The sequence below is a fragment of the Spartinivicinus marinus genome, assembly GCF_026309355.1.
Taxonomy (GTDB): Bacteria; Pseudomonadota; Gammaproteobacteria; order Pseudomonadales; family Zooshikellaceae; genus Spartinivicinus; species Spartinivicinus marinus.
This window is the reverse complement of sequence record NZ_JAPJZK010000001.1, coordinates 1,266,097-1,381,439: the sequence shown is the minus strand read 5'-3', so window position 1 is coordinate 1,381,439 and position 115,343 is coordinate 1,266,097. Positions and strand designations below refer to the sequence as shown.

Here is a 115,343-nt window from a genome sequence, read left to right as displayed (position 1 = left end):
TATACTATCGGCATGAGAGTTATTGCTAACCAATAACAAAGGCAGGATTAGCTTATAAATATTCATAGTCCCTTAACTTCTATGTTATACCTACTATAAGCAGTTGCTTACATAAGGTGGTATTTATAAAATAATTATTTATAGTTATGAACCTGTCAGGTTAATTAAAGTGAACAAGAGATTAATAGTGCCAGTTAAACATTTTTTATAATGCCAGTTGGTTGGTTTGCTAATATAGCAGCTAAAGTTTATATAATCGTATATATAGTCGTAATTAGTGCATATTTGCATAAAACTACAAAAAGCATTTGTTGGAGGAACCTGAAAACAGTGTTAACAGTTGTATAAAAATGGAAGTGATTTAATAATAATAGGTAGTAATAAGGTATGTATGAACAACTGTTTTATTTGGAGTCGAAGCCCGGCATCAGTTTACAAGCGCAAATACAAGAATTAATGGTATCTGCCATTCTGGATGGTCATTTCCCTCCAGGAAGTTTATTGCCATCATGCCGTAAGCTTGCAAAGTATCTTAATGTTTCTAGAAACACTGTAGTCTTTGCCTATGAAAAGTTGACTGATGAAGGCTATATCGTTACTTCTGAAAGAAAAGGTCATTATGTTAGCGAAGATGTTAAGGAAAAATCAGCATATGCTCAATGTGTTGATGAAAGTACAATAAATAAGCAAGTTGATTGGCAAGGTCGTTTTCAGTTTACATTTCTTAATTATCAAAACATTGATAAGCCAGAGGAATGGCGCTATTGTCAATACCCTTTTATTTGTGGACAGCTAGATAGTAGCTTGTTCTCAATTAATGAGTGGCGGGAATGCTGCCGGATTGCTTCCAGTCGCGCAACAGTGGGGCGTTGGTTAGCCGATCAAACAGGCTCTGATGACTCCTTACTGATTGATCAGTTGCGTACCCGCGTGCTGCCTAGGCGGGGGATTCGTTGTGCGCAAGATGAAATATTGGTTACGTTGGGAACGCAACATTCCTTATATATGCTGGCACGTATACTTATGAATAGTAAGACAGTTGTTGGCATAGAAGATCCAGGTTATGTAGATGCAAGAAATATCTTTTGTTTGACGGGGGCTACTATCCAGCCGCTGGCAGTTGATTTACATGGTGTAGCAGTTAATCAACAGTTAGCTAAATGTGATTATGTATATGTAACCCCAAGTCATCAATCACCAACAACAGTAACAATGCCCATGGCGCGGCGGCAAGAATTGCTTGCAGCTGCAGAAAAGTATAATTTCATTCTTATTGAAGATGACTATGAAAGTGAGTTTAATTTTGTTACACAGCCTTCGCCAGCTTTAAAAGGTATTGTTAAGAATGATCGTGTTATATATGTAGGCAGTTTATCCAAAACCTTAGCACCGGGTGTACGGCTTGGTTATATGGTAGCAGCAAAGCCGCTTATTCAGCAGGCTATTGCTTTGCGTCGGTTAATGCTACGGCATCCACCAGCTAATAATCAGCATATTATTGCTTTATTTTTGTCCCGTGGCTATCACGATAGCTTTATTAGGCGGCTAGCCCAAGCTTACCGCAACCGTTGGTTAATACTTCAAACTGCTTTGAAACAGCACCTACCAGAATGCCGTATATTCCCTTCTTGTGGTGGCAGCACGCTATGGGTTGAAATGCCTACTCATGTAAATACGACTAGCCTACAACAATTAGCTCTCAAGCAAGGTATATTTATTGAAGCAGGCCGCATGCATTTTTTAGGGAAAGATAAACCTGATAATTTTATGAGACTGGGATTTTCTTTTATTCAAGCAGACTTAATTGAAGAAGGGATAAAAAAGCTTGCGGAACTAATACATGGCTTGGCTTAAATACTTAAGAATTGATTCAACTTTGGTGTTATACTGGGAATAAGTTTTTAATTAGCAATATATGGAAGCAGTGTTTTATTAATTTTGTAAAACCACTGGATAAAACCACTGGAAAAGTATAGTGGGATCAATCATATAGTTTAACTCAAGCAGTATAGGTAATTGGAAGATCAAGTATGAATATAGTTAAAGTAACAAATAAAATAGCCCTGGTGATGGTTGTTCTTTTAGCATACTGGGTGTTTATCTTTACTTGTTCTACCGTCTTCGGTTTTAAAGTCTTTAGAGAAAATATGAGTGAAATATTTTTGTTGAGTATATTAGGTATATTTGCAGTTTTGCTTGGTTCAATAATTATTAATATTATGTTCAATCTGACGGCTATTGCTGAAGGTAAAAAATGCACAGAAAATATGCCTGCAAATAAATATAAATACGCTTTGCTAGGCTTTTTGGGGTCTTTAGTTGCTATATTTATGTTTCTTTATCTTGGTGATGTTGCGACATCAAAGAAAAAGGAAGATTATCTGGTTTCATCAGCGTCAGCGTTAATTGAAGAACAAAAAGATATAATGGAAAAGCTGGCTAGCTATTCTTTCTCTCGAAAATATATTGAGAGTGCAGGTCATGATATTAAAGTGCTTAGTAAAGTAGAGGAGAAGTTTCCACAGGTTACGGTTATTGTCAGAGACAGTCTGAATGGTAAACAACTGTTACTAGGCTTTAGTAGCTATTCAGGCCTAGGGCCTCAAGAAAAAGCATTACGGGTAGATTATATTTTGAGCACCTCTAGTGAGGAAAGACAATACCTCAACTCAGTCTTTGATGGTAAAGTCTCCAACCATAGGTTTTCATCAAGTGATGGTCGGTATGAAATTTATTATCCAGTAAAAACTGACCAAGGTATAATTGTAATTCACTTATCCCAATATAGCCGGTATGGGAAAATGGGATCGTAAATGTAAAAATTCCTCTTGGTAATTTCGTGAATGAATATTTTGGTTAGCACATCATTAGCCAAGAGGAATTGATTTTTACCTTTCACGAATGATTTCTAGGTTTTGTTATCTTCACTCCTCGCCCCAATCACCTATTATTTATAGGCTCATGGGGCCTCGTCACTTGATGGCTGCACCTAAAAACCATTATATCTAAGCTAGCTTCTAATATTGGCTTAATACCTTGTGTAAAATATCAGTCATTTGTTCAATATGGCTGGGGGTTGAGATAAATGCGGGGGCAACAATTCCTGCATCACCTGTCGTTTTGATATGTAGACCAGCTTCAAAAAGTTTAAGCTGTAAATCATTGCCTCTACTTCCTGGTATGGAGTCTGACTCAACATCAAACCCTGCGAGTAATCCATAGCCGCGAATATCTTTAATAATAGGTAAGCGGCTTAAGGAAAAAATGGCTTCTTGAAAGAGCGGGGCAAGTACTGCGGCTTGTTCAAATAAACCTTCTTGCTCATAAATAGCGAGTGTAGCTAAACTAGCTGCACAGGACGCTGGGTGGCAAGAGTAAGTATAGCCATGAAAAAACTCTGGTACACCAGGTTGTCCAGCATTAACAATGGTATCATAAATACTTTGTTTAACGGCAATTGCACCCATTGGTTGGGCTCCATTAGTTAATGCTTTAGCCATAGTGATAATATCGGGGATAACACCAAAACTGTCGGCTGCAAACGCTTTCCCTGTTCGCCCAAAGCCAGTGATTACTTCATCAAATACCAGTAATATTCCATATTGGTCACAAATTTCTCTTAAGCGTTGTAAATAGCCTTTAGGAGGAACTAATACACCCGTTGATCCTGCTATGGGCTCAACAAAACAAGCGGCTATCGTTTCTACACCATGGAGCTGTACTGCTCGTAACAGGTCATCTGCTAACTCTGCACCTTGTTCTCCTTCGCCTATAGTAAACTGGTTTTCTGTGAGCCAGGTATGCCGCATGTGTACAACACCAGGTATTCCTTGACCGAAAATTTCACGGTTTTTTACCATACCACTTAAAGATGTGCCTCCTAAATTAACGCCATGATAAGCTCTTTCTCGTGATACTAAACGTTGACGTTGGGGTTGGCCGTTAGCATGGTGGTAGGCATAGGCGATTTTAATTGCAGTATCAACAGACTCAGAACCAGAACTGCAAAAAAATACCCGATTTATCCCTTCAGGAAGCATGTTCGCTATTTTTTCAGCTAACTCAAAAGAAGTCGGATTAGCCCGCATAAAGTGGGGGGAATAGTCCATGGTTTGTAGTTGCTGAAAGACAGCATTAGCGATTTCTTTTCGACCATGGCCTGCTGGCGTACAAAACAAACCTGAGCATCCATCTAATATTTTTTCATCACGATGGTTCCAATAATAAACACCTTCTGTCTTACAAAATAACTGAGGATCAGCTTTAAATGTTTGGTTGCTGGTAAAAGGCATCCAGTGGTAATTCATGTTGGGTTGTTGCTGGTATTTCATAGGATGTATCCCCTTTGACTGTGTAATCAGTGTAAATATGAATAAATAAGACTGATTCTGATGATAAGCAGCCACTGATGGGGATATGTAGAGCCAGATAATTGAAGCTAATTGGTCCAGTTGCTGGACCAATTAAATATAAAAGCTGGCTCTATCATTGGAGAGAGACTCTAGTAAATATAAAGGTGCCTTGTAATTGTTATTTTGCACCACTAGTTCTGGAGTAGATCGTTTGGAAGTTATCGATTTAAGTATCACAACATTAGTATTGCTTGCCTTGGTAGCTTTTGTTGCATCATTAACATCAACTGTTACGGGTATGGGGGGTGGAATGTTGCTTTTTGCTGCAATGAATACGGTCATCCCTTTACGTCCATTGGTAGCATTACATGGTATTGTTCAGTTTGGTAACAATCTAATTAGAATTTATTTTTTACTAACCAGTATCCGTTGGCGCATCGTTATACCATTTTGTGTTGGTGCACTAGTGGGTACCATTGCTTGCGTGATAGTGGTAGAGCAACTGGTTAATGAAAGTATCCCACTCTTTATTTTGCTGATTCTAATTACATACACTGTATTTAAACCAAAGAAACTTCCTAATCTGGTGATTAAGGATTGCAATTTTCTGTATGTTGGGGTGGCAACTGGAATAATTGGTATATTAGTTGGTGCAATTGATCCATTGCTAGCCGTATTTTTTGTACGTGATGATTTTAGTAAAGAAGAGATTGTTGCCAATAAGTCAGCAATGCAATGCTTTACTCACTTGCTGAAGATCCCTGCTTATATGTACTTGGGGTTTTCATTTTTAGATCATTTAGAAATCATTCTACTGCTACTGGCTGCTTGTGCAGCAGGTAATTACCTGGGTATTAAAATGCTCCAAAAAATAAACAAACAACTCTTTTTTCTACTGTTGAAACTGGTGCTGCTTATTGCAGGTATTCGGCTCAGTTATCAGCTGGTGATGTCAATTAGTTAAGATATGAGGAAGTAATGATGGACTACCAAATAATTAATCCCTATAACAATAATCTGCTTGGTGAGTTTAACTATACGTCAGTAAAAGAAGCTGAAAGCGCTCTATCACTAACTGAAAACAGTAAGCAAACGTTAGCACTTTTATGTGCTGCGGAACGTTCTGAGATATTGGAACGGTTGGAACGGTTATTAGCCGAGCATAAAGAACAACTGGCTGATTTGATTACTCAAGAAACAGGTAAAACCATTAGCGATAGTAGGGTTGAATTAGATAGAGCCATTAATACCACTAAAGCTTGCTCAATTGAGGCAAGAAAAATTAATGGTGAATTATTAGATTCAGATGCGTACTCACCAAAGCGTGGCAAATGGGGCTTAGTTTGCTGGCGACCAATAGGTGTCGTGCTTTGCATAACCCCTTTTAATTTCCCAATAAATATTGCCATGCATAAAATAGGGCCTGCATTTGCTGCAGGTAACCCAATACTATTTAAGCCTGCACCACAGAACTATCTGTCAGCTAAATTGCTAGTTGATCTTTGCTATGAAGCAGGCATACCGAGAGATACGCTGAAATTAGTATTACCAGATATTCCTGTGTTGAGTGATTTAATTGCAGACCCTCGTGTGGCAGCCATTAATTTTACTGGAGGCAGCCAGGCAGGTGAAGCTATTGCAAATAGGGCAGGGTATAAAAAGTTATTATTTGAATTAGGGGGTAATGATCCGTTAATTATCATGCCAGATGGAAATATTGAGCAAGCTATTAATGTAGCTATTAACCAGCGGTTTGCTACGGCAGGGCAGCGTTGTACAGCTGCAAAACGTATTTATGTTCATCAATTGGTTTATTCGCAGTTTGTTGAAGGTTTACTGGCTAAGGCTGCTGAACTTCGGGTTGGAGATCCAACTGATCCAGCAACTTTTGTTGGGCCGTTGATTAATAAGCAAGCAGCTGATGTCGTAGAGCAACGTATTAATCAGGCAGTTGAATCAGGTGCAACAGTATTACTAGGAAACAAACGAGACAATAATATTATTTACCCAACCATACTAGAAAATGTAGCAACTGACAGTGAGTTGGTAAAAGACGAAACATTTGGGCCAGTTATGCCTATTCATGCGTTTAATGAAATAAATGACATTATTCCCTTGGTCAATGACAATCCTTATGGTTTGCAAGCAGGGATATTTACGGAATCTATTAGTTTGGCAAAAGACTTATTTGAAAAGTTCGATGTTGGTACCTTGGCTGTGAATGATGGCCCAGGTTTTAGGGCAGAGCATTTTCCATTTGGTGGAGTAAAAGCCAGTGGTGTTGGCCGTGAGGGTATTTACTATGCTATACGGGAAATGAGCATTCAGAAAACATTGGTAATATAAATGGGTTATCCCTGTCATAAAAATATATACAACGCCTGTTTTAATAATTAGTTTTGATAACAAGGATGTCGAAAAAGTCATTTTTAGCTCCCTCTCCCTTTGGGATAAGGGATTTAATTTGAAGTACTTTCACGACTTCCTTCAAATTAGAGAAAAGGTATGATGACAGGGATGAGGCAAAAAAATTTTCGAAATAAGTTAGTAGGCGTACTTGCTTTTACAGCAGGATTAGTGAGTGTAAGTACTATTAATATTAGTCACTCTGAGGAGAGGAGGGCAGACTATTTAATTGACTGGGTGGACCCATTTATTGGTACAGGTGGACATGGTCATACTTATCCTGGGGCAACCATGCCTTATGGTATGGTGCAATTAAGTCCAGATACACGACAAAATAACTGGGATGCTAGTTCAGGCTACCACTACACAGACAACACTATTATTGGTTTTTCTCACACTCACTTAAGTGGCACTGGTGTAGGTGATTATGGTGATATTCTATTGATGCCAACGGCAGGTGTTGTTCAATTAGAGCAGGGTTCTGAAGAGCGGCCAGAAACGGGGTATCGGTCAAGATTTGAACATGAACAGGAATCTGCGTCACCGGGTTATTATCAAGTAAAATTATTAGATTACGATATTAATACAGAGCTGACGGCTACTCATCGCGTGGGTGTTCATCGCTATCAATATCCTGTAGATAAGCAAGCAAATATTATCCTGGATTTACGCCATGGTGTGGTTTCTGATGAAATTATTGATTTACAGTTGGAAGTAATCAGTCCTTACAAGGTGAAAGGCTATCGTAAAACCAATGGTTGGGCTCAGGATCAAACAGTTTACTTTGTAATGGAGTTTTCTCAGCCAGTCAAACAATATGGAGTCAGGCAAGGTAGATCGTTGCTACAAAATGTAAACAAGATAAATGGTAAAAGCATTGTTGCCTATTTTTCTTTTGCTAAAAAAACTGAGGAAGTAAAAGTTAAGGTGGGAATTTCCCATACCAGCTTAGCAGGGGCAGAGCAAAACTTGATAGCTGAAATGCCTCATTTTGATTTTGATCGAGCCAAACGAGCTGCTGAATTAACCTGGGAGAATGAATTAAAGCGAATTCAGTTAGGTAAAAATGAAAACCCTGCCAATAAAAAAATATTTTATACAGCACTCTACCACTCTATGTTAGCACCTAATGTTTTTAATGATGTAGATGGTAGTTATAAAGGTCATGATAAAAAAATTCATAAAACTAAGGATTTTAACTATTATACAGTTTTTTCATTATGGGATACCTTTCGTGCAGAACACCCATTGTTAACTCTTATTGACCAACAAAGAACAGCCGATTTTATTAATACCATGTTGACTATGTATCAGCAGGGTGGCCATTTACCTATATGGGAATTAGCCGGCCATGAGACTGGTACAATGATTGGTCAGCACTCTATTCCTGTGATTGTAGATGCTTATATTAAAGGTATTAAAGGGTTTGACAGCCAGCTGGCTTATCAAGCAATAAAAGCGGCGATGGATCGAGATTATCGTGGTTTGGCTCAGTATCGTGAGCTTGGACATATTATGGCTGAAGAAGAAGGAGAGTCAGTATCAATTACCTTGGAATATGCCTTTGATGACTGGGTAATTTCCCAAATGGCCAAATCAATGGGGTATATGGAAGACTGGCAATTATACCGCAAGCGAGCACAGGCTTTTATTAACTTATATGACCCCACTATTGGTTTTATACGGCCAAAGCAGTACACCAACTGGATCGAGCCATTTGATCCTAAACGTCCTACCGTTCATTACACAGAGGCAAATGGCTGGCAATACAATTTTTTTGTACCTCATTATGTGCAACTGTTAATCGATAAGCTAGGTGGCGATGAACGATTTGTCTCGAAGTTAGATGAGATGTTTAATACAGTATCAGAGATACCAGGAAAGGATATTACTGGGTTAATTGGCCAGTATGCTCATGGAAATGAACCTAGTCATCATATTACTTATTTGTACAGTTTTGCTGGTGCTGCTTGGAAGACACAAGAAAAAGTTAATCAAATACTGACAAAGTTATATTCTACTAAGCCGGATGGATTAAGTGGCAATGAAGACTGTGGCCAAATGTCCGCTTGGTATATTTTTAGTGCACTAGGCTTTTACCCGGTTGCACCCGGCAGTGATATTTATGTACTGGGTACTCCCCGCTTCAATCAAGTAAACCTACCATTGGAAAGTGGTAAGACCTTTACCGTAAAAGCCAAAGGATTAACAGCTGATAATTTTTATATAGATCGGGTTGAACTCAATGGTAACCATTATCCTTATAGTTATATACGTCATGAGGATATTGTTGCGGGTGGTGAGTTGGTGTTTTATATGGCGGCAGAGCCAAATCCAGAATTTGGTGCATCAATAGGCCATCGTCCTAAGCATTATCAATCTCTCAAGCCTTTAACACCAGTGCCTTTATTTAACTCGCCCAGTAAGAATTTTTACAACTCAGTTAATGTAGCAATTAACAGTACAGAGCCAGGGGTGAAAATACATTATACAACAAACGGTGAGCAGCCTACTCAGCAATCGCCAGTTTATTCTCAGCCATTAAGGTTTACAGATACAACGGTATTAAAAGCATTGGCAGTAAAAGAAGGTTTTTTGCCTAGTTATACGCAGTCTTTAGAATATATAAAAATACCTTATCAGTTCGGTGTAACTTATCATACGGAATATACTCCGTCTTATCCTGCTAATGGTGATATCAGTTTAGTAGACTTTCAAACCGGTAGTACGAATTTTCGACACCCAAATTGGCAAGGGTTTTATAATGTAAACTTTGATATAACTGTTGATTTAAAAGCACTACGAAAAGTAAATACAGTAGCTACTCGTTTTTTAGAAGATAGTCGCTCTTGGATTTTTTTGCCTAAAAATGTCACTTATGCTATTTCAACTGATGGTGAGTCATTTAAACAAGTCAAAAATATACCTTATGAAACACCAAGTAGTTTTAGGCCTGCAGAAGTATTTACCCCAACGGTAAAACTTGCTGATGAAGAAGCGTTTCAATATATCCGTATAACAGGAGAAATTATTGGCAACTGCCCTGATTGGCACCCAGGGGCTGGAAAACCGAGTTTTATTTTTGCTGATGAAGTGGTGTTTGACTTGGTTGAATGAAGCGTTTCTTTTTAATAGATATGGGGTGACAGGATGTTTTGTAGCTAAGGCATGGATGCCTTTTTAGCTTTTGATGAGCCAGGGATGGCTCTTCAAAAGCGGCGGAAGAACATTTTGTTACTTCATATTGGACACTATATTACCGTAAGGTTAACCCCAACTCTTCTATTGTTCTATGCCAATTATTCACATCAATAATAACTGGCTCTGAGTTTGTTGTTTCCAGAGTGAGCTCATCCGGCTTTTGAATAAAGGCTTTTATTTTTTTTGCGTTAGCGTCAGCCAGTTTGGCACTAACTCCTGACTGCTTCATTTGTCGGGCAATTTTCGAGTAATAGCTGTCAGGGATGACAGATGAGTACTGGTAACCTGGTGGTAATGGTTCTGCATAGGGATACCAGGTAAGCCAGCGTTTAGCCATACCGGTATCTTCATAAGACAGCTTGAAGCTAACTAACTCTCCATGATTAAGTCGTTTTTCGATGGCAGCTGGAAGCTTTTGGGTTTTACCTCGATAACCTGCAATGTGCTTAATCAAGTTATCCAACGAGTTGAGCTTAATACTTAAGTTAAGGTGCCCAAACTCTTCACTGGTTAAATTTCCCTTAAAAGCAAAGGTTTGATTAAATGGATCATACTCCCATTTAATATGTATATCGGTGGCCATTTGTTTATAGCCCATGCCAACTAAGGCAATGATAGCTTCTTTTCCGAATAGAGCAGCGTAAAGCTTACCGTGTTTGTCTAAATCCAGTTTAAAGCCTTTTAGCTCAATATAGCCATGGTTGAGAGTTGCAGCTTCTAATTGATTTAAGTTGGTGACTGCTTCTTCAGCCTTAAACGTTACTTTAGGGCGTTTGCCAAGAAAAGAGCGTTTTGCTTGAAAGATTAACTCAACACCCGATATCTGTAGCTGTTTTTCCCAAGGGTCATAATATAATTCTTCATACTGAATGTACTTTGACAAGCCTTGTTGATAAAGGGCGGATTTAAATTGCTCTTCAGCACGGTGCTGCATTAGTGACCAGCCAGCATAAACCCCACCAGTAAGAATAAGTAATACAGTGATAATTTTTAAGTAGCGCATATAGACTGACAGGTTATTGATTTTCCTTTGGTGACCACTCAAGTTCATTATATTTTTGCCGAACAAGATTGATAATGTTGTTGTACTCGTTGCACTGGTCTTCTTCACAGGCAATGGCTTCAGTAACAGAAATAATGGGCTTTGGTAGTAAACTGTTAGCAAGCTCTTCTGCGCTGACTCGACCTTTGATGATATACCAGCCTTCAGAGTCAATATGCCCACCGCTTTCGAGTTTGATTGGGTATGGCCAGTCAGTACTGGCATCTAACCCTTGCAAATTGTTTACATGAACCACCGTAGACCCAGCCCAGGGTTTGCCTGTAATTAATGAAGCAGCAGCAAGTTCCATGGGGGTATCTTCAAACAAAAACTCTTTATGTAAGTAGTTTATTTTTTGGTAAAAATTGGCTTGCTTCAACATGCCCCAATCTTTTTGCATATTGGTTAGGCGAACTTGCTGTTGCTGGTAGCGAATGACAACATGGTTAGTAGTGCTATTAGCAACTTGAATCCACTGGTTTTCTTCTTTTTGCAAGTGAGTTTGATAATGAAGCAAGTTTTGCTCAGGCACTGGGAAACGAAACAAACCATAGCCAATTAGGCTGATTTCACTTAGTTTCCCTTGACTGAACTGGTCAATCAGGCGTGCAGCTTCTTCAACCATTAAACCTTCTAAGGTTGGGTCGGTATACCAGCGGGCATCTTCAGTAATTGCCGCTACTTTGATTGGAGTGGTATTAAATACCAAAGCCTGCTTGTCAAATGCCAGCAGTGCATAGTAATGCGTGGCTAGCCAAGGGGTAGAGCCAATATAAACTGCTAGCATTGCCTGGCTTTTAGTATTGAAACGATAGGCTAAAGGATAACCGTTAATCAGGTCATCACTAAATGGCATACCTTGATAGAAGAAACCAGTGATGGTCGTTTTTTGATCGTTTAACTTCAGGCTGCCGCCACCATAAAATTGGTTATTACGGCAAGGAAGATTGGTAGCAGATATGGGGCCCTGAGGTTCAGCAAGCCCCTTTAATTTTGGCAAACTAATAGAGCAAGTTTCAGCAACATTATAAAGAGTATACTGTTTGGCTTGCTTGCTGGTAATTATCTCTTCGTTATCTAAGTCTGGAAGCCAGCCTGCAACATCAAATGGAAGAAACTGATAGCCAGCAGGTCCCGTATTTTCCCACTCAGCTGAATAGAGTAGGTCTGGGCTGGCAGCATCAATAATACCGGTTTCAATTTCTTCGTAACGTGTGGCTGGAATGTTGAAAAGCTGTTGTTGACGATAATGAGCTTGATCTTTCAGTCGTTGCTCTTCTTCTGCAAACCACTTCTCAGTAGTGCGCTCAATACTGCCTGGTTCATTGGAGAGTTTGATAGCCCCTTGGTAAATGGCATTTTCAACTAAGGGTTGATTAAATGCTAATTTGGTAACTAGATAAATTTGAAAATGATCACTTGCAGAGAGTGCTTTCACCCTTGTCTTAGCGTTTGTAACAATTTTTTGAATTTGCCTTTTGCTAATGGTGTCATCTGTAGATACTACTACAAGTGTTGGGTTGAGTACGCTCCAGCGATTTTCAGATTGGGCCAAAATAGCGTAAACCGGTAAGTTTTCATCATTGTCAGTCACGATAGGAGGAAGCTCTACAACAAGCTGCTCTTCTTCAAACTGGTTGCGGCGGGCAATGATTGGGAAAGACTGTAGTTTACTGTTGAAAAATACAAAACCACGTTTAAAAAAACCATGAAAGGTTTCTAAGGTATTTCCTTTACCATCAACCAGCGCTACCTTACCTTTCCCGCTTAAGTAGCCGTCTTGGCAAGAAAGACTTTCGGACTGCAGTGTAATCTGTTCATCAGGACTATATCTTAAGTAAGGTAATCTTAACTGACAGTTGTCATTCGGGCGCTTTAGAGTAAAGTCTTTGCTATTAATATGCTCTATAGCTGAGGACTGGTTGCTTGCTGAAGTAGTGGACTCAGTTTCACTACTGGTTGTCTCTTCTTCACTGCTGGCATAACAGCTGAAAAAGGGCAAAAGTAACAATGTGAAGAGACAAAACTGCACGTTTTTCATTACAACAGCCTAAAAAGACATCAATTAATTCCGTGGTATCTAGAGAGGTATCCTGTAAACAAGAACACATCACTAATCAGGTAGAATTGTACGGCAAAAGCAGGGCGGGTTATTGACCCTTTTTGGTTGATCTGTGAAAGGAATCTGATTTTTCACAGGTTTCCTTAACACTACCTATTAGTAACATGCAAATTTATAGGCAAAGTAATAAATCAGAAGTAGCAAAGTGGCATTTTACCTATCCGTTATCAACAGAGAAGACCTAATACTTTGATTATAGTATGAGAAGTAGGTAAAAAATATTTTGTGAATTATTGCCGGTGCTAAAGAAGAGTGAACCGAAGTATTCAGCCAGTCTAAAATAAGGTAAATATTTAAGTCCAATCGATAATGGCTATTTACTCTGTTTTCCTTAAGTAAATACTTTGTATTAGAGGGGCTATGTATTAGAAAGGCTATATCATTTTAGAGCACCAATTGGTTTTTAAAATTCAAAAGGTGCTCTTCATTAGAAAAACTAGTTGAACCCTTTTAACTCTGCAACAAAGTCAAAAACATCGGCGCGATAGTATGACTTTGTAAACTCTACGGGTGTACCTTGGTTATTAAAAGCGGTTCGTGTAATAAAAAATATTGGCAGACCAGGCTCAATTTTAAGGTGTTGCGCAATAGTATCATTGACAGCAATGGCACGTATTCTCTGTAACCCCCTAACTGGCTCATGACCATTTTCACGCAAATAGTTATATAAAGAGCCATCCAGGGCTTTTGGGTCATCAAGCAATTGCTGGGGAACAATAGTCTCCTCATAAGCAAACGGTTCATCATCTCCAAACCGCAGCCTTACCAATTTAGAAACCATGCTACCAGGGGTAAGCCCTAACGTGAGGGCAATTTCTGGAGAAGCCATCAAGGTATCTGCTTCAAGTGTGGTAGAAGAAGGTGTTAGCCCTTTCGAGCGCATATCATCAGAAAAGTTACTGAGTACACCGTAGCTACCGTGAATCATACCTCTTACAAAGCTTCCCGCGCCTTGACGTTTGTAGATCAAACGGTCGTTTGCCAGGGCCGCCATTGCTTTCCTGACAGTAATGCGAGAAATCCCCAGGTTGGTTGCAAGGTCTCTTTCTGGCGGTAGAGCTGTTTCAGCCGGCCATTTGCCTTTTTCAACTAACTCACGAATTTGTTGATAAAGCTGCCGATACAGAGGGGTGCTATTATCTGTATTAAGTTGAATTTCCTGTAGCGATACAGTCATGGTAATTTCTCACAAGATTGTAATAAAGCGACAAAATAAAATACCAATAAGGTACCAGGGTGAAATAGGTATTTTTTTTGTTGACATTGGTAATATCTGGCAGATACTTTTAACAATATAGTATGTTAAATAAAAATAGTCTCAATTGAAGCATACCAATAGAAAATCTGCGAATAAAACTAAAGTAAGCAAAAGCAGTATAATAATAACATAAAACTAACGTCGTATATTAGTATAACTATAATAAGGGACCTTCATGAAAACTACAATTAAAGATACCCTTAGGTCATTGTTTTGCTTAGGTACCATCTTCCCCTTTACTTGCACAGCAGCCACCACATTAACAATTGAGAGCTGGCGGTCAGATGATCGAGCCATCTGGCAGCAGCAGATTATACCTGCATTTGAAAAAAAACACCCTAATATCAAGCTTAAGTTTTCACCTACATCTCCTGCCGAATACAATGCTGCACTAAATGCACGGCTTGAGTCGGATACTGCTGGTGATTTAATCACTTGTAGGCCATTTGATACAAGCCTACGTTTATACCAGAAAGGCAAACTAGTTAAATTAGACGATGTGTCTACACTGACTAACTTTTCAACGATAGCTAAGCTGGCCTGGCAAACGGATGATGGTAAGGATACCTTTTGCATACCTATTGCGTCGGTTATTCATGGTTTTATTTATAATAAGCAGGTTTTTAATGAACTGAAACTACAAGAACCTACAACAGAAGCTGAGTTTCTTGCAACATTAGAAAAAATAAAAGCCCAAGGCGACTACATTCCGTTAGCAATGGGAACAGCAGATCAATGGGAAGCTGCCACAATGGGGTTGCAGAATATTGGACCTAACTATTGGTTGGGTGAGGCTGGCAGAAATGCGTTGATTAATGGTACTCAAAAGTTTTCAGATGCCCCCTATGTAAATGCATTAACTGCTTTAAGTAAGTGGCAGCCATATTTAGCGAAAGGCTATCAAGCTCAAACTTATTCAGATAGCCAAACACAATTTAGTTTAGGGCGAGCAGCTATTTATCCTGCAGGTTCATGGGAAATTGGTTTCTTTAGTAAAGAAGTAGACTTTGAGTTAGGTGCATTTAAACCACCAGTGCAGAGTAAAGGCGATGTTTGCTATATCAGTGATCACACTGATATAGGGATAGGGATTAATAGTAAAAGCAAACATATAAAAACAGCAAAAGTGTTTATAAACTGGTTGGGTAGTAAGGAGTTTGCAGAACTTTACTCAAATGCACTACCTGGTTTTTTTAGCTTATCAAACCACCAGATTTTGTTAAACAATCCTCTTGCTAAAACATTTATTGGCTGGAGAAATAAGTGCCGCTCAACAATTAGAAACTCTTATCAAATTTTATCGAGAGGTACGCCTAACCTCGAAACCCAGTTGTGGTCAGTAAGCGCTAATATACTTAATAAAACAGAGCAACCTAGAGAGGCAGCAAAGAAACTACAAAAAGGACTAGATAATTGGTATAAACCAAAATTAGCTAAAGCTGAAGAAAAGATGCAATAGGGAATTAGCATGTTGAGCAATCAATTAAACAAGCGTTGGCATATTCCTTTTTTTATTGCTCCTGCATTGGTTATTTATAGCTTGTTTATGATTTATCCACTGGTAGAGAGCTTAAAGCTGAGTTTCTTTCAGATAAAAAGTCAGGAAGAAATACAGTTTGTTGGCTTAGCTAACTACTTTCAGCTATTTTTTGATGCTACCTGGTCAGAACAGTTTTGGAATGCCTTTGCAAACAATGGCTATTTTTTCCTCATACATATGCTGGTGCAAAATCCTATAGGTTTAATGATAGCGGCTTTGCTGAGTATTCGTTGGTTGCCAGGACGTAGCTTTTATCGTACGGCTATTTTTTTACCAGCCTTGTTATCTTTTGTGTTAGTAGGGTTTATATGGAAACTGGTGTTAAGCCCATTATGGGGAGTGTCAGAGGGGTTGTTATCTGTTATTGGTTTAGGCAGCTGGTATGCTCCCTGGTTAGGGCTTGAGAACTCAGCGCTTACAACAATAGCATTGGTATCAGTGTGGCAATTTGTTGGTATTCCCATGATGCTAATTTATGCTGCTTTGTTAAGCATACCTGATGAAATTATTGAAGCTGCGCGTTGTGATGGCTTAAATGCTTGGACTATCTTCTGGAAGATCAAATTACCATTGATTTTACCAACATTAGGTATTGTGACCATTTTAACCTTTGTAGGTAACTTTAATGCATTCGATCTTATTTATGTTTCTCAAGGAGCCCTTGCGGGACCAGACTATTCAACAGACATCTTAGGTACCTTCTTATACCGTACTTTTTTTGGGCATCAACTGCAGTTAGGTAGCCCAGCAATGGGGGCAACTATTGCTTCAACGATGTTTTTTATTATTTTATGTGGAGTTTGTCTTTACTTGTTTTTTGTTCAGCGAAAGCTGACACGATACGAATTATAGATATAGAGTACTTTAAAAGCTACACGACTTAATTCCTTCTCTACTTGGAGGGTGTCGCACAAGAGTATTGAAAAAAAATCTAGTGTCCGATATGGAGTAACAGGATAAGGTACTAAAAACAATAGTTGGGCAGTAAGAAAAAATTATAAAAAAAGCATCCTGAATAAAGAGCTAATGTTAATGAATAAGGGTAACAAGCTTACAAGTCATTTGTCTGTTCATTTGATACTTATAACGTATACATTGATTTGTATCATGCCTTTAGTATTGGTGATTATCAATTCATTTAAAACAAAAAAGTACATTTTCACAGAGCCAATGTTATTGCCTACCCCTGAAAGTTTTTCGTTAGTGGGTTATCAAACAGTATTAGAACAAGGGGATTTCTTTGGTTATTTTTCGAATAGTATTACTGTTACTGTATTAGCATTATTCTTTGTATTACTGTTAGGCGCTATGGCGGCTTATGCGTTAGCTGAGTACAAGTTTAAAGGTAGTGCTTTACTTGGGCTTTATTTAGCTGTTGGTATAATGATCCCTATCCGTTTAGGTACTGTTGGTATTTTAGATTTTGTTGTTGATGTGGGTATAGAGAATACACTCTTTGCTTTGATTTGTGTTTATATTGCGCAAGGGTTGCCCTTATCTGTATTTATTTTGACGGAGTTTATGAGGCAACTATCGTCTGATTTAAAAGATGCTGCTCGTGTTGATGGTTTAAGTGAATATGCAATTTTTTTCCGTATAGTATTACCGTTAATCAGACCTGCTTTAGCCACTGTAGCCGTATTTACCATGATACCTATTTGGAATGATTTATGGTTTCCACTTATTTTAGCTCCTGGTGATGAAGTTAAAACGGTAACACTCGGTACCCAACAGTTTATAGGGCAGTTTGTAACAAATTGGAATGCGGTTTTATCTGCGTTGAGCTTAGCATTGGTGCCAGTACTGATACTGTATATTATTTTTTCAAAGCAGTTAATTAGGGGAATAACTTCGGGAGCAGTAAAGTAAAATAGTTTCACCCCAGTCCTCTTCTAGAGGGAGAGGGGGATAAATAAAGGTTAAATAATGTCTACTATTCGGCTGAAAAATATTAGTAAAGCTTACAACCGTATTTCTGTAATGGACAATATTGAGCTTACCATTGATGAAGGCGAATTTGTTGCTTTTGTTGGGCCTTCAGGCTGTGGTAAGTCTACCTTATTAAGAATGATTGCGGGCTTAGAGCAACAGACTACAGGCAGCATTCTTATTGATAATAAAGATGTCAGTCATTTGCCACCAGCTAAACGAGGCATCGGTATGGTATTTCAAACCTATGCGCTATATCCTCACTTAACCGTTTTTAATAATATGGCGCTTGCATTAAAGCAAGCAAAATTAAGTAAGCTTGATATACAACAACGAGTTGATGATGCTGCTAAAGTATTAAGGCTGGAGCAATATTTAAAACGAAAACCTGCAGAGCTGTCTGGCGGTCAGCGGCAACGAGTGGCTATTGGGCGGGCAATGGTGCGAAAACCAAAAGTGTTTTTATTAGATGAGCCACTTTCTAATTTGGATGCTGCACTACGTACTGAAGTGCGACTGGAGCTTGCAAAACTTCATCGTCAGCTATCATCAACGATGATTTATGTTACCCATGATCAGGTAGAGGCGATGACCCTTGCTGATCGAATTGTAGTGCTAAATGAAGGAAAAATAGAGCAAGTAGGCGATCCACTTACTTTATATCATCACCCTGACAATCAGTTTGTTGCAGAATTTATTGGTTCGCCGAAAATAAATTTATTACCCGCTGAGCTATCGACTAGCGGTCAGCAAATAACACTTTCATCAGGTTTATTCAAATCGATAAATTGGCCTTGGCAACCAAATACAACAGCAACAAAAGTAAAATTAGGAATCAGACCGGAGGATATAGAAGTGACAACCGACCATAACAACGCTGCGATGGTTGGAAAGATAATCATGAAAGAGTCACTTGGGAGTGATAGTTATATTTATGTTAGTTTATCTCATGATTATAATATGGTTGTGCGAGTGACTGCTGATCAGCCTTGTTTTGTAGGTCAGTCTATAGGGTTAATTTTAAATTTATCGCGTTCTCATTTGTTTGCTGAAAATGGACGCTCATTAAAAACGCCAGCGCAAGAACAGCTCAAACAGACCATTTCCGTTAAAAAAGGCATAGCAGCAAAGGATGAACCTGCTCAAATTGCTTGAAAGAAAAAATATTTAGCCAATAATATTTTCCTGATGGACCGCTAATGGAAGTCATAATTCTACCAACAGCTAAACAGGTGGCCTGTTATGGGGCTGATGTATGCGAATCATTAATTAAAACAAAACCTGCAGCTGTATTGGGTTTGGCAACAGGAAGTACGCCACTTGCCTTATATAAAGAGTTGATTAAATACTATCAGCAGCAACACATATCATTTTCTCAAATAACAACATTCAATTTAGATGAGTATGTTGGGGTTTCGGCCAGCCATAGCCAAAGCTATCATTACTATATGAAGACCCAGTTATTTGATTTTATCGATATTGACCCTGGCAATACTCATATTCCCCATGGCGATGCAGTTGATGTGCAGCAAGAAGCAATCCGCTATGAACAACTGATCCATGAAAAAGGGGGGATTGATTTACAGTTGCTAGGTATTGGCCGAAATGGTCATATTGGTTTTAATGAACCGACATCCAGCTTAAACTCCATTACTCGAGTGAAAGCACTTACCAATGCTACCAAAGCAGATAACCAACGTTTTTTTGGCTTAGGGGAATATCAGCCAACCCATGCCATTACCATGGGCATTAAAACCATTATGCAAGCCAGGCAAGTATTGTTGTTAGCGACTGGAACTAATAAGGCACAAGCTGTGAAAGCTATGATTGAGGGGCCTGTGTGCGCAATGTGTCCTGCATCTTGTTTGCAGCTACACCAATATGCGACCATTGTTTTAGATCAACAAGCTGCTAGTGAACTCATAATGCAAGACTATTACCAATTTGCTAAACAGGCCTGTGATACCCTTTTCACTCAATCAGGAGAGGGTTGCACAAAAAGTTATGGGTGAATATGCCTTAATATCTCCTCAATTATTTGATGGTGAACAATGGTATGAAGATTATGCGCTCTGGATAGCGGATACCAAAATAAAAGCTGTATTGCCTATCGCTAAACTGCCCACTGAACTAGCTCGCTTTACTTATGAAGGGATTATGGCACCAGGGTTTGTTGACTTGCAAGTGAATGGTGGTGGTGGGGTACTATTTAATAATGAGCCCACCCTGGAGGCTTTAGAGAAAATGATGGTAGCGCACTGCCAGCATGGCACTACCATGATGCTCCCCACATTAATTACAGCTCCTTGGGAGTTAATGAAAGAGGCCGTCGCCGTAGTCAATGAAGCGATTACACTCAATATGCCGGGTATCCTAGGCATTCACTTAGAAGGGCCATTTCTAAACCCCCAACGAAAAGGTGCGCATCAACCTGGTTTAATGTGTCAATTAGCTACAGGTGTTGTCAGTCAGCTACCAAAATTAACCCGTGGTACTATGTTAATGACATTGGCCCCTGAACTGACTGATGAATTGGTTATTAAGCAGTTGATTACTGAAGGGTTTATTTTGTTTGCTGGGCACTCTAATGCAACAGAGCAACAAGCAAATGCGGGTTTTAATGCAGGCATAACGGGTGTTACCCATCTTTATAATGCCATGTCGCCTATGACAACTCGAGAGCCTGGTTTGGTGGGTGCCGCATTAACCAATGATCAGGTATGGGTGGATATTATTGCTGATGGTTATCATATTCACCCTGCCAACATGCAGTTGGCCATTAAGTGCAAGCCGCCCGGTAAAGTATTTTTAGTGACGGATGCAATGGCGACCGTAGGTGCTGAAGATTATCATTGGTTTATGTTGGACGGTGAGCGAATTGAAGTCAGCGATGGGCGTTGTGTAAACCAACAAGGAGTCTTAGCTGGAGCTCACTTGGGTATGAATCAGGCTGTAAAGAATATACTTCAGATGACAGACTTACCGTTGGATGAGGCGTTGCGGATGGCTTCTTTCTATCCAGCAGCCGCTATTAAACAAGAAAAGCAATTAGGTAAATTAAAGCCTGGCTTTCGTGCTTGCGTGACAGTGCTTGATAAAGCAGTAGATGTATTAGCTACGGTGAGTGATGGGGTGATCTTTCCAAGCACGGCGAAATAAATGAATATATGATTTTTTGATGGAATATTAATTAATGCACTACGGGTTTGATATTGGTGGTACCAAAATAAGTTTTGCGGTATTTGATCAACAATTTCATCAAATTGCTTATCAGCGTTTAGCTACACCAGACAGGTTTGCTGATTTGTTGGGTTTAATTGAAAACCTGGTTAGTCAGCACGACTCTCAATATGGTCAAAGGGGAACAGTTGGGGTTGGTGCGCCAGGTTGTACAGATGGTAAGCTTTGGTATGCCGCCAATGCCCCGGCAGTTAACCAGCAGCCATTTAAACATCAGTTGCAGTTACGACTGAAGCGACCCTTAGTGCTGACCAATGACGCTAACTGTTTTGGAATGGCGGAGGCAGTAGCAATAGCCCCTGAACATAATAAAACGATTTTTGCTGTGATTTTAGGCACTGGAGTAGGGGGAAGCCTAATTGTTAATGGCAACTTAATTGAGGGTAAGCATGGACTGACAGGTGAGTGGGGCCACCAGCCATTGCCATTACTTGGTTGCTCTGCTGCTGTTAAACAGTTTAATTTACCAGAACTAAACTGTAATTGTGGACGTATAGGGTGTATTGACACCTACATTTCAGGCTCAGGCTTACAAAATTTAACCAGTTTTTTTACCGGTCAAACGTTATCAGCAGAAGCAATCATTGCTGCTTGGCGACAGGGCGACTCAGCGGCTGCTCAGGTAATTGATTGTTATATTGAGTGTTTAGCTGCCAGCTTGGCAATGCTCATTAATTTTATCGATCCAGATACGATCATTTTAGGTGGAGGCTTATCACAAGTAGCTGAATTTTATCCCGCCGTTATTGAAAGCTGGCAAAAGTATACCTTAGTCAGTAACCCTTCCACTCAATTACAAGCAAGCCAGTTTGGAGCCGATAGTGGTGTCAGGGGCGCTGCCTATTTGGGCAGCAGGCTTGAGTCACTTGCAGTGTAATTGCTGACTGCTAAGCTGAAATTAGACTAGTGCTGCATCATTTCGCTACATACTGCACTAGCTGTCGATAGCGATTGCTTATGCCTACTATCTGTCTTACAAAAGGGGACGACAATGGAAGTCAAAAGCTACCACATTTTATTTTACGGTGGTCCAGAGGGTTATCAGACTAATCGGGCTCAAATTGCTTTATATGGTAATGATGGTAAAACCAAAGCATTTTTACGGTTTAATGATGCGGGTATGGAGTATGAAAATGATTACCAGCGTGGTGATATCATTTACATGCACTTGCCATCAGCCATGTTTGAAAACATTTTAGATGTGCTGCGTAATGAAAAGCCTGTCTACATCTATTTTGCCCAAGGCAGAGGCTTTTTATCTACTTCTAAAGAACCTATTGGTGAAGGTGAGTAACTTTATACCATTTTTTGTAGTAAATTGGTGTTGGGCACTACACTAAAAGATGCAGTACAAAATATGTTACTGCATCTTTTAGTATTTATTGTTGTGTTATTGGCTGGTGCACGCTTCAACAGCCAATAGTTAGCTGTAACCTTGTAACTAGCTGTAATCTTAAAGTGTGTAACCAGGTAGTGATAGGAGCACAATGACAGCATTTGTTGAGGAACAATGGCGGCGCATTGAAAGCTGGTTTAAACAAAATGAACCTGCTTTTTTAGCAAGCCTGGGTGAAGGGGCCAGTAATGCGGCAATTAATGAGCTGGAGTCAGTCATTGGCTTGAAATTGCCAGAAGACTATAAAGTTTTTTTAGCCATTCACGATGGTGAAGGTAGCTTAAGTTGTGATCCTGGCTCGATAGAGGCGAAGCAAGAAGATGAGGTGCCATTAGTCTGTGGCATTATGCCATTTCATGGTGATTTATTACCCACAGAAGAAATAGTCGCTTATCGCAATCAATTGATCGTTTGTGTTGAAGACTTGGAAGATGACCAGGCTTTGCAACAATTGGCTGAACAATGCCCAGAAGTACAACCCGTATTTTATGACTCTAATTGGATTCCCATTGCTGCTGATCCAGGTCTCTATGAAGTGTTTATTGACCTAAACCCAACCACAACAGGTAAACCTGGACAAGTGTTTATCGACAGTAAAGAGCCTCTATGTCGTGAGTTATTGGCCGGTTCATTTAGTGAATTATTAAAAAAATACGCTGATGGCTTAGAGCAGGGACTATATCAGGTTGTTAAAGAAGATGATATTTTAAGCGTGGTAAAAAAACATAAATAACTCACGCTTATGCCTAATCTGTATGGTTAGTCAGAGCTGTAGAAATTGACTTCAAGGGGCGCTGTGGTGACTGAAAAAGCATCTCATTCTACTACTTGGATTAACCAATTACTTGAGCGCCAACAAATTGATTTAAGTCATTCCATTGATTCCAATATCCCTCTATGGCCTGGTGATCCTAAGATTGAGTTTAGCCAGGTGGCTGACTACTTAGCAGAAGGCTATTTTTTACGAAGCTTTACCATGGGTGAGCACAGTGGAACGCATGTAAACTCAGCACTGAGTTTTACTAAACAAGCAGCAGATATAGCGTCAATGAACCGCAGTCATTGGTTAGTATCAGCAGTTTGTATTGATATCAGTGAATCAGTAAAACTAGAGGAAACATATCAACTAACCGTTGGCGATATTTTACGCTGGGAACAGCACCATCGCCCTATTAGTGAAGGGGAGATTGTATTGGTTTTGACGGGCTGGTCGGAGTATTGGCTGGACCCCGAAAAATACTTTAATGTTGTTGAAGAAATTGCTCAGTTTCCCAGCATTTCACAGCAAGCCGCCGAATTTTTAATCCATCAGCGAAATATAGCGGGCATAGGAATTGACACCCATGGGCTAGATTCTCCTCATGATAACCACTTTGGTATTAATCAAGCCTTGCTATCTAATCAAAAGCTTGCTGTAGAAAACCTGACCAACCTAAATCAATTACCCGCTACTGATATTATGCTGATGATTGGATTATTAAAATTAGTGGGTGGTAGTGGTAGCCCAGTTGCCGTAACGGCGATATTTTGAACGATCTGCACCTTTAAATTAAAAAAATTATACGACTGCTTGATTATGGATTTGTTTTTAGTTATTTATGTGATGCCAATAACAACTGGCAACTCTATAACGTAAAATTTTTGAAATAAGGACGCTTTAATTATATCCAATGCACGGAGGGTTATATCCAACATATTGGGTGTGTTCTAGTAGTCTATGTACCACTTGCCAAGTGGTATAGCCAAAGTGAATTTTTTTAGGGGCGACCATCGAGCGGTGAAAATAAGCTCTAAAAATTATTCGAGAAGGGTATATTGTAGGGGGAGCAGATGATAGCGGTAGCAGCAGAGTGGAATATTCAACTTTGGGTGAATTGTCCAGAATGTAAAACGCGTTTCGATTTTGTTGATACTGAAGAGTATCAAAATTTGGATCAAGATGAATTAATTCCTGCAACCAATCAATCAGATCTAAAAATAAAATCAAATTGCCCAAGATGCGATCACGATCTTTGTATTAGTGAAACGGTGTATTTTTAAGTGTTATAAGCTTCACTTCAATAGTGAAGCTTTTTTATAACAGACAATATCTACTGAAAGCTGTATAGGCATTTTGTTGAGTATTATACCTATCATGAATCATTTTTAGGTTTCAAAATAAAATGCTTAATTAGTTGAGTCAAACGTAGGATATTCAAAATGATATTTCTTTAGTAGCTGTCGATATTCGGCAGTTTTCTTATATTCAACCAGCGCCTCTGTAAATGTTGTAGCTAACTCATAGGCGTCATTTCTTGCTCGTGAAAATGCCATATATACAGGAGAGTCAGCCAATGTTGGCGTTAAAAACTCAATTTGATCAAGAATTTGCATTTTCTTTGCGTGATAGATAATAGTTTGCTTGGTGCCTAACGCAATATCAAACCTGCCTGCTAACAGCATTTTAATCTGCTCCTGCTCACTCACCGCATGTTGTTTATTCAAATAGTCGGCAGTGTCATAGGCTTTGCCAAATGAATAACCAATTACACCACCAAAACGATAATTTTGCAGCTGTTTTAAATCTTTTTGATAGCTTATTTTATTACCCTTTTTAATAAACATCCACGCGGATTCAAATACATGGGGAACACCTGTGTAGATTGCCGCTTTGGCCCTGTCGGGCGTATTGAAAAATTGACAAACCATGTCAGCTTTTCCTGTTTGTAGATATAATACTACACGTCCAAAAGGATAGCGTTTATATACCAACTTATGGCCTAACTGTTTAGCAAGAACCTGGGCGACTTCAGCAGAAATACCACGTATGCTGTTTTGGTCGTCTTGAAAATAATAGGGCGGGTAATCAACCATTCCCAGTGCCAATTTTAACTCTTTTGCTACAGTATTAAAACTGACTATTAAAAAACATAAAAATAATATGTGTGGGTTCATAATAACTAAAGAATAAAACGCTTATGCCAGTGATTAGTGAAGCTAGCCGTAGAATTGGCTCTTGTATTGAGTATAGGCGCTAATAATAGTGAATTGTTAATTAGCTGTTATTAGCTGTAGGGTAGCTATAAGACAAAAAGATATTAGCTATTGTTAATGAGAGACTTTTATTAATGCTTTGTTAAATAAATAAAAATTATACGAGTGCTAAATGCTAACTTGACTCATGGGCCACTGTTATTTGTAAAGCATACTATAGTGAAAGCTGGTTAATAACAATATGCTTTCTTGAAAAATGGAATGAGAGGTGGCTAACATGAGTGTTTTTGGCAAACTGAAGTCAGCAATTAATATGGTGACAGGGGGGGCTGCGGAGGTATCAGCAGAATATGAAGAGCCAAAGATTAGTGAACCTTTTAACGTTATTATTCGTGCTACCACCAAAAGTGAACAGGTAAAAATTGATAAAGTTTACTTAAAAATAAGAGGCATTGAGGAAGTAGAAGTTAATGTTACTTATACGGAAACTGACCATATAGGTGAAACCCGTTCAGTCACTGACTGTGAACATAGGTCGCATATAACCTACGAAGATGAATACATAGTGAGTGAGAAGCAAATTTTAGCCGCTGATACAGAGCATGAGTGGGTGCAGGCAGTGAGCTTTCCTGAAGGTTGTAGGCCTTGTTATTGTGGACATAATGCAATCCACCGGTATGAAATATTTGCAGGACTAGATTGCTTTGGTAATGACCCAGACTCCGGTTGGATTCAACTACCTTATTTTTGTTGAAACACCAATTGACCTCAAAAAATAAATAATTCAAAAGGCTGTGTGGGTTTGTTTTTGTAGCCAAAGCAAATGTTTTTTTAGGGGGATAGCTTACTACTTTAAAGCTAGCCTCCTAAAAAATATTTGCAGGATTATCCTGGTCAGTGTTTCAATATTACTAGCCAAACAATATTGATTACGCTGCCATGTCTAAGAAGTCTACGCCTAAGCTTATTCAGCTAGTTGAACAAGTAACTGCCTGTCGACGCTGTGAGGAGGAGTTGCCCTTAGGGCCTAATCCGGTACTAAGGGTAAGTGAAACTGCCAGGCTGCTGATAATTGGCCAAGCACCAGGCACTAAAGTCCATAATACGTCAATTCCCTGGAATGATCCTAGTGGTGATCGATTGCGGAGCTGGTTAACGATGGATCGAGACACCTTTTATGATGTAGAAAAAATAGCCATCATGCCAATGGGGTTTTGTTACCCAGGAAAGGGAAAAAGTGGTGATTTACCACCCAGGCCTGAATGCGCACCAACCTGGCATCATCAATTATTACAGCTAATGCCAGAGATTCGGCTAACCCTATTAATTGGCCAATACGCCCAGCAATATTATTTACAGGATAACTATAAAACCCTAACAGAGCGGGTAAAAAACTGGCAGCAATGTTTACCCAGCCTGTTTCCATTACCTCATCCCTCGCCCAGAAATACTTTGTGGCTAAGGAAAAACCCGTGGTTTGAGGAAAAGGTAGTACCCAGTTTACGTGAGCAAGTGCAAAAGGTTTTTTGCAGCTAAAAAGTTATTGTGAGGTAACGGACTTACCCCATTAGAGCGATCTTTAACTACACTTCTAGTGAGGTGGTTTTCAAAGCCACTTCCTCGTAATCTGGCTATAGTTTTCCGGACACACGAACACGGGTAATATTAGGCCCCACTAAGAGGTGTGTCCAAATGTCTGAAAAGAAGTCTAAAAACTATACAGCTGAGTTTAAAGAATCAGCTGTCAAGCTAGTAGTTGAATCAGATCAGCTGGTTGCTCAAACAGCCAGAGAATTAGAAGTCATACATACCTGGATTGATAAATATCATCGCTCTAAGCAGGATAACAAAGCTGCTAAAAACGAAGAACATTTATATGATGAGGTAAAAAGGCTGCGTAAAGAGAATGCTCGACTGAAAGAAGAGCGAGCTATATTAAAAAACTGCCCACATAGTCTGCTTTTTCCCATCTGAATAGAAACACGAGGCGGGTATACTACAATTGTCCGGAAAGTGGTCGTCTGCCTTTTGGAGATTTTTATCCCGTCAAAAAACCTGACCCAGGGGGATCTGCGGACCCAATGTTGGTGGCAATTAAGACCCCGTGTAGGAAAGTGATTTAATCCGAGCCCCCATCCGGCACTTATAAATTAAGTGAGGTGTTTATGAGTAAAAAATCAAAACATGCTCAATCATTGCCGGTTTTGAATTCTAATGCAGCGGGCATTGATATTGGCGCCAGTTTTCATGTTCTTGCACTTCCTCCTGACAGAAGCCGTGAGTCCGTACGTACTTTTAAAGCGTTCACCCATGACATCCAGAACATGGCCAACTGGTTACTAGAGCATGGCATTACAACTGCTGCCATGGAGTCTACAGGCGTTTACTGGGTACCAGTTTACGAAATATTAGAGCAGCATGGTATTGATGTCATTTTATCAAATGCACGCGATACCCGCTCTGTTCCTGGGCGCAAAACCGACGTTAATGATGCTCAGTGGATCCTGAGGTTACATGCTTGTGGGCTTTTAAAAGCTAGCTTTCGCCCTGAAAAATTAATTGTTGAACTGCGTACTTATTTGCGAGTTCGAGAACGACTGCTGGATTATGCGGCGGCACATATTCAGAGATACCCGTTGTAAATCCAGTAAAGAGACTATTCACTCGATTCCGAAGTTTTTTTAGGTTGACATAACTGCTAATTTATTTATGCAGCCGCTCTGTATTTTAATGAGTCAGTGGGCTCTTGTTTGCCCAAATCTAAACCCGCTAAATGCTTTTTCGAGCGGCGCTCAGGAAGCACACTGATTATTGCAGCGGTAAAGGCTTTCAGTTGCTGTTTTGGTTCATCAGCCGTGACAACTGCTTCTACAGTTTTTATTAGGGCTTCTGTTTTGATTCGCTCAGTCAAACAGCCAACAGGAAGCCCGGGCTGCTTATTTTCAAGGCGGACGGATTGCTCTGGATGTAGCAGTAACATATGGTCGTACAGCAGGCTCATGATCACGCCTCGCGTTGATCCTTCTTCGCCTTGTTGTTTGGCCAATCGGTTCCAGCCAGCATGTTGCTTCCAGTCCTCAATGAAAACCTCAACTAACCATCTCAATGTATAAACCCTAGCAATATCACCATGCCGCCAGGACATGTCGGATGCCACTAGATATCGATAATTTTTTTCTCCCTCATATTTCAAAGCAACCACAAACCGCTTTTTACCATGGGCTTTCACATAAACCCGAGCCGCCAGCATGGTGATTGACTGTGTTTTTTGGCCTCGGATAATTAACTTGGTATCGACGCCTGTTTGGCGTGCAAAGTAATGTGTAAGTCGTACTTTTTTTCCTTGGGAAAGGATTAGTTGATTGGAGCGTAATTGACTCACCACTTGAGCACCACCCGTCGCAATGGAAGCCTTATCCATGAATTCTGCTGTGCTATACAGTGCATCAGCAATGACCGCATTAATCTTTATATCAGAAAATGACAATGAAAATGCTTCAACCATCTCAAGTGCTAAAGCTTGTTTGGTCGGATAATCTGGGTTGGGCTTAGGTTTTTTGGGTCTTTCTTTTCCAGGAATACCCAGCCTCTTTAGGGCTTTATTTTTCTGACGCCAAGCACTTAACGCTGGATCAGGTGTATAAAAGCGAAAAGCAATCGGTAAGGTAGCTACAGGTGTCACCAGTAGCATAAACACTAGCTCTTGCCCTTGAACATAGCCGCCGGATTTTTTATGTTTTATTTTATGCACACCTTTAATACGTCGTGTTCTCTTGGAGCGGACTTTATCACTATCGTCAAAAATGAGTACTCCTCTCGTAATATGATAGTGATTGAGTACTTGTCGGACACTGGCTTGCAACAACAATGACCAGGCAATTTTACTATGGTAAAACATCCAACGTAATTGGTCCTGCTTGAATGCTCCTAAGCTACACCGCTCAAAAACAGCCCAGCAAAATACACCAGTGACACCAATTCCCATCAGCATAATAGTTAACCAGCGACACTGGATACGACTTAATCCAGGAGATTGAAAAGAAACAGTCAAGGTGTCGTTTAGAGTTTGAACAAACTTTATCACATGGGGAATAGGGGTAATCAACACAAGTCGTCATCAAGTCGCTATTGAAATACAAGCGCGATATACTACACCATCACTGGTCTGCAGGTGTCGTGTTGATCGTTCTTTGCTAGGCGAAGAAATGGAGCAATACCTGTAGTCCAGTCTTCTGAATCTCTCTCATCGTGCTAGTCAAGCATTAAAAACTTCGGAATCGAGTATTCAGGCAGCTCTCGAAGGTAACTATCAATCAGAACATATTTTTGCCCTGAGGCAAGCGCTCATTATGTACGATGCTTATCAACAGCAGGTACATGAGTGTGATGTTGAAATTGAAGGGGTATTGCGTCGTTTATCAATCAATAAGAAAAAACCTGATGCCCCCATACCTAAACCCAAGCATCGGACTAAACAACCCAATCAGCTTAATTTTAATGTTCGTGAGAGCCTGTATCATCTTGTTGGGACTGATCTTACGCAAATTCATGGCCTTGGTCCTTACCTTTCGCTACGCCTAATATCTGAGTGTGGGATAAATATGAGCAAATGGCCTACCGCTAAACATTTTACTTCTTGGTTAACACTCTGTCCGGGCTCGAAAATCAGCGGTGGAAAAATATTATCTGCCCACTCACGGAAAAGTAATAACCGGGTTGTCGCTCACTTAAGGTTAGCTGCAACAACAGTCGGACGCTCGAATACTGACAATACCGCATTAGGCGCTTTCTATCGAAGACTTTCAGCACGGATTGGTAAAGCGAAAGCGGTCACTGCAACAGCACGCAAAATTGCCATTTTTTTTATAATGCCATGAGATATGGCATGCAGTATCAGGATCCAGGAGCTGACTCGTATGAAAAAAACTACCGTGAACGAGTCATAAAGAACTTAAAAAGAAAAGCCGAAGAATTTGGTTTGGTAACAACATGTGTTTCTTAGGAAGGCTTACCGGGTGGGATTTTGTGTGTGCTTGGTGACCAAATTCACACGAAAAATGCGCTCAACCAATAACCAGCTAGAGTAAAAACTTGTATTTACATGCAAGAAAAGAATAGAGACTAGAGTTATCTCCGAAAGCAAAAAGCTTAAGCTTTTCACTTCCAGAATATTACGTTATAAAGGTATTAATACCTTCTACGCTGAGGACGGCTGTTTGATTTTGGTTGTGCTTGATTAACTTTGATCGCTCGGCCTTGCAAAGAGCTTCCGTTCAATCCTTTAATGGCTGCATCCGCTTCAGAGTTATTCTCCATTTCAACAAAACCAAACCCTTTAGACTGACCTGAGTCGCGATCAGTAATAAGGTCCACACTTGCTACAGTACCATAAGCTGAAAAGGCTTCTCTTAAATCATCGGCTGTTACAGAGTATGACAGGTTGCCAACGTACATTTTCATAGATGTCTCACTTTTTAACGTGTGTTGATAGAAAGTACTCTACCAGCAACCAACCACACAAATTGCCTGATAGAGAATATCTATTGTAGACTGGTTCATGGAACAACAAAGTATTGCAGCTGAATGACTTAGGGTAAGAGAAGCTAGCGGTATATTAGCTAGTTCGTATCAAGACAAGAGTCGCAAATGAACATAGTCAAAGATCAAGAGTAACAGGTTTTAACTAGAATAGCTTTCATTGAATTCACCCAACTTTCATATATGGCAGCAAACTCATCAAAGTTTACAATAACTGCCTTAAAAACACCAGATTATTAAAACAAATATAAATCTAAATAAATATTACAGCTTACGAAACACAAACCAATAAAAAACCTTTATATTTCTCAATATTTACTAAGAATAGCTACAAAATACATTCCCTATTATTTAATAATATTCAGATACCTACCCAATTTTATTCTATAAAAAAATCTGAACTTAGCATATCCCCAGAAAAAACTCTTCATATTGGCTCTATATGGATTCCTGGGGGAGTTATACTAATAACTCCACTAAGTCATTAAGCAAACTTTTCCCACGACGTCTTACGTTACAATACTGTAGACAGTTTTTGGTCTTAAAATGGTAGGATTGAACCAAAAATAGAAACTGTGAGAATGCGGTTGTCGAAATCGAATTGTCACAGGAATCTATCTTTGGAAAGCATAGTAGAAACGGTTTTACGCTCAATGTCCAATGTTAATAAACCTCAACGAATATTTATTGTTGCTTTATTGACGACGCTGGTAGTCTTTCAAGGCAAAGCGACCTTTAGAAACATGAGTCGTTATAGCCAAATGAATGAAAAGCGTTTTAGCCGCTGGTATAAGCGTCAGTTTGATTTTACCCAGTTTAATAGGGGTGCATTAACTCTTACTCTCCCTGATAATGAACGTATAGCTGCTATTGATGCTAGCTTTATTAGTAAGTCAGGAAAGAAGACTGAGGGCTTAGGCTACTTTACTTTTATAATGGTTCAACGAGTCAATCCCAGCAGGGCTTAGAAGCTTCACTTCTCGCGTTGGTTGATCTTAAATTGAATACAGCTTTTACTTACGATGTGCGTCAAACCATCGATCAACAAAATAAAACACGTGTTGAAGTCTATGCAGAACAAGTAGTGGAGTTGGCTCCCCAGCTTCTAGAACAAGGCATTCAGTATTTAGTCGCCGATGCTTACTATAGTAAAGAAAAATTTTTCACTCCTGTGGTTAAAGCGAAATTAAAACTTGTTGGCAAACTCAGAATTGACGCTGATTTACAGTGGTTTTATGAAGGTGCATACAGCGGGTTTGGACGTCCCAAAAAATATGATGGAAAGGTTTATTTTAAACAAGAACTGCATCGTTTTGATCAAGAGGGCTGCTTACAAGATGGCGTAGAAGTCTACACAAAAAAGGTTTATTCAAAGAAATTCAAGCGGGCTATTAAAGTCGTGATGTTGAGGCAAGTCCAAGATACTCAAGCCAGTAGAGTATTACTTTATTCGACTGATACAGAACTGGATGCAATGACAATCATTAACTATTATAAAGCACACTTTCAAATTGAATTTCTATTCCGAGATGCTAAGCAGCACACAGGATTAACCCATTGTCAATCACGTAAAAAAGAAGCCATCCATACACATTTAAATGCTTCATTGTCAGCACTAAATTTATTGAAACTAGAAGATCAGCAGTTAAAAGGAAACAATAATGAAACGGTTATTTCAATTGCCTCCTGGAAACGTAAAAAATTTAATCAACATTTAATGAAAAAACTTTTTGATGAGTTAGGTCTGAGCATAAGTACACAAAAAGTCGCTCAGGTATATGAACGGATGAGCGACTATGGGGCTATTGCTGCTTAAAAGTGTCTACAGTATTGAATATGAGAATTTTAATAAAGCCAGTGAACAGGGTAATAATGGGGCTAAGTTTGCGTCTATAGCTAAAATAGGAGGTAATGCAGCTTTAGTGTTTCTATCTGGTCGCCAAATGCACATTATAAGACAGGCTGTTGTAGAGGTCATTACAAAACCCAATGTCAGCTGGTGCATGGCCCTGGCAAGTCGTGCAACAGTTTTAGCCAGACTAAACTTATGGATGATTGTTGCCACAGCAATTGTAATTATAGGAGGATTAGCCTATGAAATGCTGAATCCAAGTAAACTAATATTATGGGTTAAACATTCTATTTGGGGTATAGACAATCGAAGCTGGGACTTTCCTACTACTCAACAAAAACTAGCTGAAGTTGTGTTAAGACCAAGGCTTGAAGTCAAGGCTGGTATTCAGCATATATCACAAGCAACAGGCCAATTTAGTTATAAAACCACTCAGACCTACTTAAAACATTGTCTAAGTTGCTTTGGAATAACACCAAGCCGTTTTGCTCAAGTTTTACAAATCCATCAATATCACCCTTTAGCACTATGTATTATCGTGTTGGTTGATGGAAAATGGATAAATAAAACAGATGAAATATTAGAGACTGCAGATTTTACTGTATTGGAACAAGGGTTAAGAATTGACTATGATTGGCCAACGTACTTAGTGAAAAAAATATCACGAACAGAGTGGACTATTGCTGTTACACCAGATATAGCAGTAGAGCCGTTGGATAAAGCTTACCAATTTATCCGTTATAGCACCCAAGGTACCACAGTCACAGAAATGGAAGAAAATGATCGATTAACGACACAAGGACAATATCCTCTTATTGCTATATCCGATGACTATATAACAATGGGGCAAACTAATGATTAACCGCTCAGAAATGTCTGGTGGTACGACCTTTAAAGATAGGCTAAATCAGCTAATAATTCTATCTCCCTTGCCAGTTAATACCAATAATAAAGCAATTGATACCTCTGGATTTATTAAGAAAAAAGATTCCTCCAATATTGATATTGGAGGTGCAAGTTTTCGTTATGCTCTTGAAATCTTTGGAATGGCTATTTCAATAACTTGGGCTTTCGCTGTCGTAGCAATTTTAATTATGTATATGACAAATACTTCATCTAATATAAATTATCTCCTTTATTTTGCTATTTTTTTATTTACAATATCGTTGCCTTTATTTTTTATTATTCCAATCACTTGGAACGCTCATCGGAAACTAATTAAAAGCCCTTACCTACGCTTTAACCGTCAACGCCGAGAAGTCGCTTTGCCTTTTGGTGAGAGTGACACTCGTTTTACTATTATTCCTTGGGAACACATTTATGCTTGGGTGGGTACTTCACGCACTTTAACGGATGAAATGACCCATGTTCAGTCCAGTCTCACTATTACTATGGCCAGTCGAAGTGATCCTCAAGGGTTTACTGGCCGTTATGAAATCATGTGTGGTGATGAACTGAACTGCATTATGCAGTGGGAATGTATCCGTTGCTTTATGGAAGATGGGCCAGATGCTTGTCCTGACCCCAGTAATCTAGATACATTAGAGGAATACATTGATAGCCGTAGACGCTGGAAAGAGAAGAAAGTCTTAGAAGGGTGGGAATATTGGAAACAACGCATTAGCGATTGGTTACATTGGTCTTACTTTGCCCATTGGTTTAGTGACTGGCAGCAAACTAAACTACAAGATGTTATACCAGCGGAAATTAAGCAATGGTCGCAGCCCATCCCAGAAGAACAGAGGGCTAAACCTTCAGCTGAGTTAGTTGAGGCCAATACTACAGTAGAAGTCTATTATCAGCAGGGGTGTCAATGCCAACTTAAAAAGTCCGCTGTTTGCCAATTTAAAATGTCCGGTTTTTAGCACCATTATGATGCCTCTTCTTTTGATTTAGTCGCATTTGTTACTTTTGTTAATATGCCTGCTTTACGTTTATCTTTCAGTCGATAGCTTTCTCCTTTAATATTGATTGTCGTTGAGTGATGAAGAAGCCGATCTAAAATGGCTGTTGCAATCACTTGATCACCTAGCACATCACCCCAGTCAATAAAGCTTTTATTTGACGTCAGGATGATACTGGCTTTTTCATAGCGTCTGGCAATTAAGCGAAACAGCAAGCTCGCTTCTTGATGAGTTAATGGTAAATAGCCAATTTCATCCAGCACGAGTACCCGAGGGTAAATTAATTGTTGTAACTGACGATCCAGCCTATTTTCTAATTCCGCTTTTTTGAGTTTTGTCATTAATTGTTCAAAGCTAAGAAATAACACACGCTGGCCTGCTTCAGCCGCTTTAACCGCTAAGGCAATGGCTAAATGGGTTTTACCAACACCGGGAGGACCAAGTAGGACGACATTTTCAGCCTGCTCAATAAAACGAAGTGAGGTTAATTGACGAATCACTTTTTTATCTATGCTGGGCTGAAAACTAAAATCAAATTGCTCTAATGACTTAACCCATGGTAATCGGGCCTGCGTGAGCCGTCCTTCTAGCCCTTTTTGATAACGGCCTGCCCATTCCACTTCCAATGCTTCGGTTAAAAACTCCTGTAAATTAAGGCTTTGTTGTGTGGCTTGTTCACAGACACTATCAAGCTGTAGGGGTAAATATTCAAACCGGAGTCGTTCAAATAGTTGGCAGAGGTTCATCGATCACCTCCTGATAAATGGCTAAACTACGTTGCTCTACGGTACATTGAGCCCAGAGAGCACGATGATGATCTGCTTGTGTTTGCCATCCTTGCTGTATCGGCTGCAGTAAATGCCTCGTCAGAAGTTGATGATTTTCTCCATCATAAATACGTAACTCACCGTCTAAGCTAATACGAATGATGACTTGTTTACCCACTTCAGAGTCCGGCACGCTATAGCGATTACCCGATACATCAATGTAGCCATCCCAATTGACCAAGCGACTTTCACGGTAACTGGTGTCATAACGTTGCATAGGAAGGGGAATTAACGCCGTTTGCTCTTGGTGAAACCGTTCCATCACGGGCGCTTTGTAGGTGCCATGAATACGCTGATCGGCTTCTGTTTGCAACCATTGTTGTGCCTGCTGATTTAAATGATCCAGGCTGTCAAATTGGCGATAACGCTGGAAAAAGTGGTGCTTAATATACCCCACCATCCGTTCATCCTTGCCTTTGGTTTGCGGGCGCCTTGGACGACAGGCTTTTGGCATAAAATCATAGTGACTGGCCATATCCAAAAAGCGTGGGTTAAAACGGACATGACCACCTGGGCTATGGGCTAATACTAAGGCTTTTTGATTATCAACAAGCACTTCCTGTGGAATGCCACCAAACCATTGGAAGCTGAGAATCAGGCTTTCTAGTGTATGCTCCGCATCCATACACTCTGTTGCCCAAAAATAAAAACGACGGGAGTAACCTAAAGTGTTAACTGAAAAATAAATTTTCTTTACTTGACCTGCAATGAGGGTCTCGATTTCTCCCCAGTCATGCTGCAACTGCTTCCCTGGTGGGGTTTCAAATCGTACCGTTGCTTTTGTTTTTCGTAATGGTCGCTTCGGTGTAATATAAGCGCGCAACAAACTGGTGCTGCCATCATAACCTAGCGCTACAATTTCACGAAAAATAACCACTGCATTCCAGACATCTTCTTGCAATAAACGATCAATCGTTGGCTTATAAGGATCGAGTTTACTGGGTTTTGGTTTGCGCGATTTTGATGGCGGCGATCCACCTTGCTGTAATACCCGCCTTACTGTTCTTTCACAACAGCCTACACGTTTAGCAATATCTTTTTGGTAAATCCCTTGGCGATGTAAGTGGATTATCATGTGATAGTCCTCCTGGCACAGCATGACCACACTCCAGTGTTGGTGATATCACTAACAGCATGGTCGATTTAATGAGAGGACATTTTATTTTGGCAATCATAGGACTTTTAGCACTGGCACTGACAGGGGGGTAAGTTTGGAGAAGTAGGCATGCCAACCTTTGGCTTAAAGAACCCTCGTAAGGTAGTGGCGAGGGACGTTATCACTAAATGATTAAACGTAAAGACTATGTTGCTGGCAGGCGTTTAAAGAAGGAAATGCAAGAAAAGTTGGTACTATCACCTTTGCCTATAGGCTCTCAAGAGCAACCTTTCGATACTGTTGGTAATCTGAATGAAAAAACTAATGTGTATTTGGATGTTGGTGGTGGCAATATTCATTCTCAGATTGAAATTGTAGCATTATTAATAACTATTTCATTTTTTTTATGCTTGTTAATGCTGTTTCTTTTGCTTTATATGGATGATTTTAGAATAGAAGATGGTTTTTTTTATGCGGCAGGTGTTTTGATGATAGGGTATTTAATATTTTCATGTTGTATTTTGTATGCTGTTTGGTCATCCCTTCGAGACTTAAAAAAATCTCCTTTTCTACGATTCAATCATCAACGCCGTGAGGTTGCTGTACCTTTTGGTAAGAAAAATAGCTTTATCATTATTCCTTGGGAATTGCTCTATGTATGGGTAGAAACAGCCACTGTGGCGAGTGACACTATGATGGCTTCTACATCCATTCTGATGTTTACCATGGCAAACCCTGATAATGAAGAAGAGTTTTGGAGTGGTTTTCAATTGGGCACAGGGGCACAGGGGGGACATGAAGCTAATTGTGTCATGTTGGGAATGTATACGTCACTTTATGGAAGAAGGACCTAAAGCTTGTCCAGAGTCGAACCAGCAAGCTAACCTGGCTGAATATATTCGTAGTCGGAAGCATTTTAAAGAAAATGTCCTTACACCCTGGGAATATAAAAAACTCAAAATGGCCGATTGGCTACAATGGCGCTACTTTGCTTATTGGCTTGAAGAATGGCAGCAAAAGCGAATGATTAAAAAAATACCACAAGAAATTCAAGCATGGTCACAGCCTATTCCTGAAGACCAGTGGGCTAAGCCATCGGAACAGTTACTTGAGGCTGAAAAAATAACCCAAGCTTATTATCAACAAGGCGGTAAATTCGGTGATAAAGACATGCCTATTTACCAACCAAAGTGACTATGTTAATAATTAGTCATTCTGAAATGGCTGCAGGTAAAAATTGGGGTTATTCGACCTGTATCATTTTAATATATTTTTTAGTGTATTTATCCACTAGCTTGTCAATAGTCCCCTCTTTTTTATATTTGACGATTTTTTGGTCAATGACGTCAATATGGTTTTCAAGGTTGTTCTTGCTCTTTTTGGATATAGCAAAATAAAACAATCCGGAATACAAGGGTTCGGGTAAAATTTCAATTTTATCTCTTATTTCCATTTCCTCTAGAGTTAAAGTTCCTACGTATTTGCTATAGGGAATGAAGTCAATTCGTCCCAAGAGGAGCTTTGTAAAGTTTTGCTTTACAGCACTCACTCTTTCTAAGTGAATGGAAGACTCATTTTTTAAAAGAAACTCATCAAATTCAGGTTTGAATTTATCGCCAATAATTGCCCCGCCTCTACGGCCTTTTAAATCATCCCATTGTTTGAAGGAAAATGCGTTACCTTTCTTGACAAAAATCACGGCGGGATTTGTTAAGAAAGGTGTTGGAATAAAAGTTAAGTATTGCTTTCTTTCTTCATTTTTATATATACCTGCTATAAGATCAATTTTTCCTACTTTTGCTGCTTCTTGTACTCGTACCCACGGCCCAACAAATTTACTTTGGGCATCATGACCTAACTCAGAAAAAATTCGTTCTGCCAATTCAGGGCCAACTCCCACAATGGTATTTTGTTTATTTTTATACATGACTGGGGGAAATTCAGGGTGTGCAGATATGATAACTTTCTTTTGAGTGCCCTCAGTAGTTGTAGTAATGAAAAATAAGTTAGCTAGAATAATGAACGACACATATAATTTCATATTCATATTCCATTTGGGGGAATACATAAGGGCATCTCTACTATATGAAGGATACTCTATTTCTTGTCAAGACATGCATGAATGAGAGCAACAGGTCTGGTTACAAATTGTAATAACCATAAAAACTCAAAGGCCCTAATTTCATTGGGCTATATGGATGTTCTCTGTGGTTTGATGAAGGACTTGGGCTAGTGGCCCATGGGTAGTATTGTTATGGACCTCTATCTCTTCTTTTAGGCAGGGTATTGGCTGATTATACTAATATAGGCTCATATTCAGTAACATGATGTTCCAGAATGTTGTAAAAAGCAGCTTCATTTTTTAGTGATTTGCCATGGCTTAAATATTGACTGATAAAATAGTCTAAGTCTTGTTGTGCTATGTGTCTGGTATGGCGAATAAAGCGAGCCAGGTCTTTGTAAAATCGCTGTTTTCTGAGTGGATTACGCTTGGCTTTTTCTAAATCAATCAGCTTTGCTGTGAAAGAAGAAGAGGATGGTACATCATTAACGAAAATATGCTTAGGGTATAAGCAGTTATGGGTGTAGCCTTTATCATGCAATGCCTTGAGTGACCTTGCTACAGCTTTTAATACAGGCTGCCAAGAAGCCAAATGCTGAGAGCGATAGCGTTGATACCATTGTTCAAGGCTGCAATAACCTTCAAGTGCCTGGGTGATTAAAATCGCCTGGATACCGTCTTTATGATGTCTCTCGCCATAGTACAGGGGAATAGCTGTAGGAATATTATGCTGTTGAAGTATTTGTAGATTACTGAATTCCCTGGAAAATGTTGGAATACCTCGGATAGGGTGTCGAATTGTTTTGGTATTGTGGTTGAATTGTTTTTTGATAAAAACGGGGTGCCGTTCACTGGCAGGTGACTGTAACTCTATTTTTGAAACACCACTCCAGCCATTTCTTCGCTGGTTTGGGGGTTCTACCCACTGTTCAGGAAACTGCCATATATCTTCAAACTCATAAAAATGATTGCTTTCAAAAATGGCTTGCCAGGTAGGATTAGTGAAAAACTCCCGTTGGGTTTGGTGAGTTTTACTACTCATATTTCCCCCGCGTATACTTTCTAGTATTACTTAGATTTTTATTATTAATAGCTAAATCATGGCTAGCTAATATATTTTCACAAATAATTTTTTATATTTATAAGAACGCTATAAACAGGTCTAAATTTTAGGAAGCGTTAAGCAATAAAGTCAAAGCTTAAGAAAGGTAACATTAAGAAATTGAATGTGTGTCTCAGATTATATGAGGACTCAATTAAAGGGCCGCTAAAAGTTACTATGTTAGACGGCCCTTAATACTGAAAGGAGTTACCTCCTTGTATGCCTTTCTGATGTGCCTTTAGTCGATTTAATACCCTTGCAGCTTATCTATATACTCCGGTAAAAACAGCGATATCGATGGAATGTAGGTGATAAGGATTAAGAAACCTAGCAACAGCATTAACCAGGGCAACGCGGCTTTGATTACCCAGCCCATACTTTGCTTGGTAATACCTGCTGTAACAAATAAATTAAGTCCTACGGGTGGGGTGAGCATACCAATTTCCATATTAACAACCATGATAATCCCCAGATGGATAGGATCAATGCCTAACTGAATAGCAATTGGGAATAAAATTGGGGCCATGATTAATAAGATGGCAGATGGCTCCATAAAGTTGCCTGCTATCAACAGCAGAATATTAACAACAATTAAAAAGCCCCAAGCAGGTAACCCCCATTCAACAATCGTTTGAGCAATTGCATGAGGAATTTGCTCGTTGGTTAATACATAAGCAAATAGCATGGCATTGGCAATAATAAATAGCAACATGACACTGACTTTTGCTGCTTCTAAAACCACCTTTTTAACTTCAACATCCACCACCGACTTAGGTAATGCTAATGCCATTTGCCAGCAATTGCGGGCGATAGCCTTTATTATGGATTCATCAGGGTTACGCCACGGGCAGTTTTTTAAAGGGCCAATATCCCGATAACCAAATACGGCAATCAAAAATGCATAAATGGCTGCAACGGCGGCTGCTTCCGTTGGGCTAGCGATACCACCATAAATGGCACCTAACACAATCACGATTAAAAACAGCCCGCCGGTTGCTTTAATAGCCGAGATGGTCAATTGTTTAAAACCTGGAAATGTTTGTGCCGGTAGCTTTTTAATTCGAGCAACAATATAGATAGCGACTAATAAAATACCGCCCATTAATAACCCAGGAATTAAACCAGCCATAAACATTTTAGCAGCAGAAACTTCTGTTGCCGCAGCATAGACTAACATAACAATAGAGGGAGGAATTAAAATGCCTAAAGTGCCTGCGTTAGCAATTACCCCGGCAGCAAATTTTTCTGGATAACCGGCTCGAACCATTCCAGCGATGACAATAGAACCAATAGCTGCAACGGTAGCGGGAGATGAGCCTGATACTGCCGCAAATAACATGCAAGCCAATACTGAGGCCATGGCCAGGCCGCCTCGGATATGGCCAATACCTGCTAATGCAAAATCGATTAATCGTCTGGCTACACCGCCAGTTGATAAAAAACCAGAAGATAAGATAAAAAATGGAATAGCCAGTAAAGTATAGTGGTGGGATGTGGACTCAAATAATTTTAAGGCAATGGTTGCCAAAGAAACATCGGAAAAAAATAAAATGGTTAACACACTGGATAAACCCAGAGCCACGGCAACGGGCATGCCAAGTAGCATGAATAAAAATAATAAAGTAAATAAGGCAACTGTTGTCATTAGTCTTTACTCCCTTCTTTAGCCAGTGACATACTTTCTTTTGCTTCGTTGGCAAACTGGAGGGTATTGGTTTCTCCTTTAATTAATTGGATAGCTGCTTGAATAAAGCGTATAGCGAGTAGAATAAAACCAATGACTAAAATGCTTGTTGCTTGCCATTTGGGAATAGGCAAGTCTTCCATTTCCAAACCGATCATTTTTAGCTTGCTGAGATAAATCCAACCACCGTAAATAAATAAACCACAGTACACCAGACAAAGGGCTATGGTGAGCAGTGCAACCAACCGTTGGTACAGCGATGGTAGGGTTTTTACAAATGCATCAACACCTATATGAGCTCCTGTTTTAACACCGTATGAAGCGCCAAATAAAACCAACCAGGCACCTAAATAAAGGGTCGCTTCTTCTGCCCAAATTAAACCCTGGTTAAAACCAAACCGCATCACTACTTCTATAAATACCAGAAGTGTCATGGATACCAGAAGCAGGCATAAAATAGCTACTTCCAGTTTATTTAGCCACTGGAAAATTTTTTTCATAATATTACTCGTGTAATTGACTGCTTAATCAGTGTGAAAACCTCTCCCTCTGAGGTTATTGCACTTAGCTAGTGGATATGGGGTAACAGGGTGTTCTGTAGCTAAGGCATGGATGCCTTTTTAGCTCTTGATAGGCCAGGACGGCATTTCAAGAGCGGCGGAAGAATATCCTGTTACTCCATATTGGACACTAAATTTACTTCCTGAACCCTTTTGCGCTCCATTCAATCCCCTTTTTCAAAGGGGAAAGCTGGATTGTGCCAAATCATATCCGCTAGCTATTTGCTACAATCAGAGAGGAAGTAAACAATTAGAGGATTATTTACCCTGATTTGCACTGATTGCTGCTTGAATTAAGTCTTTGCCTAATTCTACTTCAAACTTTTTCCAAACGGGTTTCATTGCATCAACCCATTGCTGACGTTCTTCGGGCGTTAGTGTCACTACTTGAGAGCGTTTTGAGGCGATAATGGCTTGCTTATCTTCCTGGTCTTTAGCCAGAGCAACCTGGTTGCCATAAACAATCGCTTCTTGTAGTGCTTTTTCGACTGTAGGGCGGATATCGGCAGGTAAACTTAACCAAAATTCCTTAGAGCTGAGTACCACATAGTCTAAGACCCCATGGTTTGACTCTGTAATATAAGGTTGTACTTCATAAAACTTCTTAGAGTACATGTTAGACCAGGTATTTTCCTGACCATCAATGGCTTTGGTTTGTAATAAAGTAAATACTTCAGCAAATGGTTTTTTAACGGGGTTCGCTGAGACAGCTCTAAACTGTTCGACTAAAACATCAGAAGCCATAATGCGGAATTTTTTTCCTTTGGCATCCCCAGGGACTTTCAGCGGTGAGCTAGCAGAGAGTTGTTTAAAACCATTATGTAGGTAACCCAGGCCAACTAAACCTCGTTTTTCTAGAGACTTTAATAGTTTTTTGCCTTCAGGCCCTTGTTGAAAACGATCAATAGCCGCCATATCATCAAACAGGAAAGGTAAATCAAATACCTGAACTTGCTTATTATATTTTTTTATTTTGGATAAAGCGGGAGCTGCCAGTTGTACATCACCTAATAACATAGCTTCGAGTACTTTATCGTCACCAAATAATTGGGCGTTAGGAAACACTTTGACAACAACTTTTCCAGATAAGCGTTGTTCGACTAGCTCTTTAAATTTAGTCGCCATTTTTCCTTTTGGCGTATTTTCAGCTACCACATGAGAAAACTTAATTTCAATAGGGGCTGCTAATACACTGGTTACACTCGCTAAGGTAATTGATACTGAAGCAGCGATTGTTTTTAATAATTTCATTATTTTGTCCTCGTTGCGTTTTTATATTATTTAGATTTTTTAATTATCTAAGTTATTAATCACTAACTGATATCTGGTTAATGATTGTCCTAATGGTCTACTAACAATCAGTAAGTATGAGTCAGCAAGTATGAGGCCAACTTTAATAAAAAGTAAATAGCGCTTGCTAATCAACAGGTTAAGTTATGTAAGAAGCGAGTAGAAGAGGGGGAGTCTAGTCATTAATGGGTGGGAATTCATCTATTGCTTGGTATGTAATGGGTGGGAATCCACCCATTCTACTCTTCACTTTGGGTATATAATATAAAAATTAATCATGACGGTTATTGATAGTCTTGGCGGGTTAGCCCGTATTTTTTCATTTTGTCGTATAAGGTTTTTCGTGGCAGGCCTAAACTTACCATCGTTTCTTTAATGCTACCTTGGTGTTGTTTTAATGCCTCTTCGATTAAGGCTTGCTCAAATCGTTCAACTTTTTCAGGTAAGGTTTGCCGACTTTGAATGTCTTCAATGGCCTGATTACCTGGTAGCTCTATACGCCAGTCGCTGCCTATTAGTACATAACGCTCAGCCCAGTTTCTTAGTTCCCTGACATTGCCTGGCCAGTCATGTTGCAGCAGGGCTTGTTGTTGCTCGGTGGTGATTGGGCTAAACTCTCGGCCATACCGGGCGGCGGCTACCGATGCAAAATGCTGAAAAAGCAATGGGACATCATCAAGCCGGTCCCGTAAGGGTGGAATTTTAATAGTAAGGACATTAAGTCGATAATACAGATCATTCCTAAACGCTCCTTGCTCACTTTTTGCTAGCAAATCTTCTTTAGTAGCGGCCACCACACGAATATCCAAGTTAATTAATCGGTTTGAACCTAAAGGTTGTACCTGTCGTTCTTCTAAAACCCTGAGCAGTTTAATTTGTAAACTAAGAGGCATGCTTTCAATTTCATCTAAAAACAGAGTACCGCCATTAGCATATTCCAGTTTACCAATACGCTTTTGTTCTGCACTGGTGAAGGCCCCAGCGGTATGGCCAAATAGCTCACTTTCAATTAGGTGTTCGGGAATAGCGCCGCAATTGATGGCAACAAAATGGTGTTTAGCACGATTACTATGCTCGTGTAAATAACGGGCAATGAGTTCTTTACCAGTGCCTGTTTCTCCTTCAATAAGAATATCAGTTGGCGTATTCATTATTTGGTGAATTAACCGGCGCAAGTTACCTATGGCTGCATTATTGCCTAAAATCCTTGGGCCTGGTGCGCTTTGTGTGGCGACCTCAACTTTTAGTCGTTGGTTTTCAATGGTAAGCTGTCGTTTTTCTAAGGCTCGACGTACGACATCTAGAATTAAGTCGGAGTCAAATGGTTTTTCAATAAAGTCATAAGCACCTGCTTGCATCGCTTTTACTGCAGTGGAAATATCGCCATGGCCGGTTAGTAAAATAACAGGTTGGGTAGCATCCTGCTGTAATATCTGTTTTAGCAGTTCAATGCCAGAAATCCCTGGCATATTGATATCGGTAATAATAATGCCTGGCCAGTCTGGTTGGTAGGCTTTTAGTACCGCTGCGGCAGATTCATAAGTGGCTACCTCATAATCTGCCAGCGATAGGCTTTGTTGAACGACACGTCGAATATGTTCGTCATCATCAATAAACCAAATAAGACCTTTCATCGTACACTCATTGTTCACTACTTGTTTTCTTTTTCATTTTTAGAGGCGCCTTTGTATAGAGGTAACTCTACACTAAAAACGGCACCTCCAGCCGGGTGGTTTGCTGCAGTTAATTGACCATTAAATGACTCGATAATACGCTTTGAAATGGTCAGCCCTAAACCTAACCCAAGGCTAATCTCTTTTGTAGTATAAAACGGTTCAAATATTTTTTTTACGTTGGTAATACCGGGCCCTGAATCCCTAAACTGAATAATTAATTTGTCATTGCTCGTTTCAATATTGCTTATTTCAACATTGATTGTTATGGCTTTTTTAGTACTTTCATTAAGTTCCTGAATAGCGTTGGAAAGCAAATTAACAAAGACCTGCTCCAGCCGGACGGCATCGCCTAAAATAAAGGCTTCCTTAATCGTTGCATTAACCATCAACTGTATTTGGTTGCGTTTGATTTGGCTATCAAGTAGGCGTAGTGAGTCAGCTATACAGCTTATGACTTCTACGGGTAAAAAAGTGCCAGAGGTTTTTCGAGAAAAGACTTTAAACTGGGCAATAATATTTGCCATTTTTTTACATAACAAACTGATTTGACTGAGGTTATCCTCTGCTTCTGCTTGTCGGTTTTTTGTTAAAAACTTTCCAGCATTGTCAGCATAAGCTTGAATTGCTGTCAGTGGTTGATTAAGCTCGTGATTAATGCCTGCAGACATTTGGCCTAATAGAGCCAGCTTGGCAGCCTGAATCAGCTCATCTTGGGTTTGTTTTAATTCAGCGGCTGTTTTTTCTCGCTCTTCAATTTCTTCTAATAAACGCTCATTGCTGGCAGTTAAGTCAACTGTTCTTGCCATGACGCGGGTTTCAAGCAAGTCTCTTGCTTCTCGCAGTTGCCGTACGTTATTAATTTTTTCTGTAATGAATAAAATAACTAATAGCCCTAATGTGAGCAAGGTTGCTATTAATATTAGTGTAAACCAGCTATCCCTGTGAGCTGACGCTAAATCCAGTAAGATATAAACTCGCCAACCTGCTTCAGGCATATCCAGGTGGCTGGCTAAATATTGTCTCTCTGTACCATCCGGTTCTGGAATAGTAAATATTGTTGTTGCAGGGCTAAAGGTGGCTGAAAGTGGTTTTGTTGTTAAGGTTAATGTCATTATTGGCTTATCGCCATAACGTTTGGTTTGGCGTAAACGTCTGAGCTGGCTCATTGATAAGGGCTGCAAAGATTTAAATCGCCACTGGGCTCTACTGCTAATAAATATAATACCGTCAGGGTCGGCTACTACTAATTGGGGTTGATTTCTTTCCCAGGCGGTTTCCCAACGACTTTCTATATTACTTAGACTGACTTTAACGACAATAACAGCTACTGTTTGTTGGTTATGCCGGATGGGGTAAGAGAAGTAATAGCCGCGTTGTTTGGATGTAGTGCCAATAGCGTAGTAACGCCCCGATTTTCCCTGTAATGCCTGTAAAAAATAAGGACGATAGTTAAAGTTACGACCAATGAAGCTGGTTGGCTGGTTCCAATTATTGGCTGAAACAGTTAGTCCCGAGCTATCAAGCAAATAGATATTGGCTGCACCTGTCAATGTCGCAGTTGTGGCAAACAAATTGTTGATATGATCAATGGACTGGTTAGATGGTTGGGCGGCATAAGTTTGTAATAAGGGGTGTGAAGCCAGCAGTTGGGGAAGAGACTCATATTTTGCCAAAATACCTTGTAGGGTTATTCGGTAGCGGGCTAATTCATTTTGTGCCTGTTGTTGTAACGTATTATAAGCTGAGTCTCGTGTGTGTTGTGCAAACCATAACAGCGTCATGAGCATTGCCAAACTACCTAGGACAATGACAACAAGTCTTTGTTGAGATTTGTTCAGTGTTGACTTCATAACCCCCCCCCCTATCAAAAACCCTACACTTGGGGTATATACGCTTTCCTTGACTAGTATTGTTGCTTTAGTGGGCTAAATAATCCATAAGCTGCTGTTTGGTTTTTTGTAACTCTGGATAGTAAGAAAAATAGATATCCAGAAATAATTGCTTATCTTGCTTAGGTAAAGCACGGCTATGCCTTAAAAAACATTTTAGATCTTTATTTGCTCGCCAGCGCTTGCTGGGTAAATATCTTAGTTTTTCTAAATCGATAACTTTAACAGGTTGTTGGTCATCTGGATCAAGTGATACAAAAATATGGTTGGGGTATAAGCAATAGTGGCATAGTTTATGGCTATGCAATTGAACAGCCCATTCAGCGATATGTTGAATTATGCGTTGCCGTGCTGCTTCTGTCGGTTTTTGTTTATACCAATCAAATAAATTAACATGGTTAACTAACGCTTGGGTGATTAAAATAGCCTGATGTTGGTGCTTTAAACGGCGCTCACCATAATATACGGGGGTCAGGGTTGCTAATTGAAGCTCCTGTAATTTACAAATATTTTTATATTCCCGAAAAAAAGTAGGTTCGCCACGAAAAGGATGAACTAGGCTTCGGGTGTTATGATTTTCTTGACGTTTAATAAAAACTAATTGTGATGAAGGGCTCTTTTTTGCGTCATTTTCTTCTGGAGACTTGGCTTTTAAATGATATTGGATCACACCACTCCAACCATTACGTCGCCGATTCGGCTGTTCAAACCAATCGGTAGTTAATGACCAGATAGATACAAAGTTATCTAGCTGGTTACTGTGGAACAGTTCTTTGAAGTTGTCTGTTGTGAAGGCTTCAAACATCATTTCTTGGCCAGGCAATTTTAAGCGACTGGCTAGTAAACCATAATTAGGTAAATAGTCAAATTCTAATAAAGATGCTCGAGTGTCCCAGTGTAAAAGTTATTGCCGTGAAGCTTGATGGTTGAAGTTGTCTGGCTACACTGAATCATAAACCATCAATCTGTATAGTTGTAATGTTGGCTATGAACCCAGCAGAAGATTTTGATTTAAAAGGTATTTTTATTCCTCCTCAGCCTAAATTGATGCTTCAGATCAAAGAAGCTGGGGAAGATCTAAAAAAAATGGCAGAAATCATTAGTACTGATCCAGGCATTGGATCTCAAGTACTTAAAACTATTAACTCACCTGCTTTTGCAAGGCCGAAAGTTATTAACTCGATTCACCAGGCGGTGATGTTGCTTGGTCGTGGTTATGTCATCAATATTATCAATGGTTTAATGTTAAAGCGGGCTTATGACCATGTAGATGCCGAAGCATTAGAAAGCTTCTGGCAGGGCTGTAAAGATGTGTCGTTGGCCATGGTGTTATTAGCCAGACAGCTGAATATTCTGGCTGTGGATGATGCTTATCTGATTGGCTTATTTCATAATTGTGGTATTCCCTTAATGCTACAGAAATTTCCGAATTACATGGAGGTTTGTCATCAGTCTTATGCTGAGGGAGTAGAGAATATTGCCGAGTTTGAAAATGCTCAGCTTAAGACTAACCACTGTATTGTTGGTTATTATGTGGCTAAGTCTTGGCAGCTCAACAAAGATGTGGCTGAAATTATCAGAGATCATCACCATCTAACCTCAACCGAAGATAAGTCGGCTTATTTCAAGGGTAATGATCAGGATGACCTGGTGTGCTTACTGAAGATGGCTGAGCATATTTGTAAGCTCTATCATAGCCTGGGAAAACAGGAAACAGACTATGAGTGGGAGCGTATCAGAGAAACCGTACTTGACCATGTGGGCCTGTCAGAACCTGACTTTCTTGACTTGCAGGAGCTGACCCGAGAGCAGCTAGGTTTATAGCTGATATTGGCAGCATTAGTCAGCTAGCGTTTTACATTTTCTGTGTTTGCAGTTGCCAACGCCAATTGATAATGGGCAGGCGTTGCCATAAAGGAATAAATAACCAGTAACCAATAATGCCACCCATATCTGCAAGTACATCGAGCCCTGAAGCAGACCGATTGGGCAGGAAGCTTTGTACTAATTCTATAAATACACCATATCCTAGTAAGGCAAGTATTTTTGCTAAACCAAACCGAACGCTAGGAAAACTACTATCTAATAAATAAGCAAGATAACCAAATGCTGCAAAATGCTTAAATTTGTCGCCAATGCTGGGTAAAACCAAGTCAGTTTTTGGTGTAAATGCAAGCCAGCTGATGATGACCAGACTGATGAATAAGGCTAGAACTGATAGGCGTTGATGCCAATGGTTAGAAATATTTGCCATGTTAATTTAATCTATACAAGTACTGAACTTAAGCTTGCTGAAATAAATCCTTAGGGGACATTTCGCACCACTCGCCTGGCTGTAAAGTGCCTAAGTGTATAGGACCAATCTGGTAACGCACAAGTCGCAAAGTTGGGTGGCCAATAGCAGCGGTCATTCGTCTCACCTGCCGGTTCCGACCTTCTGTAATTGCAATACTAAGCCAGCAGGTAGGAATATGTTTACGTTCTCGAATAGGTGGGTTGCGGGACCAAAGCTTGGGGGAATCGATAATTGTTACCTGGGCTGGTTGAGTAATACCTTCTTTTAATTGAACGCCATGACGTAGCTGGTTAAGAGAGTCGTCATTAGGAATACCCTCTACCTGAACCCAGTAGTACTTTGCCATTTTGTGGCGTGGATGGCTTAAGCGATGTTGCAGGTCTCCATCATTTGTAAGTATAAGTAATCCTTCACTATCTCTATCAAGCCTGCCGGCTGGGTAGATATTTGGAATACTAATAAAGTCTGCCAGGGTTTGACGACCTGACTGATCAGTAAATTGAGTTAACACTAAGTAGGGTTTGTTAAAGATAATAACCCGAGGCTTTGGTTTAGGAGAGCTAGCCGCTTTACTTGCTTTAGCATGTTTATCAATAGGCTTTTGGCGTTTTGTACGACGAGGGCTGGTCATGTAATATTTGATTCGAGATACAGAAAACTTGTTTGTGAATTGGTTAATAAATAATCCGTATTTGTACGGATTGTAGTCAAGCTAAATTTTGACCAGAATGAAGCTGTTGATAAGCTGCTCCAACCTTATCACTTATCATGTTCGTTCTTATCTTTACCCAGCTATTTTAGCTGGGTTTTTTTATGGCTGAGACTTGACAGTGTGTTGATTGCTGATTTACTAGACTGAGCAATATAGTTAGTAGCTACCAATCATTTCAACCACAATTGTTTTAATGACAAATGCCAACACACCTAAACCCAGCACCCCGAATAGTACAAAGGTACCAAACTTTCCTGCTTTGGATTTTTTGGCTAAGTCATACACGATGAAAGCCATAAACAAAATTAAACCTGTTAGCAGTACTTTGAGTGCAAGACTTTCAAGGTCTTCCATTACAACACCTGAACGTTAAAACTAAATGTAGGACAGCACTAACTCTGTTGGAGACCCTGTCTGCTCCTGGCTAGCAAACCATCGGTTGTGAGCTCTAGTATACAATAATTCAGTAATGGTAAGGCAAACACATAAACTTACACGCCACGGACTGAGCTGAAGATTTCAGCAAAGCGGATACCAGAAAAAATATTCGACCTAAAGAGTCACCTACTGACAATATTTTGGTTAACTTTGTCACAAAACAACTTGTTTATTGTGATGGTAGTCACTTAATCGCGGGTAAAAAAGTTGGCACGATGTCTGCGTCTTATACAGAGTCGTGTATGCTGATAGCGCTATCTTGAAGCAGCTTTCATTAAAAGCGAGGGTTTTTGAAGAAATTGCTTACAAGATAGGGCTAATTTTTTTATTTGGCGTCTATGCGTTTGGCTCGTTAGCGGTAATCCCAAGATGGCTGATCTGATCATTCTGGGCAAACTTCCTCAGTTTTTTTATTTCAGCGCTACTAATCGATTTCTTTGTAGACAACTGTTGGTGTAGCTCCTCTAAAAAGCTTATCTGTGCTAAGTAAAGGGGGTGAGACTCTACATACTGGCGCAGCTCTATACCGCTTAAGTCGGCTACTTCGGTATGTTTAATAAATTTTAAGATGGTTACCAAGCTTAAGTCTGCAACATGTACAGCATCTTCTAAATTAGGCTCTAGCGCAAACATTAAGCATGAGATAACAGATACAGCGCTATCCAAAGCAGGCGATGCCCCATACATGTCGTATTGATCTAAATCAGGCACAATTTCTTCAGCTTTAGCCAGCCACTTCTCTAAGGCTGCTGTGTTTTTTTGGCCAGCAATATGTTCCCAAAGTAAACCAACTGCTTGCTTAAGCACGCTAATATCGCCAAATTGAGCGAGCTCTGAAAATAACTGATAGTTAGGCAAGCTACGCTCAGCGATAGCTGTAGCAAATGCTAACTGCTGCCAATTGGCTAGTGGTTTAAGTTGTTTAATCAATTGCGCTTCATTCAAACTGGTTGATCCTTTAATGGGTTGGTAATGAGAGTTTATTGGCTGTGATATATTGTAAACATCATCGGGCCCTAGTCTCAATGAAGTGAAATAGTATAAATGATTTACTGCTGGTGCTGTATTGCAAGCAATAGCCTACAATACTCCCTAATGTGTGCACAGCCTTTTGATTTTTAGGTAAACTAGTGGTTACCCTCTAACTAATAAGACACTACTGGTTATATCATACATGGTTTATTTGCTAGACCGTTTTTTTAAACAGCTAAATCAGCATTTTCTAAAACTGTCCCTGTTCGGCATAACATTGGCAGTTATTGTGCACCTGCTCATTTCCTGGGTATTGTTGTGGGTGATAGGGGAAGCTGATTTAGTTAAACCTGAATTATATATTTACTATTATCTGACGACCGCAACCACAATAGGCTATGGTGATTACTCACCTGTGACAACTTGGGGTAGAGTAGTCGTTGCTTTTTGGGTTATGCCTGGTGCAGTTGCGCTATTTGCGGCTTATTTAGGAAAAACAACACATGTGGTTGTGAGTTGGTGGAGAAGAGGTATGCAAGGTAAGGGGAACTACTCCAGTTTAACTGATCATTTTTTAATCTTGGGTTGGCATGGGGATGGTACTACTCGGATGGTCGAGCTAATTACTGCCGATGCCAAGCGTGCTGAGCGAGATATTGTGCTCTGTGTAGATGATGAAATAGAAAACCCTCTTCCTGATGTTGTGTCATTTGTGCAAGGCAGGGCCTTGTCTGATGAAAGCTTATTGCTACGGGCGGGGGTGAAAAACGCAAGCCGTATTATTATTTATGGTAAAACTGATGACCAAACCTTGTCGACGGCTTTGGCAGTAGATGCGTTAAAACCAAAAGGTCATATTGTTGCCCACTTTGAAGATGAACGTAAAGGCGAGCTACTTAACAGCCACTGCTCAAAAATAGAGTGTAATACGGATGTTGCTATAGAAATGCTGGTACGTTCAGCAGAAGATCCGGGCTCTTCTCGGGTTCAAACACAGCTGCTGTCGGCTTTGGCTGGTCCCACTCAATTCAGTTTAAAGATACCTGATAATTTTGAGGGTACTGATTTTGGCAAGCTCTTCTATTATTTAAAAGAGCATCACAATGCCACTGCTTTTGGTATAGCTGGAAATGTAGCTGGTACCGATTTAGTCCTTAATCCTAAAAAAAATTCCCCCATCAAAAGTGGTCAACTAGTTTATTTTATGGCTCAAGAGCGTATTACAAGTGATGAGGTTAGGTGGGGCTCATTGGTGGGTTGATTCAGTGTGTTTAAATTTGTAATAGAGGCTAGTCAATGTTTGGAAAATGGTTTAAAGGAAAGCAGTCTGAAACATCTGAGCAAAATAAATTACCTAGCCCTCTAAACTTACGGCTTGGAGCAGCAGTAACGTTAGACACTGTGGTAATGACCATGTTGTCTGATAAGCTAAATTTTGAGGTGCCTTCCAGCCAGCAGATTATTGAAGCACAAGGAGCTATCAGTCTTGGGATGGGGTCTTATATTAACCGCTACTATACATCGGAAGATGGCTTTATTCAGGTTAATACGACAGGTGGTCATGAAGAACAACATATTGATGATGTAAAGTTTTTTGTGTTTGCTAAAACACTATACCCTGGTACTGATGCAGAATGGAATACTTGGTTGGCAGAAGGTGGACAGATAGGGCAACCCACCTTAAATTTTCTGGATACACAGTATCAAAGGGGCTTGAATGCAGAAACACCTGGCGCTATTCGACCTATAGAGTTCACTGAGATAGTACACTCAAGAAGTGGTGAGCCTCCATATCAAGTTGTACATCGAGCGATGTTTTATGAGCGTCCTTTAAGTGGTAGTGAGCGCTATGAAGGGCTATTAGTCTCTGCTGAGCACAATGCGGATGGCGATTGTTTAGTATTTAGTTTAGGCGTTGATTTAGACCCTATGTCTCTTTCTGTTATTTAAAAACCTTGTTATTAAAAAAACCTTAACCAGTAACTGGAAAATATCATGATGACTTACTTAGCCAATATAGGTTCGTTCTTTTTATATTTTATTTCTGCATCCCTGTTAACGATGGCATATGTTGGTATATACACAAAAGTAACACCTCATGATGAATGGGAGTTGATTAAGAAAAATATTACAGCGGCAGCCTTGGCTTTTTCTGGCAGTTTGCTGGGTTTTATCATTCCGTTGGCCAGCTTAATTATCCATGCAGTAAACCTGATGGATTTATTTTTATGGGGCATTGTTGCACTGCTGGTCCAATTATTAACGTTTAAAGCCATTAGCCACATTATGCCCTGTATTTCTGAGCGTTTGGCAAATAATGAATTGGCCGCTGGTATTTGGTTGGCTGCTGCTTCTGTTGGTGCTGGTACTATTACCGCTGCTTGCTTGACCTATTAACTGGGGGATTTAATGAAGCGTTCAAAAACGGTAAAACTGGTTTTAATGGGGCTGGCACCAATTGCCTTAACAGCCTGTGATGATGAGCCCAACTATGAATATATGACACTTAATGAGTGTATTGATTATGTCAGGGCGGTAGATAAAGACTCAGAGTTTGACCTGGATATTTTAATTGGGCCTGGCTATTCCCGTTCTAAACTGGATAAGTCTTTTTATAAATACCGCGAAAAAAAGTATGGCTCTTCTTATACGAGCTCTAAAACCTCATCTACCAGTAGCAATAAAACGACTACTTCTTCTCGTAGTGGGTTTGGTTCCTCGGCTTCTGCCAGAGGGTCTTGGGGTAGAAGTAGCTGGGGAGGCTAATTCACTATGCAGCGAGTGTCGATTAATCCGCGGTCAGATTGGCAAGCACTTGCTAATCAATTGGGTTTTAAGTTTCATACCTTGTATGGGGAGCCGTATTGGGATGAGTCGGCCTATTATCAATTTACTTTGCAGCAAATTGAAAGTGATATAGAAGACCCAACCGCTGAATTGCACAGTATGTGTTTAGAGCTGGTTAATAAAGTGGTTAATAATGAGCAATTACTGCAGAGGTTGCATATTCCAGAACTATATTGGGACTATATTCGTGCCAGTTGGCAAGCAGGCGATAAGCATTTATATGGACGAATGGATTTAGCTTATGATGGTTCTGGGCCTGCAAAATTTTATGAATATAATGCCGATACCCCCACCTCACTTTATGAGAGTGCTTTTTGGCAATGGATTTGGCTGGAGCAAACCATGGAGCAATCCATGATACCTGTTGGATGTGATCAATTTAACTCCATTCAAGAGCGGTTGATTGAGCGTTTAGCCATACTAGATATACCTCAGCCATTGTACTTTGCTTGTTGTAAGGGCACGGAAGAAGACCGGGGGACAGTCCAGTATTTTGAGGATTGCGCATTACAGGCAGGGTTAGCCACTAAGTTTATTTATGTAGAAGATATTGGCATTAGTCCAGACGGTGAGTTTACTGACCTAGAAGACTACACCATACCTGCCTTATTTAAGCTTTACCCATGGGAATGGCTAATGGAAGAGGAGTTTGGCCCTGCTATTCCAAGCTCAGGCACTCATTTCTTAGAGCCACCATGGAAAGCGGTATTGTCAAATAAAGGTATTTTACCATTATTATGGGAGATGTATCCCAATCACCCTAACCTGTTGCCTGCCTATTTTGAGGATGAAATTAATCAGAATAATCGCTTTACCAAAGGGTTTGTTCGGAAACCACTGTTATCAAGGGAGGGCTCCAATATTACGATACAGGACCACCAGGGAATTCAGCATGTAGTGGAAGGCCCTTATGATGATAGTGGTTATATTATCCAGGCCTTTCATCCACTGCCTGCTTTTTCTGGCAATTACACCTTGGTGGGTAGCTGGGTTATTGCAGACGAACCAGCAGGTATTGGGATCAGAGAAGATCGGCAAGTGATTACCAAGGATTCGTCGCGGTTTTTACCCCATGTGATTATTGATTAGAGGTGTTCTTAAGTTACACTTTAATCTGACTCTGTGATTGGGTATTTTGAGATTCAGAAGTGGCTAATAATTCTTTTAAGTACCAGTTACAGCTGTGTACTATCCGTTGAAAACTGTCAACCACATCATCTGTTGATGCAGTCAACGGCAGTTGTAGTACTGCACAGGCCTCTGCTGCATCTGGTGTAATAAAAAAACTAGTGGGGTGTTGTTGCTCAGCATTTCGATTAGCAATTAATAAAGCGACTAATGAAGTTGGTTCATTAGGTACTGGCCCAAGAGAGGCTAGAATTTCCAACTGTTCGTTTTCTGTTTCAGATAAGCGTATGGCTTGCCCTGACTCTAAGGTTAAAATAATTTCTACCTCATCGTCATCCAAAGGAGGGGTATATTCGCCACCTATGGCTGCGAATAATCCCTCCATTTTTTCATCAAATAGTTCACTGGTAAACATAATAAATCTTAACGTTTAGCTGGCAGGGTTTATGCGCTGACTGCACCAGAAAGCCCTCTGACATCAGCTCGATGAAACTCAGCAATATTGGTCGCATTTGATGCTACAGCAATACGGCCGCCCTCGAATATTTTATAGCCTGGTACCCCTGTATTCGCTTTTTGAATTTCATGGTTACCAGAGTCTAGTAATACTTTATCGTGAAGCGCTTGCCGTTCATCAATCATTGCGCTAGAAAAGTCTGATACTTGGCCATCACTTAATTCCTGTTCAATTAATGATTGCTTGACTTCGGCATCGAGTAATCCAGTCCGGTCTTTACCACTCATGCAATTCCAGGCGGGAACAACGCCAATTTCATTACTTAGTAAAACAACTAGCTCAGGTAAGGCATAAGCTCTATTGCCATCCAAACGGTGTTGATTAGTTGATATCAACGTTGAAATATTATCCAAATAAGTTTGGATACGTTGATTTTTTGGCTCATCATTAGACGTGCCTTTATAATTAATGGCCCAATTTATCAGTCGATGCAGTGGCTCGCGGTTATTCTGGTCGGCCATTTTCCAGCCAGTGATATCGGAGTTAGGGTGTTGGTCAGCAAATTTAACCAGGTTAGGAAATTTACTGGCTAATTTAGCGCCGCCATTGACGCCAAAATTAAATGCCAAAACGTCCAGTTGCACTTTAACCGTTTTATTTTCACCATTAATATTAACTGTAAACTCTTTCGGCTCTTTACTTGCTCGTTGCCAAGCAGCTAACTGCTCTTGAATAAACTGTCTTTCTTTATAGCCCTTACCTTTATAATACTGAGAGGGGGTGAGTAGTGATGTAGAGGTGAGCTTTACGTTGAAAGGCTCACTAGAGTTGTCTGACTGTAAATGGTTAATCAACTGGTCTTTGTTTAGTTCAAGTGCAGCGGCAATGACTTCTTGGGTACGCTTGTCAGCACCGACTTGGCGGGCGTCTGGATCTTTCACGCCAAAAGGGGTATTAACTCCGTGGCGAACTCCTTTAAAAACAGTGCTTCCAGTTGAATCTTTAAATTCTGATACCCATAAATTTACAGCATGTTTATCTTCGCTGGTAGTCATGGAGCTGATGCCTGATACTTTTGAATTTTGATAAGCCGTTTGTAAGGAAGGTAGCTCAGCTGCTGGCGTCATTTCGCTTGTATATTGCTTACCCTGCCATTCAATTGTTTTTGAAATAGGCTGCCAATTTTCTTTGTGGGTATTTAGTTGATGCGCAATCGCTGTCTTATAAATCTGTTTAGCTTCTTTTATTAAAGCTTTTTTCTCTGACTTGCTTAATGGTTGAGAAGAGGTTGCCTCAAATGCTTGCGTAAGTTGTTTGGCAAGCTGATTACTAGTAGCTTTTGTTGCCTTCATTGCCTCTTTCATAAATGCTGCTTTGTTTTTTGCTGCATCAAAGTTGCCTTCAGAAAATCGTCTAGAAAAATCAGTCAATAGTTTATCTAGCTTGGGCATGATAGCATTATAAACTTGCCATTTTTGACGTTCTGGCAGTTTATTAATTTTCTCTATTAATACTTTTTTAGCCGCTTGTTGATGGCATTTTAATAGGTTGTTCATTCCTGTCAGGTTGAAATGCGCCTTACTTTTGTCATCTGTTTTAAGTTGGCTGTCGTCTACCTTGAATTGACCGGTGGCTGTAGTTATACCAATTAGTTTAACGGGTTGCTGAGTGGCTGTATAAAGAGTCTGCTGTTGAGTTGCAACCTCATAAGATTTTGCTTTTTTACTGAAATGGACTTGAAAAAAATGACCAATATTTGAGAAAAAGCTGTGAATCGTTGAGCGGTTTTTTTTATCACTAGCAATTTCAAGGTCTTTCGCATGATTGATTGTGTTAAGGCTCAGGGATGGCTGAGAGTTGCTAGTAATGGGCATAGAAGACTCCTAAAGTTCTTATCCTTAACCGTAAGCTATCAAGTAGTACAAGCTATTAGTACAAACGATAGCGATTAGTTGCTACAGATATAGTTACGTTATAACTTTAAAGGGAGTCGTAATCTTGTAGGTTTGGGTTGAATATTTTAAGGTTTGATCAGAATCATGCATGAGAGCATAATGAGTTGCATATAAAACCACCGGCAGTGCCGGTGGTCGGTGGTTATTTTTCTCCCAAAAAGCCGCCTGTCTGATGAGCCCATAATTGTGCATAAATACCGCCAGCTGATACTAGCTCTTGATGGGTGCCTTCCTCAATAATTTTTCCTTGATCCATTACAACTAAACGGTCCATTGCTGCAATGGTTGAAAGGCGGTGCGCAATTGCGATTACAGTTTTGCCTTGCATTAGTTTATATAAATTTTCCTGGATAGCGGCTTCCACTTCTGAATCTAGGGCAGAGGTTGCTTCATCCAATACTAAAATAGGGGCATCTTTTAGCAGCATTCTAGCAATTGCAATCCGTTGTCGTTGGCCGCCAGATAATTTAATCCCTCGCTCACCTACTTGTGCGTCAAACCCCTTATTACCTTTAGGGTCGGTCAACTTAAGAATAAAATCATAGGCTTCAGCTTTTTTGCAGGCGGCGATCAACTCTTCTTCTGATGCATCTGGTTTACCATAAAGAATATTTTCTCTCACCGAGCGGTGTAATAGCATAGTATCTTGGGTAACCATACCGATGCAGGCTCTTAATGATTCTTGTTGAACTGTTGCGATATTTTTTCCATCAATCTGAATAATACCCTGCTCAACATCATAAAACCGCAGTAGTAAATTAACCAAGGTTGATTTGCCTGCACCAGAGCGACCAACCAAACCAACTTTCTCACCTGGTTTAATGCTTAAGTTTAGATGGTCAATGACACCGGATTGCTTTCCATAATGGAAACTAACATTAGAAAACTCAATAGCACCATTATTGATTTGGAGAGGGGGGGCTTGTTCGTGATCAATAACGTCACGCGGTTGGCTGAGAGTACTCATGCCATCTACAACTGTACCAATATTTTCAAATAAAGCGCTAACTTCCCACATTATCCAATGACTCATTCCATTTAAGCGAAGCGCTAATGTAATCGCAACGGCGATAGCACCTATAGTGACTTCATTTAATGCCCACAAATAAAGAGATAGCGCGCCTACAGCAAAAACCAGGGTATAATTAATCCACTCTAAGCATACGTTAAAACCCGTCACTAGTCGCATTTGTTTATGTACTGTCGTCAAGAATAAGTCCATACTATCTTGTGCATAGTTAGCTTCACGTTTGGTGTGGGCAAATAATTTTACTGTTTGAATATTGGTATAGCTATCGACTATACGGCCAGTCATTACCGAGCGTGCATCTGCTTGCTGGGTTGATACCTTCCGTAACCTAGGAATAAAAAACCATTGAATACCAATATAAGCAGCTAACCAAACTAACAAGGGAATCATTAAGCGTTTATCAGCCTGGCCAACCAGTACTACCATGGTTATAAAGTAAATGGTGATGTATACCATGACATCTACAAGCTTCATCACAGTTTCACGAATGGATAAAGCTGTTTGCATGACTTTAGTTGCAATGCGGCCTGCAAAGTCATTTTGGTAAAATGAAAGGCTTTGTTTTAGCAGGTAGCGATGAGCCATCCAGCGGATGGCCATGGGGTAGTTACCTAGCAGAGTTTGATGCACCAGTAATGAATGAACCAATATAATGCCAGGGATGCCAATTAAAAGGACAATACTTAGGACAATTAACCAGCCTTTTTCTTTTTCGAAGAAAGTAGCTGGATCATTTTGTTCCAGCCAGTCGATTAATACACCCATCATGCCAAATAGAGAGGCTTCAGCAACGGCGGCGATTGCAGTAAATAATGACACTAACAAAATGGGGCGCCACATACCTTGAGTGTAATGTAAACAAAACATGAGCAGGGTATTAGGTGGTTGCTCAGGCTCGCGCTTAGGAAACGCCTTTAACACTTGTTCAAAATAGGCAAACATTATTTTTCCTTTAAGAGTTAAGGACCGATGATATTTTCGTTATATTTTGCAATAAAGTCCATTACGCCATTAGTCATAACTAGTCAGACAGTTAATCATTCTGTTTAAGAATGCTTAGGAACTAGCGAAAAGTATTATATCTGTTTTATGGGTAATATTAGTGATTCCTAACTATGTATGAGGGGGTACTCAAAAAAGCTGCTGTTTTAGGTGAGTTGGACAATACTTTAAATATTAGCATTTTGTAATAAAAATTATTGTTGGTCAATGCTCTGAACAGGAATAAAATGTTTTCTTATGATTAAAAGCATTTTAAATCATAAGTGAGTGTTTTTAGTGATATTAATTGCAGTCTATTTTTATCTATTTTATTCCTATTACTTTATTGAATGCTTTCTATTATAAGCGAAACTTGAAGGTACTTGAGGGGGGGGAGGGGCTGGTGATTTCTGATAGCTGTACTACCCTGTAAAGCAGCAATCTGTGCTTTTTTGTTTGATGTACAGATCTTTTTGTTATTAGGCAGAGGTTTAAAAGGCAATAATAGCCTAAGTGGTGGAGAGATAGACAGGAAATGGTGAATCAGTAATGCAAGAACAGCAAGCTGCCAACACTGAAGAGGCTCAATGGCTGACGTTTGCACTAGAGGGCGAAATCTATGCAGTTGAAGTGCTTCGTACTTTAGAGATTCTCAACTTTATGGAGTTAGCGCCTGTTCCTGGAGCTCCAGATTATGTGCTGGGTATGATCAGCTTGCGTGGAGAAGTTATTAATATCAATAGTCTCAGATTATTATTGGATCTTCCTGGCAGTGATATATCTAAGCAGTCTCGTATAATTCTGTTAGATATCAGTGGTCAGATACAAGGTATCTTAGTTGATAGTGTCTCTGAAATAATTAGTATCAAAAATGCTGAAATAGACAGCTCTAATGAACATGGTACTAATTGCCCATTTGTTATCGGTACAGCACATTATGAAGATGATATAATAATTTTAATTTCAGTAGAAAAGCTCTTAGCTGTCGATATCTCTTGACTATTAATGTATATGGTCAATGTGTAAAATACTTGTTATTTGTAGCTGTATATAGCTTTATTACTTGGTGACCCCTAACTATCCTTGTTAAGTCAATCGATGTCGTTATCGCTAGCCTCACATTAGAAGGCTAGCTCTACATTCCCCATTCTGGGTATATAATACAATTTTTATTGAAGTATATACTTAAATGTGTGTGCGGCAGCAACAGCGCCAAAACCTCTACCGGGATTAAATATTAAAGTATAGGTTCGATAGTTTTTTAACATGCCTGCAGGAAAGTTAATCGAAAAAACGCCAGAGGAGTCAATTAAAGGGCTCGTCATTTCCAAAATAGGTTGAGCATTTTGCTCAGGTGAGTCTTCTAGAGTTCCATCAAATACTTGCAACCAGGCCAAGTTGTCGCTTGCAACAACATTAGGAGGGCTAAGATAGGTGGCAGTTATACCTGTCAGTGCTTTTCTTGTAACCGCTATTGCGCTGCCGCCAGATTGAGCAGGTTGACCAAATACCATCGCTCTTGTTGCAGCAACACTCATTTCATCTTTACCTGCTGTAATCGCGATTGTGTAAATACCTTGTTGAAAATTAATTCTATCAGAATGCAAAACATAATGGCCCTTATTAGAAGATAAGGGGGCTTTAAATAATGGTTTCATTGAAAAGTCTACTTCTGTTGTATCTTTCCAAACCATTATCCAGCCAGTCTCTAAATCATTAGGTGTTGTGAAATTAAAAGAAACCGTTGTTGCGTCTAGAATATTAAAATTGGAAATTGCTGAGTAATGGGATTTAGCAAATAAACCGGTTGCGCAACTTTCAGCACTATAAATACTTTCAACATGATTGGCGTTGACTGTATCTGCACAAGATGAGCTTGGTGCTTCGGCACTTGTATAGGTACTAAAAAATAATGAAGGCAAAATAGCTAGACTATAAATTTTTCTTAATTTCATTATATAAATCCTTTTGTGTTTGAAATGGCTTAACAGATTTGATTGACGTGATGAAGAATAATATCAATATAGCATTTCGCAATTTAATATTTAGCTATAGTTATATTTCATGTGATGTTTATTGTTGCGGTACTATTTTTGATTGGCTAGTGACTGTAGGCTTGATGGTTTAATCAAATTATAAAAAAAGCCACTGAATGGTTCAGTGGCTTGAGTGAGTTTTGTATATATCTAGTGATTTATTTTGAGTATGGAATGCTAGTAAGGTAGCCTTTCAATATTAGTAATACCTGCATTTCCATCTAGCGGTTTGTATATGCTAACCATTGCTGGGTAAGTTGTAGCGCCAGGATACACAGGCGTTGCATTACAGAAAAAAGCATAGTTTGTGCCTGAAACAACTTGAGAGGCTACGGCAACAGGCTCATATTTTACGCCTTTAAAGTGCTCAAATGCTTCGCTGAAAGCTACTTTTGCTGGTTGATCAATATTACAGGCAAATGGCCCATATGCTCCAAGAGCTAAGTTGGTGTTAGACATTGCTTTCTCCTTAAAGAATATATCCAATAAAATTAAAGTTGATAAGGTGGGCAATTATGTTATTAATTAACCCGTTATCCATTTGGTCATAATGTCGTTAGTTGCTCTTATTCAACAGCTAAATAAGTATAGACAATAGATGTAGAATAACCAGAACACTAAAAAAACACTTGGTTTGACTATAATTACTGCTTTCGGTTTTCGAATAAAGCGCTAATATGTAAAGAAAAGTTAGCTTTTAATCTTCTTGGTTTATTTTTCTTCTAAAAATTATACTTAAACTGAGTATATAATTATTTATCACAAATGAAAATTATCAAGTACATTGGCTCAGGTTTCTTTCTGCTGTTAGGGGTAAGCCAGTTTTTACCGATTTATCTTATATGTATGGGTTTGCTAAAAGAGCAGGCTAGCAGTGATGCAGCTCATTTCATAGGAAAACTTACAGGCCATAATTATTGTTGCAGTCTTGCTTTTGTGGTTAATACCCTTCACGAATGATTTCTAGGTTTTGTTATGACCACCATGGATGGTGGGAATGCAGTTTATGCAGGAGCATTTAACTGTCTTCATTCCTCGCCCCAATCACCTATTATTTGTAGGCTCATGGGTCTCGTCACTTGATGGCCGCACCTAAAAACCCTTCGTATTGGGTATACCAATAAAATTGCTCAAAGCAGTGAATAAAAAATAAACAAAAAAAGGAGTTTGGTCTTGAGGACTAGAAAAAGCCAGGAGGCTCAGCACTCCCAGCATACCTTATGCTGTTTATGGCTCAGCGTAAGGCAGTGCTAATGTAACAAAAAGTTGTCAGACGAACAACTTAAGTACATCTTCTGTAGACTTGATTCATTTTATGTTGGAACTACTGCAAGTAGGTCTGTTTGGCGGCTTCTGGCTGTTCGTGGGGGTTATCAATTTGCATCTGTTGTACCTTATAGCCCAGCAGCTGAACTGCACCTTTATAACGCTCGGCACCATTCAGGCTGAACTCAAACTGATAACTGCGAGCGAATACGACTTGCCCTTGGTGATTACGCTTCAGCTTTAGCCAGCTCAGGGCGACAGTATCATCCAGTAATTGCAACTGCATAGATTTGCAAGTTCGGGCGACAGCTTGCTTTGCCAGTTCCTTTGCTTTGACTGCATCCCACCAAAGTAAAGCGGCGGCAACACAGATGAAAATAAGTAACCAATCAAACATATTTTGTATTTCTTTGTTTCCATAAACTTATGGCTTTAGGTTACCTGATTAAGGGTAACGACACATGGTATATTTCATAAGTATGATCTTTTTATATTTTATCAAGAGGTGCTAGTGAGGAGATGTATCACTAAGCTAATTTTTTTTAGCTTTTTTACTGAGGTTAGTAACAACTTCTTCAGGTAGGTCTTCTATGTTAAACGGTGGTTGCATGACTGGATAACTGGGTTTCATGGCGGTGAGGGTATGGTTTAGAATCTTGGCAATGAGTAGGTCACGAAACCAGGTATAGTCACTAGGTATTATATACCATGGGTGTAGAGGGCTATGGGTGAGTTGAATAATGTGTTCATAGCTTTTAATCGTTTGACTCCAGTGTTTTTGGATGTGTAAGTCTGTTGGGGTTAATTTCCAGTACTCTTCTGGATTAGAAAGACGTTGTAAGAGACGGTGGCGATGTTCTTGGCGGCTTATATGTAAATAAAACTTGATGACCTGAGTCCCTGTATCTCTTAGCAATAATTCAAAATTATTAATATGTGTTGCTTGGTTGTGTAATCCTTTAGGCTCGATGCCCTTATTGACCATATTGCGAAGTATCCACTCATAATAGCTATGACTAAATATCCCAATCATGCCTTTACTAGGTACATAGAGATGAAAGCGCCGTAGAAAGTCATGACGATGATCATCAATCCCGGGTGGGTCAAAGGTATGAGCAGAAATACCATGAGGACTAAGCCCGGTAAATACTTGCTGTAAATTTGATAATTTAGCAATGCTATCCATTGCTTGAAAAATAATAAGCAACCCTTGTTTTTGCTCTGCAAACAATTTGGTTTGCCATTCATTCAAACTGATGCCAAGCGTTTGGGCTTCTTTTTTGGCGTTGGTTTTATCCAGATTAAAGGTATAACTTGGGTTATATGCCTCTAGGTTAAGTTCTCCCTGTGATGGTGGTAAAAAGTAGGCGAGATCCACCATAAGCCCGTCCTCACTGTTCATGGTTATTTCATTTTTAGTATAAGCATAGTTGGCACTACTTTTATAATGATGGCTATCTCCAGCGACTGTTGCCTATGGGTATAGGGTATTAGCCTTAATTCGTCTCAGCAATATTTCGTCGTTTAATTCGATAGTGCTCATAATCAGGAACACTATGGGTATAGTGTTCTCCCATTAGGGGTGACTTGATCAGGAAATCTGCTGAGGCCTGATTACAGGCAACAGGCACATTCCATACTGCTGCAATTCGCAGCAGGGCTTTTACATCTGGGTCATGGGGCAATGGCTCAAAGGGGTCCCAGAAGAAAATGAGCATATCAATGCTACCTTCGGTAATCAGTGCTCCAACTTGCTGGTCGCCACCTAAAGGACCGCTAATTAACTTTTCAATGGTTAAATCTAAGTTATGTTCCAATAGTGCACCTGTGGTGCCTGTTGCATATAAGTGGTGCTGTTCAAGAATAGGAGCATGTTCACTTACCCATGCAAGTATTTCATTCTTTTTATTGTCATGAGCCACCAGTGCAATATGTTTGGGGTGATTCATGTGACGTTGTGTATACTTCATTTTTATGTAACCAGGCCTTTACAATTTTTATCATAGTTCATAAGTGTTTACAGTGACAGCGCACGATGACGTTGCCACTTTAAGGTAAGACATGGCCAAAGGTGACTTACCCATAGCCCAAAAATAAAACTACGAATAACTTGTAACAAATAGTAGCTGACAGTGTCGAAAGTAGTGGTGATTTTTATGGCTAACCCTAAGCCATACCAGATAAGCAGACCACTGATTACTCCTCCAAGGCAGCGGAGAAGTCTTCCTTGTGGTTGAGTTAACTGATGCCAGCCCTGTTGTTGATAATAAAGAATAGCCCCAACCCATAAACCTGCGAGCATAGCTGTATCACGACATATAGACTTTAGGTTAACTGGCACGAATGGTTTGTCGGTTTGGCTTGCAGAGTATGCATTAGTCAGCCAATGTTCAGGAATAATAAACGCCTGGGTGGATAAATAACTGAAAACACCTGCAAGCAATACAACACCACAAGAGCAGAGTACCAGTAAAATCTGAGTACCAGGTTTAAGCTGGCTAAACCATGGGGTTAGTTTGTGTTCACAATAGCCGAATATAATTAAGCAACTTAAGGCGAGCCCCCAGCCAGAAAGAACTTGGCTGGGAAAGTGAGCGCCAAGAAAAACCCTGGAAAGCCCAATCACAAAAATAATGACGGCACAAAGTAGCCAGAACCAGTATTTATTAATAGTGAAAGCCCAGCGCCCCCAAAAGCTTAAGCTGCTATTAGCATGCCCAGAGGGCATACCGAATGCGTGATCAGGAATGCCTTTATATAATTCTGGTGCTAGCCAGTAAGGGCGTGGTGCATGAATAACAAGTTTGAAAATACCATTAAGGGCGCTGGCTAATAATAAATAACCACTTAAACTGACGCCTAAACGAGGGTTCCAGCCCCAATACAGCACGCCTATAATAATCAGATACAGCTCGCCATAACCCAACCAGGAAAACAGTTGAAAAACAACGTGTAAACTACTGAGCTGGGCTTGAGCCCAATTGATAATTGCTACATCCAACTGTCATTTCCTTAATCTTTTTGTTTGGCATGATTATACATTTGGGCATCTCTAAAAATAAACTGTTAGCTATGTCCCTAAAACTCAAATTGTCTGGAAGGATTAGCCTTTGAGAAGTGTCTATTATAAGAACTAGAATTTAATAAGGAGTGAACTCAATGAAAGCAAAGCAACTACTACTCACCACATTTGCTATGGCTTTGTCTGTTAACATCTGGGCAAGCGGTCTTGAACAGATCTCATCCAATCATAGCGTAGACCAGACAACTGAAAACTTAGTTAAAGAGCTCAATAAGCTTAAAGATAAGGGGGTAAGGGTTTTTACAGTTATCGACCATATGGATAATGCTAAAAATGTCGGTCTAAAGTTGCCACCAACTAAGCTGGTTATCTTTGGCAACCCAAATGTAGGCACCAAGTTAATGCAGTGTGCCCATACTACAGCTATAGATTTGCCACAAAAATATCTGGTATATCAAAATAAATCAGGTCAAACAGTTATTACCTACAATAATCCACGCTATCTAGCTGAGCGACATCAGATGAAAGGGTGTGAAGCTGTTATTGGTAAAATCCAGGGTTTACTAGCTGGAGTAGCAAAAAAAGCAGCGGCTAAATAATTGACCTTTTACGCTGCATCGTTAGAAAGCTTGCCTTTAATTGAGGTTAGTGGTCCATCTGCATCACTAAATAACGATCTTATGCATGGGCCACTAGTACTTCAGTTAACACTATTGTATTTAGCCTTTCCATTTAATATTGCAGCCCATACTAGGTACTTGCTGCTCTGAAATGGGTTGACCTGCTACCAAATTAGTAAGCGCCTGTCGTAAGTCTCTACCTGTAACAGGCTTATTATTACCTGGTTTCGAGTCATCAAATTGACCGCGATAAACACATGTCAGCTGGCTATCAAATAAGAAGAAGTCTGGTGTACAAGCAGCATCATAGGCTTTTGCTACTGACTGGGTTTCGTCATAAAGGTAAGGGAATTTAAACCCTTGGTTTGCTGCCATTAGCTTCATTTTGTCTGGGTGGTCATCAGGATGGCTGACTACATCATTAGCACTGATTGCTACACAGCCAATACCCTGTTCAATATATTCATTTAGTAGTTGAGTATATTGATCAATGATATGAATTACGAAAGGGCAGTGGTTGCAAATAAAAGTCACTAATAAACCTTTAGTGCCTGTTAACTCCGCTAGTGAGTAATCTTTACCAGAAACAGTATCAGGTAAGGTAAATTCGGGAGCAGTTGTGCCTAATGGCATCATGGTTGATGGGGTTAGTGCCATTTAGTCTCCTTAAGTGTTACGACTAGAGTCCATTGGGAGTATGTTTTATAAGTTGTTGGAAGTATAAATTAGTTACTTCTTGTTGCCTAATTTTATAAGTAAACTTGCATTTCATTTCATCCATAATCAATAGGTATCAATTATGTCTACTGTGACGTTTCAAGGTAATCCAGTGAGTGTTTCTGGTAAATTTCCTGCAACTGGTGAAAAAGTGCCCGCTTTTGTTTTATGTGGAGCAGATCTGTCGAATATTAAATTAAACGACTTTGCAGGGAAGAAAGTTGTACTTAATATCTTTCCAAGCATTGATACCCCTGTATGTGCAACTAGTGTAAGAACTTTTAATCAAAAGGCTGCAGCTAAAGAAAATACAGTGGTTGTTTGTATTTCTGCTGATTTGCCATTTGCAGCAGGCCGCTTCTGTGAAGTAGAGGGAATTGAGGGAGTAACATCTGCATCGTTTTTCCGTGCTCCAGAGTTTACCGAGTCTTATGGTGTGAATATTAACGAAGGTCCTTTACGAGGTTTAGCTGCTCGGGCTGTGATTTGTTTGAATGAAGAAGGCCTGGTGGTGCATAGTGAATTGGTTAAGGAAATTACCGAAGAACCAAACTATCAAGCTGCACTTGATTCTTTATAAAATATACTTGTCTTATAGTTAACTGTTTAACTATAAACAACAATCAAAATCAAGATATGCTGTATATCTTGATTTTGATTGTACTCATGTGAATAGTATATATGCGATTGCCCTGTTGGAAGGCTTGCTTTAAATGTTTTTTCAACACCTATCTTCTCTGTAAATGAAGAATTATCCTGTTTAGACCAACTCACTTTTTGATCGTATTTCAGGTCGGCAATAGTCATGTCTTCAGTAAAGCTCTGTCAAGATAAACTTCCGTTGTTAAAATTAAATGACAGTTGCATTAATAATATTACCCTTTAATATTTTTAATGCTTCAATATTTTGTTGCGATTACTTTTTAAAATCGGTTGCGATACATAGCTATTTTTTGTCGTATTGTTGTTGTTGGGTTTTATTGGATTTTGATAAATGCCTGCTCCTGATTAATTAATGGTTATTATTTTAAAGTGCTAGCTTATATTTTAGGAAACTGACTTATATTATGAGTTGTTGTTTTTTGTTTTTCAATAGGACCTCACCTAGTGGACGATGCGATAAATAAAATAGCAGTCTCTTCTCTTTTTACCCTCTAACTGTTTCGCTATCAGTTGATGGCAGTAGGAACTGCTTAGTGAGGTGGGTATATAAGAAAATGTGATCTATATCTATGTTTTGCGTGAATTCCGCCATACTTTCGTTTAATTAACTGTTTGATCAAGTAAAATGTGAATTATTGCATAATAATATTTCCACATGTGTTTATTATTCACACGCCTGTTTGAGTAGCGAAGTGATAAGTCATGGAAGCGGCAGGCAGTCATTCAGGAGAGGTTGATGTTATGACGATTATGACTACTGTTACAAATGATGAGGTTATTATTCATTTGGGTAAAACCTTCAAAAGCTGTGATGTTGCTGCCTTTGTCGAAGCATATTGTAAGCACAGCTCATCTAAACGATTGATTATTAATTTAGAGAAAACTGAGTATATCAGTAGCAGCGCATTAGGGTTGTTCATCAACTTAAAAAACCACTTGAGTGGAGGTCCCCTGCGGTTTATCAACGGCAGTGATTTTATTAAAAAGCTGTTTAGCCCAACCGGTTTGGATGAGCGATATTTCATTGAGTATGCAGCTAGTGCTTAATAGCAGCGCTACCTTGTCACCATTTTACTGATTTGCTGTGCTTTTTTTTCATCAGGGGCATCAGAGCTAGGTGGTATAGTGATGCCTTTTTGTACTGCAGGACGTTCGCTAATCTGGGCTATCCATCGTTGTAAATGGTTAAGTCCAGTAATATCGATACCACTCCATTCATAAGATCTTACCCAGGGCCAAGTAGCGATGTCGGCAATAGTGTATTCGGCTCCTGCCAGATATTGATTGGTAGCCAGTTGCTTATCCATTACTTCAAATAATCGACGCCCTTCGTGTTGATAACGGTTAATAGCTGCAGGAATTTTTTCAGGAAAATAACGGTAAAATACATTGGCCTGACCCATCATTGGGCCAATGCCTCCCATTTGAAACATTAGCCACTGAATGGTTTGCGAGCGTTGATAGGGATCTTGAGGTAATAATTTACCGGTTTTTTCTGCCAAATAAAGAAGGATGGCTCCAGATTCAAAGATAACAAAGTTGTTGTTATCGCGGTCGATAATGGCAGGAATCCTCCCATTTGGATTAATCGCTAAGTAATCTGATTGCTTTTGCTCACCAGCAGATAAATCAAGATGATGAACTTGATATTTCAGAGCTAGCTCTTCTAAAGCAATGGATATTTTGTAGCCATTTGGTGTTGCAGCAGTATACAGCTCGATCATGACTGATCCCCTAACACTTTTTGAATAGCAGGGCGAGTGTTTATACAGTGATACCACGATTGTAGGTTAGGTAGTGAATTATCAAGACGGATATCCAAGTGAGCCATGAACTTTACCAGTACATAAGCGGTGATATCTGCAACTGAAAATTTGCTACCCGCTATATAAGGGGTTTGTTTTAATTGTTGATTGAGAGTTGATAAAAAGTCAATTAAACGGTTTCGCGACTCTTGCCCCCATGCTTCAACACAGTTTTCTCGATCTTGATAGACCCTTGTAATATTTCTAAATGCCTGAAAACTAACAAATAACCCTTGTAGTTCTACTATACGTTGCCACATTTCTATTTGAGCACGCTCTAAAGCTGTATCGCCAAATAAGGAGGGGGTAGATGGGTACAGTTCTGCGAAATAACGACAAATTGCCATGCTTTCGCAAATAGTGGTTCCATCATCAAGCTCTAATACAGGGATCTTACCGTTGATGCTTTTAGCTTGAAATGAGTCAGTTAAATTTTCACCGGCTCTAATATCTACCTTGACTCGTGCTACCTCAATATCTATTTCCGCAAGAAATAAGCTGACTCTAAGGGCGCTTGGAGCGGTAGGTTGCTCAAATATTTTCATTGTATAGCTCTTTCCAGAACGATCAGTTAGAATTGAATCTAGCTTATATATAAATGATCAGTCAAGATATAGTTTACGTGAAATAGATGCATGCTTTATTATGTGGAGTTATCGCCTACTCAATGAAATGATAGGCCAGGTAACGAGACATCGGCGCATGAGATAAGAGTGATCGCACATGGCAAGAGCTTGTAATTTTGATCGAAACGAAAAGCTTGTTGAGGCGATGCAGCTGTTTTGGCAAAAAGGCTATGCAGCGACTTCAATAGCAGATCTGGTTGAGCACTTAGGTATTAATCGCTTCAGTTTATATAATACCTTTGGTGATAAACAGCGTTTATATCATGAAGCATTGACTTACTATTTAGAGAAAGAGTCTCTACCGAAACTAGCATCTTTGCTTGCTGATCAGGCTGGTTTTAATGATGTTATCAACTTTATTGAAAAATTTGCCAAAATTCAGCAAGACCAGGAATATGGCTGCTTTATGCAAAATGCCCTATTAGAAAAGTGCCTATCTGATGAGGTGGTATTCCAAGAGGGTAGCCGACTTTTTGAACAAATAGTAAAAACACTCAATACAGTGCTCAGTCGTTCAAAACAAGCAGGGCAGATTTCAGCTGAGGTAGACCCAGCCAGACTCAGTCAGTTTTTATTAATGCAAATGCAAGGTATTCGTGTATTAGGTAAAGCAAAACAATACGAGATGATTGATAATGCCTTAGCAATGTTAAAGGACTATTTAAATTCATTAAAAGTAGAAAACTAATACCTTGTGGCATTGAAGCTGCTTTTGGGACTGTGCTGATTTTTTCTAACTTCGCTAGTCAAAATATAAAATCTCTGCACTGTTATTTTATGGCTAGTTCTTGCTAGCTGAATGTAGTTTTTTTTAAAACCTTTCAATTATCAGTGAAGTAAAAAAGAAGGAGGACATAATAAATACAGAACTTTATGTCCTCCTGAGGAGAGTAAAGGAGATATTATTTAATAACAGTCCAGCGAGTCAGAATATTCCATCAGAGTTAATCATGTTGAATATACCTCTCTTAAATTAGAGAGTTTTACTTATATTTCTCATGAAATGCCTTATTTGTTGATATTTGCTTTTTCACTAAGCCTTCTGCCAAAAGACACTGAATAAGAAGGGCTTCTGGCTTTCAAAATAGGATCATCAGATGGTTCAAAGCCGCTAGTTAAAATAAGTGGGTCAAAATTGATACCATCGCATTTGCCGTTTGCTTCACTGTTCACTTTTTGTAGATCTAGTCGTGCAGCGATAATTGTTTTATGTTCTCCCTGCCATAGAGCACTGGCATCATTAATGGGGTCTTCTGGATTGGCAATAGTCACAACCATATTCCAAGCGACCGGCCCTGTTTGTAGGTTTGCTTTTATATTGGCAAACAAAAAATTCTCGCTTGCTTTAACTTGTTGAGGTAGTTTTGTTTTTGATGTTGGCTCAAAAGACCACCTTACAGGCGTTTTCTTGCCTTGTTCGTTGGTTAGATAAAAACTATTTATGCTATTAAAATGCATATTTTCATATAGCTCAATATTTTTTGTTTTTTTAGCCATATGGGCCTTAAAGTTTAAAATTTCTGGGTGCTTGATTGTAAGCATTTGTTTTGCTTGGGCATCACCACTCTTCGCTTTATTGAGTAATAAAAAACCTTCTGGCGTTGCGACAGGAAAAAAGTCTAATGTATTCATTGCCATGCGTTGTTCTTCGCCATTTTTAGCGCGTATCAAAAGGCCCATGCCATGTTCTCCTGGCTTATTATCGGGCGCAGAGTTATTTCCGCCTTTATGGGATAGCCGGCCTATAGCAATGGATGTCTCTTTAAATAAAGGACTATTAGAGTAACGCTTTATGGTTGGATCTACGGGATTGAAAGTACCTTCAAAGCAGAAGCCTTTGGTATGATTCCGACGTTTGCCTTCAGTAATACCAAAATTTTTTTCAAATGTATCGATAATTTGAACTGAAAGATTACTGTTGTCTGCACCAAAACAATTTGTCGATGCTACGGCCAATACTAGGCCTGTTATCGTCATTTTCATATAAGCTTCCTATTATTTATAGGCCTATGAGCCTTGTTATTTGATGGTCTCACCTAAAAATCCTACGCATTGGGTATACATATTTCTGAGGGTATCAGCAGTTACGCAAAAATTGTGTAACTGTTGATAAACTATGAATAATGCACTTCAATTCTTATAAATAACCACACTTTACTTTCATTAATAGTAAGTATTCTTATACTTCTTTCGTTTTATATTTGCTGATTTATAATCACTTTCGCCAATAATTATTAGCTGCTGCGATGGTTTGGAACTCGATAGCTACAATTTGGCCTGCTTGCATCAATTTGCTGGTATCTTCTGCATAGTCAGGTCTCAATTTAGTTCGAATATCTGCATCAGGCTGAATAGCCGCAATGGTTTTTCTAGCAATTTTTATAGCTAACTCTCTGCCTTCCGCAGGTGTAGCAGTGATCAGAGAAGGTAATATTTCATCATAAACAGACATAGGTTGCTCCTCACAATACTGTATACCCTTTACTGGGTATATTTCTTTTCTTAAACCTTTTTCATTATAGGTAGCATGGGTTGTGATGACTGAGTAATTAAACGCCTAGAAAGCATTGGTGTATAAATCAAGCTACCTAACTTGCTTGGTCTTAGTGGTTAGTCTTAATGATGAAACTGTTTGCGTGCAAATAGTTCGTATACAAATAATATGGTAAGAGAAAGTTGCTTGTCAATTAGTTTGTGTGCAAACTAAATATCAACATATTGAGTTAAGGTATTCCTGTGTCTGCTCCAAAGTTAAATGACCAGCTCTGTTTTGCGTTGTATGCAGCATCAAATGCAGTGACGCGCTACTATAGACCACTGCTTGAGCCATTGGGGCTAACGTATCCTCAGTTCGTGGTGTTGATGGCATTGTGGGAAGATGAAGGGGTTTCAATTAGTCAACTTGCTACCAAAACGGGCTTAAGTAAGTCGACAATGACGCCTCTGCTTAAACGTCTGGAACAAAAATCCTTAATAGAACGACAAGCAGAGCCTGGTAATGACAGGCAAAAGTGCATAGTACTAACTGAAGCAGGGCGCAAGCTCTCAATGCAGGGAGATGATATTGCCCAAAAAGTGTTTTGTGCTACAGGCTTAACGGAACAACAAGCCAGGCAGCAAATTGAGTTTTGTCAGCAATTGATAGAAACTTTTGAGCAGCAGTTGTAAAAAGACTACTTACTGGTTGTCTAACCCTTTCCTTATTTTTTATAGGCCAGGTGATAAATAATTACTTGGCTGCTTCTTTTTTCTTTTAAATCTAATAATAAGTCGCCACTGACAAATAAGGCTATGGTATAAAAATTACTGCCGTTTGTACCTTTTACATTGAATATATGTAGCCTTAGTTTTAATTTTATTTGCTCTTTACTAAAGTTCAATAAATAAAATTTATAGTTGTGATAGTCAGGATTTGTTATCTAGGTAGAGTACTCTTTGAATAGAATACAGGAGGATTATTCATCTACTCATGAGAGCAGACTGTATAGTTAAATCAATAAAATACTTTTAGTCGTTATATCTGCATAGTTTCGTAATTATGCATTTAGTTGAAATCTAAAATAAATATTATTTTTATACGGCTATTTTGACTTGTTTTTTGTTTTGTGAGCTTTATTGGATGTACGACTAATAGCATTAGTTGGCAAGTGTTACTGAGTTTATAAATTGAGGTACAGAAATGCAAATTCTTCATTCACCCCAAGCCTCTTTGATTAAGCATGGAATAGAGAATCAGGGCTTGTCTGGGGTAGAGAATGTAAAGTCAGTCAGTTCAGTCGATAACACCAAGTCTGCTGCATCTCAGTTGCCTATTCAAGATGTCATTTTTATTGGGCGGGGCAGCAGCATAGCTTATGCTCTAACAGAAGTTTGTGATCGATATGAAGGTCAATATTCAAAAAAAACCTTAGAAAATGATAAGCCTCTTGAAGGGAGGGCAATGGTAATTGGCTCTGTTGAACCCTGGTCAAAAGAAGTCCGAGGCTCTGGATTTATTAATCACCAAAATGAACTCATTGATACATGGGGTGATAAAGCACCAAAGTACACAAAAGAATATGCAAATCGACAGCAATTTTCTGATGCGAATACTGCTCAGATTGGTCGGGCTACCTCACTGGGTGTACAGGAAGTGAATGATGACGTAAAGCATGTAGAAAAAGGAGAAAATGGTTTATTTAAAGTAACCACAAAACAAGGTCAGGAGTTTCATGCAAAACAAATAATACTCGGTATCGGAGCAGGACCTCATACGAATGCGCTTGCAGATACAAGCTCTGCTGAGCTGACTGGAGCTGAACAGCGTTTGAATAATATTACTGTACATGATCAGTCGGTACTAAAAACTAAAGTACTTGATTTGGACGAGTTCATGCGTTTTACTGATAATGGCGAATCGCTGAAAGGTAAAACAGTAGTAGTACATGGACCAAACGCAGGGATTGATGCTGTAGAAAGAGCTGGTAGTTTAGGTGCCAATATTAAGTGGTTTATTCGTTCAACCCCACCAGTACTTTTAGATGGTAATCAGTTAGAGCATGCTCCAAAAGCCGCGAAAGAGAGTCTAGTAAAAGTAGATACGGTTTCTATTAGTAAGGGGGAGGATGGAAAGGTAAACCTTAATTTTACTCACAATAACAAAGATAAAACACCAGATAAACTTGAAGCAGATTATTATGTTTATGCTTTAGGTCAAGATAGTGAACAGCAAGGAGCAATTCACTCTGTTATAGATAAATCAATTCAACAGGAGCTTGAGCCTATTTATGATATTGACCAGGTCTATTCTGACAAACCCTATGAAACTGTTTTAGGTATACGCATGAAGAATGCTCAATCAGATACTGGTATTGTGATTTTAGGTGCTTCTGTGGCTCAAATGGCAGGCGGAATTCAGCATACCTATTTACAACAGGTAGAAGAGCGTATACAAGGATTAACAGACAAGTTAGATTTACCCAAAATAAATATAAACCGCTTAAAAGAATATTTAACAGATGAAATAAAAAAAATAGAAATGACAGGCACTGAAAAAATGAAAAATTTTAGTGCAAATGAAAAAGCAACTTATCAAAGTAATTTGTTAGTTTTGAAGCAAGAGTTGTCACACTATCAAAAAGCACAAAGTGATCTTGCTAAATCAAAAAGGCCTGGAATTACAGAGCAAGTTGAAAATGTGGTTAAGACAGAGGTAGCTTCTGTTGTTGTTTCACCACAACTGGCAACAGTAAAAGCATCTATTGGTGCGCTTACGAATATTATGCCACGTTATATTTCAGAAGGTGAAACAAACTATTCATCAGATAACCGGACAATGCTTCGTGTCAGTTTAGCGAATGATTTTCCAAATATTCCTGAGAGTGATGCAGAAACCTTTGTTAAAGATGTCATTGACTTGCGGGTGATGACAAAAGGTCAATTTCAGGATAAAGTTATGTCTGATTTAACGCAGTATACGAAGGTACTCTTGGCAGCTACTACCAAGGAAGAAGCACTACAGACATTAACAAAACTAAATGTGAAATCAGGGATTGCCACACGGCTTGTAAACTTGGAAATGAGTTCATCCTATTCAGCTGCAGATAGGGAGGTGGAGCAGAAAGCTTTAAAAGGAGAAATTAACTCAGTTATTGAGTCAGGCCCAATTCCTGCGTGGGGAACACCTGATCATGTTCGTTATGGTTATGCATCCAAACTGTCTGATTTAAACTTGGGTGTAAATAATCAAGTACCACTGAGTTTATTTTGGTTGAAAGAACCAATAAATGAGCTGAATGCGATTCGAGTTTGACTGCGGAGCTATAGCTACCTGTATTGTATGTACGGGTAGCTTAACTAAACTATCTATTATGTGCTTGTTAAAACTTATCTTTAGGAGTAAAGGTAAATAAATTAAAAGGCATGAGCTAAAACTCTTTTAATCCAAAATCTTTTTTCCATAAATCAAAATATTTTTTTGTTAGTGAGTGAGGTATTTTTTGTTGTACATACTCTTTTATTTTTTTGCTGAAGAATGCTAAGTGTTTTTTACAGGGAGATTTTTTGGAGAAGCCAAAGTATAGGCCTTCTTCTGTAACATACTTAGGATGAGGTGTTATTTGAATAGACAGCTTAGCCTTTGCTAAACTGGCCAGGCCGGGGTAAAGCCCATGCACTAAATAATCTGCCCTGCCAGAGATTAACTGTTTAAATGTATCACTCATTTGTGTTTTATACTCAATTTTCAAATGTTTTTTGGTAAACTCATCAAATTCTTGACCAAAACTACTACCTACTGTAGTGACGCCTTGTAATTTTACTAAGTCTTGCCATTGGGTAAATTTAAAGTTATACGCTTTCTTGCTAGGGATAAATATCACTACGGGATCAGTCAGAAAAGGAGGGTGAACATAATCCAGATAGGTTTTTCTTTCTTCATTAAAATAAGCTCCAGCTAAAAGGTCTGTTTTGCCTTGCTTTGTAGCTAGCTGTGCTTTGGCCCAGTCACCGACATGTAATGGATTAACTTTTACATTTATCTCTGCAAATGCTTTCTCAGCAAGCTCAACAGCTAACCCATAGATTTTGGCTTTATCTTGCTGATATTGCCAGGTAACAGGAGGGTACTCCATATCACCAGCCATTTTAATAGTAGTGCACTCTCCCGCTATAGAACCAGTGACAGCGAAATAGAGGATGTATGGCGCACTGTTTGTAATGTACATGGCTGGCTTACTCTTCAGGCTTGATCTTATAGTTAAGGATAGACCGGTTTTTGCTAATGTATATTGGCGGTATTGAATTGGTTGTCGTTGAAATGAATCATTTTTTAACTATAAATATTTTTTGGTGAAAGAAAGCATATATACCTATCATAAATCATTTTTAGGTGTAAAAATAAAATGGTATATACTCACAGCGAAGGGTTATTTAGGCGAGGCCACCTAGCGAGCGATGAAGCCCCAGAGTTTAGATAAGCTAAATGACTGGGGTGAAGAGCGATGGTAACAAAGCCTAAAAATCATTCGCGAAGAGTATACCAATATAAACTGTTACAGTATATAAATAAATTATAACTGAAATAAATATAAATTCATGCCATGATAGCCCCAGCTAATGAGTGTTAGGAGGATGCTTCACCTAAAGTAACTTTCCTAAGTTTATTAATTATACAGAAGACCAATTAATTATCACTCTAAAACCAGTAAATAAACTATGCAGCTAAATATGTTTTCAAACATTAAAGCTATTGTATTGAGCTTTATGTTATTTTCTTCAACAGCATCGGCTACATTTTCAATTATTGCCTATGACCCTGACTCTCAGCAGATAGGAGTTGCTCTAGCCAGTTGTGTTATGATGCCAAAGGACATACCTTTTAGAGTCAATGATATTCTCAATGGTATAATACCAGGAAAAGGTGTCATTAATACCCAAGCTACAATTGATATACCAAATATTAATTTAAAATATGGAAAAGAGCTAATTAATAAAAATACTCAAGCTTCTAAAATTGTTCAATATTTGGTTCATAATGATGCTGATCCAGCTTATATACTGGAACGCCAATATATAGCATTAACTGTTAGTAATGGGCAAGTAGACATTGCAACTTATACTGGTAACCAGACTAACGAGTTTACTAATGTTATCAAAGGTGATTATTATGCGATAGCTGGAAATTTATTGACTGACTCTAGTGTACTATTAGCAATGGAATTTGGATTTAAGAATTCTCCTGGAGGATTAGCCGACAAACTGATGAATGCGCTGATAAGTGTTAGAAACTTGAAAATAGGCGATAAACGTTGTCAAAATAAATCAGTTTCTAGTTTATCTGCCTTTCTTCGAGTAGCTAAAGCTTCAGATAGCCAAGATCACTTATTGATAGACTTAAATTATCATTCTGCTGATGAGCAAGATGACGCAATTACAATGCTAGCGTATGCATTTCATCTTTGGAAACAATTAAATCAAGTGCCTTAACCTGATACTTTTCGCTAATGGCTTTTAGGTTAAAGGTTTTGCCCTAAAAGCCATTTACGTTAGCTATATTATTCTAATGACTCAAACAGTATACCATCTCTCCATAGCTGGACCATATGTTTGACTTCTGTATCAATCACTTCAATGAGGGTATCTAAAAAATCACCTTCTGCTGTTTCAGTTACATAGGGGTCCATTAAGGTAGAGCGAATACAAGGTAGATCTTGAGGCATATACTTATAAACAAGGCCTATGCGTTCTGCAAAGGTACCAATAAACTCTTCGCCATATTCTTCAAGATTAAAGGTAGTCATTGAAACCATTAATGGTGGAAAGTTCTCAATTGTTTGTTCATCTTCGTATTGCACACGAAATTTATCGTAAAAATATTGATTAAACGAACGAAATGCTGCGACATCAGTATTTTCACAACCATTGGCGCGCTTTGGATTGAAGACATAATCAACAATATTTAAATCGGGACCAAATTCTCGCCAGTTGCCAGTATTACATTGCTGTAGATTGTGTTCCTTGATTTCGCCATATTGTTGGATAATTCTTCGGTAATCTGCTTGTCGTTGCTCCCCTTTATGCTCACAAGGCATTTTCTGTAAAGGCACACATTCATACATATCGTTATCTTTATTAAGTGCCATTAGTTTCATGTAAAACCGTTTGGCATTAATCATCGATTTGTTAATGATTTTTCCATAGCCTTTTACAGTAGGACGAATTACCCGATGAGTAAGGTATACTGCTGCAGGAGCAGCTCCAGGTTTGGAGCCTTCTAAACCAAAGCAACCAATTGTATACTGATCTGTGGCGACTGAGCCACTTCCACCAATATAAGAGCCTGTAAAGGTTGTTAACCGTCTTATCTCGCCATTTCTGTACAAAATAGAGCCTGCAGGGTATTGAATATAGCCCATTTTATGTGGATCGATTGTTACAGAGTCTGAGTGGCGTAGCGCTTTATAATGTTTAATAACATAATCACTCAGTGGGATGTTTTTAGTGTTTTTGACAAAAAGCTCATCTTCAAGAAAAATGCTGTTGGTATTTATGCCTTTATCTTCAAAACCATAGTCTTTTCGAATGGCTGCAATCATATAGCCCCCCCAAGCTGCATCAGCATGGATATTAAAATCGATGCCTTGTAAGCGCATTTCATTACGCATATCAATCATATCTGCAAGAGGGTCAACAGAAGACTCTTCTGTCGTACCGATAACAGCAACCACCATCGCAACAGGAATACGTTTCTCTAAGCAGTGAGTAATTTTTTCCTGAAGTATTGTGACGGGTTGGCGGGCATACTCGTCAACCATTACACTCCATAAGCCTTTCATTCCAAAATCACATACGGCAGCTGCTTTGGGCCAACTATAATGTCGAGTGGAAGGTGCCAGCATAATAGGTGGTTGAGAAGCTCGTCGGTTAGTGGGTACGGCCAAAACATCATCTCGTTTGGTTATTTTCTGCCACATAACCGCTCCACCTATAGCATTATAGGTGTAGGGAAGTAACTGGTTCCATACAGTGAAAATATCTTCTATGTTAGCTAAATCAGCGATTTTTTCAGGCAATGCAAGTACCTCATCCATTGGAATATTAAATAATGTCCAAGAGGATGCTTTGCGTAAAACTTGAGAGTCACCATTAAGTGTTGTAAAAGCCATATCACGCGCTTGCCATAAGGGAGTACCTGGTTCAGCATCATCAAGTAACATAGCTAATGAAAAGGGCATATACTTAACTTCTCGTGTAGCCCAAGTGGCTTCAATATTCGCTATAGAACCATCAGCAGTAATGTGAGACCAGGCTTCATTTTTACACTGAACGGGATAGCCAATCATTTTGCACATATCCATGCTAAGCACGATGGCTAATGGAGTAGTAGCTGTTGAAGCTTGGATAGTGACATTGTTAGGGTTATGTAGCATGGTTGCATAGTAACCTGCTAATGCTGGTAGTGGGTTTTCCCACAGCATATGTCCTTGATAACGTAAGCTGGCAAAAGGTGTTGAGTGGCTGGAAAGGTAATCTAAAAGTTCCTGGTGGGCAGATTTTAGTTCTTCTACACTAGTCTTATATAGTTCGCTGTCTTTTATTGCTTTGGTGATAACAGATGGGTCACCGTGAATTTCTGAGTAAAGTCGCCGGTAGTTGGCTACTGACTCTTGGCTTTTCTCAATCAGCTCTTTCAGTAAGTCGTTATTTTCAGCCTGGGGGCCAAGAAACCAGGCAGCAGGTTCACCGGGGATGCCTTTACTGATATCAGGTACTTTAGCAGATCCAACAACTAGTTTTTCATCGTGTTTTTGAATATCACGAAAATTTATTGTTTTAGTTAACTTGTGCATAGTCCTTTATGCCTGGATAGTTGATTTTATTGACCTGGTTTTGTTTGCTGTTCAACTAATGACTTTTAAATACGTTTAACATATAATCAAACAGTTAATTTCACTGAATAATGGTAGTATCCAGCTTGCTGGTATATTGTCTTTGTTAATCTGATAAGTAAAGTTATTTATATTTAATTATATTTGGCTAGTTTTATACTCATTAATGCAGTGTTTGTGAGTAAAATTATTTTCTAACCTGTAATTAAAATGTATATGACGTGAGTAAATACTTTCCTTGGCGAGCTGCAAATCATATAGAACTGTTAATTGATGGGGACGCTTTTTTCCCACATATTTTTTCAGCTGTGCTGAATGCAAAAGAATATGTCATTATTGAAATGTATTTGGTTGCTTCTGGTGTATTATTTGAGGCATTTTATGATGTGCTTGTAGAGGCAATTAGTCGAGAAGTAAAAATATACTGGCTGCTTGACGATTTTGGTAGCTTAGGCTTAATAACTAAAGATCGGCAGCGCTTGACCAGACTTGGTGTGAAGTTGGTATTGTACAACCCACTAAGTATAAAAAGACAACGGCTAACAGAGAACTTAAACCGTAACCATCGCAAGTTGTTTTTGATAGATGGTGAACTGGCATATATCGGTGGAGCAGGCATAACCGACGATTTTTATAACCCTAATACCCGACAAGCGCTTTGGCATGAGGTGATGTTAGCTGTGAAGGGGCATGTAGTGGTTGACTGGCTGGCTTTATTTAAACAGACCTGGGGACGCTTTAGTGACTTACCCATACAGGTTAGTCAGCCTGAGCTTAAGATCCATAAACTGGAACGAAGCTATTTGGCTAGGTTGAGTTTTGGGAGCTACTTTCGTGATGCTGATATAGTAAGGTCCCTTGTTAAACAAATAAAAAAGGCGCAGCATCGGGTATGGTTTGCTACACCTTACTTTTTACCTTCTAACAAAGTACGACGAGTGTTGCGAAGGGCTGCTAGAAAAGGTGTAGATGTGCGGCTGTTATTATCTAGTAAATATACTGATAACCGTTGGGTGCGCTATGCAGGCCATCGTTATTATTATCGGCAGCTTCGTGATGGAGTAAAAATTTATGAATACCAGCATCGCTGTCTACACGCTAAAATGGTACTGGCAGATAGCTGGGTAAGCATAGGGTCGTGTAATTTTGATCATTGGGATTTGCATTGGAACTTAGATGCCAATCAAGAAGTAAAATCGGGTCTATTTGCAGAAGAAGTCAAGCAACTATTTGAACAAGATTTTACTAACTGTAAACAGTTCACTTTGGAAGAGTGGTTGAGCCGTCCATGGCATAAACGTTTACGCGAGTGGCTATTTAGTGTGTTAGGACGACTTGCTATTAGAATTGGCCGATAACGGTTGTGTATCAAGTAAAATTTGTATTTCTGGAATACATGATCCACATACACTGCCTGCCAGTGTTGCTTGACTGACTGCTGTCGTATTATCTAATTGTAGTTGCCTAATGGTATTGCAAATAGTTTTTTTACTCACTTGTTTACACGCACATAATGTTTTTTCTGTAAATAAAGCGTTTGTTTTATTATTAGTAATTAAACGATGTAGTAAAGCAGGTTGTAAATTAAGAGTAAGTAGTTCATTGAGCCAAGCTAAGTCAAAGTGATTAAGGCGAGGCGCAATAAATATACATGCATGTAACTGTTGGTCATTAATAAAACCATAACGGAACTCTTGTTCGGTTTTGTCATAAAAAGCTAAACGAGAGCTGGCGCTGTCTGGTTTCAGCTGGGTTAATAGTTTACTATAAAAATTTTCTGGCGATTGCCTGCTGGCTAAGCGATATAAATAACCACCTTTAATGTGTTGTTTGATCCAGTAATCAAAGTGTTTATGAGTTAGCTTTTCTCGAACAACGACAATTGCCTCACAACTATATTGCCAGGGCGAAATGGCAACTGGTGTATACTTTGACTCTGGTTGGCCTGAAAAGGGATCAATATTAGGGGCAATCAGTTGACTAACATGACTGCTACTGGACAGCATCCGAGTCCAATGCATAGGCATAAAAACTTGCCCTGATAATATTTTCTCAGACACTTTAGCTCTAGTGATTAGTGTGCCTATGTGACTAGTAAGCTGTACCAGTTCATCATGCTTGATAGAGAATGTTGTAGCATCTAGCGAGTTTATATGAACATACGGTTCAGGTGTATGTGTACATAATTTAGGTATAAACGAAGTGCGTGTCATGGTATGCCACTGATCTCGAATACGACCAGTATTGAATATTAAAGGGTAGGTTGAGTTAGTTTTTGTGGCAGGTGGTTTATAACTTACTGTAATAAATTGTGCTTTAGTTGTTTGGGTATAAAATTTACCATCAGCAAAAAAGCGTTTATTATTAGATTGTTTGGTATTTTTTATTGCAGGCCACTGAACGGGAGTAAAATCATGATATTCTTGAGTTGTTAGGTTGGTAAATAAAGATAAGTCTAAATCACGGGTACCCTTATTTTTTAAACCGGTTAATGCTGCATATTCTTTAAAAATATCAGCTTCACTTGAGTAGCTAAATGCTTGGCTAAACCCCATCTGTTTCGCTACTTGACAAATAATCCACCAATCGGGTTTGGCTTCACCAATTGGATTGATTAAAGAGCGTTGACGAGAAATACGTCGTTCAGAATTAGTCACCATACCAGATTTTTCACCCCAGCCGGCGGCGGGTAACAGTACATTAGCATATGTATTGGTGTCAGTTTCAAACATACAGTCTGAAACCACAACAAGTGGGCAGTTTTTTAGTGCAGCTATTACATGGTGGGAGTTAGGCAAACTTACCACAGGGTTTGTTCCCATGATCCAGATGGCTTTAATTTTACCTTTGGCTGCTGCATCAAATAAATCGACAGCTTTTAAACCTGGTTGTTTAACCAGCTTATCGGTTTGCCAAAAGTGGCTTAACAGGTCATAGTGTTGTGAATTATTAAACTCCAAATGAGCTGCTAAGCTATTTGCCATACCACCAACTTCACGGCCTCCCATCGCGTTTGGTTGGCCAGTTAGTGAAAATGGCCCACATCCAGGTTTACCTATTTTTCCTGTTGCTAAATGGCAGTTTAAAATACTGTTTACTTTATCAGTTCCGCAACTGGATTGGTTGATACCTTGTGAGTATAAGGTGACTACTTTATCTGCTTCTGAAAACCAGTGATAAAACTGAGTAACCAAATCACTGGAAACAGCTAGTTGTTTCGCTAAAAACAACAGGTCATGTGCTTCATTTCTCGCGGCATGAAGTGTTGATGAAAACCCTTCAGTATGTTGTTGAATAAAGTGATGATTCAGCTTTTTTACTTGAAATAAATAATGAAGTAAGCCATTAAACAGTAATACATCAGTGCCCGGTTGAATAGGAAGGTGCAGATCAGCCATTTGTGCTGTTACTGTTTTACGAGGGTCTATTACAACTATTTTTAAGTTTGGTGTTTGCTGTTTAGCGGCCATAATGCGCTGGTATAAAACAGGGTGGCACCAGGCAAGGTTGGCTCCAGTAATAATAATTAATTCAGCTTTTTCTAGATCTTCATAGCAGCCTGGCACGGTGTCACTACCAAAGGCTCGTTTATGTGCGGCAACACTGGATGACATACATAAACGAGAATTGGTATCAATATTAGGGCTGCCAATAAAGCCTTTCATTAACTTGTTGGCAACATAATAATCTTCAGTTAATAATTGTCCAGATAAATAAAAGCCAATGGCTTCAGGACCAAAACGATCAATAATCTGTTTAAAAGCTGTTGCTATTTTAACTATTGCACTTTGCCAGCTTGTAGTTTTACCTTCAATATAAGGCTGTAACAGTCGTCCTTTATTATTGACTATTTCCCCTAATGCCATGCCTTTGGAGCATAACCGACCAAAGTTAGCAGGATGTTGTTTATCACCTCTAACAATGATCTTATTATTGCTGACCCGTGCTTCAACACCACAACCAACACCACAAAATGCACAGGTGGTTTTTACCCAAGTATTTGTCACTATCTATATCCACATAAATTAATATATCAACTGTTTTTACTAATCCTAGCAAAGATCAATCCAACTTTAATTTGTGGGGAAGCATTTTAAAAAAGTGTTATTTATAGATAGATGTTATGTGGGTGATTAAATGCTATGCATAGTCTTAGCGCATAATGCACCACTTTGGTGATGTTTCAATAGAAGCTTAGCATCTGTTTATGAAGCGTCATCTATTTAAGTATTAGATTCTATGTAGTCTGCAATGAATTAAAATCATAAAAAATATATTGGCATCATCTTTGCTCTGACTAATGAATAAAAAATAATTAGCAAACTTATGCTTTAAAGTGGCTATGGCCTAGTGAAATATGTGGTCTAACTGGTTGCGCTGGAGATAAAAAATGAGCACACATAAACTTGTAGTTGTGGGTAATGGTATGGTGGGGCATGAGTTTATTAAGCAAATGCTTGATCAGCCTAATGCAGAGCAGTTCATGATTACCACTGTTACATGTGAACCCAGGCTAGCTTATGATCGAGTGCAATTAAGCAGTTTTTTTTCAGGCAATACTGTAAAGCAACTGATGCTTGCTGATGAGAATAAATACAAAGAAAATGATATTGATTTTATATTAAATGATAAAGTTTGTTTTATTGACAGGCCTAATAAAAAAATATATACAACAAGTGGTTTGTGTAAATCTTATGACAAACTAATACTCGCTACAGGCTCTTACCCATTTGTTCCTCCTATAGTAGGAAATGATCAACCACACTGTTTAATTTATCGTACTATTGAGGATTTAGAGAGGATAAAAACTTCAGCAGATATAAGTAAAATAGGTGTTGTGGTAGGTGGTGGATTATTAGGGTTAGAGGCGGCTAATGCACTAAGAAATCTTGGTCTGGAAACCCATGTGGTCGAATTTGCTCAACAACTGATGGCTATTCAGCTTGATCAAGGTGGTGGAGCATTACTCAAGCGCAAGATAGAAGCGTTAGGTGTACAGGTTCATATTAATAAAAGTACTCAATTGATTACTACTGGTGAACAAGCCCGTTATCGTATGGAGTTTGCAGATGATAGCTATTTAGAAACAGATATGATTGTGTTTTCTGCTGGTATTCGACCCTATGATGAGTTAGCCAAAGGCTGTGGATTAACAGTGGGAGAGAGGGGAGGGATTATGATCAATGATTATTGTCAAACCGGAGACCCAGATATTTATGCCATTGGTGAGTGTGCTGTATGGAATAAACAAATTTTTGGATTAGTTGCACCAGGTTATCAAATGGCAAGAGCAGCGGTTGCTCATATAAATGGTGACAATAATAAGCGGTTTACTGGGGCAGATTTGAGCACTAAGTTGAAGCTACTTGGGGTGGAAGTGGGCAGTATTGGTGATGCTCATGGGTGTACGCCTGGTGCTCAATGCTATAGCTTTAATGATGAAGCTGAACAAACTTATAAGCGTTTAGTGGTGTCTAGTTGTGGTAAAAAATTACTGGGTGCCGTATTAGTAGGAGACACAGTGGATTATGGCAACCTACAGCAGTTGTATATTAATGGGATGGATTTACCGCAACCACCAGAGCAGCTATTAATTCCCTTATTAGATGATGCATCACCTACGACAGTAGGGATTGAAGGGGTACCTAAAACAGCGCCAATATGTACCTGTTATAGTGTGTCGAAGGGCGATATTCAACAAGCAGTGCAACAAGGCTGTTGTGATATGGCTGCGATTAAATCGAGTACTTCAGCCTCAACTGGTTGTGGTGGTTGCTCTGCTCTAGTAAAACAGGTGTTGGATAATGAGCTAACTAAACAAGGTGTTGAAGTTAATAATAACCTATGTGAACATTTTAGTTATGCTCGACAAGAGCTGGTAGATATTATTCGTATTCAAAAAATTAAAACCTTCAGTCACTTACTGTCGAAATATGGTACAGGTTTAGGTTGTGATATTTGCAAGCCAGCCGTTGCATCTATTTTGTCATCTTATTGGAATGAATTTATTTTAAAAAATGAGCATGTGGGGTTGCAGGACACCAATGATGCTTTTTTGGCTAATTTACAAAAAAATGGTAGCTATTCAGTGGTTCCACGGATACCCGGTGGTGAAATTACTCCAGATAAGTTAATGGTAATTGCAAAAGTAGCCAAGCAATTTAATTTATATACAAAAATCACGGGGGGACAACGCATTGATTTATTTGGTGCGGCATTGCATCAATTACCTGATATATGGCGACAACTTGTAGGGGCTGGTTTTGAAACTGGCCATGCCTATGGTAAAGCCATGCGCACTGTTAAGTCTTGTGTTGGCACTAGCTGGTGCCGTTATGGGGTGCAAGATAGTACTAGTATGGCAATTGCCATTGAAAGTCGCTATAAAGGGCTACGTTCGCCTCATAAAATAAAAATGGCGGTATCAGGTTGCACGCGAGAGTGTGCTGAAGCACAGTCAAAAGATATTGGAGTCATTGCCACAGAAAATGGTTGGAGTTTATATGTAGGTGGTAATGGAGGAATGCGCCCTCGTCATGCCTCTTTGTTTGCAACAGATCTGAATGATAAAACTTTAATTAGTTATATTGATCGAATTTTAATGTTTTATATCCGTACCGCAGAGCGTTTGCAACGTACTTCTATCTGGCTGGAAAATATGGAAGGCGGTATTGATTATTTACGAAGCGTGGTAATAGATGACAAGCTAGGTATTTGTGAGGCCTTAGAAAAAGAAATGGTTAATAGTATTGGTAACTATCAATGTGAGTGGCGCACTACCTTGGAAAGTCCTGAAAAACTAAAACGTTTTAAGCACTTTATTAATTCAGATCAATCTGATTCTCATTTAATCTACACGACGGAAAGAGGACAAATAAAACCAGCTGTTATGGAAACTTAGGCTTGTTGCAAAGGTTACCACAACAGCTGGTTTTGTTCCCTTTTCCCGACAGCAGTTCCAAAATACCCGATTACTCCATATTTCCCAGTTTTTGCGTCAGCCTATATGGAGAGAGGGGGTTGCTAAAGCCTTCAGTAGCAACTATGACATCTTTTCTAGAGAGATAGCATATTTAAACTGGACAAAATAATGAACCTAGAACAAACCACTCATTTAATTGAATTAAAAGTTGCTAGTATTTTACTAGAAGATGATCAACAAGCTTGGGAGAAAGTATGTGATTTAAGTGATATTCCGCCAGATTCAGGCATCTGTATTTTTTATCAAAATCAGCAAATTGCACTGTTTAATATCAGTGTAGTCAATAAAGTTTATGCAGTATCCAATTATGATCCTATTGGTAAAGCCAATGTTATGTCTCGAGGAATTATTGGTTCGGTTGGTGAAAGCTTGGTAGTAGCCTCGCCTCTTTTTAAACACCACTTTAACCTGATAACAGGGGAGTGTATTGAGGAACCAGGCGTTTATTTAAAAACGTATGATGTACGAACTACTAAAAACAAAGTTGAAATCAGAGAAAATAATAAATAGTTTATTATTCGATTAATCAAAATGCTGCTCAAAGTTTTGTAGTTTGATAAAAGATAAAGGTAATATAATGTCTTGCACTGATCGGTTTCAGTTATTTTCTTTTACAGGGAAAATGAAGGTTCTCCATTTAAGTTGGGTAGCATTCTTTATGACCTTTGTTGTTTGGTTTAACCATGCACCTTTATTGATGGTCATTGCTGATAGCTTGAGTATCTCTATAGCAGAAATAAAAACATTACTAATTATTAATGTTGCGCTAACAATTCCTGCAAGAATAATAATTGGTATGTTGACTGATAGGTATGGTCCTCGACTAGTTTATTCCTCTTTGTTGGTATTTTGCTCTCTACCTTGCTTTGCTTTTGCGGTTGCAGACAGTTTTACTCAAGCAGCCATTGCCCGTTTTTTTCTAGGGTTTATTGGCGCTGGCTTTGTTATTGGTATACGACTGATCAGTGAATGGTTTCCTCATAATGAATTAGGCATTGCTGAAGGTGTTTATGGAGGTTGGGGGAATTTTGGTTCGGCAGCTGCTGCACTGACATTACCAACATTAGCGTTAGCATTTGGTGGTGAAGATGGGTGGCGGTATGCAGTAGGATTGACAGGTTTACTTAGTCTTGGGTTTGGTCTTATTTTCTATCTTCAGGTCACTGACACTCCAAAAGGCTCAACCTATTTTAAACCAAAGCAGCTTGGATCAATTGAGGTAACCAGTAAAGGTGATTTATTTTTATTAATGCTAATGAAGGTTCCTTTATATGGTGCACTAGCACTATTGGTATGGAAGCTCTCACCTGAAGCAGCCAATATTTTATCCGTTGAGCTAAGCACTAGTTTATACGTTTGTCTTGTTGTACTTTGTTTTATAGACTGTTATAAAGCCTGGCAAGTGAATAAAGTTATTTTTTCAAAACCTGTACCCAAATTGCATCAGTATAAATTTAAACAAGTAGCTATTCTAAATATTCTCTACTTTGCTACGTTTGGTTCTGAGTTAGCTGTTATTTCTATGTTACCTTTGTTTTTTGCTGAAACATTTCAGCTTAATTCTGTTACAGCAGGTTTGCTGGCTTCTGCTTATGCATTTATGAATTTAATGTCTCGTCCTGGAGGTGGGTGGTTAAGTGATCGGTTTGGGCGAAAACCGGTATTACTTATTTTAACTGCGGGTTTGGCAATAGGTTATTTTGTTATGGGGATGGTTGATAGTGAGTGGCCTTTATGGTTGGCAGTCGTTGCCGCAATGACATGCTCTTTTTTTGTGCAATCGGGTGAAGGGGCAGTGTTTGCAGTAGTCCCCTTAATTAAACGACGACTAACAGGCCAGATTGCTGGTATGACAGGCGCTTATGGAAATATTGGAGCTGTTACCTATTTAACAATATTGTCATTTGTTGATTATGCCAGTTTTTTTATGGTGATTGCTGGTACAGCACTTGTAGGGTTTATTATTTTATTATGGATGGACGAACCAGCAGGGCAAATAGCAGAAATAAATGAGGATGGGACGGTGGAATTAATTAATGTTGCCTAGAAACAGTCTCATAGCTGCTGCACTTGGCAATACGGCGTTAAAAAGGGTTTCAAAATGCTCATTTACTATATGTAAACTCCGCTTTCTTAACCCTTTTTGCCTTGTCTAGCCTGCATTCGCGAGCTATGAAACTGCTTCTAAAATAATTCTTCGCTGTGGATATTAAATTAGTCATTGTTGGTGTTTAAAATTGGAATATGATAGCTATACATCGCTTGTGGTAAATGTCGGTGGGTATAGTTGTGCTGGTAAGCAAGCACAAAACCAGGATGCCTTTGCAGCATTAAGCCCAACCAATAGTGATAAATATTACAAAGGGGTTGTGGGTTGTATTGCAGATGGTGCTAGCGGTTGTGCTCAGGCAAAACTGGCGAGTCAATTGGCAGTGACGCAGTTTATTGAAGATTACTATTGTACACCAGCAAGTTGGCCGGTTAAGACAGCAGGAGCTAAAGTATTATCAGCATTAAATCATTGGCTGTACCATCATAGCCAACAACATACACACAATCAGGCTTTGCTAACCACCTTTACCGCAGTGGTGATTAAGTCTACAACAGCTTACTTATTTCATGCGGGAGATTCTAGGCTATATCATATTCGTCAACAGCAGGTTGAACAGCTAACGCGTGACCATCGCTTATTTCAGGGAAAGCAGAGTTATCTTAGTCAAGCAATGGGGGCTGCTTTACATATTGAAATGGACTACCAGCAGCTTGACGTACAACAAGGTGATATTTTTATCCTGACGACAGACGGTGTACATGATGTATTAACGGAGCAAATGCTAGTTCAACACTTGAGCCAAACAGAGTATAGCTTGGAAGTTCAAGCGAAAAATATTGTCCAACAGGCATTAGCACAGGGGAGTAGTGATAACCTAAGTTGCTTATTATTACAGGTTGCTCAGCTACCGAATGAAAATCTTAGTGAAGCTCAAAATAAACTACAGCAACAAGTGATTCCGCCAGTTTTGCAGCCAGGGATGAAAATTGACGGCTATGAAGTAAAATCACTGTTGCATAATAGCTCGCGTAGTCACTTATATCTGGTGCAATCACTACAAACTGATGAAAAATGCGTATTAAAAGCACCTTCTCTTAATTTTGCAGAAGACATCCAATACCTTGAAAACTTTGCTCGTGAACAGTGGGTGGCGAGACGTATTAACCACCCAAACTTAATAAAAGGTCTGACTAAACCTGACAGTAGCCAATTTCAGTATTTACTTTATGAATATGTTGAAGGGCAAACACTACGACAGTGGATGTACGATAATCCTAAGCCTACTCTTGAACAGGTCAGGCAGTTGGCAAAATCAATTATAAAGCCGTTACGGGCTTTACAACGGTTGCATATGGTGCATAGGGATTTAAAACCAGACAATATCATGCTGGACCAGCAAGGGGAGATAAAGCTAATTGATTTAGGTGCCATAGCTGTTAAAGGATTAACGGAATTGGGAGCTTTCAATAATGCTGAAAAAGAATATCCTCAAGGCTCAGCAGATTATATAGCACCAGAATATTTACTAGATAACAGTTATAGCTACTTAACAGACTTATTTTCTTTAGCTGTAATGGTTTATGAAATACTAACAGGCGAACTACCCTTTAAAATAGCCAAGTATCCTTATCAAAAACCAAAAAACTACCAAGCCTGGCAATATCGTTCTCTTCGTGAAAAAAGAGTTGATATTCCCCTGTGGTTTGACTTAGCTTTAAAAAAAGCATTATCCCCTAACCCTGCCAAACGCTACCAATCATTTTCAGAGTTTTACCACGACTTATGTACACCTAATCGTTCCCTGATTTCACAACATCAGCAACAGCCATTGATAAAACGCTACCCAGTACGATTCTGGCAGGTACTATCATCCGTTTTGTTTATTTTGTTGGTGGCGCAGGTTGTTAGTTGAGAAATTTCCTCAAGATGTGTAAAGCACCATCGACACCCTCTCTCTTAAACTATCACACCTTTATTGTTTACTCCTAAAGTCATCTCTTCGTTATTTTGTTAGCACTATCGTTTAAGTTGTTTGGTTAATAAATAGCTAACTTAGATAGTGAGCAGCTTCTTCTTTCTTTTGTGATACATGTTGCATTATACTTGGTTCCATTTTTTACAACTGTCGTTTATCTAACCTGACTTAGAAGACAGGCTTTGTAAAACATGTGGTGTATCAGGCTAGTATCGACATACACGGTAGTGAAAGTATAGTTTTAACTGGGAAGTACATGAAAAAAAACCAGCTCTCTTTGTTTGTTTTAGCGTCAACCATAGGAGTGGTTACGCCTTATACAACAGCCGCAATCAAGTCTTATAGCTACGATGAGAATGGGCGGCTGACTAACTCAACACTAGATAACACCTCGTCGTATGATTATGTATACGACACAATGGGTAATCAGTTAATAAAATACGTACTATCTGATCAGGCAAGTTATCAAAAGCCTGATTTAGCGATAACGTATCCTGAAGCACTCAATAAACCAGTTAATCCAGATAGCCCCATTTTAAGCTGGAATATTGGCGATGTTAACACACCAGTTGTATACGATTTATACTTAAGCCAAGAAAATCCACCTAAAATTTATCGAAAGGGTTTAACTGCTACGGAATTAAGGCTTGAGTATTTAAATTCAAGCACTGATTATTATTGGAAGGTAGTAGCAAGGGATCAACATAATACAGTTGTAGCTGAAACAGACGTTATTAAGCTAACTACAAAAAATACCCCCCCTACTGTTCCGGTCCCTGCGCTTCATACTGAAGGACAAACTGTTAGCTTAGATGATTATACTTTGGCCTGGCAGGCTTCTACTGATTCAGATCCAGGAGATTATGTAGTTGGATATGATGTTTATTTCAGTGAAGCTGGAAAGCCACTTTCAAAAGTTGCTGAAAACATTAAAGGCACCAGTTATGTCTTAACTAAATCATTATCAGCTGATAATGCTTATCAGTGGAAAATTGTTGCTAAAGATAATAAACAATCAAATTCTGAAAGTAATAATTATATTTTTCAAGTAACTGACTTTGAAAATGACAAATTAAGCGGTTATTTCTGGCGTTATGAAGGGCCTGCTCGTTGGCAGCGAGTAGAAGGAAAAGGCGTTGATAACAGTACAGCATGGGCGGCAACAGGAATTAGTCATAACCAAGCAATGGAAGTATCAACCGTCGTACACTCAGTGGGTGGATTAGTGTCTTTTGAAGTAGCTACCAGTTCCGAAGGAGCAGACCGCTTACGTTTTTATATAGATGGTCAAGAAGTGGGTAATTGGAGTGATATAAAAGATTATCAACATGCGGAGTTTTTACTGTCGGCAGGTCGTCATACACTGACATGGCGTTATCAGAAGGATAGTAGCGTAGATACCGGTGAAGATACCGTTTGGGTTGATAATTTATTTATTCCTGGGCAAGTAGACCATGACCAAGATGGTGTCGTTGATGGTTGGGAGTATACCTACTTTGATTCACTAGATACTGACTTTAAACAATATGATGCTGAGTTAGATACTGACCAAGATGGACTAGCCGATATTGTTGAAGCCACAACCTTTACCAATCCTAAACAGGCGGATACAGATGGGGATGGCATGACTGATGGGTGGGAAGTATCCCATGGGTCTGACCCACGAGTAGCTGATGCTAATGATGATGCAGATGGTGATAATTTAAATAACTTTTCTGAATTTGTTTTAAGTGATGAAAATTATCCTGAGGAAGCTGATGCAGATAAGGATGGTATGCCAGATAAGTGGGAAGTGGCCCATCGTCTAAATCCAGTGGTAAAGGATAACAAAGCAGATGCAGATAACGATGGTGTGTTAAATGAAGAAGAATATGTAGCAGGGACTGATCCACAAGACAGTAGTAGCTTAAAAGCTAAAGTATTAGTTGATTTTGAAAATGAAAAATTAGGTGGCTATTTCTGGCGTTATGAAGGGCCTGCTCGTTGGCAGCGAGTAGAAGGAAAAGGCGTTGATAACAGTACAGCATGGGCGGCAACAGGAATTAGTCATAACCAAGCAATGGAAGTATCAACCGTCGTACACTCAGTGGGTGGATTAGTGTCCTTTGAAGTAGCTACCAGTTCCGAAGGAGCAGACCGCTTACGTTTTTATATAGATGGTCAAGAAGTGGGTAATTGGAGTGATATAAAAGATTATCAGCATGCGGAGTTTTTACTGTCGGCAGGTCGTCATACACTGACATGGCGTTATCAGAAGGATAGTAGCGTAGATACCGGTGAAGATACCGTTTGGGTTGATAATTTATTTATTCCTGGGCAAGTAGACCATGACCAAGATGGTGTCGTTGATGGTTGGGAGTATACCTACTTTGATTCACTAGATACTGACTTTAAACAATATGATGCTGAGTTAGATACTGACCAAGATGGACTAGCCGATATTGTTGAAGCCACAACCTTTACCAATCCTAAACAGGCGGATACAGATGGGGATGGCATGACTGATGGGTGGGAAGTATCCCATGGGTCTGACCCACGAGTAGCTGATGCTAATGATGATGCAGATGGTGATAATTTAAATAACTTTTCTGAATTTGTTTTAAGTGATGAAAATTATCCTGAGGAAGCTGATGCAGATAAGGATGGTATGCCAGATAAGTGGGAAGTGGCCCATCGTCTAAATCCAGTGGTAAAGGATAACAAAGCAGATGCAGATAACGATGGTGTGTTAAATGAAGAAGAATATGTAGCAGGGACTGATCCACAAGACAGTAGTAGCTTAAAAGCTAAAGTATTAGTTGATTTTGAAAATGAAAAATTAGGTGGCTATTTCTGGCGTTATGAAGGGCCTGCTCGTTGGCAGCGAGTAGAAGGAAAAGGCGTTGATAACAGTACAGCATGGGCGGCAACAGGAATTAGTCATAACCAAGCAATGGAAGTATCAACCGTCGTACACTCAGTGGGTGGATTAGTGTCCTTTGAAGTAGCTACCAGTTCCGAAGGAGCAGACCGCTTACGTTTTTATATAGATGGTCAAGAAGTGGGTAATTGGAGTGATATAAAAGATTATCAGCATGCGGAGTTTTTACTGTCGGCAGGTCGTCATACACTGACATGGCGTTATCAGAAGGATAGTAGCGTAGATACCGGTGAAGATACCGTTTGGGTTGATAATTTATTTATTCCTGGGCAAGTAGACCATGACCAAGATGGTGTCGTTGATGGTTGGGAGTATACCTACTTTGATTCACTAGATACTGACTTTAAACAATATGATGCTGAGTTAGATACTGACCAAGATGGACTAGCCGATATTGTTGAAGCCACAACCTTTACCAATCCTAAACAGGCGGATACAGATGGGGATGGCATGACTGATGGGTGGGAAGTATCCCATGGGTCTGACCCACGAGTAGCTGATGCTAATGATGATGCAGATGGTGATAATTTAAATAACTTTTCTGAATTTGTTTTAAGTGATGAAAATTATCCTGAGGAAGCTGATGCAGATAAGGATGGTATGCCAGATAAGTGGGAAGTGGCCCATCGTCTAAATCCAGTGGTAAAGGATAACAAAGCAGATGCAGATAACGATGGTGTGTTAAATGAAGAAGAATATGTAGCAGGGACTGATCCACAAGACAGTAGTAGCTTAAAAGCTAAAGTATTAGTTGATTTTGAAAATGAAAAATTAGGTGGCTATTTCTGGCGTTATGAAGGGCCTGCTCGTTGGCAGCGAGTAGAAGGAAAAGGCGTTGATAACAGTACAGCATGGGCGGCAACAGGAATTAGTCATAACCAAGCAATGGAAGTATCAACCGTCGTACACTCAGTGGGTGGATTAGTGTCCTTTGAAGTAGCTACCAGTTCCGAAGGAGCAGACCGCTTACGTTTTTATATAGATGGTCAAGAAGTGGGTAATTGGAGTGATATAAAAGATTATCAGCATGCGGAGTTTTTACTGTCGGCAGGTCGTCATACACTGACATGGCGTTATCAGAAGGATAGTAGCGTAGATACCGGTGAAGATACCGTTTGGGTTGATAATTTATTTATTCCTGGGCAAGTAGACCATGACCAAGATGGTGTCGTTGATGGTTGGGAATACCACTACTTCAACACCCTAGACCACGATCTCAACCAAGACTCTGACGAAGATGGTGTGTCAGATTTTGATGAATTTAAAGCTGGCACTAACCCTAAAGAACCTAACTAGCACTAATTAATGACCCTTTATTTTCAGGCTTTGCTTTAATAGAGCATTGCCTGAGCTTTTTTGATTTATTTTTTATTTATTGCTTTCCGAGGATGTAATGGAAAAAACACCTTCAACTAAAACAAGGAAACGCCTGTCGCTTAAGGCAGGTGCCTTTGCTTTATTATCGTTATTATCAACATCACTTTTTGCAAATAATAATAGTGATGATTTAGCCGTAGAGCTTACAGTTAAACCACTGGATTTATCACGTACACCGACTCGTGAAGAATTAATGCAAGCGGGGCAGTTAGGTGGTCAATTGGTGCCTACCAGCCCTTTAAATTTTAATCCTGAAAATAAAGATCAACCTTCACGCTCTCGTCGTCGCAAGCGGTCATTAGACCCTGATGATGAAGTACGGGCGATGTTTGCAGATTTTGGTGCGGCAATTCAAGCGTGGAATCGGCACGATTATAAAGAAGCTTATCAATTATTTGATCAATATCAGGAACGTTATCCTAATAGCCCTTGGGCAGGTGAAGCTGTTTTACACATGGGCTGCGAGGCTCGTTATAACGGTCGTTATAAAGAAGCAGCAAATCACTTTACCCAATTAATTAGTCAATATCGTGGCCAAGACTATGTTGGGGCGCGTTGGTTAGGTGATAAAGCATTAAGTCGTTTAGCGGTATTAAAAGTACTCGAAAATAATATTGAAGATGCCATTAAATTATTTGGCGAATTAAAACAAACCAGTGTGGATTGGCGAATTAGAACGTACGCCGCTAACTGGATTCAGCGACTATCACGCCAACAATCGGAGCGTTTAGCACTATTAGACTGTGGTACTCGTGCATTAGCCCATCTATTAGAAAAAGATGGTAAAAACACTGCAGCCAAAGATGTATTAGCCATTAAACCGGCTGACTTAAAAGGCCATAGTGTTGCTGAATTAACTGATCTTGCTAAAAAGCATGGCTATGACGTCTCTGCAAGAGCATTATCTATTGACGACTTAAGTCGTATTCCTTTACCGGCGGTGGTGCAAATTGATCGCTCTGGTAACAGTGCGGGTCATTATTGGATTTTAGAAACTGTCACTGACACTGAAGTAACATTATACGACCCCCAAATGAACCGGCGTTTTTTCCAATCCTTAACGGAATTTGATTCAGAGTGGGCGGGTAATACGTTAGTGTTTGGGGGCAATAACCTGCCTGGTGAAGCCTTATCAGAAGAGTTAATGGCCAGTACTTTTGGTGGCTGTTGTGGTGTCCCTCGTCCAGAAGATGGCCCGGGTGAACCCGAGGACGAAGAACCAGAAGAACCAAAAGAATGCCCAGAAGGTGCTCCAATCTGGAAAGTGGATATGGTTTCAATGAACCTGTTCATGAAGGATGTTCCACTCTGGTATAAGCCTGCAATTGGCCCGCAAGTTAGAATACAGTTGAGCTATAACTCGCAAACCAGCGTGTCGAAAAATGAGCTGTTTGGTAATAAATGGACCTTTAATTACGGCTCATACATCATGATTGATCCAGGTAAATCACCGACTGTTGTGATGCCGGATGGTGCCCAGCACACTTATGTGCCTCAAGCAGATGGCAGTTATGCCCCACCTTACAATGTCTTTAATACCCTGCGTAAAATCAGTGATCACCATTTTGAGTTAGAACTACCTGGCGGGTTGACCTATGAATATAACTTGCCTGTTAGCACTGATTCCATGCAAACCTTTATGGTGGGGGTTAAAGATAAGTACGGCCAGCAATTAACGTTTAACTATAACGATGATGTTAAATTAACCACCATTACCGATGCTTTAGGACAAGTAACCAACCTCACTTACAATGAGCTTGGGTTAGTCACGCAAATCACTGACCCATTTGGACGTAAAGCAGCGTTTGAATACGACAGTAGCAAAAATCTGGTCAAACTCACCGATATGGGAGGCTATTGGACGAAGGTAGGTTACGACGAGTTTCAAGCCGAAGACAAACCTAAGGATAAATACGTTTCTTCAGTAGAAAACCCATTAGGAAAGTGGACGTTTTATGTTGAAGCAGCGGATGGCATAAACAATGGCTCTGATGCATATAACCCACCTGGCACCGCGATGTGGGATAATTATCGCATCACCATCACCGACCCGAATGGCAACAAAGAAGAATATTATTACGATGGTTACCACGGTAAAGGCTGGCATGTAGCCCCTAATAATTATGTGGAATACCAGGATGCCAACGTTAATAATTATAAATCAGCAGCAAAAACCCAGTATGAGTATTACAAACGCTCAAACAACCAAGGCCGGATCAAAAAAATTACCTACCCTGATGGTCGGGTCATTGATTACCAATATGATGAGCAAACGGGTTTAAGAAAGGCGCGGACTGAAAACGGCCAAGCTAAAACCTTCCAAAAAAACAGCCAAGGTAATGTTACTCAGCAAACCAATGCATTAGGGCAAACAGTAAAGTATGAATATGCCGCTAATGGCAAGGATGTTACTAAGGTAGAAACCCCGCAAGGCACTGTTGAGTTTCAATATAACCAACACCGCAACCCAACCTTAATTAAAGATGTTTTAGGTCGTGAAACACAGTTTACCTATAACAGCTATGGACAAGTCACGGCTATGGAAGTGGCGGGTAAACAAAAATGGGAATACACCTATAACGAAAAACACCAGCGCACCACCGTTACCTTCAACGGCCAGGTCGTTAAACAATACACCTACGACGCTATTGGGCGTATTAAGACTGAAACGGATGAAACAGGCTTCACCAAAACCTATGCCTACAATGGTTTAAACTCTACTACAACCGTCACCTACCCTGATGGAAAGCAAACGACCACCACTTATGGGCAGTGCCCAAGAATGGTCACCAGTGAAACCGATCGAGGTGGGCGGAAATACCAGTATGAATATGATCCAGCAAAGCAATTAACCAAGATCATTTCACCTGAAGGCAGCTTTACCCGGTTTGAGTATGATGCTAACGGTAACCTAATCACACTAATTGATGCGAACCATAATAAAACCCGGTTTGAATTCAATAATGCTGATCAGCTAACCGCGAAAATATTCGCTGACGACAGTCGTGTCAATTACAGCTATGAACAAGGGCAAATCAAAACTAGAACTGATGCTAGAGGTGTTGTAACCACTTATCATTACGATGATAAAAAGCGCCTGACTAAAATCACTTATTCAGACAATACCCCAGAAGTAAGCTACACCTACAATGATCAAGGGCAAGTAGCGACTATTACGGATGGTGTCGGTACACATCAGTTTACCTATACAACAGATGGCAAAGTCGCCTCATTTGATGGGCCTTGGGAAGATGACACCATTGAATACCGTTACGATACGGTTGGCGGTTTACATCAAATCATCCCCAGTAAAGGCCAGACCATTAAGCAGTATTATGATGGGATGGGGCGGCTGAAAAGTTTAGATGCTGGTGGGAGGGAATTTAACTACTATTATAGTGGCAGTAACTCAATTCCATCAGGTATTTTCTTTCCAAACAGTGTTGAAACTAAATATGAATATGATGCCGTTACTCGTTTAAAAGGCATTAGACATTATTCAGAATCAGATGACATTGTTACAAAATTTCAGTTATCTTATAACAACCAAGACTTAATTGGCCAGGTTGAGTATGAGCCACTCACTGAAGCGAATATTCAGGAAGATCAGCTTACTCAAAATCAATTTAATAATTTAAATCAGCTGATTAATCAGGCGGGTTATAAAAACAACTCTCCTGCTTACGACAAGTCAGGTAATTTAATTAGTGGTTTAACCGTTGATGGTCATGTTTTTGCAGCCAGTTACGATGCTGAAAATCGCTTAACTGAAATTAGCTATAGAGATAACCAAGGGAAAAGCCATAAACTTGAATATAAATATGATTACAGTAATTATTTGGCTGTAATCTTACGCTATGAAAATAGCAGTCTTGTCAAAACCACTCGAATTATCCGTCATGAAAAACTAGCGTTACAAGAACGAAATGCTAGTAATGAAATTACCCGTGAATATGTCTGGGGGCTGGATGATGGTGGCGGTATAGGTGGTTTATTAAGCCTCACCCAAAACGGTCAGCATTATTATTATCTTTACGATGGTCAAGGTAATGTAGTTGGTGTTGTTGATGATAATGATGAAGTGGTTGCAGCCTATGAATATGAGCCATTTGGTCAATTAGTATCTAAAAAAGGCACCTTAGAGCAGCCGTTTGGCTTTTCCACTAAGCGTTACGATGCTGGTACGGGCCTAATTTATTACGGCTACCGTTACTATGCTCCCCATTTAAGTATCTGGACAACCCGTGATCCGTTAGCTGAAGCAGGAGGCGTTAACCTGTATCAGTTTGTTGAAAGTAACCCAGTAAATTTAATTGATCCATTAGGCTTAGCACCTGGAGATACATTTCAGACACATATAGCTGCTGAGCTTGATATGCTCAACTGGATGAAGTGGATGCTTGTTCCAACTCTAGTTGGTCTTGGAGAAACGCCAGACTACTTTATCACGGGACCATATCAAACAGAGGACGGATGTTGGACGTATGACTTTGATATTAACTGGTCAAAAGACTGGGATGATATTCTGATAGGAATAACGCCTATTGGAAAGTTAAAGTATTTAAAGCATTTAAAGAAGAAAAGTAAATCAAATACACCTGACAAATCAAATGAGCCTGAAAAGAAAAAATGCTTTATTGCTGGAACCTTAGTACATACAAAGAATGGCTTAAAGCCCATTGAAGATATTAAAGTAGGTGATTTAGTTGCTTCTAAGGACGAAAAAACAGGAGCTACAGGTTGGAAGCCGGTAGAAGCTATTTATCGAAATCCTAAACATGATGTAATTTATCTAACAGTTATAAATGAAGAGGGCAAAGAGGAAACATTAGGCACTACTTCTGAGCATCCGTTCTGGACTAGCAATAATACCTGGGCTGAAGCAGGTCAGTTACAGTTGGGTGATAAAATTCTTACTAAAGAAGATGAAGCTGTCACTGTAACGTCTATTTTACCTGATACTAAACAGTTGATGACTTATAACTTTGAAGTAGCAGATTATCATACTTACTTTGTCGGTCATGATGGAGCTTGGGTTCATAATGGTACAGGGCCAAGGAAATGTAAGAATGGAAGTGGTTCTGAAGATAAAAAAGATAAGGATTCTGATAAAAATCCTGAAGAAAGAGGAAAATCAATTAAAGAAGACCCTATGGTTGACATTAGTGATGACTCTTTAAAGAAGACCTTGAAAGATGCTGAAAATGGTGACACAGGAGCTCTTGGTGAGCTGGATGCAATTGAAAGATTTAGGAAAGAAAATAAGAAAGTTGAAGTTTTAGATGAGGTTGAGAATCAGTTAATAAACGGTAAGCCTAAAACTAATCCAGATTTTAGGGTTGATGGGGAGCTTATAGAGTTAAAAACTAGAAAGGATCCTTTGAATAACCGATATATTAAGGACCAAATTAGCAAGGCAAATAAACAAATTAAAAACTCTGGAACAGATGAAACAGGAGCATTAGAAATTCAATTAAAAGGTGATGCAGCCAGTAGTAGTTCCTTAGAGAATATTGAAAAGCAAATTAGGAGTAATTTTACATCTGAGCGGTCAACAAGTTTGAAGCGAGTTGCTGTATATAAAGATGGCAAAAAGGTTGCTGAATATACAAGAGGTGCAAATAATAGTATTGTTAAAACCGACTTATAACGAAGGATGATCATGAACAAACTATCTGTTGATACTTGGTATGCAAAAATTGGTCTAGTCAGTTGGGACTTCCAGTTAAAGTTAGATAATAAGGAACAAAATGAAAAAAAGCAGAATATTTTGTTGATGCATAAGTTTTTTCAGATAGTAAAAGAGCTAGGTGATTTTGCATCACCTAGTTTGATTTCATTTACAACAACTTCGCAAGGCGACGATACCAAAGTATTTGATAGCTACAGTGAAAGTGAAGTACTGGGATACTTTCGTAATTGCGATGATATAGAAGAAGTCAATATTGATCTGGATTTAAACTGTATATCGTCGAATGATGAGGATTGCGAGATAAAGCAAGGTGCTACACTTTGGTTGCAATACGAAAAGGAAACAGAAAGGGTGTCGCCAGTTAGGTTGGTTGTTGTATTACATGTTGACTTATATTCGCCAGTTACTAAAGGCAAATACAGAGACAATGAAGAGCTAGCTAGTAAGAATGGACCTAGATTAACGTCTTTCTTATCTAGAATTGTTGCTAACCTTAATGGGCAGTTAATGGATATTGATGCCCCTGGCTATTCAGAAGTTGTTAATGAATATGGTTTTATTTCTAAATAATTTGCTTTTAGAAGATGTAACTAAAATGAGATGCATTGATATTAATGTCTAGGCAAGTGAGCATTGATATAACTCTGGTTTCAAAAGAAACCAGAGTTAATATTATTAAACGATTAATTAGCAATGGTTGGACGTTTAGCTATTATGGAGAAGTATCTTACTTACCAATAGGTGATGAGGATTTTGACTGGTGTTATGAACGGTTAAATAATAAGCAGACGTTAAAACTTCTTTCTGAGAAGGAAGAAGCTGAAGAGTTAATTGGTGTTGTATTAACTTGGCAGAATACTGATGTTGGTGGAGAGATACTATTTAATCTAGATCTTAGTATGTCATTCGTGGTTTCAATAAACCGAAAAACCATAGGCAATTGTAATAGCGTGACAGATATGAATTGGTATTTGACCAAAATAATTCCATTTTTAGAAAGTGCAAACACTAAAGTGGAGTGCATTAATTTTGAAGAGTATATTTGATTTTAATGGTTTGATTAAATATTCAGGCTAGCCATGCAGGTTAATTTAGAAAGCCTTGTCCATGTAAGTAAAATACTTCACTGATTATCGCAAAGGCTAACAGATATGGTGTAACAGGGTGTTCTGTAGCTGCGATAGGGATATCGCTTTAGCTCTTGATGGGCCAGGGATGGCACTTCAAGAGCGGTGGAAGAATATCCTGTTATTCCATATCGGACACTAGACTTATTTTCAATACCCGTGATGGAGAGAAGGTGTTAAATTAAACAACAAACAGTTATGCTAAACAATAAATGAAAGCCAGTTATCAGGGTACAATCTGTAACTCTAAAACTGACTAAAATCCGCTGGTCGTTTTTGCAGAAAGGCTTTCATCGCTTCGGCTGCTTCTGGCGAACTCAGTCGTTTAATAAATTCTGCGCCTTCTTGTTTCATTACTTCAATTAGCTTTTCTTTGATGGGTTGCTTCAACAGTCGTTTACTTAATTGCACAGCGCCAGGGGCTAGTGCTGCTAATTGATTTGCTTGGTCTACTGCGTGGTTAACTAATTGGCCTGAAGCGATTTGGGCACTGGCAATGCCTAGGTTAACAGCTTCTTCTGAACCAAACTTTTTGCTGGTTAGCAGTAGTTCTGCTGCTTTTCGTTGTCCCACTAATCGTGGTAATAACCAGGTAGCTCCACCTTCTGGACAAAGTGCTAACTTAACAAAGGGCATTTGTAGTTGGGCATTATCACCCACGTAAACAAAGTCACAATGCAGTAGCATGGTGGTACCAATTCCTACCGCAGGGCCATCAACGGCGGCAATAAGAGGCTTTTCTAATTCAACTAAGGCCTGTAAAAAGTGAAATACAGGGCTGTCGGTTCCGGTTGGTGGGCGCTGCATAAAGTCATGAATGTCATTGCCGCTGGTGAAGCAGCTGGGGTGCCCTTCAATCACTACCACTCGTATTTCACTGTTTTGATTAGCATTAACCATCGCCTCTGCTAAGGTGCTGTACATTTGGTTGGTTAGCGCATTCTTTTTATCAGGACGATTGATTTTTAACCGCAGTACGCGGTCTTTTTGGTTAACTATCACTAAGTCAGGCACGTTATTTGCTCCTCTTGTGCACCGGCTATTGGTTACACCGATAATCATCTATTTATAATAGACTATATTAAACGTTTGTTTGAAATTAGGCTAGATTCTAAAGAGTGTCAATAGTTTGAAAATTTGGTCGTTAATTGACCGGTAGTCAACTGGCTGGCGTTGAAAATAAGAGAATCGCGTATCCAAAAAAAGAAGTCAGTGAATAAAAATCACTAATCATAAATTCGATAGAAAAAAGCAACTATTTATGATTGACTGGCCACAAGTAAACAACTGAAGTATGTTTTTTATGGCGAATTTTAATACACATATTAATGTAGCAGCAACTTGTGGTGGGATTGTAGCCATTGCGGGTTTAGGTGAAGGGATTTTAACTGTTTCGCAGGCGTTGGTTGCTTGGATATTAATTTCTATTGGAGGCATATTGCCGGATGTAGATTCTGATCATGCTAAACCGGTAAAAGCTTTATTTACTGCGTTGGCGGCGGGAGCTGTCGTTTTGGTAGTAACTCACATGCAGCCTATGCCTCCAACACCTGTTTTATTAGTAGTAGGAATATCGGTTTATTTAGTAGTGAGAATATTGGGATATAAAGTCTTTGCTCAATTTAGTGCTCATCGTGGTATTTATCACTCGCTATTGGCGGGTGCCTTATTTATGGCGGCAACAATTGTCCTATGTCACGAGGTATTGGCAACAAATGCCGTATTAGCCTGGGGTTGTGGGGTAGCGGTTGCCCTTGGCTTTTTGATTCATTTGATTTTAGATGAAATCTATAGTGTTGATTTGGTTGGAGCTAGAATAAAACGCTCATTTGGTACGGCAATTAAACCAATTGACTTTAGAAACCCTTTCAACTCATTGGTGATGGGGGGCATTGTGGTAGGGTTATTTTTTCTAGCCCCATCGCCAGAACCATTCGCAAGGTGGTTTAGTACTCACTGGATAGAGCGCTTAATCTAGGGGGGGGGATATCACAGTGGTTGGGGCTCATGAGAAATAAACGGCATCATTTGAATCTGGCTATCGGGATGAGATCCTTTCATCAAATGCTGGCTGGCCAACTTAATCATACTAGCAAAGCCTGTTAGATAAATATTCTGATGTTTTAATTGAGGGGTTTGTTCGATCACTTCAATTAAACCATCTACTGACAAAGAAATAACTTGCTGAAAACTAAACTGATAAAACTGGTTGGCCAGCTCGGTTAAAACTGTTTTCCAGTATAGTTCTTGAGTATTTGATGCCCAGTGTATGAGTCTAATATTACCTCGATAACCTGTTTCCAGCTTTTCCTTTGCAATTAATAAAGCACTGCCTAAACCAGCTTCAGCTGCAATAAATAATATTGGTTGTTGGCTAGAGGTTTCTACTAAATGGTCTTTGCCTTGTAAATCGCTTATGAATAAGGAATCACCTGGCTTGGCATCATCATGCACCCAGCGACTGAACTCTCCACCAACTACTCGCTGAATATGGAATCTCAACTGAGTGGGTTCAGAGTCAACGGCTAAAGCATAAGGTCGGGCAAGGGTTTGCCCTAACCATAAGGTAAGATATTGGCCTATCTGAAACCGAACCGGGCGGAGGGTGGCTAGGGTTAGTTCTTTAATGGTAGGTGTGAGTGAAGTGATGTTGCTGACAATTGCTTGTTGTTGTTCTTGTTGACGGTTAATTAAAGTGACGCTGATATCCTGGGTAGGGTAGCACTGACAGGCAAGAAATAATTGCTTTGCCAACTGTTCCTGGCTTAGTCCTACCTGAGAGGAAGGCGGGGGAGTGCCGGTGGTCATTTTCATTAAGCAAGAGTGGCAAACCCCTGCCCAGCATGAATTTGGTACTTTTACACCTGCTTCTAATAATGTTTCGAGCACACTTTTGTGCTCTTTTACAGGGATGTTTGTTTGTTCATAGTGAATGCTAGCCATCAGTTACTATACCCTTGGCTAAACCCGCCTTAATTGGTTACTTTTTCCACTATCTATAGAGTAGTGTACCTGAGTTTTACTGTGTTAATCTTATGTTTTTAATTTAGGGCAGCTCTAATAATTGTTTTTTGCTTTTGGCCTTCTTTTTAAAGGTGCCCTTTAGAGCCTGTTGATTACTATTCAACAGCTCTAAACCACTGCTATACTCAAAATGTGGGGTATCTTCAAATTGTCATAACTTAGCAGTAAATGCAAGCAGTTGGTTAAGTATGTTGAGTAAAGCCATATTGATTTCTTTTTTTATTACCTCCAGTGTGGGGGCAGTATTCATTTTCGGTAAACCTATTTGGTATCCCTACTATATTAAACTGGTAGGGGTTCGTACGGTTAAAGATGTAATCGATCACTACCAAGAAGATACACAGAGTCGCTTAAAACCTTATTTAGATCAAGCTGGGTTTAGGCAGCTACCAGCCGCTTTAACCATGTTAGCGATTAAAGATGAAAAAAAGCTTGAGCTTTGGGGGCAACAGCATACGGGTGAATGGGTGTTTATCCGCAGTTTTCCTGTGTTAGCTGCTAGTGGTAAGTCAGGTCCAAAATTAAGAGAAGGAGACAGACAGGTTCCTGAAGGCATTTATAAAATAATAGGCTTCAATCCTAATAGTAGTTATCACCTATCCATGAAGCTTAATTACCCTAATACATTTGATTTAAAATACGCCAAACTTGAAGGAAGGCATCAACCAGGTACCAATATATTTATTCATGGTAAGGCTGCCTCAATTGGTTGTTTAGCGATAGGAGATAGAGCAATAGAAGAGTTATTTGTGTTATCCGCTTTGGTAGGTAAAGAAAATATTCAAGTGGTGATTGCGCCTTCAGATCCTAGAAAAAAACAATTGAAAGCTAATAGGCCGCTACCCTGGTGGACAAATAAATTATATCAGCAAATAAGCACAGCATTTCAACCATATTCGCATCAAAAATACAGCTTAACTCAAATATTCTAACAGTTTTTAATATGTGGCTAGGGGTAATAGATGGCCTAAAAAATCACATCTAAAAACCTCGCTTGCTCTGTTAGCTGCTCTTGCAAAAAATGGATTAATCGGCGGCATCGTTCGGGTAAAATTTGCCGAAGGGGGTACACTGCATAAAGTGCCCCAACTGGTATTGTATATTCTGACAATAACGGCACTAGTCGTCTGGCAGTAATGTCTGTTTGCACCTCCCAAATGGATTTTTGGGCGATACCAGCCCCTGCCACGGCCCATTGCCGTAGAATTTCACCATCATTGGTGTGACGGTACCCCATGATTGGAATTTCAAAAACATTATCAGCTAGGGAAAAGCGCCAGTGTTGGATATGATTAAGCACTAAACACTGGTGATTAGTTAAATCATAAGGCGTTTGAGGGCTACCATGGTCTTCAATATAAGTGGGTGATGCACAAATGATCTGTTGGTTAGGTGCTATTTTTAATGCTTTTAGGCGGCTATCGCTTTGTGGGCCAATACAAATAATTAAATCAACATTTGACCAATTAATGTTTCCAATGGGGTCGCTGGTCAGCAGTTCTACTGATATTTCTGGATGCAAATTAGCAAATTGTTCTAATAGTGGACATATGCATTGCCGTCCAATATCTGCTGGTGCGCTGATACTAATATTACCAATTAAGTCGGTTGGCTGATGAGCTAAGTGTTGCTCTAGTACTTCAAGCTCATTCAGAATTCGCTGACTGCTTTCCAGCACCCGTTCACCTACGGCAGTAAACTGTAGGGTGGTTGCTTCAGGCTCCTGCAGCTGCAAATGGAGTGCACTCTCCAACTGTTTAATCGTTTCAATAACGGGATAGTTTTTATCTGTCAGACTACCTCCCACAGCAAACCCATTTTCTTGGATGATTTTTGCCAGATTAATCATTTCCATCAGGTTAAGCTGTAGTTGGTTTGGCATTGCATCTAACCTTGTCGTGTAATATATGATAATTAGACAGCGCAAGTGACTGTTAGTTAAGGGCTCCTTTAATATAAGATGCTTATGAGGGCTTTAACCTTTTTGCTAAGAAACTGTTAGAATAGCGGCCGCTATGTGGGGAGGAGTGATCTTTCCCTAACCAAAACAAAATGAATAGCCTGAGCCTTTTGTTGTAAGAGGAGCACTAGCCCCCATGACTGTAATTCGCCAAGATGATTTTATCGATAGCATGGCTGATGCCTTGCAGTTTATTTCCTACTATCACCCCATTGACTTTATTCAAGCTGTACATGAGGCCTATCAAAAAGAAGAGTCTCAAGCGGCTAAGGATGCAATGGCGCAAATTCTGATTAACTCCAGAATGTGTGCAGAAGGTAAACGCCCCATTTGTCAGGATACTGGCATCGTCACGGTATTTTTAAAAATAGGGATGAATGTGCAGTGGGATGCCAAGTTAAGCGTTGAAGACATGGTGAATGAAGGGGTTCGCCGGGCCTATACTCATCCTGATAATGTTTTGCGTGCTTCTATTTTGGCAGACCCAGCAGGTCAGCGAGCGAATACCAAAGATAACACCCCAGCGGTTATTCATATGCAAGTGGTGCCCGGTGATACGGTAGAAGTGCATGTGGCAGCAAAAGGCGGTGGTTCTGAAAATAAAACCAAAATGGTGATGCTAAACCCAAGCGACAGCATTGTTGATTGGGTGGTGAAAACTGTACCCACCATGGGGGCTGGCTGGTGTCCACCAGGTATGTTGGGGATTGGGATTGGTGGCACAGCAGAAAAAGCGGCTGTATTAGCTAAAGAGTCTTTAATGGACCCTATTGATATTCATGAGCTGCGTGCAAGAGGTCCACAAAATCGGGTTGAAGAATTGCGTCTGGAAATCATGGATGCGGTTAATAAGCTAGGTATTGGTGCCCAAGGGCTAGGCGGTTTAACCACAGTATTGGATGTTAAAATTAAAGATTACCCCACTCATGCAGCGTCGTTGCCTGTTTGTATGATTCCTAACTGTGCCGCTACTCGTCACGCGCACTTTGCACTGAATGGTGATGGCCCAGCATTGCAAACACCTCCTAGCATAGATAACTGGCCAGATATTACTTGGGATGTGGGCCCAAATGCCCGCCGGGTTGATTTAAACAATATTACACCTGAAGAAGTCCAAAGCTGGCAGCCAGGCGAAACCGTGTTGCTGTCTGGTAAAATGCTGACTGGCCGGGATGCTGCCCATAAGAAAATGCTAGAAATGATTGCTAATGGTGAGCAGCTACCAGTTGATTTAAAAAATCGTTTTATTTACTACGTTGGTCCTGTAGACCCTGTTCGTGAAGAAGTAGTTGGCCCCGCAGGCCCAACAACCTCAACCCGGATGGATAAATTTACCCATACCATGCTGGAAACCACTGGGCTGCTAGGGATGATTGGTAAAGCCGAGCGTGGTCAAGTAGCTATCGATGCCATCAAACAGTTTGGTGCGGTTTACTTGATGGCTGTAGGCGGTGCGGCTTACCTGGTGTCGAAAGCGGTTAAAGAGGCTAAAGTAGTTGCCTTTCCTGAACTAGGTATGGAAGCTATTTACGAGTTTGATGTGCAGGATATGCCGGTAACTGTAGCGGTTGATAGTAAAGGGACTTCTGTACATCAAACAGGGCCACAAGAATGGCAGGCGAAAATTATGCAAGCTGAGCCCGTGGAAGTTCAGTAAACTGTAATCCTTGTTGAGGTTGGCGTAATTAAAAGCATGAGTGCTGCGTCAGCCTCACAACTCTGCTGCTTTTTCTTTGCTCCTTCTTACCCTGACAAATAACACTGCATCATCTACCGCTTTTTTTACTTTTGATTCCATCTCAACCCGCTCATTGGGCGACAAGTAATAGGCCATATCAATATCATAATGAATATATCGTGGCGGTAAGTGGTTTAATGCTACGCAGGCAATATCAGGTAAATATTCAGTAAGCGTTGGATCGCGCTGGTATTTATCGAAAATATAATCCACTACCAAATGTTCATAATAATTATGGAATTCTTCTTGTAAGGCCATTCTGGGTAAACCTTTATGGGCTACGGCACTTTAAACTTATTAAGAATAGGCGCTCAATGAGAAGAGACGCTATCACAAGTGTAGCTCATACCGTGACATGTTACTGATGAATCCCATATTGAGCTAAGATTTTTTGGTATTGGCCGGTTTGCTTGAGTTGATCAAGTGTTTTTTGCCAGCGCTGGCTTGCATCTACTAAGTTAAGTGAAGCGGCAATGTACATTTGAATAGTTATGTCGTTAAAAGCAATACGTACTGCGTTGGTAGGCTGGTTTAGTTGTTTGACGACATGCTGAGTCATCAGCCCAGTGGTATACCAGGCATCAAATCGACCTTTTAACAGCATACTCGCATTAATATTTTCACTACTAACCAGTTGTAGGTTATTGAATCCGAGTTTTTGCAGTCTAACTGCGGTGGGGGCTCCACGGTTCACTCCTACTTTTAGTGGAATAAAGTCCTTAATACTACTGTATTGTTGGGTATTTTGTTTTTGTACTGCAAAGGTAAATGCATCCATCAAAATAGGCCCAATCCATAAATACTGCTTTTCACGGTAAGGTAGTCGAGCGATGGGAAAAATCATAATATTTTTCCCATGAGACATTTTAATTGCCCGAGCCCAGGGTCTTAATACAATTAGTTTTTTATAGCCGACTTGTTGCATCATAGCTTTTACAATATCTGTGGCTACACCAGTGAGTTGACTATTTTGGGTATAGGCATAAGGGGGTAATTCACCAGTAATCACGTCAAAATTACTATAAGCAGGGCTGGCTATTAAAAATAGATTAAGCAAAAAAACGGTAAGCAGTGATGTGAATAGATGGCTAGCAGGCTGCATTGTTTACTCTATTTGATTAAGACCAACCTGCTAGTAATTTTAGTTAACAGATACCTATTTGCATGGTTAGGCTTCCTCAGTAGTTACCTCGCGCATTGGGTTATTTGGATGTTGTGTCCAATTTAAATAGGGTTGACTCACGGGTTGTGGCTCCATGGTGATGCAGTCAGTCACAGGGCAGGTGATTTGGCATAAATTACAGCCTACACAGTTTTCATCAATGACTTCATATACTCGCTGTTGATTATGCTCGGCTGCTTTTATGGCCTGGTGAGAAGTGTCCTCACAAGAGGCAAAGCAGCGACCACAACCAATGCATAAATCCGGGTCGATTCTAGCCAGGGTTTTATAATTTAGATCTAAATATTTCCAATCAGTTAAGTTCGGAATAGCCTTGCCAACAAAATCATTAAGGGTTTTAAAGCCTTTGCTGGCCATCCACTGACTTAATCCATCAGTGAGTTCATCAATGATTGTAAAGCCATAAATCATGGCTGCAGTGCAAACCTGGACAGTACCAGCCCCTAACACCATAAACTCGGCTGCATCCCGCCAGGTCGTGATACCACCAATACCGGAAATAGGTAGCCCATGGGTGGTTGGATTTCTAGCAATTTGTCCTACCATATTTAATGCTATTGGCTTAACGGCAGGTCCACAGTAACCACCACTGGTTACTTTACCACCTACAGCTGGAGCACCGACCATGGTATCCAGATCAATAGAGGTGATGGAATTAATGGTGTTGATCAATGAGACCGCATCGGCACCACCTTTTTTAGCTGCCATAGCAGGGTGCAAAATGTTACTGATATTGGGGGTGAGTTTGACAATAACGGGTAGAGATGAGTAATGCTTACACCAGTTGGCGACCATTTCTACATACTCAGGCACTTGCCCAACCGCAGAACCCATTCCACGCTCTGGCATACCATGGGGACAACCGAAGTTTAACTCTATAGCGTCCGCACCAGTATCCTCCACCTGTCGTAAAATATTACGCCAGGAGTCTTCATTACAAGGCACCATTAATGAAACTACCATGGCTCGGTCTGGCCAGTTGCGTTTTACATCGCGAATTTCTTGTAAATTAATGGCTAACGGGCGGTCTGAAATTAGTTCAATATTATTAATCCCAATTAAGTTGCCATACATATCATGGTGAGGCGAATAACGAGAAGACACATTCACTGGGTGTGGGTCTTCACCCAAGGTTTTCCAGACAACGCCACCCCAGCCCGCTTCAAAAGCACGATTCACATTGTACGCTTTATCTGTAGGGGGGGCGGATGCTAACCAAAATGGATTGGGGGATTTTACGCCAATAAAATCACTGGTTAAGTCGGTCATTACTCTCCCTCCTTAGCCATTAAAAACTGATGAATAGCCAGAGCAGCCTGTTTTCCTTGTTGCACAGCAGTGACTGTTAGATCTTCGCCAGGGTTAATACAATCACCACCTGCAAATACTTTATCCAGAGAGGTCTGGTAATGATTAAGTATTTTTATTTTTCCCTGCTCATGTTCTATATATGCTTTTTTATCTTTTACATGGGGAGCATCAGGGTTAAATGCTGTATCGGCTAATGATTGACCAATGGCTTTAAAAATGAAGTCGGTGGGTACAATTAAAAATTCACCATTACCTTGTAACTTACCCTTAATGAGTTGGGTATGTTCAAACTCAATGGCAAGCAGTTGCTTTTTATCAGTAATAATTTTGACGGGCTTGACCCAGGGTATGATTTTAATACCATGCAATAGGGCTAAATATTGTTCTTTTTCGGTTGCCCCCATTTGCTCTCGACCACGACGGTAAGCCACCGTTACTTCTTTTGCCCCGAGTTTTTTTAACTGTACAGCAATATCAATAGCGGTATTACCTCCGCCAATAACCACGGCAGTTTTATTGGTGGGAAGCATCTTTAGATTTTGTTGACGTATTTGTTCTATATATTCAATTGCATCAATGACTTGGGGGTGATTTTCCCCTTCAAGCCCTAATTGACGACTGTTAGCTAGACCTATCGCTAAAAAAACAGCATCATAACTTTCCTGTAATTCATTAAGGTGAAAATCAACACCCAGGGTTAAGTTGGTGTGAAGCTTAATACCGCCAATCGCAAGAATTTTATCGACTTCTTGCTGGGCATAATCATGAATGAGTTTATAGGCTGCAATACCGTATTCATTAAGGCCGCCAGGTTTTGCTTTGGCTTCAAATAAATCGATAGTATGCCCTTGTTGAGCAAGCTGATGAGCACAAGCTAAACCCGCAGGGCCAGCCCCAACCACAGCAATTTGTTTATGGGTAGCTGGTTTCCGATTAAAAGGGTAGGGTGCGCCAGCTAAGCTATCAACGGCATAACGCTGTAATAAGCCAATTTGTACAGGCTGACACTCAGGCTCTTTATTTCTGACACAAGCTTGTTGGCAGAGAGTTTCAGTAGGGCAAACCCGGGCACAGCTACCACCTAATATATTATCTTGTAAAATGGTTTTAGCAGCACCAATTGGGTTATTTGCGCTAATTTTACGAATAAAACTGGGAATATTAATTCCCGTTGGACAGGCATCAATACAAGGTGCATCGTAACAAAATAAACACCGAGCTGATTCGATTTTTGCTTCTAAAGTGGATAATGGTGGATGCAAATCATCAAAATGATAGCTTTCACTATCAGTAATGTTTGCCTCTGCTAAGTTGATTTTTTCTTGCATAATTAAATTTACTAATCACAGTTCAAAGTTTTTTGTTTTAAACTCTCTTTCCTTTTAAAAGCATCGAGAAACTACTTCGATTAAGCTCCTTCTACCCTATTAATTCAGATTTATTCTTTATTCTCCAATATTCTTCCTCCGCTCATGAAGGGACCCTCCTTGGCCCATCATGAGCTAAAGCGACATCCATGTCGCAGCTACAGAATACCCTGTTACCCCATATCCGCTAACATTTGCAATAGCTTCAGAGGGAAAACCTAATTTGCTTACTATTAACGTTTAATAGCAAAAGGCGCGTTATACTCCGCTTGCTTAGTTAACGTCTCATAAATTCCTGGGTAGGGAGGTCTGTTAATGTAACGACCTGTGCCTGGTTTGGTAAATAATTTACCTTCACTCCAAGCCAATTTACCTCCTTGAATCGTATGGTTAGGAATACCTTTAACCGTTTTTCCTTCGAAAATATTAAAGTCAATCCGTTGGTGATGAGTTTTAGCTGAAATAGTGCGGGTGCCATCTGGATCCCAAACCACTAAATCAGCATCGGCACCTACTCTAATACAGCCTTTTTGCGGAAATAAATTAAAGATTTTCGCCGTGTTAGTTGAGGTTAGGGCAACAAAGTCATGTTTAGATAGTTTGCCTGTGTTGACGCCTTCATGCCAAAGTACTGCCATTCTGTCTTCTATTCCTGCAGTGCCGTTAGGAATTTTGGTAAAGTCACCTTTGCCCATGGCTTTTTGTTCATTGCAAAAACAACAATGATCGGTTGCAGTAGTTTGTAAATGACCCGCTTGTAACCCATGCCATAGAGCCTGTTGATGATGTTTAGGGCGGAAGGGTGGGCTCATAACATAACCCGCTGCTTGTTGCCACTCGGGGTGCAGGTAAACACTATCATCAATTAATAAATGACCAGCAAGACACTCACCGTATATATGAAAACCATGATCACGGGCATAGCGAATTTCATCAACCGCATCTTGAGTAGAGACATGTACTAAATAAAGAGGGGCTCCTAGCGTTTGAGCGATCCTGATGGCACGGCTGGCAGCTTCTCCTTCCACTTGAGGGGGGCGAGAAAGAGGATGGCCTTCAGGCCCAGTAATACCTTTTTCAATCAGCTGTTGTTGTAAGTGGTAAACTAACTCACCATTTTCAGCATGAACGGTTGGAATAGCGCCAAGCTCTAAACACCGAGAAAAACTGGCAACCAATACATCATCTGTTGCCATAATGGCATTTTTATAGGCCATAAAATGTTTAAAGCTATTAACACCATGCTCTTTAACTAAAGTTTCCATTTCCTGATAAACAGAGTCATCCCACCAGGTGATAGCCACATGGAAGGAATAATCAGCGGTGGCTTTCGCCGCCCATTCACGCCAAATGTGGTATGCCTCTAATAATGACTGCCTGGGGTTCGGGATTACAAAATCAATAATCATGGTTGTCCCGCCAGCGAGTCCTGCTGCTGTACCTGTATAGAAATCTTCACTGGCAACTGTACCCATAAAAGGCAACTGCATATGAGTGTGGGGATCGATACCTCCGGGCATTACCAGTTGACCATCGGCATCTATTTTTTGGGTATGAACAGGTACATCCAGTTGTTGGCCAATGGCTGATATTTTTCCATCATCACCACAATAAATATCTGCCTGATAGGATTCTTCGTGGGTAACAATGGTGCCATTTTTTATTAGTAGAGACATACTAACCCCTTATATATAGTTTTAATAGTTATTCGCCTTTTGTCAGTACCTCATAAGCTTCTGGTCGTCTATCTCGAAAAA

Annotated in this window: 101 protein-coding genes (2 of these 101 only partly in view); 53 read left to right on the top strand and 48 right to left on the bottom strand. The window is 39.6% G+C overall.

Features of this window, described 5'->3' with window-relative positions; genetic code table 11:
* Positions 1-66, bottom strand: partial view of an alanine/glycine:cation symporter family protein gene (locus OQE68_RS06430; RefSeq protein WP_180570671.1) — the beginning only. Its footprint begins 1,491 nt before the window's first position; the window shows 66 of its 1,557 coding nt (coding positions 1-66); its start codon is at positions 64-66; its stop codon lies beyond the left edge, outside the window.
* Positions 67-387: 321 nt separating this feature from the next.
* On the opposite strand from OQE68_RS06430, the gene pdxR reads away from it, so the two are divergent.
* Positions 388-1,854, top strand: coding sequence for a MocR-like pyridoxine biosynthesis transcription factor PdxR (gene pdxR / locus OQE68_RS06425; protein ID WP_180570670.1), 1,467 nt, complete (start codon positions 388-390; stop codon positions 1,852-1,854).
* A gap of 176 nt (positions 1,855-2,030) precedes the next feature.
* A complete protein-coding gene (locus OQE68_RS06420; RefSeq protein ID WP_180570669.1) occupies positions 2,031-2,813 on the top strand; it encodes a hypothetical protein in 783 nt (260 codons plus the stop codon).
* A 204-nt stretch (positions 2,814-3,017) separates the two neighbouring features.
* Here OQE68_RS06420 and aptA read toward each other — a convergent pair whose 3' ends face one another.
* On the bottom strand, positions 3,018-4,331 hold the full coding sequence (gene aptA, locus OQE68_RS06415) for an omega-aminotransferase AptA (protein WP_219340171.1): 1,314 nt from the start codon (positions 4,329-4,331) through the stop codon (positions 3,018-3,020).
* A 196-nt stretch (positions 4,332-4,527) separates the two neighbouring features.
* On the opposite strand from aptA, the gene OQE68_RS06410 reads away from it, so the two are divergent.
* The 3 genes from OQE68_RS06410 to OQE68_RS06400 all read left to right on the top strand — a co-directional run bounded on the left by OQE68_RS06410 (position 4,528) and on the right by OQE68_RS06400 (position 9,875).
* The gene (locus OQE68_RS06410; RefSeq protein WP_180570668.1) at positions 4,528-5,316 is read left to right on the top strand and encodes a sulfite exporter TauE/SafE family protein; all 789 of its coding nucleotides are present in this window, start codon (positions 4,528-4,530) and stop codon (positions 5,314-5,316) included.
* A gap of 14 nt (positions 5,317-5,330) precedes the next feature.
* Positions 5,331-6,698 carry a sulfoacetaldehyde dehydrogenase SafD gene (safD, locus tag OQE68_RS06405; RefSeq protein ID WP_180570667.1) on the top strand — a complete coding sequence of 456 codons (1,368 nt, stop codon included), beginning with the start codon at positions 5,331-5,333 and terminating at the stop codon, positions 6,696-6,698.
* Between the two features lie 171 nt (positions 6,699-6,869).
* Positions 6,870-9,875, top strand: a complete 3,006-nt coding sequence (locus OQE68_RS06400) for a GH92 family glycosyl hydrolase (protein WP_180570666.1) — start codon at positions 6,870-6,872, stop codon at positions 9,873-9,875.
* Positions 9,876-10,014: 139 nt separating this feature from the next.
* Here OQE68_RS06400 and OQE68_RS06395 read toward each other — a convergent pair whose 3' ends face one another.
* The 3 genes from OQE68_RS06395 to OQE68_RS06385 all read right to left on the bottom strand — a co-directional run bounded on the left by OQE68_RS06395 (position 10,015) and on the right by OQE68_RS06385 (position 14,300).
* On the bottom strand, positions 10,015-11,010 hold the full coding sequence (locus OQE68_RS06395; protein WP_180570665.1) for a hypothetical protein: 996 nt from the start codon (positions 11,008-11,010) through the stop codon (positions 10,015-10,017).
* Positions 10,976-13,042: a hypothetical protein gene (locus OQE68_RS06390; RefSeq protein WP_180570664.1), complete on the bottom strand. Its 2,067-nt coding sequence runs from the start codon at positions 13,040-13,042 to the stop codon at positions 10,976-10,978. Before OQE68_RS06390 ends, OQE68_RS06395 begins: the two co-directional genes overlap by 35 nt.
* Before the next feature lie 517 nt (positions 13,043-13,559).
* Complete coding sequence (locus OQE68_RS06385) at positions 13,560-14,300, bottom strand: GntR family transcriptional regulator (protein ID WP_180570663.1); 741 nt, start codon at positions 14,298-14,300, stop codon at positions 13,560-13,562.
* A gap of 256 nt (positions 14,301-14,556) precedes the next feature.
* On the opposite strand from OQE68_RS06385, the gene OQE68_RS06380 reads away from it, so the two are divergent.
* The 11 genes from OQE68_RS06380 (at position 14,557) to OQE68_RS06330 (ending at position 24,526) form a co-directional block, all read left to right on the top strand.
* Positions 14,557-15,840 (top strand): ABC transporter substrate-binding protein, encoded by a 1,284-nt coding sequence (locus OQE68_RS06380; RefSeq protein ID WP_180570662.1) that lies wholly within the window; start codon positions 14,557-14,559, stop codon positions 15,838-15,840.
* Between the two features lie 9 nt (positions 15,841-15,849).
* Entirely contained in the window at positions 15,850-16,773 is a 924-nt protein-coding gene (locus OQE68_RS06375) for a carbohydrate ABC transporter permease (protein ID WP_180570661.1), read from the top strand.
* Positions 16,774-17,028: 255 nt separating this feature from the next.
* Positions 17,029-17,790 carry a carbohydrate ABC transporter permease gene (locus OQE68_RS06370; RefSeq protein ID WP_255491029.1) on the top strand — a complete coding sequence of 254 codons (762 nt, stop codon included), beginning with the start codon at positions 17,029-17,031 and terminating at the stop codon, positions 17,788-17,790.
* Positions 17,791-17,847: 57 nt separating this feature from the next.
* Positions 17,848-19,005: an ABC transporter ATP-binding protein gene (locus tag OQE68_RS06365; RefSeq protein WP_180570659.1), complete on the top strand. Its 1,158-nt coding sequence runs from the start codon at positions 17,848-17,850 to the stop codon at positions 19,003-19,005.
* Positions 19,006-19,049: 44 nt separating this feature from the next.
* Positions 19,050-19,862: a glucosamine-6-phosphate deaminase gene (nagB, locus tag OQE68_RS06360; protein WP_180570658.1), complete on the top strand. Its 813-nt coding sequence runs from the start codon at positions 19,050-19,052 to the stop codon at positions 19,860-19,862.
* The gene (gene nagA, locus OQE68_RS06355) at positions 19,855-21,009 is read left to right on the top strand and encodes an N-acetylglucosamine-6-phosphate deacetylase (RefSeq protein ID WP_180570657.1); all 1,155 of its coding nucleotides are present in this window, start codon (positions 19,855-19,857) and stop codon (positions 21,007-21,009) included. The genes nagB and nagA overlap by 8 nt, the downstream gene beginning before the upstream one ends.
* A gap of 34 nt (positions 21,010-21,043) precedes the next feature.
* A complete protein-coding gene (locus tag OQE68_RS06350) occupies positions 21,044-21,967 on the top strand; it encodes an ROK family protein (RefSeq protein WP_180570656.1) in 924 nt (307 codons plus the stop codon).
* A 114-nt stretch (positions 21,968-22,081) separates the two neighbouring features.
* A complete protein-coding gene (locus OQE68_RS06345; RefSeq protein ID WP_180570655.1) occupies positions 22,082-22,384 on the top strand; it encodes a hypothetical protein in 303 nt (100 codons plus the stop codon).
* Between the two features lie 193 nt (positions 22,385-22,577).
* Entirely contained in the window at positions 22,578-23,219 is a 642-nt protein-coding gene (locus OQE68_RS06340) for an SMI1/KNR4 family protein (protein ID WP_180570654.1), read from the top strand.
* A 66-nt stretch (positions 23,220-23,285) separates the two neighbouring features.
* Positions 23,286-24,017, top strand: a complete 732-nt coding sequence (locus tag OQE68_RS06335; protein ID WP_180570653.1) for a cyclase family protein — start codon at positions 23,286-23,288, stop codon at positions 24,015-24,017.
* A gap of 299 nt (positions 24,018-24,316) precedes the next feature.
* Positions 24,317-24,526 carry a hypothetical protein gene (locus OQE68_RS06330; protein ID WP_180570652.1) on the top strand — a complete coding sequence of 70 codons (210 nt, stop codon included), beginning with the start codon at positions 24,317-24,319 and terminating at the stop codon, positions 24,524-24,526.
* A 126-nt stretch (positions 24,527-24,652) separates the two neighbouring features.
* Here the strand turns inward: OQE68_RS06330 and OQE68_RS06325 are convergent, their stop codons facing one another.
* A complete protein-coding gene (locus OQE68_RS06325) occupies positions 24,653-25,339 on the bottom strand; it encodes a substrate-binding periplasmic protein (RefSeq protein ID WP_180570651.1) in 687 nt (228 codons plus the stop codon).
* Between the two features lie 397 nt (positions 25,340-25,736).
* Here OQE68_RS06325 and OQE68_RS06320 point away from each other — a divergent pair, with 397 nt between their 5' ends.
* From OQE68_RS06320 to OQE68_RS06305, 4 genes are all read left to right on the top strand, one after another.
* Positions 25,737-26,213: a hypothetical protein gene (locus OQE68_RS06320; RefSeq protein WP_180570650.1), complete on the top strand. Its 477-nt coding sequence runs from the start codon at positions 25,737-25,739 to the stop codon at positions 26,211-26,213.
* Between the two features lie 185 nt (positions 26,214-26,398).
* On the top strand, positions 26,399-26,995 hold the full coding sequence (locus OQE68_RS06315) for a uracil-DNA glycosylase family protein (protein ID WP_180570649.1): 597 nt from the start codon (positions 26,399-26,401) through the stop codon (positions 26,993-26,995).
* Between the two features lie 156 nt (positions 26,996-27,151).
* Positions 27,152-27,433: a transposase gene (locus OQE68_RS06310; protein ID WP_266195556.1), complete on the top strand. Its 282-nt coding sequence runs from the start codon at positions 27,152-27,154 to the stop codon at positions 27,431-27,433.
* A 221-nt stretch (positions 27,434-27,654) separates the two neighbouring features.
* Complete coding sequence (locus OQE68_RS06305) at positions 27,655-28,101, top strand: IS110 family transposase (protein ID WP_266195555.1); 447 nt, start codon at positions 27,655-27,657, stop codon at positions 28,099-28,101.
* Positions 28,102-28,166: 65 nt separating this feature from the next.
* On the opposite strand, the gene OQE68_RS06300 is transcribed toward OQE68_RS06305, so the two are convergent.
* A complete protein-coding gene (locus tag OQE68_RS06300) occupies positions 28,167-29,567 on the bottom strand; it encodes a transposase (RefSeq protein WP_266195417.1) in 1,401 nt (466 codons plus the stop codon).
* Between the two features lie 241 nt (positions 29,568-29,808).
* Here OQE68_RS06300 and OQE68_RS06295 point away from each other — a divergent pair, with 241 nt between their 5' ends.
* On the top strand, positions 29,809-30,336 hold the full coding sequence (locus tag OQE68_RS06295; protein ID WP_266195554.1) for a transposase: 528 nt from the start codon (positions 29,809-29,811) through the stop codon (positions 30,334-30,336).
* A gap of 310 nt (positions 30,337-30,646) precedes the next feature.
* Here OQE68_RS06295 and rbp read toward each other — a convergent pair whose 3' ends face one another.
* Positions 30,647-30,919, bottom strand: a complete 273-nt coding sequence (gene rbp, locus OQE68_RS06290; RefSeq protein WP_180571938.1) for an RNA-binding regulator — start codon at positions 30,917-30,919, stop codon at positions 30,647-30,649.
* A gap of 698 nt (positions 30,920-31,617) precedes the next feature.
* Here rbp and OQE68_RS06285 point away from each other — a divergent pair.
* From OQE68_RS06285 to OQE68_RS06270, 4 genes are read left to right on the top strand one after another with little or no spacing between them, the layout of a single operon-like run.
* Positions 31,618-31,965 (top strand): hypothetical protein, encoded by a 348-nt coding sequence (locus tag OQE68_RS06285; protein WP_266195553.1) that lies wholly within the window; start codon positions 31,618-31,620, stop codon positions 31,963-31,965.
* A 32-nt stretch (positions 31,966-31,997) separates the two neighbouring features.
* Positions 31,998-32,813 carry a transposase gene (locus OQE68_RS06280; RefSeq protein ID WP_266195552.1) on the top strand — a complete coding sequence of 272 codons (816 nt, stop codon included), beginning with the start codon at positions 31,998-32,000 and terminating at the stop codon, positions 32,811-32,813.
* A complete protein-coding gene (locus OQE68_RS06275) occupies positions 32,794-33,711 on the top strand; it encodes a hypothetical protein (protein WP_180571906.1) in 918 nt (305 codons plus the stop codon). The genes OQE68_RS06280 and OQE68_RS06275 overlap by 20 nt, the downstream gene beginning before the upstream one ends.
* Positions 33,704-34,714: a DUF6708 domain-containing protein gene (locus OQE68_RS06270; protein ID WP_180571907.1), complete on the top strand. Its 1,011-nt coding sequence runs from the start codon at positions 33,704-33,706 to the stop codon at positions 34,712-34,714. Before OQE68_RS06275 ends, OQE68_RS06270 begins: the two co-directional genes overlap by 8 nt.
* Positions 34,715-34,719: 5 nt before the next feature.
* Here OQE68_RS06270 and istB read toward each other — a convergent pair whose 3' ends face one another.
* The gene (istB, locus tag OQE68_RS06265; protein WP_180571877.1) at positions 34,720-35,499 is read right to left on the bottom strand and encodes an IS21-like element helper ATPase IstB; all 780 of its coding nucleotides are present in this window, start codon (positions 35,497-35,499) and stop codon (positions 34,720-34,722) included.
* The gene (istA, locus tag OQE68_RS06260; protein ID WP_180571876.1) at positions 35,477-36,679 is read right to left on the bottom strand and encodes an IS21 family transposase; all 1,203 of its coding nucleotides are present in this window, start codon (positions 36,677-36,679) and stop codon (positions 35,477-35,479) included. Before istA ends, istB begins: the two co-directional genes overlap by 23 nt.
* 185 nt (positions 36,680-36,864) lie before the next feature.
* Here istA and OQE68_RS06255 point away from each other — a divergent pair, with 185 nt between their 5' ends.
* Both OQE68_RS06255 and OQE68_RS06250 read left to right on the top strand, forming a co-directional pair.
* On the top strand, positions 36,865-37,530 hold the full coding sequence (locus OQE68_RS06255; RefSeq protein WP_180567833.1) for a hypothetical protein: 666 nt from the start codon (positions 36,865-36,867) through the stop codon (positions 37,528-37,530).
* Positions 37,514-37,870 carry a hypothetical protein gene (locus OQE68_RS06250; protein ID WP_180567832.1) on the top strand — a complete coding sequence of 119 codons (357 nt, stop codon included), beginning with the start codon at positions 37,514-37,516 and terminating at the stop codon, positions 37,868-37,870. Before OQE68_RS06255 ends, OQE68_RS06250 begins: the two co-directional genes overlap by 17 nt.
* Before the next feature lie 49 nt (positions 37,871-37,919).
* Here OQE68_RS06250 and OQE68_RS06245 read toward each other — a convergent pair whose 3' ends face one another.
* The 8 genes from OQE68_RS06245 to OQE68_RS06210 all read right to left on the bottom strand — a co-directional run bounded on the left by OQE68_RS06245 (position 37,920) and on the right by OQE68_RS06210 (position 47,747).
* Positions 37,920-38,717, bottom strand: a complete 798-nt coding sequence (locus OQE68_RS06245; protein WP_180567831.1) for a substrate-binding periplasmic protein — start codon at positions 38,715-38,717, stop codon at positions 37,920-37,922.
* Positions 38,718-38,970: 253 nt separating this feature from the next.
* Positions 38,971-39,780 (bottom strand): lipopolysaccharide kinase InaA family protein, encoded by an 810-nt coding sequence (locus tag OQE68_RS06240; protein WP_180567830.1) that lies wholly within the window; start codon positions 39,778-39,780, stop codon positions 38,971-38,973.
* A gap of 307 nt (positions 39,781-40,087) precedes the next feature.
* Entirely contained in the window at positions 40,088-41,485 is a 1,398-nt protein-coding gene (locus OQE68_RS06235; protein WP_180567829.1) for a TRAP transporter large permease, read from the bottom strand.
* Positions 41,485-42,024 carry a TRAP transporter small permease gene (locus OQE68_RS06230; RefSeq protein WP_219339975.1) on the bottom strand — a complete coding sequence of 180 codons (540 nt, stop codon included), beginning with the start codon at positions 42,022-42,024 and terminating at the stop codon, positions 41,485-41,487. Before OQE68_RS06230 ends, OQE68_RS06235 begins: the two co-directional genes overlap by 1 nt.
* Before the next feature lie 318 nt (positions 42,025-42,342).
* Positions 42,343-43,335: a TRAP transporter substrate-binding protein gene (locus OQE68_RS06225; protein ID WP_180567828.1), complete on the bottom strand. Its 993-nt coding sequence runs from the start codon at positions 43,333-43,335 to the stop codon at positions 42,343-42,345.
* Positions 43,336-43,658: 323 nt separating this feature from the next.
* Positions 43,659-45,008 (bottom strand): sigma-54-dependent transcriptional regulator, encoded by a 1,350-nt coding sequence (locus OQE68_RS06220; RefSeq protein WP_180567827.1) that lies wholly within the window; start codon positions 45,006-45,008, stop codon positions 43,659-43,661.
* 17 nt (positions 45,009-45,025) lie between these two features.
* Positions 45,026-46,900, bottom strand: a complete 1,875-nt coding sequence (locus OQE68_RS06215; protein WP_180567826.1) for a sensor histidine kinase — start codon at positions 46,898-46,900, stop codon at positions 45,026-45,028.
* Between the two features lie 67 nt (positions 46,901-46,967).
* The gene (locus OQE68_RS06210) at positions 46,968-47,747 is read right to left on the bottom strand and encodes a lipopolysaccharide kinase InaA family protein (protein WP_180567825.1); all 780 of its coding nucleotides are present in this window, start codon (positions 47,745-47,747) and stop codon (positions 46,968-46,970) included.
* 179 nt (positions 47,748-47,926) lie between these two features.
* On the opposite strand from OQE68_RS06210, the gene OQE68_RS06205 reads away from it, so the two are divergent.
* Entirely contained in the window at positions 47,927-48,763 is an 837-nt protein-coding gene (locus OQE68_RS06205) for an HDOD domain-containing protein (RefSeq protein WP_180567824.1), read from the top strand.
* A gap of 31 nt (positions 48,764-48,794) precedes the next feature.
* Here the strand turns inward: OQE68_RS06205 and OQE68_RS06200 are convergent, their stop codons facing one another.
* The 4 genes from OQE68_RS06200 to OQE68_RS06185 all read right to left on the bottom strand — a co-directional run bounded on the left by OQE68_RS06200 (position 48,795) and on the right by OQE68_RS06185 (position 51,330).
* On the bottom strand, positions 48,795-49,193 hold the full coding sequence (locus tag OQE68_RS06200; RefSeq protein ID WP_180567823.1) for a VanZ family protein: 399 nt from the start codon (positions 49,191-49,193) through the stop codon (positions 48,795-48,797).
* Between the two features lie 28 nt (positions 49,194-49,221).
* Entirely contained in the window at positions 49,222-49,866 is a 645-nt protein-coding gene (locus OQE68_RS06195; protein ID WP_180567822.1) for a pseudouridine synthase, read from the bottom strand.
* A gap of 237 nt (positions 49,867-50,103) precedes the next feature.
* The gene (locus OQE68_RS06190) at positions 50,104-50,301 is read right to left on the bottom strand and encodes a DUF2788 domain-containing protein (RefSeq protein WP_180567821.1); all 198 of its coding nucleotides are present in this window, start codon (positions 50,299-50,301) and stop codon (positions 50,104-50,106) included.
* A gap of 420 nt (positions 50,302-50,721) precedes the next feature.
* Positions 50,722-51,330, bottom strand: a complete 609-nt coding sequence (locus OQE68_RS06185; protein ID WP_180567820.1) for a DUF416 family protein — start codon at positions 51,328-51,330, stop codon at positions 50,722-50,724.
* A gap of 316 nt (positions 51,331-51,646) precedes the next feature.
* Here OQE68_RS06185 and OQE68_RS06180 point away from each other — a divergent pair, with 316 nt between their 5' ends.
* The 5 genes from OQE68_RS06180 to OQE68_RS06160 are packed head-to-tail and all read left to right on the top strand — an operon-like array spanning position 51,647 to position 55,293.
* Positions 51,647-52,618 (top strand): potassium channel family protein, encoded by a 972-nt coding sequence (locus OQE68_RS06180; RefSeq protein WP_180567819.1) that lies wholly within the window; start codon positions 51,647-51,649, stop codon positions 52,616-52,618.
* A 35-nt stretch (positions 52,619-52,653) separates the two neighbouring features.
* Positions 52,654-53,307 carry a DUF2491 family protein gene (locus tag OQE68_RS06175; RefSeq protein WP_180567818.1) on the top strand — a complete coding sequence of 218 codons (654 nt, stop codon included), beginning with the start codon at positions 52,654-52,656 and terminating at the stop codon, positions 53,305-53,307.
* 45 nt (positions 53,308-53,352) lie between these two features.
* Positions 53,353-53,754, top strand: coding sequence for a DUF350 domain-containing protein (locus OQE68_RS06170; RefSeq protein ID WP_180567817.1), 402 nt, complete (start codon positions 53,353-53,355; stop codon positions 53,752-53,754).
* A gap of 12 nt (positions 53,755-53,766) precedes the next feature.
* A complete protein-coding gene (locus OQE68_RS06165; RefSeq protein ID WP_180567816.1) occupies positions 53,767-54,123 on the top strand; it encodes a hypothetical protein in 357 nt (118 codons plus the stop codon).
* Between the two features lie 6 nt (positions 54,124-54,129).
* Positions 54,130-55,293: a glutathionylspermidine synthase family protein gene (locus OQE68_RS06160; RefSeq protein WP_180567815.1), complete on the top strand. Its 1,164-nt coding sequence runs from the start codon at positions 54,130-54,132 to the stop codon at positions 55,291-55,293.
* A 13-nt stretch (positions 55,294-55,306) separates the two neighbouring features.
* Here OQE68_RS06160 and OQE68_RS06155 read toward each other — a convergent pair whose 3' ends face one another.
* The 3 genes from OQE68_RS06155 to OQE68_RS06145 all read right to left on the bottom strand — a co-directional run bounded on the left by OQE68_RS06155 (position 55,307) and on the right by OQE68_RS06145 (position 59,716).
* On the bottom strand, positions 55,307-55,747 hold the full coding sequence (locus OQE68_RS06155; RefSeq protein ID WP_180567814.1) for a hypothetical protein: 441 nt from the start codon (positions 55,745-55,747) through the stop codon (positions 55,307-55,309).
* Positions 55,748-55,776: 29 nt separating this feature from the next.
* Positions 55,777-57,663 (bottom strand): inositol phosphate phosphatase SopB, encoded by a 1,887-nt coding sequence (locus OQE68_RS06150; protein ID WP_180567813.1) that lies wholly within the window; start codon positions 57,661-57,663, stop codon positions 55,777-55,779.
* A 223-nt stretch (positions 57,664-57,886) separates the two neighbouring features.
* On the bottom strand, positions 57,887-59,716 hold the full coding sequence (locus OQE68_RS06145; protein ID WP_180567812.1) for an ABC transporter ATP-binding protein: 1,830 nt from the start codon (positions 59,714-59,716) through the stop codon (positions 57,887-57,889).
* A gap of 588 nt (positions 59,717-60,304) precedes the next feature.
* On the opposite strand from OQE68_RS06145, the gene OQE68_RS06140 reads away from it, so the two are divergent.
* On the top strand, positions 60,305-60,754 hold the full coding sequence (locus OQE68_RS06140; RefSeq protein WP_180567811.1) for a chemotaxis protein CheW: 450 nt from the start codon (positions 60,305-60,307) through the stop codon (positions 60,752-60,754).
* A 170-nt stretch (positions 60,755-60,924) separates the two neighbouring features.
* Here OQE68_RS06140 and OQE68_RS06135 read toward each other — a convergent pair whose 3' ends face one another.
* The 6 genes from OQE68_RS06135 to OQE68_RS06110 form a co-directional block, all read right to left on the bottom strand.
* The gene (locus OQE68_RS06135; protein ID WP_180567810.1) at positions 60,925-61,710 is read right to left on the bottom strand and encodes a hypothetical protein; all 786 of its coding nucleotides are present in this window, start codon (positions 61,708-61,710) and stop codon (positions 60,925-60,927) included.
* 258 nt (positions 61,711-61,968) lie between these two features.
* Positions 61,969-62,250 carry a hypothetical protein gene (locus tag OQE68_RS06130; RefSeq protein WP_180567809.1) on the bottom strand — a complete coding sequence of 94 codons (282 nt, stop codon included), beginning with the start codon at positions 62,248-62,250 and terminating at the stop codon, positions 61,969-61,971.
* An 865-nt stretch (positions 62,251-63,115) separates the two neighbouring features.
* On the bottom strand, positions 63,116-63,454 hold the full coding sequence (locus OQE68_RS06125) for a DUF3301 domain-containing protein (protein WP_180567808.1): 339 nt from the start codon (positions 63,452-63,454) through the stop codon (positions 63,116-63,118).
* A gap of 135 nt (positions 63,455-63,589) precedes the next feature.
* Positions 63,590-64,459 carry a polyphosphate kinase 2 family protein gene (locus tag OQE68_RS06120; protein ID WP_180567807.1) on the bottom strand — a complete coding sequence of 290 codons (870 nt, stop codon included), beginning with the start codon at positions 64,457-64,459 and terminating at the stop codon, positions 63,590-63,592.
* Between the two features lie 94 nt (positions 64,460-64,553).
* Positions 64,554-65,027, bottom strand: coding sequence for a methylglyoxal synthase (locus tag OQE68_RS06115; RefSeq protein ID WP_180567806.1), 474 nt, complete (start codon positions 65,025-65,027; stop codon positions 64,554-64,556).
* Between the two features lie 47 nt (positions 65,028-65,074).
* Positions 65,075-66,058, bottom strand: a complete 984-nt coding sequence (locus OQE68_RS06110; protein WP_180567805.1) for a phosphatase PAP2 family protein — start codon at positions 66,056-66,058, stop codon at positions 65,075-65,077.
* A gap of 158 nt (positions 66,059-66,216) precedes the next feature.
* Here OQE68_RS06110 and OQE68_RS06105 point away from each other — a divergent pair, with 158 nt between their 5' ends.
* A complete protein-coding gene (locus OQE68_RS06105) occupies positions 66,217-66,678 on the top strand; it encodes a DUF302 domain-containing protein (RefSeq protein WP_180567804.1) in 462 nt (153 codons plus the stop codon).
* A 120-nt stretch (positions 66,679-66,798) separates the two neighbouring features.
* On the opposite strand, the gene OQE68_RS06100 is transcribed toward OQE68_RS06105, so the two are convergent.
* Positions 66,799-67,356: a thioredoxin family protein gene (locus OQE68_RS06100; RefSeq protein WP_180567803.1), complete on the bottom strand. Its 558-nt coding sequence runs from the start codon at positions 67,354-67,356 to the stop codon at positions 66,799-66,801.
* Positions 67,357-67,498: 142 nt separating this feature from the next.
* Here OQE68_RS06100 and tpx point away from each other — a divergent pair, with 142 nt between their 5' ends.
* Both tpx and OQE68_RS06090 read left to right on the top strand, forming a co-directional pair.
* Entirely contained in the window at positions 67,499-67,996 is a 498-nt protein-coding gene (tpx, locus tag OQE68_RS06095; protein WP_180567802.1) for a thiol peroxidase, read from the top strand.
* A 785-nt stretch (positions 67,997-68,781) separates the two neighbouring features.
* A complete protein-coding gene (locus tag OQE68_RS06090) occupies positions 68,782-69,126 on the top strand; it encodes an STAS domain-containing protein (protein ID WP_180567801.1) in 345 nt (114 codons plus the stop codon).
* 8 nt (positions 69,127-69,134) lie between these two features.
* Here OQE68_RS06090 and OQE68_RS06085 read toward each other — a convergent pair whose 3' ends face one another.
* A complete protein-coding gene (locus OQE68_RS06085) occupies positions 69,135-69,803 on the bottom strand; it encodes a glutathione S-transferase family protein (protein ID WP_180567800.1) in 669 nt (222 codons plus the stop codon).
* Entirely contained in the window at positions 69,800-70,429 is a 630-nt protein-coding gene (locus tag OQE68_RS06080) for a glutathione S-transferase family protein (protein ID WP_180567799.1), read from the bottom strand. Before OQE68_RS06080 ends, OQE68_RS06085 begins: the two co-directional genes overlap by 4 nt.
* A gap of 178 nt (positions 70,430-70,607) precedes the next feature.
* Between OQE68_RS06080 and OQE68_RS06075 the strand changes: the two genes are divergently transcribed.
* Complete coding sequence (locus tag OQE68_RS06075; RefSeq protein WP_180567798.1) at positions 70,608-71,198, top strand: TetR/AcrR family transcriptional regulator; 591 nt, start codon at positions 70,608-70,610, stop codon at positions 71,196-71,198.
* A gap of 320 nt (positions 71,199-71,518) precedes the next feature.
* On the opposite strand, the gene OQE68_RS06070 is transcribed toward OQE68_RS06075, so the two are convergent.
* Entirely contained in the window at positions 71,519-72,493 is a 975-nt protein-coding gene (locus OQE68_RS06070; RefSeq protein WP_180567797.1) for a catalase family peroxidase, read from the bottom strand.
* 232 nt (positions 72,494-72,725) lie between these two features.
* Positions 72,726-72,962, bottom strand: a complete 237-nt coding sequence (locus OQE68_RS06065) for a hexameric tyrosine-coordinated heme protein (RefSeq protein WP_180567796.1) — start codon at positions 72,960-72,962, stop codon at positions 72,726-72,728.
* Positions 72,963-73,246: 284 nt separating this feature from the next.
* On the opposite strand from OQE68_RS06065, the gene OQE68_RS06060 reads away from it, so the two are divergent.
* Together OQE68_RS06060 and OQE68_RS06055 are read left to right on the top strand one after the other, a co-directional pair.
* Positions 73,247-73,678: a MarR family winged helix-turn-helix transcriptional regulator gene (locus OQE68_RS06060; protein ID WP_180567795.1), complete on the top strand. Its 432-nt coding sequence runs from the start codon at positions 73,247-73,249 to the stop codon at positions 73,676-73,678.
* 511 nt (positions 73,679-74,189) lie between these two features.
* Positions 74,190-76,301 (top strand): restriction endonuclease, encoded by a 2,112-nt coding sequence (locus OQE68_RS06055; RefSeq protein WP_180567794.1) that lies wholly within the window; start codon positions 74,190-74,192, stop codon positions 76,299-76,301.
* 115 nt (positions 76,302-76,416) lie between these two features.
* Here the strand turns inward: OQE68_RS06055 and OQE68_RS06050 are convergent, their stop codons facing one another.
* On the bottom strand, positions 76,417-77,214 hold the full coding sequence (locus OQE68_RS06050) for a substrate-binding periplasmic protein (RefSeq protein WP_180567793.1): 798 nt from the start codon (positions 77,212-77,214) through the stop codon (positions 76,417-76,419).
* Positions 77,215-77,704: 490 nt separating this feature from the next.
* On the opposite strand from OQE68_RS06050, the gene OQE68_RS06045 reads away from it, so the two are divergent.
* Positions 77,705-78,475, top strand: a complete 771-nt coding sequence (locus OQE68_RS06045; protein WP_180567792.1) for a DUF1028 domain-containing protein — start codon at positions 77,705-77,707, stop codon at positions 78,473-78,475.
* 68 nt (positions 78,476-78,543) lie between these two features.
* Here OQE68_RS06045 and OQE68_RS06040 read toward each other — a convergent pair whose 3' ends face one another.
* Positions 78,544-80,838, bottom strand: a complete 2,295-nt coding sequence (locus OQE68_RS06040; RefSeq protein ID WP_180567791.1) for a pyridoxal-dependent decarboxylase — start codon at positions 80,836-80,838, stop codon at positions 78,544-78,546.
* A gap of 260 nt (positions 80,839-81,098) precedes the next feature.
* Between OQE68_RS06040 and OQE68_RS06035 the strand changes: the two genes are divergently transcribed.
* The gene (locus OQE68_RS06035; protein ID WP_180567790.1) at positions 81,099-82,235 is read left to right on the top strand and encodes a phospholipase D-like domain-containing protein; all 1,137 of its coding nucleotides are present in this window, start codon (positions 81,099-81,101) and stop codon (positions 82,233-82,235) included.
* Here OQE68_RS06035 and OQE68_RS30760 read toward each other — a convergent pair.
* The gene (locus OQE68_RS30760; RefSeq protein ID WP_180567789.1) at positions 82,203-84,884 is read right to left on the bottom strand and encodes a molybdopterin-dependent oxidoreductase; all 2,682 of its coding nucleotides are present in this window, start codon (positions 84,882-84,884) and stop codon (positions 82,203-82,205) included. The two genes, OQE68_RS06035 and OQE68_RS30760, sit on opposite strands and share 33 nt — an antisense overlap.
* Positions 84,885-85,267: 383 nt before the next feature.
* On the opposite strand from OQE68_RS30760, the gene nirB reads away from it, so the two are divergent.
* The 8 genes from nirB (at position 85,268) to OQE68_RS05990 (ending at position 102,922) form a co-directional block, all read left to right on the top strand.
* Positions 85,268-87,778 (top strand): nitrite reductase large subunit NirB, encoded by a 2,511-nt coding sequence (gene nirB / locus OQE68_RS06025; RefSeq protein WP_180567788.1) that lies wholly within the window; start codon positions 85,268-85,270, stop codon positions 87,776-87,778.
* A gap of 189 nt (positions 87,779-87,967) precedes the next feature.
* Complete coding sequence (gene nirD / locus OQE68_RS06020; protein ID WP_180567787.1) at positions 87,968-88,369, top strand: nitrite reductase small subunit NirD; 402 nt, start codon at positions 87,968-87,970, stop codon at positions 88,367-88,369.
* 67 nt (positions 88,370-88,436) lie between these two features.
* The gene (locus tag OQE68_RS06015; RefSeq protein WP_180567786.1) at positions 88,437-89,906 is read left to right on the top strand and encodes a NarK family nitrate/nitrite MFS transporter; all 1,470 of its coding nucleotides are present in this window, start codon (positions 88,437-88,439) and stop codon (positions 89,904-89,906) included.
* 190 nt (positions 89,907-90,096) lie between these two features.
* Positions 90,097-91,824 (top strand): bifunctional protein-serine/threonine kinase/phosphatase, encoded by a 1,728-nt coding sequence (locus OQE68_RS06010; RefSeq protein ID WP_219339973.1) that lies wholly within the window; start codon positions 90,097-90,099, stop codon positions 91,822-91,824.
* Between the two features lie 319 nt (positions 91,825-92,143).
* On the top strand, positions 92,144-96,103 hold the full coding sequence (locus OQE68_RS06005) for a hypothetical protein (protein WP_266195550.1): 3,960 nt from the start codon (positions 92,144-92,146) through the stop codon (positions 96,101-96,103).
* A gap of 97 nt (positions 96,104-96,200) precedes the next feature.
* Positions 96,201-101,834, top strand: coding sequence for a polymorphic toxin-type HINT domain-containing protein (locus tag OQE68_RS06000; RefSeq protein ID WP_180567784.1), 5,634 nt, complete (start codon positions 96,201-96,203; stop codon positions 101,832-101,834).
* A gap of 12 nt (positions 101,835-101,846) precedes the next feature.
* Positions 101,847-102,446 (top strand): hypothetical protein, encoded by a 600-nt coding sequence (locus OQE68_RS05995; RefSeq protein WP_180567783.1) that lies wholly within the window; start codon positions 101,847-101,849, stop codon positions 102,444-102,446.
* A gap of 44 nt (positions 102,447-102,490) precedes the next feature.
* Positions 102,491-102,922, top strand: coding sequence for a hypothetical protein (locus OQE68_RS05990; RefSeq protein WP_180567782.1), 432 nt, complete (start codon positions 102,491-102,493; stop codon positions 102,920-102,922).
* Positions 102,923-103,249: 327 nt separating this feature from the next.
* On the opposite strand, the gene OQE68_RS05985 is transcribed toward OQE68_RS05990, so the two are convergent.
* Positions 103,250-104,017, bottom strand: coding sequence for an enoyl-CoA hydratase (locus OQE68_RS05985; RefSeq protein WP_180567781.1), 768 nt, complete (start codon positions 104,015-104,017; stop codon positions 103,250-103,252).
* Between the two features lie 289 nt (positions 104,018-104,306).
* On the opposite strand from OQE68_RS05985, the gene OQE68_RS05980 reads away from it, so the two are divergent.
* A complete protein-coding gene (locus OQE68_RS05980) occupies positions 104,307-104,981 on the top strand; it encodes a metal-dependent hydrolase (RefSeq protein WP_180567780.1) in 675 nt (224 codons plus the stop codon).
* An 11-nt stretch (positions 104,982-104,992) separates the two neighbouring features.
* Here the strand turns inward: OQE68_RS05980 and OQE68_RS05975 are convergent, their stop codons facing one another.
* Complete coding sequence (locus tag OQE68_RS05975) at positions 104,993-105,946, bottom strand: 2Fe-2S iron-sulfur cluster-binding protein (protein ID WP_180567779.1); 954 nt, start codon at positions 105,944-105,946, stop codon at positions 104,993-104,995.
* 269 nt (positions 105,947-106,215) lie between these two features.
* Here OQE68_RS05975 and OQE68_RS05970 point away from each other — a divergent pair, with 269 nt between their 5' ends.
* Positions 106,216-106,959, top strand: a complete 744-nt coding sequence (locus OQE68_RS05970) for a L,D-transpeptidase family protein (RefSeq protein WP_180567778.1) — start codon at positions 106,216-106,218, stop codon at positions 106,957-106,959.
* Between the two features lie 35 nt (positions 106,960-106,994).
* On the opposite strand, the gene OQE68_RS05965 is transcribed toward OQE68_RS05970, so the two are convergent.
* Positions 106,995-107,909, bottom strand: coding sequence for a LysR family transcriptional regulator (locus OQE68_RS05965; protein WP_180567777.1), 915 nt, complete (start codon positions 107,907-107,909; stop codon positions 106,995-106,997).
* A 214-nt stretch (positions 107,910-108,123) separates the two neighbouring features.
* Here OQE68_RS05965 and OQE68_RS05960 point away from each other — a divergent pair, with 214 nt between their 5' ends.
* Positions 108,124-109,644: a fumarate hydratase gene (locus tag OQE68_RS05960; RefSeq protein WP_180567776.1), complete on the top strand. Its 1,521-nt coding sequence runs from the start codon at positions 108,124-108,126 to the stop codon at positions 109,642-109,644.
* Positions 109,645-109,698: 54 nt separating this feature from the next.
* Here the strand turns inward: OQE68_RS05960 and OQE68_RS05955 are convergent, their stop codons facing one another.
* The 6 genes from OQE68_RS05955 to OQE68_RS05930 all read right to left on the bottom strand — a co-directional run.
* Positions 109,699-109,983: a late competence development ComFB family protein gene (locus OQE68_RS05955; protein ID WP_180567775.1), complete on the bottom strand. Its 285-nt coding sequence runs from the start codon at positions 109,981-109,983 to the stop codon at positions 109,699-109,701.
* 100 nt (positions 109,984-110,083) lie between these two features.
* Positions 110,084-110,827 (bottom strand): substrate-binding periplasmic protein, encoded by a 744-nt coding sequence (locus OQE68_RS05950; RefSeq protein WP_180567774.1) that lies wholly within the window; start codon positions 110,825-110,827, stop codon positions 110,084-110,086.
* A 66-nt stretch (positions 110,828-110,893) separates the two neighbouring features.
* Positions 110,894-112,177, bottom strand: coding sequence for an NAD-dependent dihydropyrimidine dehydrogenase subunit PreA (preA, locus tag OQE68_RS05945; RefSeq protein WP_180567773.1), 1,284 nt, complete (start codon positions 112,175-112,177; stop codon positions 110,894-110,896).
* On the bottom strand, positions 112,177-113,547 hold the full coding sequence (locus OQE68_RS05940) for an NAD(P)-dependent oxidoreductase (protein WP_180567772.1): 1,371 nt from the start codon (positions 113,545-113,547) through the stop codon (positions 112,177-112,179). Before OQE68_RS05940 ends, preA begins: the two co-directional genes overlap by 1 nt.
* Positions 113,548-113,819: 272 nt before the next feature.
* Positions 113,820-115,262: a dihydropyrimidinase gene (gene hydA, locus OQE68_RS05935; protein ID WP_180567771.1), complete on the bottom strand. Its 1,443-nt coding sequence runs from the start codon at positions 115,260-115,262 to the stop codon at positions 113,820-113,822.
* 28 nt (positions 115,263-115,290) lie between these two features.
* On the bottom strand, positions 115,291-115,343 hold the 3' portion of the coding sequence (locus OQE68_RS05930; RefSeq protein ID WP_180567770.1) for a nitrilase-related carbon-nitrogen hydrolase. 814 nt of this gene lie beyond the right edge of the window; only the last 53 of its 867 coding nucleotides appear in the window; its start codon lies off the right edge, out of view; the stop codon is at positions 115,291-115,293.

Coding starts and splice junctions, on each gene's coding strand:
- pdxR (WP_180570670.1), top strand. CDS start 388: ATGTATGAACAACTGTTTTATTTGGAGTCGAAGCCCGGCATCAGTTTA.
- OQE68_RS06420 (WP_180570669.1), top strand. CDS start 2,031: ATGAATATAGTTAAAGTAACAAATAAAATAGCCCTGGTGATGGTTGTT.
- aptA (WP_219340171.1), bottom strand. CDS start 4,331: ATGAAATACCAGCAACAACCCAACATGAATTACCACTGGATGCCTTTT.
- safD (WP_180570667.1), top strand. CDS start 5,331: ATGATGGACTACCAAATAATTAATCCCTATAACAATAATCTGCTTGGT.
- OQE68_RS06400 (WP_180570666.1), top strand. CDS start 6,870: ATGAGGCAAAAAAATTTTCGAAATAAGTTAGTAGGCGTACTTGCTTTT.
- OQE68_RS06395 (WP_180570665.1), bottom strand. CDS start 11,010: ATGAACTTGAGTGGTCACCAAAGGAAAATCAATAACCTGTCAGTCTAT.
- OQE68_RS06390 (WP_180570664.1), bottom strand. CDS start 13,042: ATGAAAAACGTGCAGTTTTGTCTCTTCACATTGTTACTTTTGCCCTTT.
- OQE68_RS06385 (WP_180570663.1), bottom strand. CDS start 14,300: ATGACTGTATCGCTACAGGAAATTCAACTTAATACAGATAATAGCACC.
- OQE68_RS06380 (WP_180570662.1), top strand. CDS start 14,557: ATGAAAACTACAATTAAAGATACCCTTAGGTCATTGTTTTGCTTAGGT.
- OQE68_RS06375 (WP_180570661.1), top strand. CDS start 15,850: ATGTTGAGCAATCAATTAAACAAGCGTTGGCATATTCCTTTTTTTATT.
- OQE68_RS06370 (WP_255491029.1), top strand. CDS start 17,029: ATGCCTTTAGTATTGGTGATTATCAATTCATTTAAAACAAAAAAGTAC.
- OQE68_RS06365 (WP_180570659.1), top strand. CDS start 17,848: ATGTCTACTATTCGGCTGAAAAATATTAGTAAAGCTTACAACCGTATT.
- nagB (WP_180570658.1), top strand. CDS start 19,050: ATGGAAGTCATAATTCTACCAACAGCTAAACAGGTGGCCTGTTATGGG.
- nagA (WP_180570657.1), top strand. CDS start 19,855: ATGGGTGAATATGCCTTAATATCTCCTCAATTATTTGATGGTGAACAA.
- OQE68_RS06350 (WP_180570656.1), top strand. CDS start 21,044: ATGCACTACGGGTTTGATATTGGTGGTACCAAAATAAGTTTTGCGGTA.
- OQE68_RS06345 (WP_180570655.1), top strand. CDS start 22,082: ATGGAAGTCAAAAGCTACCACATTTTATTTTACGGTGGTCCAGAGGGT.
- OQE68_RS06340 (WP_180570654.1), top strand. CDS start 22,578: ATGACAGCATTTGTTGAGGAACAATGGCGGCGCATTGAAAGCTGGTTT.
- OQE68_RS06330 (WP_180570652.1), top strand. CDS start 24,317: ATGATAGCGGTAGCAGCAGAGTGGAATATTCAACTTTGGGTGAATTGT.
- OQE68_RS06325 (WP_180570651.1), bottom strand. CDS start 25,339: ATGGTTGATTACCCGCCCTATTATTTTCAAGACGACCAAAACAGCATA.
- OQE68_RS06320 (WP_180570650.1), top strand. CDS start 25,737: ATGAGTGTTTTTGGCAAACTGAAGTCAGCAATTAATATGGTGACAGGG.
- OQE68_RS06315 (WP_180570649.1), top strand. CDS start 26,399: ATGTCTAAGAAGTCTACGCCTAAGCTTATTCAGCTAGTTGAACAAGTA.
- OQE68_RS06310 (WP_266195556.1), top strand. CDS start 27,152: ATGTCTGAAAAGAAGTCTAAAAACTATACAGCTGAGTTTAAAGAATCA.
- OQE68_RS06295 (WP_266195554.1), top strand. CDS start 29,809: ATGTACGATGCTTATCAACAGCAGGTACATGAGTGTGATGTTGAAATT.
- rbp (WP_180571938.1), bottom strand. CDS start 30,919: ATGAAAATGTACGTTGGCAACCTGTCATACTCTGTAACAGCCGATGAT.
- OQE68_RS06275 (WP_180571906.1), top strand. CDS start 32,794: ATGGGGCTATTGCTGCTTAAAAGTGTCTACAGTATTGAATATGAGAAT.
- OQE68_RS06270 (WP_180571907.1), top strand. CDS start 33,704: ATGATTAACCGCTCAGAAATGTCTGGTGGTACGACCTTTAAAGATAGG.
- istB (WP_180571877.1), bottom strand. CDS start 35,499: ATGAACCTCTGCCAACTATTTGAACGACTCCGGTTTGAATATTTACCC.
- istA (WP_180571876.1), bottom strand. CDS start 36,679: ATGCTGTGCCAGGAGGACTATCACATGATAATCCACTTACATCGCCAA.
- OQE68_RS06255 (WP_180567833.1), top strand. CDS start 36,865: ATGATTAAACGTAAAGACTATGTTGCTGGCAGGCGTTTAAAGAAGGAA.
- OQE68_RS06250 (WP_180567832.1), top strand. CDS start 37,514: ATGGAAGAAGGACCTAAAGCTTGTCCAGAGTCGAACCAGCAAGCTAAC.
- OQE68_RS06245 (WP_180567831.1), bottom strand. CDS start 38,717: ATGAAATTATATGTGTCGTTCATTATTCTAGCTAACTTATTTTTCATT.
- OQE68_RS06240 (WP_180567830.1), bottom strand. CDS start 39,780: ATGAGTAGTAAAACTCACCAAACCCAACGGGAGTTTTTCACTAATCCT.
- OQE68_RS06235 (WP_180567829.1), bottom strand. CDS start 41,485: ATGACAACAGTTGCCTTATTTACTTTATTATTTTTATTCATGCTACTT.
- OQE68_RS06230 (WP_219339975.1), bottom strand. CDS start 42,024: ATGAAAAAAATTTTCCAGTGGCTAAATAAACTGGAAGTAGCTATTTTA.
- OQE68_RS06225 (WP_180567828.1), bottom strand. CDS start 43,335: ATGAAATTATTAAAAACAATCGCTGCTTCAGTATCAATTACCTTAGCG.
- OQE68_RS06220 (WP_180567827.1), bottom strand. CDS start 45,008: ATGAAAGGTCTTATTTGGTTTATTGATGATGACGAACATATTCGACGT.
- OQE68_RS06215 (WP_180567826.1), bottom strand. CDS start 46,900: ATGAAGTCAACACTGAACAAATCTCAACAAAGACTTGTTGTCATTGTC.
- OQE68_RS06210 (WP_180567825.1), bottom strand. CDS start 47,747: ATGATGTTTGAAGCCTTCACAACAGACAACTTCAAAGAACTGTTCCAC.
- OQE68_RS06205 (WP_180567824.1), top strand. CDS start 47,927: ATGAACCCAGCAGAAGATTTTGATTTAAAAGGTATTTTTATTCCTCCT.
- OQE68_RS06200 (WP_180567823.1), bottom strand. CDS start 49,193: ATGGCAAATATTTCTAACCATTGGCATCAACGCCTATCAGTTCTAGCC.
- OQE68_RS06195 (WP_180567822.1), bottom strand. CDS start 49,866: ATGACCAGCCCTCGTCGTACAAAACGCCAAAAGCCTATTGATAAACAT.
- OQE68_RS06190 (WP_180567821.1), bottom strand. CDS start 50,301: ATGGAAGACCTTGAAAGTCTTGCACTCAAAGTACTGCTAACAGGTTTA.
- OQE68_RS06175 (WP_180567818.1), top strand. CDS start 52,654: ATGTTTGGAAAATGGTTTAAAGGAAAGCAGTCTGAAACATCTGAGCAA.
- OQE68_RS06170 (WP_180567817.1), top strand. CDS start 53,353: ATGATGACTTACTTAGCCAATATAGGTTCGTTCTTTTTATATTTTATT.
- OQE68_RS06165 (WP_180567816.1), top strand. CDS start 53,767: ATGAAGCGTTCAAAAACGGTAAAACTGGTTTTAATGGGGCTGGCACCA.
- OQE68_RS06160 (WP_180567815.1), top strand. CDS start 54,130: ATGCAGCGAGTGTCGATTAATCCGCGGTCAGATTGGCAAGCACTTGCT.
- OQE68_RS06155 (WP_180567814.1), bottom strand. CDS start 55,747: ATGTTTACCAGTGAACTATTTGATGAAAAAATGGAGGGATTATTCGCA.
- OQE68_RS06150 (WP_180567813.1), bottom strand. CDS start 57,663: ATGCCCATTACTAGCAACTCTCAGCCATCCCTGAGCCTTAACACAATC.
- OQE68_RS06145 (WP_180567812.1), bottom strand. CDS start 59,716: ATGTTTGCCTATTTTGAACAAGTGTTAAAGGCGTTTCCTAAGCGCGAG.
- OQE68_RS06140 (WP_180567811.1), top strand. CDS start 60,305: ATGCAAGAACAGCAAGCTGCCAACACTGAAGAGGCTCAATGGCTGACG.
- OQE68_RS06135 (WP_180567810.1), bottom strand. CDS start 61,710: ATGAAATTAAGAAAAATTTATAGTCTAGCTATTTTGCCTTCATTATTT.
- OQE68_RS06130 (WP_180567809.1), bottom strand. CDS start 62,250: ATGTCTAACACCAACTTAGCTCTTGGAGCATATGGGCCATTTGCCTGT.
- OQE68_RS06125 (WP_180567808.1), bottom strand. CDS start 63,454: ATGTTTGATTGGTTACTTATTTTCATCTGTGTTGCCGCCGCTTTACTT.
- OQE68_RS06120 (WP_180567807.1), bottom strand. CDS start 64,459: ATGAACAGTGAGGACGGGCTTATGGTGGATCTCGCCTACTTTTTACCA.
- OQE68_RS06115 (WP_180567806.1), bottom strand. CDS start 65,027: ATGAAGTATACACAACGTCACATGAATCACCCCAAACATATTGCACTG.
- OQE68_RS06105 (WP_180567804.1), top strand. CDS start 66,217: ATGAAAGCAAAGCAACTACTACTCACCACATTTGCTATGGCTTTGTCT.
- OQE68_RS06100 (WP_180567803.1), bottom strand. CDS start 67,356: ATGGCACTAACCCCATCAACCATGATGCCATTAGGCACAACTGCTCCC.
- tpx (WP_180567802.1), top strand. CDS start 67,499: ATGTCTACTGTGACGTTTCAAGGTAATCCAGTGAGTGTTTCTGGTAAA.
- OQE68_RS06090 (WP_180567801.1), top strand. CDS start 68,782: ATGGAAGCGGCAGGCAGTCATTCAGGAGAGGTTGATGTTATGACGATT.
- OQE68_RS06085 (WP_180567800.1), bottom strand. CDS start 69,803: ATGATCGAGCTGTATACTGCTGCAACACCAAATGGCTACAAAATATCC.
- OQE68_RS06080 (WP_180567799.1), bottom strand. CDS start 70,429: ATGAAAATATTTGAGCAACCTACCGCTCCAAGCGCCCTTAGAGTCAGC.
- OQE68_RS06075 (WP_180567798.1), top strand. CDS start 70,608: ATGGCAAGAGCTTGTAATTTTGATCGAAACGAAAAGCTTGTTGAGGCG.
- OQE68_RS06070 (WP_180567797.1), bottom strand. CDS start 72,493: ATGAAAATGACGATAACAGGCCTAGTATTGGCCGTAGCATCGACAAAT.
- OQE68_RS06065 (WP_180567796.1), bottom strand. CDS start 72,962: ATGTCTGTTTATGATGAAATATTACCTTCTCTGATCACTGCTACACCT.
- OQE68_RS06055 (WP_180567794.1), top strand. CDS start 74,190: ATGCAAATTCTTCATTCACCCCAAGCCTCTTTGATTAAGCATGGAATA.
- OQE68_RS06050 (WP_180567793.1), bottom strand. CDS start 77,214: ATGTACATTACAAACAGTGCGCCATACATCCTCTATTTCGCTGTCACT.
- OQE68_RS06045 (WP_180567792.1), top strand. CDS start 77,705: ATGCAGCTAAATATGTTTTCAAACATTAAAGCTATTGTATTGAGCTTT.
- OQE68_RS06040 (WP_180567791.1), bottom strand. CDS start 80,838: ATGCACAAGTTAACTAAAACAATAAATTTTCGTGATATTCAAAAACAC.
- nirB (WP_180567788.1), top strand. CDS start 85,268: ATGAGCACACATAAACTTGTAGTTGTGGGTAATGGTATGGTGGGGCAT.
- nirD (WP_180567787.1), top strand. CDS start 87,968: ATGAACCTAGAACAAACCACTCATTTAATTGAATTAAAAGTTGCTAGT.
- OQE68_RS06015 (WP_180567786.1), top strand. CDS start 88,437: ATGTCTTGCACTGATCGGTTTCAGTTATTTTCTTTTACAGGGAAAATG.
- OQE68_RS06005 (WP_266195550.1), top strand. CDS start 92,144: ATGAAAAAAAACCAGCTCTCTTTGTTTGTTTTAGCGTCAACCATAGGA.
- OQE68_RS06000 (WP_180567784.1), top strand. CDS start 96,201: ATGGAAAAAACACCTTCAACTAAAACAAGGAAACGCCTGTCGCTTAAG.
- OQE68_RS05995 (WP_180567783.1), top strand. CDS start 101,847: ATGAACAAACTATCTGTTGATACTTGGTATGCAAAAATTGGTCTAGTC.
- OQE68_RS05990 (WP_180567782.1), top strand. CDS start 102,491: ATGTCTAGGCAAGTGAGCATTGATATAACTCTGGTTTCAAAAGAAACC.
- OQE68_RS05980 (WP_180567780.1), top strand. CDS start 104,307: ATGGCGAATTTTAATACACATATTAATGTAGCAGCAACTTGTGGTGGG.
- OQE68_RS05975 (WP_180567779.1), bottom strand. CDS start 105,946: ATGGCTAGCATTCACTATGAACAAACAAACATCCCTGTAAAAGAGCAC.
- OQE68_RS05970 (WP_180567778.1), top strand. CDS start 106,216: ATGTTGAGTAAAGCCATATTGATTTCTTTTTTTATTACCTCCAGTGTG.
- OQE68_RS05965 (WP_180567777.1), bottom strand. CDS start 107,909: ATGCCAAACCAACTACAGCTTAACCTGATGGAAATGATTAATCTGGCA.
- OQE68_RS05960 (WP_180567776.1), top strand. CDS start 108,124: ATGACTGTAATTCGCCAAGATGATTTTATCGATAGCATGGCTGATGCC.
- OQE68_RS05955 (WP_180567775.1), bottom strand. CDS start 109,983: ATGGCCTTACAAGAAGAATTCCATAATTATTATGAACATTTGGTAGTG.
- OQE68_RS05950 (WP_180567774.1), bottom strand. CDS start 110,827: ATGCAGCCTGCTAGCCATCTATTCACATCACTGCTTACCGTTTTTTTG.
- preA (WP_180567773.1), bottom strand. CDS start 112,177: ATGACCGACTTAACCAGTGATTTTATTGGCGTAAAATCCCCCAATCCA.
- OQE68_RS05940 (WP_180567772.1), bottom strand. CDS start 113,547: ATGCAAGAAAAAATCAACTTAGCAGAGGCAAACATTACTGATAGTGAA.
- hydA (WP_180567771.1), bottom strand. CDS start 115,262: ATGTCTCTACTAATAAAAAATGGCACCATTGTTACCCACGAAGAATCC.